This window comes from Vibrio sp. 99-8-1 (genome assembly GCF_013114595.1).
Classification (GTDB): Bacteria; Pseudomonadota; Gammaproteobacteria; order Enterobacterales; family Vibrionaceae; genus Vibrio.
On sequence record NZ_VTXE01000006.1, the window covers coordinates 57,672 to 165,546 of the forward strand.

Annotated in this window: 95 protein-coding genes, 1 pseudogene and 1 riboswitch (1 of these 97 running past the window's edge); of the genes and pseudogenes, 43 read left to right on the plus strand and 53 right to left on the minus strand. The window is 41.4% G+C overall.

Translation table 11 applies throughout. From position 1 onward, the window contains the following. The 6 genes from F0227_RS04415 to ttcA form a co-directional block, all read left to right on the plus strand. A protein-coding gene (locus F0227_RS04415; RefSeq protein ID WP_171751967.1) for a heavy metal translocating P-type ATPase crosses the window boundary here: on the plus strand, positions 1-576 show its 3' portion. 1,794 nt of this gene lie to the left of the window's left edge; the window shows 576 of its 2,370 coding nt (coding positions 1,795-2,370); its start codon lies off the left edge, out of view; its stop codon occupies positions 574-576. Next, on the plus strand, positions 569-739 hold the full coding sequence (gene ccoS / locus F0227_RS04420; RefSeq protein ID WP_171751968.1) for a cbb3-type cytochrome oxidase assembly protein CcoS: 171 nt from the start codon (positions 569-571) through the stop codon (positions 737-739). The genes F0227_RS04415 and ccoS overlap by 8 nt, the downstream gene beginning before the upstream one ends. Next, a complete protein-coding gene (locus F0227_RS04425) occupies positions 729-1,400 on the plus strand; it encodes a sulfite exporter TauE/SafE family protein (protein WP_171751969.1) in 672 nt (223 codons plus the stop codon). Before ccoS ends, F0227_RS04425 begins: the two co-directional genes overlap by 11 nt. 100 nt (positions 1,401-1,500) lie before the next feature. Further along, positions 1,501-2,250 carry an FNR family transcription factor gene (locus F0227_RS04430; RefSeq protein ID WP_171751970.1) on the plus strand — a complete coding sequence of 250 codons (750 nt, stop codon included), beginning with the start codon at positions 1,501-1,503 and terminating at the stop codon, positions 2,248-2,250. Between the two features lie 142 nt (positions 2,251-2,392). Next, positions 2,393-3,340, plus strand: a complete 948-nt coding sequence (gene uspE / locus F0227_RS04435) for a universal stress protein UspE (RefSeq protein ID WP_171751971.1) — start codon at positions 2,393-2,395, stop codon at positions 3,338-3,340. Positions 3,341-3,459: 119 nt separating this feature from the next. After that, positions 3,460-4,386 carry a tRNA 2-thiocytidine(32) synthetase TtcA gene (gene ttcA / locus F0227_RS04440; protein WP_171751972.1) on the plus strand — a complete coding sequence of 309 codons (927 nt, stop codon included), beginning with the start codon at positions 3,460-3,462 and terminating at the stop codon, positions 4,384-4,386. Positions 4,387-4,463: 77 nt separating this feature from the next. Here ttcA and F0227_RS04445 read toward each other — a convergent pair whose 3' ends face one another. The 3 genes from F0227_RS04445 to F0227_RS04455 are packed head-to-tail and all read right to left on the minus strand — an operon-like array spanning position 4,464 to position 6,831. Next, positions 4,464-5,120, minus strand: coding sequence for a DUF2987 domain-containing protein (locus F0227_RS04445; protein ID WP_171751973.1), 657 nt, complete (start codon positions 5,118-5,120; stop codon positions 4,464-4,466). 6 nt (positions 5,121-5,126) lie between these two features. After that, the gene (locus F0227_RS04450) at positions 5,127-5,936 is read right to left on the minus strand and encodes a glucosaminidase domain-containing protein (RefSeq protein WP_171751974.1); all 810 of its coding nucleotides are present in this window, start codon (positions 5,934-5,936) and stop codon (positions 5,127-5,129) included. Further along, entirely contained in the window at positions 5,929-6,831 is a 903-nt protein-coding gene (locus tag F0227_RS04455) for a hypothetical protein (RefSeq protein WP_171751975.1), read from the minus strand. Before F0227_RS04455 ends, F0227_RS04450 begins: the two co-directional genes overlap by 8 nt. Positions 6,832-7,133: 302 nt before the next feature. Here F0227_RS04455 and potA point away from each other — a divergent pair, with 302 nt between their 5' ends. The 4 genes from potA (at position 7,134) to F0227_RS04475 (ending at position 11,053) form a co-directional block, all read left to right on the plus strand. Then, positions 7,134-8,243: a spermidine/putrescine ABC transporter ATP-binding protein PotA gene (gene potA / locus F0227_RS04460; protein ID WP_171751976.1), complete on the plus strand. Its 1,110-nt coding sequence runs from the start codon at positions 7,134-7,136 to the stop codon at positions 8,241-8,243. Next, complete coding sequence (potB, locus tag F0227_RS04465) at positions 8,233-9,093, plus strand: spermidine/putrescine ABC transporter permease PotB (RefSeq protein WP_171751977.1); 861 nt, start codon at positions 8,233-8,235, stop codon at positions 9,091-9,093. Before potA ends, potB begins: the two co-directional genes overlap by 11 nt. Next, positions 9,090-9,860, plus strand: a complete 771-nt coding sequence (gene potC, locus F0227_RS04470; protein ID WP_171751978.1) for a spermidine/putrescine ABC transporter permease PotC — start codon at positions 9,090-9,092, stop codon at positions 9,858-9,860. Before potB ends, potC begins: the two co-directional genes overlap by 4 nt. A 152-nt stretch (positions 9,861-10,012) precedes the next feature. Then, on the plus strand, positions 10,013-11,053 hold the full coding sequence (locus F0227_RS04475; protein ID WP_171751979.1) for an extracellular solute-binding protein: 1,041 nt from the start codon (positions 10,013-10,015) through the stop codon (positions 11,051-11,053). A gap of 100 nt (positions 11,054-11,153) precedes the next feature. On the opposite strand, the gene cobB is transcribed toward F0227_RS04475, so the two are convergent. Both cobB and F0227_RS04485 read right to left on the minus strand, forming a co-directional pair. Next, positions 11,154-11,885: a Sir2 family NAD+-dependent deacetylase gene (gene cobB / locus F0227_RS04480; protein ID WP_171751980.1), complete on the minus strand. Its 732-nt coding sequence runs from the start codon at positions 11,883-11,885 to the stop codon at positions 11,154-11,156. A 172-nt stretch (positions 11,886-12,057) separates the two neighbouring features. Then, positions 12,058-13,278, minus strand: coding sequence for an ammonium transporter (locus tag F0227_RS04485; protein WP_171752062.1), 1,221 nt, complete (start codon positions 13,276-13,278; stop codon positions 12,058-12,060). Between the two features lie 437 nt (positions 13,279-13,715). Between F0227_RS04485 and mobA the strand changes: the two genes are divergently transcribed. The 3 genes and pseudogenes from mobA (at position 13,716) to F0227_RS04500 (ending at position 15,085) form a co-directional block, all read left to right on the plus strand. After that, a complete protein-coding gene (mobA, locus tag F0227_RS04490; RefSeq protein WP_171751981.1) occupies positions 13,716-14,300 on the plus strand; it encodes a molybdenum cofactor guanylyltransferase MobA in 585 nt (194 codons plus the stop codon). Then, a pseudogene (gene mobB, locus F0227_RS04495) lies at positions 14,293-14,811 on the plus strand (molybdopterin-guanine dinucleotide biosynthesis protein B); the annotation flags it as partial. The gene mobA and the pseudogene mobB, both read left to right, overlap by 8 nt. A 13-nt stretch (positions 14,812-14,824) precedes the next feature. Further along, positions 14,825-15,085, plus strand: coding sequence for a DUF2960 family protein (locus F0227_RS04500; protein WP_171751983.1), 261 nt, complete (start codon positions 14,825-14,827; stop codon positions 15,083-15,085). Between the two features lie 62 nt (positions 15,086-15,147). Here F0227_RS04500 and nagK read toward each other — a convergent pair whose 3' ends face one another. Then, a complete protein-coding gene (gene nagK / locus F0227_RS04505) occupies positions 15,148-16,071 on the minus strand; it encodes an N-acetylglucosamine kinase (protein ID WP_171751984.1) in 924 nt (307 codons plus the stop codon). A gap of 167 nt (positions 16,072-16,238) precedes the next feature. Continuing rightward, positions 16,239-16,979: a tRNA-uridine aminocarboxypropyltransferase gene (locus F0227_RS04510; protein ID WP_171751985.1), complete on the minus strand. Its 741-nt coding sequence runs from the start codon at positions 16,977-16,979 to the stop codon at positions 16,239-16,241. An 88-nt stretch (positions 16,980-17,067) separates the two neighbouring features. Between F0227_RS04510 and F0227_RS04515 the strand changes: the two genes are divergently transcribed. Together F0227_RS04515 and F0227_RS04520 are read left to right on the plus strand one after the other, a co-directional pair. Then, entirely contained in the window at positions 17,068-17,850 is a 783-nt protein-coding gene (locus F0227_RS04515) for a sterol desaturase family protein (protein WP_171751986.1), read from the plus strand. Between the two features lie 146 nt (positions 17,851-17,996). After that, positions 17,997-18,350, plus strand: coding sequence for a DUF2750 domain-containing protein (locus tag F0227_RS04520; protein ID WP_171751987.1), 354 nt, complete (start codon positions 17,997-17,999; stop codon positions 18,348-18,350). A gap of 63 nt (positions 18,351-18,413) precedes the next feature. Here F0227_RS04520 and queC read toward each other — a convergent pair whose 3' ends face one another. Continuing rightward, positions 18,414-19,067 (minus strand): 7-cyano-7-deazaguanine synthase QueC, encoded by a 654-nt coding sequence (gene queC, locus F0227_RS04525; RefSeq protein WP_171751988.1) that lies wholly within the window; start codon positions 19,065-19,067, stop codon positions 18,414-18,416. A 186-nt stretch (positions 19,068-19,253) separates the two neighbouring features. On the opposite strand from queC, the gene F0227_RS04530 reads away from it, so the two are divergent. Further along, on the plus strand, positions 19,254-20,060 hold the full coding sequence (locus tag F0227_RS04530) for a Cof-type HAD-IIB family hydrolase (RefSeq protein ID WP_171751989.1): 807 nt from the start codon (positions 19,254-19,256) through the stop codon (positions 20,058-20,060). A 29-nt stretch (positions 20,061-20,089) separates the two neighbouring features. Here F0227_RS04530 and F0227_RS04535 read toward each other — a convergent pair whose 3' ends face one another. From F0227_RS04535 to F0227_RS04580, 10 genes are all read right to left on the minus strand, one after another. Further along, positions 20,090-21,532 (minus strand): NUDIX domain-containing protein, encoded by a 1,443-nt coding sequence (locus F0227_RS04535; protein ID WP_171751990.1) that lies wholly within the window; start codon positions 21,530-21,532, stop codon positions 20,090-20,092. Then, positions 21,517-21,990: a GNAT family N-acetyltransferase gene (locus F0227_RS04540; RefSeq protein ID WP_171751991.1), complete on the minus strand. Its 474-nt coding sequence runs from the start codon at positions 21,988-21,990 to the stop codon at positions 21,517-21,519. Before F0227_RS04540 ends, F0227_RS04535 begins: the two co-directional genes overlap by 16 nt. Positions 21,991-22,275: 285 nt before the next feature. Continuing rightward, complete coding sequence (locus F0227_RS04545; RefSeq protein WP_171751992.1) at positions 22,276-22,563, minus strand: hypothetical protein; 288 nt, start codon at positions 22,561-22,563, stop codon at positions 22,276-22,278. Positions 22,564-22,568: 5 nt separating this feature from the next. Then, entirely contained in the window at positions 22,569-28,694 is a 6,126-nt protein-coding gene (locus tag F0227_RS04550) for an FG-GAP-like repeat-containing protein (protein ID WP_171751993.1), read from the minus strand. Between the two features lie 315 nt (positions 28,695-29,009). Continuing rightward, a complete protein-coding gene (locus F0227_RS04555) occupies positions 29,010-30,887 on the minus strand; it encodes a propionyl-CoA synthetase (RefSeq protein ID WP_171751994.1) in 1,878 nt (625 codons plus the stop codon). A gap of 22 nt (positions 30,888-30,909) precedes the next feature. Further along, on the minus strand, positions 30,910-32,106 hold the full coding sequence (gene prpF / locus F0227_RS04560; RefSeq protein ID WP_171751995.1) for a 2-methylaconitate cis-trans isomerase PrpF: 1,197 nt from the start codon (positions 32,104-32,106) through the stop codon (positions 30,910-30,912). Between the two features lie 18 nt (positions 32,107-32,124). After that, positions 32,125-34,701: a Fe/S-dependent 2-methylisocitrate dehydratase AcnD gene (gene acnD, locus F0227_RS04565; protein WP_171751996.1), complete on the minus strand. Its 2,577-nt coding sequence runs from the start codon at positions 34,699-34,701 to the stop codon at positions 32,125-32,127. 80 nt (positions 34,702-34,781) lie between these two features. Continuing rightward, a complete protein-coding gene (prpC, locus tag F0227_RS04570) occupies positions 34,782-35,912 on the minus strand; it encodes a 2-methylcitrate synthase (protein WP_171751997.1) in 1,131 nt (376 codons plus the stop codon). A gap of 88 nt (positions 35,913-36,000) precedes the next feature. Continuing rightward, positions 36,001-36,891: a methylisocitrate lyase gene (prpB, locus tag F0227_RS04575; protein WP_171751998.1), complete on the minus strand. Its 891-nt coding sequence runs from the start codon at positions 36,889-36,891 to the stop codon at positions 36,001-36,003. Beyond that, complete coding sequence (locus F0227_RS04580) at positions 36,888-37,604, minus strand: GntR family transcriptional regulator (protein WP_171751999.1); 717 nt, start codon at positions 37,602-37,604, stop codon at positions 36,888-36,890. The genes prpB and F0227_RS04580 overlap by 4 nt, the downstream gene beginning before the upstream one ends. Positions 37,605-37,857: 253 nt before the next feature. On the opposite strand from F0227_RS04580, the gene F0227_RS04585 reads away from it, so the two are divergent. Genes F0227_RS04585 through F0227_RS04600 form a run of 4 tightly spaced genes read left to right on the plus strand, consistent with a single transcriptional unit; the run spans position 37,858 to position 42,630 of the window. Further along, the gene (locus F0227_RS04585) at positions 37,858-39,303 is read left to right on the plus strand and encodes a TolC family protein (RefSeq protein ID WP_171752000.1); all 1,446 of its coding nucleotides are present in this window, start codon (positions 37,858-37,860) and stop codon (positions 39,301-39,303) included. After that, positions 39,300-40,280 carry an efflux RND transporter periplasmic adaptor subunit gene (locus F0227_RS04590; RefSeq protein WP_171752001.1) on the plus strand — a complete coding sequence of 327 codons (981 nt, stop codon included), beginning with the start codon at positions 39,300-39,302 and terminating at the stop codon, positions 40,278-40,280. The genes F0227_RS04585 and F0227_RS04590 overlap by 4 nt, the downstream gene beginning before the upstream one ends. A 53-nt stretch (positions 40,281-40,333) precedes the next feature. Further along, positions 40,334-41,485, plus strand: a complete 1,152-nt coding sequence (locus F0227_RS04595) for an ABC transporter permease (protein WP_171752002.1) — start codon at positions 40,334-40,336, stop codon at positions 41,483-41,485. After that, on the plus strand, positions 41,482-42,630 hold the full coding sequence (locus F0227_RS04600; RefSeq protein ID WP_171752003.1) for an ABC transporter permease: 1,149 nt from the start codon (positions 41,482-41,484) through the stop codon (positions 42,628-42,630). The genes F0227_RS04595 and F0227_RS04600 overlap by 4 nt, the downstream gene beginning before the upstream one ends. Before the next feature lie 21 nt (positions 42,631-42,651). Here F0227_RS04600 and F0227_RS04605 read toward each other — a convergent pair whose 3' ends face one another. Together F0227_RS04605 and F0227_RS04610 are read right to left on the minus strand one after the other, a co-directional pair. Continuing rightward, positions 42,652-43,401: a chromosome partitioning protein ParA gene (locus F0227_RS04605; RefSeq protein WP_253822037.1), complete on the minus strand. Its 750-nt coding sequence runs from the start codon at positions 43,399-43,401 to the stop codon at positions 42,652-42,654. An 18-nt stretch (positions 43,402-43,419) separates the two neighbouring features. Continuing rightward, on the minus strand, positions 43,420-43,578 hold the full coding sequence (locus F0227_RS04610; RefSeq protein ID WP_171752004.1) for a hypothetical protein: 159 nt from the start codon (positions 43,576-43,578) through the stop codon (positions 43,420-43,422). A gap of 366 nt (positions 43,579-43,944) precedes the next feature. Next, positions 43,945-44,042, plus strand: a riboswitch (glycine riboswitch). A 101-nt stretch (positions 44,043-44,143) separates the two neighbouring features. On the opposite strand from F0227_RS04610, the gene F0227_RS04615 reads away from it, so the two are divergent. Continuing rightward, positions 44,144-45,520, plus strand: coding sequence for a sodium:alanine symporter family protein (locus tag F0227_RS04615; RefSeq protein ID WP_171752005.1), 1,377 nt, complete (start codon positions 44,144-44,146; stop codon positions 45,518-45,520). 59 nt (positions 45,521-45,579) lie between these two features. Here the strand turns inward: F0227_RS04615 and F0227_RS04620 are convergent, their stop codons facing one another. Then, the gene (locus F0227_RS04620) at positions 45,580-46,236 is read right to left on the minus strand and encodes a LysE family transporter (RefSeq protein ID WP_171752006.1); all 657 of its coding nucleotides are present in this window, start codon (positions 46,234-46,236) and stop codon (positions 45,580-45,582) included. A 167-nt stretch (positions 46,237-46,403) separates the two neighbouring features. Between F0227_RS04620 and F0227_RS04625 the strand changes: the two genes are divergently transcribed. Then, positions 46,404-47,885, plus strand: coding sequence for a carboxypeptidase M32 (locus tag F0227_RS04625; RefSeq protein WP_171752007.1), 1,482 nt, complete (start codon positions 46,404-46,406; stop codon positions 47,883-47,885). 542 nt (positions 47,886-48,427) lie between these two features. Next, entirely contained in the window at positions 48,428-49,057 is a 630-nt protein-coding gene (locus F0227_RS04630; RefSeq protein ID WP_171752008.1) for an N-acetyltransferase, read from the plus strand. Positions 49,058-49,642: 585 nt separating this feature from the next. Here F0227_RS04630 and F0227_RS04635 read toward each other — a convergent pair. Beyond that, positions 49,643-50,935: a DEAD/DEAH box helicase gene (locus tag F0227_RS04635; RefSeq protein WP_171752009.1), complete on the minus strand. Its 1,293-nt coding sequence runs from the start codon at positions 50,933-50,935 to the stop codon at positions 49,643-49,645. Positions 50,936-51,313: 378 nt separating this feature from the next. Between F0227_RS04635 and F0227_RS04640 the strand changes: the two genes are divergently transcribed. The 4 genes from F0227_RS04640 (at position 51,314) to F0227_RS04655 (ending at position 57,542) form a co-directional block, all read left to right on the plus strand. Beyond that, complete coding sequence (locus F0227_RS04640; protein ID WP_171752010.1) at positions 51,314-51,682, plus strand: VOC family protein; 369 nt, start codon at positions 51,314-51,316, stop codon at positions 51,680-51,682. A gap of 195 nt (positions 51,683-51,877) precedes the next feature. After that, on the plus strand, positions 51,878-52,648 hold the full coding sequence (locus F0227_RS04645; protein ID WP_171752011.1) for a transporter substrate-binding domain-containing protein: 771 nt from the start codon (positions 51,878-51,880) through the stop codon (positions 52,646-52,648). Between the two features lie 423 nt (positions 52,649-53,071). Next, complete coding sequence (locus F0227_RS04650) at positions 53,072-55,441, plus strand: diguanylate cyclase (protein ID WP_171752012.1); 2,370 nt, start codon at positions 53,072-53,074, stop codon at positions 55,439-55,441. Positions 55,442-55,649: 208 nt separating this feature from the next. Beyond that, positions 55,650-57,542, plus strand: coding sequence for a methyl-accepting chemotaxis protein (locus F0227_RS04655; RefSeq protein WP_171752013.1), 1,893 nt, complete (start codon positions 55,650-55,652; stop codon positions 57,540-57,542). Between the two features lie 31 nt (positions 57,543-57,573). On the opposite strand, the gene F0227_RS04660 is transcribed toward F0227_RS04655, so the two are convergent. Then, the gene (locus F0227_RS04660) at positions 57,574-57,720 is read right to left on the minus strand and encodes a hypothetical protein (protein ID WP_171752014.1); all 147 of its coding nucleotides are present in this window, start codon (positions 57,718-57,720) and stop codon (positions 57,574-57,576) included. Positions 57,721-58,036: 316 nt separating this feature from the next. Between F0227_RS04660 and F0227_RS04665 the strand changes: the two genes are divergently transcribed. The 4 genes from F0227_RS04665 (at position 58,037) to F0227_RS04680 (ending at position 61,623) form a co-directional block, all read left to right on the plus strand. Continuing rightward, entirely contained in the window at positions 58,037-59,293 is a 1,257-nt protein-coding gene (locus F0227_RS04665) for a DEAD/DEAH box helicase (RefSeq protein ID WP_171752015.1), read from the plus strand. Positions 59,294-59,411: 118 nt separating this feature from the next. Then, the gene (locus F0227_RS04670; RefSeq protein WP_171752016.1) at positions 59,412-59,786 is read left to right on the plus strand and encodes a hypothetical protein; all 375 of its coding nucleotides are present in this window, start codon (positions 59,412-59,414) and stop codon (positions 59,784-59,786) included. Positions 59,787-60,055: 269 nt separating this feature from the next. Next, a complete protein-coding gene (locus F0227_RS21835) occupies positions 60,056-60,523 on the plus strand; it encodes a hypothetical protein (protein ID WP_216613329.1) in 468 nt (155 codons plus the stop codon). Continuing rightward, positions 60,523-61,623, plus strand: coding sequence for a GGDEF domain-containing protein (locus tag F0227_RS04680; protein WP_171752017.1), 1,101 nt, complete (start codon positions 60,523-60,525; stop codon positions 61,621-61,623). Before F0227_RS21835 ends, F0227_RS04680 begins: the two co-directional genes overlap by 1 nt. Before the next feature lie 36 nt (positions 61,624-61,659). On the opposite strand, the gene F0227_RS04685 is transcribed toward F0227_RS04680, so the two are convergent. From F0227_RS04685 to hrpA, 4 genes are all read right to left on the minus strand, one after another. Continuing rightward, complete coding sequence (locus F0227_RS04685; RefSeq protein ID WP_171752018.1) at positions 61,660-63,780, minus strand: response regulator; 2,121 nt, start codon at positions 63,778-63,780, stop codon at positions 61,660-61,662. Positions 63,781-63,928: 148 nt separating this feature from the next. Next, entirely contained in the window at positions 63,929-64,540 is a 612-nt protein-coding gene (locus tag F0227_RS04690; RefSeq protein WP_171752019.1) for a class I SAM-dependent methyltransferase, read from the minus strand. A gap of 244 nt (positions 64,541-64,784) precedes the next feature. Further along, positions 64,785-65,264: an outer membrane beta-barrel protein gene (locus tag F0227_RS04695; protein WP_171752020.1), complete on the minus strand. Its 480-nt coding sequence runs from the start codon at positions 65,262-65,264 to the stop codon at positions 64,785-64,787. Positions 65,265-65,370: 106 nt separating this feature from the next. Next, positions 65,371-69,321 (minus strand): ATP-dependent RNA helicase HrpA, encoded by a 3,951-nt coding sequence (gene hrpA, locus F0227_RS04700; RefSeq protein ID WP_171752021.1) that lies wholly within the window; start codon positions 69,319-69,321, stop codon positions 65,371-65,373. A 143-nt stretch (positions 69,322-69,464) separates the two neighbouring features. Here hrpA and F0227_RS04705 point away from each other — a divergent pair, with 143 nt between their 5' ends. After that, positions 69,465-69,824, plus strand: coding sequence for a hypothetical protein (locus tag F0227_RS04705; protein WP_171752022.1), 360 nt, complete (start codon positions 69,465-69,467; stop codon positions 69,822-69,824). Here the strand turns inward: F0227_RS04705 and F0227_RS04710 are convergent. After that, on the minus strand, positions 69,819-70,547 hold the full coding sequence (locus F0227_RS04710; RefSeq protein WP_171752023.1) for a sulfite exporter TauE/SafE family protein: 729 nt from the start codon (positions 70,545-70,547) through the stop codon (positions 69,819-69,821). The genes F0227_RS04705 and F0227_RS04710 overlap by 6 nt on opposite strands. Positions 70,548-70,798: 251 nt before the next feature. Here F0227_RS04710 and F0227_RS04715 point away from each other — a divergent pair, with 251 nt between their 5' ends. Then, complete coding sequence (locus F0227_RS04715; RefSeq protein ID WP_171752024.1) at positions 70,799-71,245, plus strand: TerB family tellurite resistance protein; 447 nt, start codon at positions 70,799-70,801, stop codon at positions 71,243-71,245. Between the two features lie 107 nt (positions 71,246-71,352). Here the strand turns inward: F0227_RS04715 and F0227_RS04720 are convergent, their stop codons facing one another. The 10 genes from F0227_RS04720 to F0227_RS04765 form a co-directional block, all read right to left on the minus strand. Next, the gene (locus tag F0227_RS04720) at positions 71,353-71,883 is read right to left on the minus strand and encodes a 3'-5' exonuclease (protein WP_171752025.1); all 531 of its coding nucleotides are present in this window, start codon (positions 71,881-71,883) and stop codon (positions 71,353-71,355) included. 40 nt (positions 71,884-71,923) lie between these two features. After that, positions 71,924-73,459, minus strand: coding sequence for a sensor domain-containing diguanylate cyclase (locus tag F0227_RS04725; RefSeq protein WP_171752026.1), 1,536 nt, complete (start codon positions 73,457-73,459; stop codon positions 71,924-71,926). A gap of 224 nt (positions 73,460-73,683) precedes the next feature. Then, positions 73,684-74,157, minus strand: a complete 474-nt coding sequence (locus tag F0227_RS04730; RefSeq protein WP_171752027.1) for a DUF2947 domain-containing protein — start codon at positions 74,155-74,157, stop codon at positions 73,684-73,686. 16 nt (positions 74,158-74,173) lie between these two features. After that, positions 74,174-74,767, minus strand: a complete 594-nt coding sequence (locus F0227_RS04735) for an HD domain-containing protein (RefSeq protein WP_171752028.1) — start codon at positions 74,765-74,767, stop codon at positions 74,174-74,176. Next, positions 74,760-75,344, minus strand: coding sequence for a ribosomal protein S5-alanine N-acetyltransferase (gene rimJ / locus F0227_RS04740; RefSeq protein ID WP_171752029.1), 585 nt, complete (start codon positions 75,342-75,344; stop codon positions 74,760-74,762). The genes F0227_RS04735 and rimJ overlap by 8 nt, the downstream gene beginning before the upstream one ends. Further along, positions 75,344-76,891: a transcriptional regulator TyrR gene (gene tyrR, locus F0227_RS04745; protein WP_171752030.1), complete on the minus strand. Its 1,548-nt coding sequence runs from the start codon at positions 76,889-76,891 to the stop codon at positions 75,344-75,346. The genes rimJ and tyrR overlap by 1 nt, the downstream gene beginning before the upstream one ends. Before the next feature lie 135 nt (positions 76,892-77,026). Then, complete coding sequence (locus F0227_RS04750; protein ID WP_171752031.1) at positions 77,027-78,064, minus strand: TIGR01620 family protein; 1,038 nt, start codon at positions 78,062-78,064, stop codon at positions 77,027-77,029. Continuing rightward, positions 78,061-79,449, minus strand: a complete 1,389-nt coding sequence (locus F0227_RS04755) for a YcjX family protein (protein WP_171752032.1) — start codon at positions 79,447-79,449, stop codon at positions 78,061-78,063. The genes F0227_RS04750 and F0227_RS04755 overlap by 4 nt, the downstream gene beginning before the upstream one ends. A 165-nt stretch (positions 79,450-79,614) precedes the next feature. After that, complete coding sequence (locus tag F0227_RS04760) at positions 79,615-79,800, minus strand: hypothetical protein (RefSeq protein WP_171752033.1); 186 nt, start codon at positions 79,798-79,800, stop codon at positions 79,615-79,617. A gap of 138 nt (positions 79,801-79,938) precedes the next feature. After that, positions 79,939-81,453 carry a fumarate hydratase gene (locus tag F0227_RS04765; protein WP_171752034.1) on the minus strand — a complete coding sequence of 505 codons (1,515 nt, stop codon included), beginning with the start codon at positions 81,451-81,453 and terminating at the stop codon, positions 79,939-79,941. Between the two features lie 165 nt (positions 81,454-81,618). Between F0227_RS04765 and pabB the strand changes: the two genes are divergently transcribed. The 8 genes from pabB (at position 81,619) to F0227_RS04805 (ending at position 91,653) form a co-directional block, all read left to right on the plus strand. Then, positions 81,619-83,034 carry an aminodeoxychorismate synthase component 1 gene (gene pabB, locus F0227_RS04770; protein WP_171752035.1) on the plus strand — a complete coding sequence of 472 codons (1,416 nt, stop codon included), beginning with the start codon at positions 81,619-81,621 and terminating at the stop codon, positions 83,032-83,034. Continuing rightward, complete coding sequence (locus F0227_RS04775; RefSeq protein ID WP_171752036.1) at positions 83,027-83,617, plus strand: CoA pyrophosphatase; 591 nt, start codon at positions 83,027-83,029, stop codon at positions 83,615-83,617. The genes pabB and F0227_RS04775 overlap by 8 nt, the downstream gene beginning before the upstream one ends. Positions 83,618-83,821: 204 nt before the next feature. Then, a complete protein-coding gene (locus tag F0227_RS04780; RefSeq protein WP_171752037.1) occupies positions 83,822-84,292 on the plus strand; it encodes a GNAT family N-acetyltransferase in 471 nt (156 codons plus the stop codon). Between the two features lie 246 nt (positions 84,293-84,538). Beyond that, entirely contained in the window at positions 84,539-85,939 is a 1,401-nt protein-coding gene (asnS, locus tag F0227_RS04785) for an asparagine--tRNA ligase (RefSeq protein WP_171752038.1), read from the plus strand. A gap of 176 nt (positions 85,940-86,115) precedes the next feature. After that, complete coding sequence (locus tag F0227_RS04790) at positions 86,116-87,558, plus strand: HD domain-containing phosphohydrolase (protein WP_171752039.1); 1,443 nt, start codon at positions 86,116-86,118, stop codon at positions 87,556-87,558. Between the two features lie 213 nt (positions 87,559-87,771). After that, the gene (locus F0227_RS04795) at positions 87,772-88,962 is read left to right on the plus strand and encodes an amino acid aminotransferase (protein WP_171752040.1); all 1,191 of its coding nucleotides are present in this window, start codon (positions 87,772-87,774) and stop codon (positions 88,960-88,962) included. A 69-nt stretch (positions 88,963-89,031) separates the two neighbouring features. Then, positions 89,032-90,918: a DUF294 nucleotidyltransferase-like domain-containing protein gene (locus F0227_RS04800; RefSeq protein WP_171752041.1), complete on the plus strand. Its 1,887-nt coding sequence runs from the start codon at positions 89,032-89,034 to the stop codon at positions 90,916-90,918. 39 nt (positions 90,919-90,957) lie between these two features. Further along, positions 90,958-91,653 (plus strand): 3'-5' exonuclease, encoded by a 696-nt coding sequence (locus F0227_RS04805; RefSeq protein ID WP_171752065.1) that lies wholly within the window; start codon positions 90,958-90,960, stop codon positions 91,651-91,653. Between the two features lie 61 nt (positions 91,654-91,714). Here the strand turns inward: F0227_RS04805 and F0227_RS04810 are convergent, their stop codons facing one another. The 4 genes from F0227_RS04810 to F0227_RS04825 all read right to left on the minus strand — a co-directional run bounded on the left by F0227_RS04810 (position 91,715) and on the right by F0227_RS04825 (position 94,078). Continuing rightward, a complete protein-coding gene (locus tag F0227_RS04810; RefSeq protein ID WP_171752042.1) occupies positions 91,715-92,272 on the minus strand; it encodes a nucleotidyltransferase family protein in 558 nt (185 codons plus the stop codon). Between the two features lie 51 nt (positions 92,273-92,323). Next, on the minus strand, positions 92,324-92,794 hold the full coding sequence (locus F0227_RS04815) for a GNAT family N-acetyltransferase (RefSeq protein WP_171752043.1): 471 nt from the start codon (positions 92,792-92,794) through the stop codon (positions 92,324-92,326). A 367-nt stretch (positions 92,795-93,161) separates the two neighbouring features. Continuing rightward, the gene (locus tag F0227_RS04820; protein WP_171752044.1) at positions 93,162-93,659 is read right to left on the minus strand and encodes a DUF4304 domain-containing protein; all 498 of its coding nucleotides are present in this window, start codon (positions 93,657-93,659) and stop codon (positions 93,162-93,164) included. Between the two features lie 113 nt (positions 93,660-93,772). Then, the gene (locus F0227_RS04825; RefSeq protein ID WP_171752045.1) at positions 93,773-94,078 is read right to left on the minus strand and encodes a hypothetical protein; all 306 of its coding nucleotides are present in this window, start codon (positions 94,076-94,078) and stop codon (positions 93,773-93,775) included. A 478-nt stretch (positions 94,079-94,556) separates the two neighbouring features. Here F0227_RS04825 and F0227_RS04830 point away from each other — a divergent pair, with 478 nt between their 5' ends. Further along, entirely contained in the window at positions 94,557-95,153 is a 597-nt protein-coding gene (locus F0227_RS04830) for a DUF4823 domain-containing protein (protein ID WP_171752046.1), read from the plus strand. 455 nt (positions 95,154-95,608) lie between these two features. Further along, positions 95,609-95,755 carry a hypothetical protein gene (locus tag F0227_RS04835; protein ID WP_171752047.1) on the plus strand — a complete coding sequence of 49 codons (147 nt, stop codon included), beginning with the start codon at positions 95,609-95,611 and terminating at the stop codon, positions 95,753-95,755. Between the two features lie 259 nt (positions 95,756-96,014). On the opposite strand, the gene F0227_RS04840 is transcribed toward F0227_RS04835, so the two are convergent. The 11 genes from F0227_RS04840 to ribA form a co-directional block, all read right to left on the minus strand. Then, complete coding sequence (locus F0227_RS04840) at positions 96,015-97,586, minus strand: BCCT family transporter (protein ID WP_171752048.1); 1,572 nt, start codon at positions 97,584-97,586, stop codon at positions 96,015-96,017. Positions 97,587-97,798: 212 nt separating this feature from the next. Next, complete coding sequence (locus tag F0227_RS04845) at positions 97,799-98,437, minus strand: response regulator transcription factor (RefSeq protein WP_171752049.1); 639 nt, start codon at positions 98,435-98,437, stop codon at positions 97,799-97,801. Beyond that, complete coding sequence (locus F0227_RS04850) at positions 98,422-99,801, minus strand: cache domain-containing protein (RefSeq protein ID WP_171752050.1); 1,380 nt, start codon at positions 99,799-99,801, stop codon at positions 98,422-98,424. The genes F0227_RS04845 and F0227_RS04850 overlap by 16 nt, the downstream gene beginning before the upstream one ends. Positions 99,802-99,905: 104 nt before the next feature. Then, positions 99,906-101,189 (minus strand): TRAP transporter large permease subunit, encoded by a 1,284-nt coding sequence (locus F0227_RS04855; RefSeq protein ID WP_171752051.1) that lies wholly within the window; start codon positions 101,187-101,189, stop codon positions 99,906-99,908. After that, positions 101,186-101,734 (minus strand): TRAP transporter small permease subunit, encoded by a 549-nt coding sequence (locus F0227_RS04860; RefSeq protein WP_171752052.1) that lies wholly within the window; start codon positions 101,732-101,734, stop codon positions 101,186-101,188. The genes F0227_RS04855 and F0227_RS04860 overlap by 4 nt, the downstream gene beginning before the upstream one ends. A 92-nt stretch (positions 101,735-101,826) precedes the next feature. Then, positions 101,827-102,921 (minus strand): TRAP transporter substrate-binding protein, encoded by a 1,095-nt coding sequence (locus F0227_RS04865; RefSeq protein WP_171752053.1) that lies wholly within the window; start codon positions 102,919-102,921, stop codon positions 101,827-101,829. 360 nt (positions 102,922-103,281) lie between these two features. Further along, positions 103,282-103,641 (minus strand): MarR family transcriptional regulator, encoded by a 360-nt coding sequence (locus F0227_RS04870; RefSeq protein WP_171752054.1) that lies wholly within the window; start codon positions 103,639-103,641, stop codon positions 103,282-103,284. Between the two features lie 163 nt (positions 103,642-103,804). Next, entirely contained in the window at positions 103,805-104,458 is a 654-nt protein-coding gene (locus F0227_RS04875) for an MBL fold metallo-hydrolase (RefSeq protein WP_171752055.1), read from the minus strand. Positions 104,459-104,520: 62 nt separating this feature from the next. Next, complete coding sequence (locus tag F0227_RS04880; RefSeq protein ID WP_171752056.1) at positions 104,521-105,072, minus strand: YcbK family protein; 552 nt, start codon at positions 105,070-105,072, stop codon at positions 104,521-104,523. Between the two features lie 132 nt (positions 105,073-105,204). Beyond that, a complete protein-coding gene (locus F0227_RS04885) occupies positions 105,205-106,791 on the minus strand; it encodes a L,D-transpeptidase family protein (protein WP_171752057.1) in 1,587 nt (528 codons plus the stop codon). A gap of 161 nt (positions 106,792-106,952) precedes the next feature. Beyond that, positions 106,953-107,558, minus strand: coding sequence for a GTP cyclohydrolase II (gene ribA / locus F0227_RS04890; RefSeq protein WP_171752058.1), 606 nt, complete (start codon positions 107,556-107,558; stop codon positions 106,953-106,955). Positions 107,559-107,875: the final 317 nt, after the last annotated feature.

Here is a 107,875-nt window from a genome sequence, read left to right on the forward strand (position 1 = left end):
TATTTATCGGTCGCAGGGAAACACGTTGCGACCTTTGGTTACTCCGATCCTATTCGAAGTGAAAGTAAAGTATTTATCCAATCACTAACGGATATGGGAATGAAGATAACCCTGCTTACTGGTGACAACCAATCGAATGCGTTAAAGGTTGCAGAAGCTGTTGGAATTAACGACGTTGTGTCTAATGCCTCGCCTAAAGATAAACTCGCTTTTCTTAAGTCGTTAGACGACTCTCATATAACCCTGATGGTAGGTGACGGCATTAATGATGCGCCTACACTATCTGGTGCTCACTTATCTGTGGCTATGGGAGGCGGTACTGACGTAGCTAAAGCATCTGCAGACATGGTTCTACTTGGTGACAAGTTAAATAAAATAACCAAGGCGCGCGAGTTGGCCATTAAAACACGCAATATCATTAGACAAAATTTGGCATGGGCATTAGGCTACAACCTATTGATTTTACCACTCGCAGTCGCGGGATATGTTGCTCCCTATATCGCGGTTGTTGGCATGTCAGCAAGCTCAATTATTGTTGTTACCAACTCATTAAGGTTACTCAAAAAAGATGGCTAGTCTTTATATATTAATTCCAATCGCTATATTGCTGGTTTGTGTCGCCGTGGCAATTTTTTTGTGGGCGGTAAAGAGCGAGCAGTTCGAAGATCTGGAACGTCAAGGGCACAGTATCCTGTTTGATGAAGATGAGCCCGAGATAAAGAACAAAGATGAACATTGATTTAATTGGTGCTCTATTTGTCGGCTTTTTGGGCTCAGCTCACTGCGTAGGCATGTGTGGTGGAATAGCGTCAGCAATGAGCATAAACATTACCGCCAAGTCTGACCGTTTGTTGACTATCCTCTGTTACAACTTTGGTCGGCTATCCAGTTACACTCTGGCCGGATTTGTCGTCGGTGGCGCAATTTCCAGCGCTTCCAGCTTGGTAACCGATTATTCGGTATTGAATTGGTTACGTTTTTTATCCGCTTTTGTGATGATTGTTCTCGCCTTGCATATCGGAAAGTGGTGGCAAGGTATTATTTATATAGAAAAGCTCGGACAATGGTTATGGCGTTTTATTAATCCCATCGCAACAAAACTACTTCCGCTCTCTTCTCCTTTTCAAGCCCTTCCTCTCGGCTTTTTATGGGGATGGTTACCTTGTGGCCTTGTATATTCTGCTCTTACATGGGCAGCGGTTTCTGGAAGTGGCATAAATGGCAGCTTAACTATGCTGGCATTTGGTATTGGAACACTCCCCTCAATGCTGCTAGTTGGTATTAGTGCCGAATATGTAAACAGAGTCAAAACATCGACCGTTTTTAGGCAGATAGGCGCTATGCTTCTGCTTGCTTATGGTGGTTATATTGCCCTGTCAACATTTTCTCTTTTGAGTTAACAATTTATAACTTTTTGAATTATTAGCTAGTTATTTCACTACCTTTTAGTTAAGAGCAGTGTTAAAATATTGATGTATATCAAATAGTGACTCGGAAGTTATGATTTCAGAAAAACAAGCGACTAAACGAATCCAATCCGGTGGATGTGCTATCCACTGTCAGGATTGCAGCATTTCACAACTATGTATTCCATTTACATTGAGTGAATCTGAGCTTGATCAATTAGATCAAATAATCGAACGAAAAAAACCGATTCAAAAAGGACAAGAGTTGTTTAAAGCGGGTGACGAATTAAAGTCACTATATGCAATTCGTTCAGGGACAATCAAAAGCTATACTATTACTGAGCAAGGTGACGAGCAAATTACTGCATTTCATTTAGCCGGTGATTTGGTTGGTTTTGATGCGATCAATGGCAACGCCCACCCCTCTTTTGCTCAAGCACTAGAAACGTCAATGGTTTGTGAAATTCCTTATGAAATTCTAGATGACTTATCGGGTAAAATGCCGAAACTTCGCCAACAAATTATGCGATTAATGAGTAGCGAAATTAAAGGCGACCAAGACATGATTCTTCTTTTATCAAAGAAGAATGCGGAAGAACGATTAGCTGCTTTTTTATATAATCTTTCCACTCGTTTTTCCCAGCGTGGTTTCAGTCCAAGAGAATTTCGATTAACCATGACTCGTGGTGATATCGGCAATTACTTAGGGCTTACCGTTGAAACCATAAGTCGGCTATTAGGCCGTTTCCAAAAATCTGAGATTCTAAGTGTGAAAGGTAAATACATTACCATTCTTGACCACGAAGAGCTGAAAATCTTAGCTGGAATATCTCAAGAAGAATAACTGCAAAGTGGCTCAGAAATGAGCCACTTCATATTTCTACCCTCCGAAAATTTCTTTTGCTAAAAAATTCGTTCTAAATAAGCTACATTTACTATATGTAGTTGATAACTCTTCGCTTCTACTCCATAAATAAGGAGCTTTTATGAGTATTTATAATAAAATTTTAGTCGTTGCAGATGTGAATAATGAGTCACAGCCTGCGCTGGCAAGGGCTATGCAGTTAGCTCGCAAAAGCGTATCAAAAAGCCATATAACGTTATTTCTCTCTATCTATGATTTTTCTTATGAAATGACATCAATGCTCTCACTTGATGAGCGCGATGCTATGCGTAAAGGCGTTATTCAGCAAAGAGAGTCATGGATGAAAGAAGTGGCAGCACCTTACATCGACGATAGTGTTGAGTTTTCGGTTAAAGTGGTTTGGCACAATAGGCCTTATGAAGCGATCGTTGCTGAAGTCTTTGCCGGTAACCATGAGATCTTAATTAAGGCAACACGAAAGCATGATGTTTTAGAGTCGGTCATCTTTACACCAACAGATTGGCATCTGCTTCGTAAAAGTCCCTGCCCTGTACTTTTGGTTAAAAACCATGAGTGGCCAGAAAACGGACACGTGGTAGCGTCAGTACATGTCGGTTCAGAAAACCCAACTCATCTGGAACTTAATAACTGTATCGTTGAGCAAGCTAAAAATCTCTGCTCACGACTGGATGCGACGCCTTACTTAGTAAACTGCTATCCGGTGACACCGGCAAACATTACTATCGAGTTGCCGGAATTTGATCCTACAACCTATTCCGATGCCGTCAGAGGCCATCACCTAAAAGAGATGAAGGCGCTAAGGCAAAAACACTGCATTGATGAAGAGCAGACCAGAGTAGAGCAAGGACTCCCTGAAGATATTATCCCCGCGGTTGCAAATGAGCTATCTGCCGGTCTGGTTATCCTTGGAACAACAGGACGAACAGGCATGTCCGCTGTTTTTATTGGTAACACCGCAGAGCATGTTATTGATAAAATCAATTGTGATGTTTTGGCGCTTAAGCCTGCTGGTTTTATCAGCCCTCTTGACCCAAATCAATCCGCTTAATAAAGCAACCTAATAAATAACCATAAAAGCCCTCATTGAGGGCTTTTACTACTAGCATCCTGCTAAATTATCCGTATCATACTCAGTCTATTTTTCTTAGGTTAACAGACAGCAAATTTATGACTGAGCAATCTCTCCAGCGTACTAAAGCGCAGCAATATAATTTCAATAAATTACAAAAGCGTCTTCGTCGCAATACTGGTCAAGCAATTGCTGACTACAACATGATAGAAGATGGTGACCGTATTATGGTCTGTCTATCTGGTGGTAAAGATAGTTTTACTATGCTTGAAATCCTCTTAAGCCTTAAGAAAAGTGCCCCAGTATCATTTGAACTTATCGCAGTTAATTTAGATCAAAAACAGCCCGGATTTCCAGAGCATATTCTTCCTGAATACCTAGAAAGTCTAGGTGTTGAGTACAAGATAGTTGAAGAAGACACTTACTCAATCGTACAGGACAAAATTCCAGAAGGAAAAACAACTTGTTCGCTTTGCTCTCGTTTGCGTCGTGGCATCTTATACCGTACCGCAACAGAACTGAAAGCAACAAAAATAGCCTTAGGCCACCACAGAGACGATATTATCGAAACCATGTTCCTTAACATGTTCCATGGTGGAAAAATGAAAGGAATGCCCCCTAAGCTGGTTTCTGATGATGGTAAACATGTTGTCATTAGGCCGTTAGCTTATTGTCGTGAAAAAGACATTATCAAGTACGCAGAGAAGCGTGAATACCCTATCATTCCATGTAATTTATGTGGTTCGCAACCTAACCTTCAACGCCAACATATTAAACAGATGTTGAATGGTTGGGATAAGCAGTATCCTGGTCGTATTGAGACTATTTTCACAGCAATGCAAAACGTTGTCCCTAGCCACTTAGCGGATCACCAGTTATTTGACTTCAAATCTATTAACCGAGACTCTGGTGTCATAAATGGTGGTGATATTGGCTTTGATAGAGAAGAGCTGCCTACGTCAGCACCAACAGAAGATGTCGTGGAGTTCGACCCAGCACTGCAACTGGATGTGACGAATCTATAATTCTTTAAGTTAATTTAAGTTCGGACATGAAAAAGGCTGCGATTGCAGCCTTTTTCTTCTTTAATTTGTAAACTTATTTATTTCTTAGCAGAGGGTAACCAAGGAAGAACGCGAGTGGTTTCTTCAGGAATAGTAATCGTATTGCCCTTTCCGATATCTGCTAACAGAATTCTTGCTTTACCATCTTCTATTGCTACTGACTTACCATTAGAGAAAAGAATGTTGCCTTGTGTCTCTGGGGTGAACTCCAGGGTTAAACCTTCAACCTCAGGAGTAAACCAACTGGCAAACATGCCTCCAAGGTCTTCTAACATACTTTGCATTTGCGGCAGTATGGTTTCGATTTCCTGGTAACTGACACTTCCGTTCATTGGTTGCTTAGTCATTACAACCAACGAGAAATCACAACGTTGATCCATCGGTGTACGAACAAACACCAAAGGATTAGCGCTCTTCAAGTTGCTATCCACTGGCAGAAGCACTTCTTTGGTTGGTGCTATGGTCAGTTCTTCATAATGTTTCTCTTTTTCCATCCACGCCTTTTCAATGCTACAAAGTTCTTTGCTGTCAGCGTTGATAAAAAAGAAACCGACTTTGACCTCTTCATGCCCTTCCTTTACATTGTTTTTTAACTGCGAATATAACTTTGAATAGGTAAACATGTATTCTTGGGCAGAGACATGACTTGTCGTTATCGATAGTCCGATAAAAAGCAGAGATATTATTATTTTCATATGTTATTAACTGGCTTTCCAAAATTTCTGATTTACTCGAATCATACTTTGAAGATCATCAATATATGCTTGACCTCGTTCAGAGTACTTTAAGAGTCCGTTAGTGAGCTGTGTAGCAGCGCTATCTGTTAAAATACTATCTCCGCTTGCCACAATATTCGCTCTTATCTGACGTAGTTGAGCGTACGCCTTATTGCGATTCACATTCATAAAATAGCCATGAACAGATTCAGACATAGAATCAAATTTAGCCACTTCATGACTTGCTCCTTCAATACGTTGCAAAGGAACTAAGCCGCAACCTTTGTTATAACACCATTGGCCGAAATAGTTATTTGCTTCACGCGCAAAACGTGAGGTCCCCCAAGCCGACTCATTAGCCGCTTGAGTTAATACCAATGCTTCTGGAATCAGGTTTACTTTCATCAGCATAGTGGCAAACCACTTTGAAGTGAGTCCACTGTCAGGAACCTTGCTGGCATACTTCTCACCAAGCTTCTGAGCAAAACTGATATCTGCTGACGTCATGTCATCAGAGTTAAACGCCGTCTCAATAACCTTCAGCTGAGATCGCTCTTTGCTAATACGTAGGTTCTCAGCTGCGACTGCAGGACGGAGATAATCAAAAAAGGCTTGTTTCTTTTTGTTAGCATCAGTAATGGCCGCAAAATCAGGTTTATCCTGACTAACATAACGGCTTCCCTCGCCGACACGGCTATCTACCGTGTCATCTGCCGCTCCTTCGTCTTTAACAAACGGGGCAACCAACATGGCAACAAGCGCAATTGCGGCTAATAATTTAAAAAGATTATGCATTAAATATTTGCGAACCTTTATCCGATTTATCTTTCTCTACTGGCTCGTCAGTGGAGTCATTATTGTCGTCTGAATCATTGTCATCATCGTCATTTGAGTCATCGTTGTCTGAGTGATTATTGAAACGGTCAGCTGTGTTATCAACGTCAGGAGCGATGATCTTCAAAGTAATACCAAACATATTACGATAGATAATCCCTTTCATATGGAAAAACAGCGGCAGTACCACAACCAATAAAAATCCGTACGAAATAGCTGCAACAAACAACAGCACCATCATAATTGTGTATAACCCAATGATAGGAAACAGTTTTTTGTTAACAGCACGGAAAGAGATCCACAATGACTGAATTGGTGATATTTTTTTCTCGCAGATGAGCAGTATTGAATTACTGAATGCCACAGATAAATACATAGAAAGTAATGGTATAAGCATACCACCTATCCCTTGTAGCACTAGGCTAAACAGAGTGGCGATGATGACTGGAACCGTGAACTGAAGACCCTTCAAGATATGTTGTGGCTTGCTCATTAATCCAGCACTGTGACTCATGGCCATGAGAGAGACGCCCGCATAAATCGGAGCCGAAATGACTTCATAGCTAAAATTAGCCACAAATATCGCTTCAAAAATGCCTTGCTCTATTAATTCTGGGTTATCGAACATTTGCAGTATCAAAGCGGGATCACCTATCTGCAACTTCAGTGCAAGATAAAAAATAACAAGTTGAACCGCTAGCAACGCAATGATGGCTGGAGAAAAAGAAAGAAAATGCCGGATAGTATGTTTCCACGCCTCTCCGAGCACAGAAAACATATTTAATTCATAATTTCCAGACAGTGCTTTATCAATCGAACCGCCTATAACAAAATCTTTCTCTATATTCTTATTCATATCGTATTCCGAGCAGGGAATTAGCCCTCAACTCTAAATTAAAAAATTACGCCACAGTATACCCATCTACCCTAAAGATACCAGTGCCGAGCATTGCTATGGGCTGCTATTTACTATTAACTTCTCATTACAATAGCCAAGCAATTATCAATGAGACTATTCTCACTTGATTTAACGCCATTTTAGTTAAAATAAAGTCAATAAATCCAATCAAAGTACTTTAATTTCAGCAGATCTACGACTATTATTCGCTTCGTTTATAAATCACTCAGTATATGAGTTAGCCGGGAGGTTGGCATAAGTTGAATCAGGTAGCTTCGAAAGAGAATCCAGTAGTTAAATTGAGCGGGATTTCAAAGAGTTTCGACGGTAAAGAAATCATTAGTAATCTAAATTTAGATGTGAATCATGGTGAGTTTCTAACGATTCTTGGTCCATCAGGTTGTGGTAAAACAACCGTATTAAGAATGATTGCAGGTTTTGAGCAAGTAGACAGCGGTACAATACTACTTGGAAGTGACAATGTCACTGATATCCCATCAGAGAAAAGGCCCGTCAATACAGTATTTCAGAGCTATGCCCTATTCCCCCATATGACGGTTTTTGACAACGTTGCATTTGGGCTGCGAATGCAAAAAGTCGCCAATGAAGAGATCGAGCCAAGAGTAATGGAGTGCTTACGAATGGTTAGGCTTGATGAGATGGCGCAACGAAAGCCTCACCAGTTATCCGGTGGACAACAGCAGCGTATTGCTATTGCACGAGCTGTTGTTAATAAGCCCAAAGTTCTATTACTTGATGAATCATTGTCAGCTCTAGATTATAAATTACGTAAGCAGATGCAGATCGAACTTAAGCAACTGCAACGCAAACTCGGCATCACTTTTGTCTTTGTTACCCACGATCAAGAAGAAGCTCTCTCCATGTCTGATCGTATTATCGTCATGCGAGACGGCGTAATTGAACAGGATGGCACGCCCAAAGAGATATATGAAGAGCCGAAAAACCTTTTTGTTGCACGCTTTATAGGCGAGATAAATGTCTTTAACGCGACTCCGATAAAGCGACTTGATGATAAGCGCATTGTTGCCTCCATCGAGGGAATCGAGTCAACCATTTATTATAAGGAAGCATTTACCGGTAGTGAGAGCTTGCAAGTTTTACTGCGCCCAGAAGATTTACGCCTTGAAGAGATTAAAGAGAACGTATCAAAAGGGATTGTAGGCCATGTGATAGATCGAACCTATAAGGGAATGACACTAGACTCTATCGTTGAGCTGGAATCTGGCAATAAGGTGATGGTCAGTGAGTTCTTTAATGAAGATGATCCCGATGTTGATCACTCTCTTGGTCAAAAAGTGACAGTAACTTGGGTTGAAAGCTGGGAAGTGGTACTGAAAGATGGCGAGTAAGTTTGATCTGCAGAAGCTAATTATCGCCTTGATTGTAGGTTGGTTATCGGTATTTGTACTGATCCCTAATCTCATGATCATCGTTACCAGTTTTCTGACACGTGATGAAACCAACTTAATTGAACTCACGTTTAGTATTGATAACTATGCACGCTTGCTGGATCCCCTTTATGGCAAAGTGCTGATGCACTCCTTTTATATGGCTATCGTGGCAACGCTATTTTGCTTAGTCATCGGCTACCCCTTTGCCTACATCGTCGCTAATATGCCGACCAAGTGGCGCCCAATTATGCTATTTCTGGTCATAGTTCCTTTTTGGACCAACTCGTTAATTAGAACTTACGGCTTAAAAATAGTACTTGGCACTCAAGGTATTTTAAATAAATCACTGTTAGCTTTAGAGCTCATCGATAAACCGATTCGACTTATGTATAGCGAATCAGCGGTGATGATCGGTTTAGTCTATATTTTGTTACCTTTTATGATACTACCGCTCTACTCAGCGATAGAGAAGCTCGATCATACCTATATTGAAGCTGCCAAGGATCTCGGAGCTAACAAGTTTCAAACCTTTGTTCGTGTGGTGTTGCCGTTAACAATGCCGGGCATTATTGGTGGTTGTTTATTAGTACTGCTTCCGGCGTTAGGTATGTTTTATGTGTCTGACCTACTTGGCGGTGCAAAAAATCTATTAGTCGGAAACGTAATTAAAAGTCAGGTGCTTAATGCCAGAGATTGGCCATTTGGTGCAGCCACCAGTATTGCTTTAACCGCGGCGATGGCTTTAATGCTTTATGCTTATTATCGAGCCGGGAAGTTGCTAAATAAAAAAGTGGAGCTTGAATCATGAGACGATTAATCAACTCTAGCTTTTTATTTGTTGTTTACGCTTTCTTATATATGCCCATCATAGTACTGATTGCAAACTCATTTAACGCCAATAAATTTGGCATGAAATGGGGTGGCTACACCACTAAGTGGTATCAAGCTTTAATCAACAACGACAGCCTAATGCAAGCTGCGTGGCACTCGTTAAGTATTGCGGTTTTTTCCGCAACCGCTGCGACCATTATTGGGAGTTTGACCGCCGTCGCGCTATTTAGATACTCGTTTAAAGGCAAAGGCCTCGTAAACGGTTTGCTTTTCATCGTCATGATGTCACCAGATATCGTGATGGCGATATCCCTACTCGCCCTATTTCTGGTGGTTGGCTTACAACTGGGTTTTATAACCTTGTTGGCCTCTCATATTACATTTTGTCTTCCTTTTGTGGTGGTAACGGTTTTTAGCCGATTAAATGGCTTTGATGTCAAAATGCTTGAAGCGGCAAAAGATCTTGGTGCGAGCGAATGGGTGATACTAAAGAAAATCATTTTTCCATTGGCTAAACCAGCGGTCGCGGCTGGATGGCTGCTAAGTTTTACCTTGTCACTTGACGATGTCATTATTAGTTCGTTTGTTACAGGTCCTGGCTATGAAATATTACCGCTTAAAATATACTCTATGGTTAAAGTCGGCATTTCTCCAGAGGTTAATGCATTAGCAACGATAATGCTGGTAGTCTCGTTATTGCTGGTCGTTATTTCCCAATTTCTGGCAAGAGAAAAAATTAAATAGTGAACTGAATAGAGCGTTATGCAACTGATCCTTAAAGGGGTTAAGTGTGTACAAACCTCATTTTCTTATTTAGAATCGCGCATTCAAACATGTGCTTTGTGCTTGCCACACTAACTGTCGTGGCATTCATTAACAAACTCTATGGAAATACAATGAAAAACTGGTCTAAAATTGTTTCTACTGCGTTATGTGCAGCCACCCTTTCAGCTCCAACTTTAGCTGCGGATGATGAACTCTACTTTTATAACTGGTCCGAGTATATTCCAAGCTCAGTGCTTGAAGATTTTACAAAGGAAACGGGCATCAAAGTTATCTATTCGACTTACGAGTCAAATGAAACTATGTATGCAAAATTAAAAACGCAGGGTAAAGGATATGACCTTGTAGTACCTTCTACTTACTTCGTGTCTAAAATGCGTAAAGAAGGAATGTTGCAACAAATCGATAAGCAACAACTGTCTCACTTCGCTGATCTAGATCCTAACTACCTGAACAAGTCATTTGACCCAGATAACAGCTATTCAATTCCTTATATTTGGGGCGCGACGGGTATTGGCGTCAATTCAGATATGCTAGACACTTCTGATATTAAAAGTTGGGACGATTTCTGGGATCCTAAATGGGAAGGTCAATTAATGATGATGGATGACTCACGTGAGTTCTTCCATATTGCATTAACTCGTTTAGGTTACTCTACCAATACGACTAATCCCGACGAAATCAAAGCTGCCTATGAAGAGTTGAAAAAGCTGATGCCAAACGTATTAGTATTTAACTCTGATTACCCTGCTAACCCGTATCTTGCAGGTGAAACATCGTTAGGTATGCTATGGAATGGTTCCGCATACACTGCTCGTCAGGAAGGCGCAAACATCGACATTATCTGGCCAGAAAAAGGCGCGATTTTTTGGATGGACAGCTTAGCTATTCCTACCGGAGCAGAAAATGTAGAAGCCGCTCATAAAATGATTAACTTCTTATTACGCCCAGAAAATGCGGCTAAAGTTGCATTAGAAATTGGTTACCCTACACCGGTGAAAAGCGCTTACCCATTACTGCCGAAAGAGTTTGCTGAGGATGAGAGCATCTTCCCTCCTCAACACATTATGGACAGTGGTTTTTGGCAAGACGAAGTGGGTGAAGCAAGTGTATTGTATGAACAGTACTTCCAAAAACTTAAAGTTGAGCAGTAAAAGTTGAGCAGTAAATAGCATTAAAACAAAAAGAGCGGCTTTCTAGCCGCTCTTTTTAGTTTTGATACCCAAATATATAGTCAATGGCGCTGGATCTCGTTTAAGCCTGCTTTGCCTCAACGTGGCTTAGTAACTCTTCAACCAATTGAGGAACAATCACGCTCGCTTTGCCATAACGTTTTTCTTCAAACTCCGTATCGACAGCACTTGGCTCTAAATTGATTTCGATGGTATGAGCACCATGCATACGGGCATCATGAACAAAACCGGCTGCGGGATAAACAACCCCAGATGTTCCAATGGAAATAAACAGGTCTGCTTCTTCTAGCGCAGCGTATATTTCCCCCATACGTAGTGGCATCTCGCCAAACCACACAATATGAGGTCGCATTTGAGAAGGAATTTGGCAACAGTGGCATAGTTCACCTGTAACTATATCTTCTTTATGTTCAACAACCTGAGAAGACTCAGAGCAACGAGCTTTAAGAAGTTCACCATGCATATGGATAATACGATTGGTTCCACCTCTTTCATGTAAATTGTCAATATTTTGAGTAATTACCGTCACTTGACCATCAAGGTCTGCTTCAAGTTTGCCGAGTGCCAAATGTGCCGCGTTAGGTTGAATATCATCAGATTGGAGTTTACGACGACGCTGGTTGTAGAAGTCCTGAACGAGATCAGGGTTTGCGTGAAACCCTTCAGGAGTAGCAACATCTTCAATTTTATGATTTTCCCAAAGTCCATCTTGAGCTCTAAATGTTTTGATGCCTGATTCTGCAGAAATACCGGCGCCGGTTAAAATAACAATGTTGCGATATGGAAACGACATAATAAATCCTTTTACTGACACTTATTCGACTAACTATCTAATGTTATAGACTAAGTTTAGCACTTAGCCTATAACACTAATAGTTTTAAGGTTTTAGACTATAGTCGAAATGAGCCAAAGGTCTGTACCAATCCAAGCAATGATAGCGAACTGCCACAAGCTACTAGAAATATTACTCTTCATTAATAGAACTGATTTTGTGTATTGAAAGATCGGCACCATTAAACTCATCTTCATGAGACAAACGAAGACCGGTAAGCTTGTCTAGTAGACCATACACAATCCAAGCGCCAATAACCGCGACAGCAATACCCAGCAAGGTACCGATGATCTGAACAGGTAGACTCACTCCACCTAGCCCACCAAGAGCGCTTTGACCGAAAATACCCGCAGCAATGCCACCCCAAGCTCCACAAACCCCATGTAGAGGCCACACGCCCAACACATCATCGATCTTGGTTCTGTTTTGCAAATAGGTAAATAGCCAGACAAACAGTGCTCCTGCAACTCCGCCAGTAACCAAAGCCCCCAGAGGATGCATCACATCAGATCCAGCACAAACGGCAACCAAGCCTGCTAACGGCCCATTATGGATAAAACCGGGATCGTTTTTGCCCGCAACCAATGACGCAATTATACCGCCAACCATCGCCATTAATGAGTTCATCGCCACTAAACCACTAATGCCGTTAAGCGTCTGGGCTGACATAACATTAAAGCCAAACCAACCGACGCTAAGGATCCACGCACCAAGGGCTAAAAAAGGAATATTAGAAGGGGCAAAGTTAGTATGTTTTCCGGCTCGAATACGCCCTTTTCGCATGCCAAGAAACAGAACCGCAACCAAGGCAATCCAACCCCCAACACCATGAACAACCACAGAGCCTGCGAAATCGTGAAAACCAGCTCCAAAGGTGTTTTCTAACCATTGTTGTACGCCGTAGTTACCGTTCCATATCATGCCTTCAAAAAGCGGGTACACGACTCCAACTGTAAAAAAGGTGGCCAACAATACCGGATAAAATCGTGCCCTCTCAGCAGTACCACCGGATACAATCGCAGGGATGGCCGCCGCGAAAGTAAGTAAAAAGAAAAACTTAACTAACTCGTAACCATTGCCGGCCGATAAGGTTTCCGCGCTATAAAAGAAATGAACATCATAAGCCACCCAATAGCCGATAAAGAAATAAGCGATGGCAGAGATGCCAAAGTCCGCTAAAATTTTTACCAGCGCATTCACTTGGTTTTTCTTTCTAACGGTTCCAACTTCGAGAAACGCAAAACCCGCATGCATCAAAAACACCATTATCGCTCCCAGTAAGAGAAACATAGTGTCAGAACTTTGGGTGAGCGTTTGTACTGCACCTTGTACTTGAACCATAGAATTACTCATTTGCCATTCGACTCCATCTTCTTCCGCACCTTCTAAGTGCATTATTGCTAAACCATCATCCCAGACAGTTTAAATCTTCGCGTTAACGCTAATAGAGCAAAAGTTGTTCCAGATCGAATTTTATTAACTGCACTACTGTAGCTATGGATTATAGTTTTGTTTTATAAGTAAATAATGACTAATTGCACCATAATGAGTGAATGAGCTATTCAATCGATTAGCAAAACAACGCCCTAATTTGGGGACGCTGCACTAATATAGAGCATCAATTCTGACTGGGGCTTAATCCGTTATTTTGGCAAGTAAAACTCGTAAAAATAGAGGTTGTAAGAATCGTGAACGAATAACAGAAAGTTTATTGCTCGCTGTTTGGCTATCTGACTTTAAATAGTGGTAAAATGCCGCCAAGCGAACAACAGATAATAATTAATATAAATATGCTTAGAAATAACATTAACTGGGTAATTTTAGCCGGTGGAAAAGCGAGCCGTATGGGTGGCGGAGACAAAGGTCTAATCAAGCTCAATGGTACTCCGCTGGTCGAGATCGTTTATAACGCTTTATTACCACAAGTATCCCAGCTATACATCAATGCAAACCGTAATATCGAACAATACCAATCCTACGCTCTCGTCATTAAAGATAATATGCAGGACTTTCAAGGGCCGTTAGCAGGCGTACACTCTTGTCTTACTGAAATTGATCAAGAGTGGATTGGTTTTACTCCCTGCGATAGCCCTAATATTCCGTCTGATTTAGTGGAAAGATTAGCGGCAGCTATCGACAACGAAGTAGAGATAATCGTGGCTCACGATGGTCAATATCCACAGCCTGTATTTAGTTTGTGGAATAAGAGATCGCTGCCGGCATTAAGCGCTTTCTTAGAAAATGGCGATCGCAAAATTAAATTACTGCTTAACCAGTGTAAAACGACGTTTGTCGATTTTTCTGATATACCAGAGACCTTCATAAACCTAAATACACCAGATGAACTGAAAAAATTTGGAGAAACACATGAGTGAACTCCCTAACCTTCCCTTACTCGGCTTTGCCGCTTTTAGTGGTACGGGTAAAACAACATTATTAGAAGCTCTACTGCCTGTTATTAAAAAACAGGGAATACGTGTGGCTGTTCTTAAGCATGCTCACCACGATTTTGATTTAGATACACCAGGAAAAGACAGTTACAGATTGAGAAAAGCGGGCGCTGATCAAATGTTGGTGGCGTCGGGGCAACGACATGTTCTTTTTACCGAAACGCCACAACAAGAAGAAAGCTTTGAGTATCTATTGAACATGTTTGATCATTCAAAACTTGATCTTATTTTGGTAGAAGGCTGTAAGAGTTTATCATTTGATAAAATTGAACTGCACCGTGAAGCTGTTGGAAAACCTTGGTTATATCAAGATGACAGCAATATCATCGCCATTGCAGCAGACACTAAAGTGGACTCGAAACTTCCACAAATGGACATCAATGACATCAACACTATTGCTCAATTTGTTGTTGAATATGTAGCAAAATTTAATAAAGGTTAATATAACAATGGCTCGTACCATCTTATACGTATATAAAAAACAAGATAAAACCTTGCAGTTTTCTTATGAAAACTACCGCACGATTCATGAAGCAGTAGCAGATGCTGAAGGGATAGACATTTCTGAGTTCTTAAAAATGGAACAGCAAGTTCAGGCCGTATCGGATACGAAAGCGGCAAGGGATTATCGAGATAATTACTTTAAGAAGCTTGGTTTTGGAAAGATCACGCTTGCCAAAAAAGAGAACCGAGGCGTCGGCGACAAGTAGAAAAAAGTAGAAAAATAGAGAGGGTTGCGCATGCGACCCTCTTTGCTTTTAAGCTGCGATGACTACTTAATATTTAAGAATGCCGCACCACGAACACCACCTGAATCGCCATGTTTAGCCTTGACAATTTTAGGTACTTTCGCAACAGACATTAAGTATTTAGGAATACGTTTTGGCATCTCTTGATAAATGAGATCGTAGTTAGATAAACCTCCACCTAATACAACCACGTGAGGGTCAAAGCCAGTAAACAAGTTGGCAAAACAGATGGCCAGCAACTCCATAAAGCGATCAACATGCTCTACCGCGTTTTTATCACCTTCCTCATGAGCCTTGATGATATCAATCGCTTTTTTCTTCTCTTGGTAGTAGTGCTGATAAAGTTGCTCAAAGCCGCGTCCGGATAAGTAGTTATCTAAACAGCCTTTTTTATCACAACCGCAATCGAACAGTGGTGCACTTTTTGCTAAATCATTGTCGCCAAGGTGGAACCAAGCATCAATAGGTAAGCGCATATGCCCGACTTCACCCGCAACGTTATTTCTTCCAGAGAAGATCTTGCCTTCAAAAACAAATCCACCACCGAAGCCGGTACCTAAAATTAACCCTACAACAGACTTCTCTTTTTGTAGTTCTTCATCCCAAGCTTCTGAAAGTGCAAAACAGTTGGCGTCATTCTCAATTTTTACTGAGCGACCGATGGCTTTTTCTAGGTCAGCACGTAATGGCATTCCTTTGGCTGCAGGTACATTTACCGTTAATACAGTGCCATCATCGGCGTCTTCCATACCCGGAAGGCCTATGCCGATAGTTCCTTCTGTAGCAAATTCCTTGTCGTATTTTTTAACCAAACCTGACAGCGTATCAACAAGTTTGTGATAATCATCTACGGGTGTCGGTACTCGCTCAGTAGCGATGCGTTCAAGTTTTTCATTAAACGCACCAAACTCAATTTTAGTACCGCCAACATCAAATCCGTAATACATTGTTCTCTCCTAAAAAAAGTCCCAAAATGAGGACAAAAATAAAACTCTAGCATTATCCATATAGTCAGGCCTACAATCCGTGATGTAGAGCAGGTTTGTTTTTAGTTAGACTTATACACGTTTAGAATTCAATCAGTTTTCGTCCCTGTCCACTCATCACGCTGACACTAAAAAAGCTTATCCTGCTCAGATCTATAACTTTGTAATACCGGCCTAGTGTAATCACGTTTCAATCTCGTTTTACTGATTAAATAGCTTTCTCTAAATACAGTGAACCACTGTTGCAGAACGTCTGCTGCATGATGTTCTCCTGCACTACTTAATGCCAAAGTGGCCACTTCGGCTGTTGATAACTGATTGTCCTTTTCAGCTTTTCTCATTAGGTATTGAGAAACGGATTCAGGCTGAAATGACAATACCGGCAATGCGTGTAAATAAGGTGATTTTCGAAAAATTTTACGCGCTTCACGCCAACTACTATCTATAAATATAAGTAGCGTCGTTTTATCTTGCTGCTCACTATGCGCTTGCTGACACTGATGAATCACACGCTGTTTATCATCAACATACTCTTCAGGAAAAACAACCATGGGTGAGTATTCGGTATTCGCCAGCATCTCTAATAGCTTTCGATCGGGCTCCGTTCTGTTCCACTGAAATACCGAGGTGTTTTTTACAACATCTGCAATTAATCGACCTGTGTTACTTGGCTTTAATACTTCAGAATCAGACATTAACAAAATCACTGCGACTTTGCTGTCTATGTTTGGCTGAAATTCACAAATGCAATATTGCTTATCGACCCTGCAATAAACACAACGATCCACTTTGGATCCTCTTGCATTAAATGGTTTTGTTGCGTTATTTAAACGCTGCTCAATGAGCTTATTTACCGCATGTATGCGCATAAGATTATAATATGCTGGCTAATTACTGGAAATATAGACTGATTGTACTTACAGTAGAGTGAATATCAAAGAGTAACGGAACAGTTGTATGCAAGATCCTTCCATTATCCGTCTGTTTTTTTTCATTGTAGGTTTTAGTCTGTTTGCCGTATGGGAGACCAAATTCCCACGCAAACAGTTAACCCAAAATCGCGCTGTTCGTTGGCTTAACAATTTAGGTTTGATTGGTGTTAATAGTATCTGCACGGCACTATTAATGCCCATTGTTGCTTATCAGGCTGCGTTATTGGTAGAACAGCATGGTATCGGTTTGTTTAACATGATTTCGCTGCCTTACCCATTGGTGGTGTTCGCATCTGTGGTTCTACTTGATCTCGCCATTTATACTCAACATGTTGTTTTTCACTACTTTCCGATTTTGTGGAAGTTGCATCGCGTTCATCATGCGGATCAGGATATTGACGTCACCACCGCAGCCCGTTTTCACCCCATAGAAATTATTCTGTCACTCTGGATAAAAATAGCCTGTATTACCTTGTTAGGAGCACCGGCGATTGCCGTATTAATATTTGAGGTGTTGTTAAACGTAAGTGCAATGTTCAACCACAGTAATGGACGTATGCCACTGGCGCTTGATAAACAGTTACGAAAACTATTTGTCACTCCGGACATGCACCGTGTGCACCACTCAATTAAAATAAAAGAGACCAATTCTAACTTCGGTTTTTTTCTCTCTATTTGGGACAGAATGTTCTCAACTTATATCCCTCAGCCAGAACTGGGGCATGATAAGTGTGTGATTGGTATTGATGCATTTAGAGAGCCTAAGGAGCAGCATTTAAGTAAAATGCTAACTCAGCCATTTAGGTAATAAAAAAACGTGCAAGCCAAAGAAATAGAAGGAAATTTGGTTTTTATCCTGAGTTGGTTGCTATTTATGACTGTAAATAACAAATTACTACTAATATACGCTAAAAGTGGTAACCTTAAGCAAAATTTGATCACAAGGCTAAACTTATGACTACTCTTACATCCGATGTTGAAGCGAACCTAGAGATTTTTATCTCTAACACCAAAGAAACCCAGCTAGTTTGGGGGTTGAAAAATAAAGAAGAAGATTGGTTGGCGTGTGACTCATCAGAGTTCGAAAACAGCGAAGTAATGCCATTTTGGTCAAGTAAAGCCGATGCTGAAATTCACAACGTAGAAGAGTGGCAAGAGTTTGATGTGTGTGAAATTCCTCTTGACGTATTTGTGGAAGACTGGTTGATCACGCTTTCTGAAGATGGTGTTTTGGTTGGTATCAACTGGAATGAGCAGCTAGAAGGTAAAGAGTTAGAGCCTAGCGACCTAGCCAAACTTTATTTATAATCCGTATCTAAAAATGCAGCGTATAACGCTGCATTTTTTATTCTCGCTATCAATGAAAACGAGTTACTTCTCTGAAGCTAAATACTCTTCTAGTCCTTTCTGCCTCAATATACACGCAGGACAATCACCACAGCCATCGCCTATTAGGCCGTTATAACATGTTAAGGTCTGCTCCCTTACCAACTGTAATGCATTATATTGATCAGCTAATGCCCAGGTTTGTGCTTTGTTCAACCACATCAACGGTGTCTCAATAACTAACTTTTTATCCATTCCTAATACTAAAGAGTGGTTAATAGACTGTATAAACTCATTACGGCAATCAGGGTAGCCTGAAAAGTCAGTTTCACACACACCGGTAATTATCGTATCTGCCCCTACCTGATAGGCATAAATTCCCGCTAAGGTTAAAAACAGAATATTACGACCCGGAACAAATGAGTTAGGAACCCCCTGCTCGTTCAACTCATGTGAAACCGCAATGTCATCGCGAGTTAAGGAACTAATAGCCAGTTCATTGAGTAACCCTACATCCATTATTTTATGAGCACTAATACCCAGCTGTTTTGCTAACTTGGTCGCGACCTCAATCTCTTGTTTGTGTCTCTGGCCATAGTCAAATGTTATTGCGTGGACCTCATCAAACTCACTAATTGCTTTAACCAGACACGTGGTTGAATCTTGTCCACCACTAAATACCACAACCGCTTTTTTCATTTTTTACCTGCTTAATACTTTGCTTAATACCGTCTCAATGAACGAAAAATTAAGACGGTTTAATATTGTTTGCGACAGTAATCCACTATTAATTGATGGTCAACAACAAGTTTTGCTGGTTATCCCTTAAGAAAATGAATATTCTCAGTTTTCAGGTATTTGCTCAACGTCAGCAGGAAAATAACAATGTACAAATTGATCGCTCTTGATATGGATGGAACCTTACTGAACAGCGATAAAGTGCTATCAGAAAGAAATAGACAAGCGATAGCAGAAGCACAAGCTCAAGGCGTGACGGTTGTTCTTGCATCGGGACGGCCGCTACAAGGGATGAAGTCCATCGCAGATTCACTAAACATGACATCTGACAACGACTATATCGTCTGTTACAACGGTTCATTAGTTTATCGGGCGTCAGATAATGAAGTTGTTCGTCAAAATATAATGACGGGCAAAGAGGCTAAACGAATTTCTCAACTGGCCAATCAACTCAATGTCCATCACCACGCTTTTAGCGTAACAAAAGGGCTTATTACACCAAAGCTCAACCCTTTTACGGGTCATGAAGCCACGGTTAACGGTTTAACAATTAATCAGTTTGATTTTTCTCAATTAGACGATAATGAAGCCATTATCAAAACCATGTTCGCCGATTCAAAAGAGACATTAGATCAGGTCGTTAATCAAATTCCCGCGGCTTTTTCTGAAGAGTTTACCCTAGTACGAAGTGCCACCATTTTTTATGAGTTTCTGCATAAAAAAAGCAACAAAGGTCTTGCGGTGGAAAGCATTGCTAAACAACTCAATATCCCATCAGAACAAGTTATCTGCATGGGTGATGCTGAGAATGATCACCATATGATCAAATATGCGGGTTTGGGGGTCGCAATGGGGAATGCCACTGAAGAGACAAAAGCCATTGCTGATTTCATCACTGACAGCAATAACGACTCGGGTGTTGCCAAAGTCATTGAAGAGTTTGTCTTAAAATAATTAGGCCCTGTGCCAAGAGCCCTTGGTTGTTATGAACGAGTTGGTTTTCTTGTTTTATAAAATAGTACCGCCAAAATCACCATTATTGACGGTACGAAAGCGAGATTAACTAACAAACTGTATTTCCCGCTGTAGGAAACCTGCTCTTCTAACCAATCAAAAGCTGCTGAGTGAAGCAACACAACGACAATTAATACCGTCAATATGTTCATTGACACCGACACTTCAAACTCTTTTTTTACTCGTGATACAAATAGTGCCACCGACAAGCATAATACACTGATACTATTTACATAACTTGAGTAAGACAAATAACTCAGCAGTCCTGCAATCACCGCAATAACTAACCAAAAAGTGGCGTTAAAAAGCCAATCGCCATATCTCTGTGCCACGTTTCTATCTAAGCGAATAAAGTTCCACGCCAATACGCCTCCTAGCGTTACTCCTGCCAATAGAGCCATAACATATTGACTGCCTAAATAAACTCCCGAAAGACTATAACTTACGATAACCGCTATCATCATTAGCGTGACATTGTTTGCACTCTCAAACATCAGTTTATACTGCCGAGTGACGATAATTCCCGTAGCCGTCATCACCACAGACACAATATTTGGCATCGAAAATCCATACATAGCACCCAGCTTAATTGACGGCAAATACTCATAAGGGCGAGGCAAAGCGATACCAAGTTGTAATATAAACGCGATAATGCCTGAACTGGCTATTAACAAGACAACTTTCAAAGCGAAACGAACGCCAAACAGTAACGTTATCAACACCATAGATAGCGTAAGTGTCAAACGATTAAAAGAGGACTCAATAAACTGGGCACTTTGATTAATCGCGCCTTGCCAAACCGTCGGTAGTGTCTTTACAGCTCTCTGCATAGACGCAATAAACTCAACCTCGATTTGCTGCCAATAAGAAGCAAAGTTCAGCATATCGTCAACATAATCGACAGGTTGATCTTTCGCCGAGACAAACGCTTTTTTAATGGTTGGCCATTGTGATGGATAGCGGTAATCACGACTCATGACATTGCTCGGTGACACCAGTATTACCTGCTTTGTCTCGATTCCATAATGTGGCGCTATCCATGAAGGAACTGTGCGACGAGATAAAGAGTCTAGGTATGTTGATACAAGCAGGCTTGAATCAAGCTGACAATCAAATATATAGGCAGAGTCTGTCTGTTCTAATCGGTTGCCTACGGTAACGATAATACCGGTTTCTTCCCACGTTTCTCTTTGTGCCGCTATTGATGCTGATTCACCGCGATTAATCGTTCCCCCCGGAAGAGAGAGCTTTCCGGTAATGACCTCTTCTACCAACAGTAATTGCTCATCCACTTTAAGTAGACAAAGAGCACCTCGTATATGACTAGCGTCATTAGCAAACAGTGAAAACGAGGCTAAGACTGAATACAGCAAAATTGCAGTATGAATAGCTAGAATTAAAGATCTTTGCATAGCCAATGAATATGATGGCTAAAGCCATTTTTCTTATAAAAAGTTATTGCAGCTTGATTGAAATGCCACACTTCGACAAACACCCTTTTCACACCAAAATCATCAAACATATTTTGAAGTTTATCCATTAGTAAGGTCGCCACAGACATGTGACGATACTTAGCTAAAACGTATAGTTCATCAACACTTCCCATAGTAATAGGCTTGCTAATCGGTGAGATTAACTCGCAAAATTGCCCGGTAATGAAACCCACAATATTATCGCCATCGATTGCCACATAAACCAGACATTCGGGATTATCAAGATAACGAGCGATGCTTTTTTCTTGTTCGATCTCTTCTGCAGTTTTTATATGCTCTGGCTGCTCATCATGATGAAACTGATGAAGCTGATACATTAGTGTGTTTAACACCTCTAGGTCAGATAAATTGGCAGCTCTAATTTGAATGCTCGACAAAACTTATGTCCATGTTGACTGATGCTTACAGTATAGGTTGCTTGATGATATCTGTTAATGAAAAGTAATAAAACCAAGTTATGACTAACTTGGTTTTATTTTTGAGCTTTCAATGTTTATCGCTCCGAGATTACAGAAATATCAAATAACTTTAGCCACTGACATCACTACTGCTACAACTTCTACAGCAAGTTCGGCATCCGGCTCGGTATTAAATCCATCGATAAATCGAAGATCGTTTCCATAAGTTTGCTTTAACTCCGCCTGTTTCTTAAGAACATTTACCTAACTAGGATTTGTCTCACCAATGTATTGATATAATGATGCTATCCAAATCAAAGCGTAACCAATGGGCTCTCGCTCACCAGATGCAATTTTCTGTATCTCATCCCAACTATCAGATAGTTGCCCTAAATCAATGTCATTAGGCATTTGATAAGGATCATACCTCTGCTTCTTTTCAATATTCCAATAGAAGTCACTATCAATATCTAAAGAATTTATTCCTTGGTGTTTTAAATGTTCAAACACTTGCAACATCGCATTTTGTAGCGTTTCTATATCAACAACCATAAGCCTTAACCTCCAATAATGTCATCAATACCTTTTTGAAAATCTCTGATTTCTTTTTCCAAATGTCGAACTCGCCCATCAATAATTCTCTGTCGAATTTCACTATTTGGAGCATTTTTTAAATAACTCTTATTATCAAAAGCATCAGGGTTGTTTTTATACTCCTCCAGCTTTTTCTTATGTTCTTCAATACGCTTAGTTAACGAACTAACTGTTCTATTTTGAGAAGTTGTTAATGTCTTCCCACTACTCGCTATATCATCAACCTTCTTACCACTAAATACACTTTTGATCTTATTAAAGATTCTAGCAATAAAGCTTTTGGCTGCCGGAGGGGTTGCATATTTGGCTAACTTAATCGCTTTAGCCACTGGCACTACTACGGCTACAACTTCTACAGCAAGTTCAGCATCCGGCTCGGTATTAAATCCATCAATAAATCGAGGATCGTTTCCATAAGTTTGCTTTAACTCCGCCTGTTTCTTCGCAACATCTTTATTCTCCGAGCTTCCGTTGCCATCATTATCATTACCACCACCCGGTTCTCTACTTTCTGTACACTCTGGTCTGGTATCTGTTGGCGCACAGGTGCCTATATCGGTTAATAAACCTGTTGGATCAGTATAACTGAGCGGGTTGTTCTGTACATAAGAGTATCGGTTAAATGCTTGAGTCCCAAACCAATTATCCTGAATAAATGGATCGGCACTTAAAAAACGGCCAAGGGTTGGGTCATACACCCTGCCATTCATGTGTATTAGTCCAACATCATCAAGCATCTCATGGCCTGTAAATCCTATACGACCTTTTTCATTAACATCAATACCAGCACTCGACTCTCGCCTTTTTCCCCATGCGTCATAACTAAAGCGCTGCTCTATTTGACCCTCCTCACCGGAGATGGCCACAATCGAGCCTAAATGGTCTTTATGTAAGTAGCGAAGTCCATTTGAAGTTAAGCTAGCAACGGTTTTCTCATACAGTGCTACGTCACCAATGTAGTAACGGAAGGTGATTTGCCCATTGGGTTGGCGAATAATCTCTGTAGAGTCTAGATACGTTGTGGTTGTGGTACCTTCATCATTACTGTCTGTGCGCAGATAGCGCTGCCCATCAGTACCGTATTTAAAACGAGTAACGTTGTTTCCCTTGCGTATCTTTGTAGGCTTATTAAATGAGCTGTAACTTATGCTCCGCCCCATCCCCGAGATTTGATTGCCATTATCGTCATAACGAAATGTTTGCGTGGTTTTACCTGAAATACGGTTTACTGCGTGAGGATGTTTGTCGTCGTAATGGTAATTCCCCACGTCAGATTTATAGGTAATATTGCCCAGCGCATCGTATCTCAGAGTCACCGCACTGCTGTTTCCAGAAGCCGGTGCCATTCCCGACAAATAATTAGTACGAGTGTTGACAGAAGAGAGTCTATTAAGGTTGTCGTAAACAATATGTTCCGAAATTTGGGTATTAAAGTGGTGTTGTGCTGAGCCAAAAGCACCACTGTACTCCACTTGCACTTTGCGATAAGTTAAGTTGCCAATACTATCAAAATCATACTCGTTAGAAAGATAGGAAGTGCTCTGCTGCTGTTGAGAGCCAACAAGATCCATTGTTTCTATATAGCCTGTTATAGGATCATAGTGATACTGTCCTGCTAAATTATTTCCAAAGCTAACGCGGGTATGATGACCAAACGCATCCATTCCCCCTAATGACCAGACAAGTTTTCCTTGTGTTTTTTTTCCTGCACTAGATAGATAAATAGCTGACAATATGTTTGTGTCGTTATATTGATAAGTAGCAACCACATTATTGCCATAGTCCATTTGATATGGCCGTCCATTAGCATCGTAATTAAATTGCTGACGGTACGTTTTGCTAAGAATACTAACGGTTTTTTGTTGAAGAAGACCATTAGGATAATAGCTAAAGCCTTGGTAATAACCGGTTTGACGAGAAGCCGTGAGTTGTCCTTTACTGTTGTACTGCCAATGCTTACCAGAGGGGGTCTCCGGATCAATGCGCTTTATCTTTCGTCCTAACAGGTCGAAATAATCTTTCGTCGATTCTCCACGATTGTTGGTGTATTGATACACCAAGTCTAACCCATTGGTTTTAAATTCTATTTTACCCAGGTCGGGGTCAATCATTTTAGTGCGGTGACCAAGGGCATTATAGGTAATGCGAATTTGGTTATTATTAGGGTCGTTCGTTCTGGTTAAGTTACCCCAACCATCGTAGTGATATGTTACACGGTTGCCGGCATCATCTATCACCTCTTGTTTTTGACCAAGAGCATTGATAATGGTGGTATTGCTTTGATCCTCAGAGTTGGTCGATACCGTAGTAAAGCCACTATAACGATAGTTTGTGGTATACCCGCTCGCTTTGGTGATGGTTTTTATTCGTAGGAGACTATCATAACTAAATTGTGTTTCGTTATAATTTGACTCATTTCTACTCGGCACAGACTCAGAAATGATATTTCCTGCGTCATCATAACGGTAATGAGTATAGCTTTGACCACCGACTATCGCTGTTTGGGATTTTAATAACCGATGTTGGCTATCAAACCATTGAATAACCGTTGGTTCATTATTGGATGTGATCTCCCTTGCATACTTGTAGTCGTCGTTATATGACGGTTTATAATTGATCCTCTGCCAGCTTCCAGAGGGGGTATTAACACCGGTTTCTCTTCCCCACGCGTCATAATGATAAGTCGTGTTCGTGCCATCCACTGCCGTAACACTAACAAGTTTGCCAAACAGTGGCTCATAGTGTGTTCTCTCTATCTGTCCAAGGGCATTGGTTGTGGTGGCTATATAGCCATATTTATCATAAGTATAGAGAGTCGTACGATGGTTTATGGGTACAAAGCTGTATAAAATATTTTTACTTAAATCTTTTGACCAACGCTCGGTTACGTTTTGTGGCAATCCCCGGTCAAAATCAGAGTAAGTGGTTGATCGCTCTAACTCGGTACCTTTTTGCTGATAACGACGTATTAGCTGGCCTTTGCTATTGTACTCATAATCAAATACTTGATTGAAAGTGGTCACACCATCATCCGCGTAAAGATCAGAGCCTGTTACCTGAATACTTTTTTGCGCTAGCAGATTGACCAGCCAATTCTCGGTATCTGGTGCTTTATAGCGATAAGAGATCGCTTCAGTATGGCGACTGCCATGGATATGATCGTCAGTATTCGTCACTTCTGTCAGAGTATGCCCAAACCATTTATTGTAGGTTTTATCTACACTTACCGTTTTTAAAAGTGTTCCCTCTAGGTCCCATGTTTTAGTGGTGCTATTCAACAATTGCTGTTTATATCGTTGATGCTCTACAAATGGAGAGTTGTAGGAAGGAGAAGCCGACATGGTATGACCCATATTTCCTATGGCGGTTTCGGTTTGCCATGTATTGCTGATATGTTCTATCTTTTTACTGCTATTGGAACTGCAAGAGTCAAAAGTGAAATAATCTCTGTAAGCGCTTATAGCACCAAACCATTCATCAATCTTCTCATAATTGTAACTTGAACGTAATTGACACGTTGTTTTCTCTTCTAGCGCGGAATAGAGCAACCCATCTTCTACATTTTGGTGAAAGGTTCGGCTCTCTACTCTATTTAAAACTCTGTTCCATTGATGGATTTTTTCAAAACCAAGATTGCCCGCCCCCATTAAATGGACTCTTTTACCCTGGTATTTATATTGGGTTTCGTTTTCTCCTCCTATGCCATTAGAGCGAAATAACGAAGTAACCACACTACCTCTATGATCATTTTTCTGGGGGTACGAAACTGCATCACCCTTTTTATATACCGTGGGATCAGATAAATTACCATATTTGAAAGTGACATAATTACCCGTTGCGGTGGTGATCTTTTTTACTCGCGGTGCAGAGTAGTTACCAAGCGCTCGATATATGCCATCGGATTTTAGGCCTAGTACATCACCACGGCCATCACCGTTAATATCCATCACATATCTTGGTTTGCCTCTCCAGTTGTACCAGGGGCCAAATTGATTTAACCAGGTACGGTATGAATAGAAACTGCTACCCGATGACATTGAAATAGGTATACTGTCTCGCGCAAAACCAATAACATCGCTAAAACCATCACCGTCTAGATCAGACAGCAGTCTCAAGTGGGTACCCTTACGCCATCCGTGAGTGTGTCCATAATAGCGAGCCCATCTTGAGGAGCCCATAAAACGTTTTCCCGTTGATAAGGCCACTTCTACACCATTATGAGAAAATCCCACCACATCGGCCATTCCATCTCCATTCACATCTTGAATGTAACGGTCATGGTAATCCATACTCCAGCCTTGATTAACACCAAACTGAGCAAGCCAACGACCACGGTTATTAAAGGATTCCCCTGTTGATAGAGCAACGTGAACACCACTATGTGAAATCCCCACGACATCTGCCATTCCATCACCGTTTACATCAGCTAATTGACGAATGTGGTAATCTTTACTCCAACCATGATTATGACCAAAGGCCGCGACCCATAACTGACTTGCTGTAAAAGAGTAGCCTGTAGATAACGAGACATTGACACCGTAATTGGAAAACCCCACCACATCGGCCAACCCATCACCGTTAACATCGGCGAGAGTTCGGATATGAACACTGGGCGCCCAACCGCCCGCCGATACACCATAAGCATTTACCCAGCGGGTTTCCCTATCAAAGCTGCGGCCATTAGAGAGTGCAACATAAACACCGTCATGACCAAAACCAACAATATCAGCCTTTCCATCACCGTTAACATCGCCCATCACTCTGGGAGTGCGACTAGGGTTCCAGTCGCCTGCCGAGGGAACCATCCGGTTAAATACTTTCTCTAGTTTTGAGTACTCTCCATTTTTATCACCAAAAGAGACGTAAACGCCATTATGTCTAAAGGCAACAACATCAGGAAATCCATCACCATCGACATCAACAAATTCCTTCAGAGAGTTAGCACTAGCACTTAAGTTTGCTGAGCGTGTTTTTTTATATCCAGAAAAGACCTGACTGCCTTGTTGTTCCCATTCAATATTAAACGCTGTTAATACAGGACTATGCTGTCGACTTAGCAAAATCTTGTTAAGAATATCTTTACGATTATTGTTGCTGTATTGAGCTGTGAGTTCTAGGAAAGAGTTGTAAGTCTCATTGTTAATCACTCGCACTTTATCTAAACGATATTTGTCAGCAACTGATTTTCCAGCAATATATGAAGTAACAGGTTGCTTTTTATGTTCATAACGGAGGACTACAGATATATTGTTGTACTGGATAGCACTTAACATAGGGGAATTTTTCTCCCCATACATTTCATCGTTATAAATATAAAGAATGCTGTTTTGTGAAGTATCCGTTTTCTTAGTTATGTGCCATGCAAGAGGTACCCCGAAGTCAGTAGAAAATGTCTTCCGGTATTCTGAACGGACACCTTTTGCGTCCCAAACTTCAAACCAACTATCCGCATCCGACATAGCATTATGTAGAACTATTTTCTGGTAAGTATCACTTAAAGTACGGTACTCAGTAGAACGAGTGCCATATTCACCGTCAACATTAACTAACTTCATTCCGTCAAAGCAGAGCCGGTCTCGGTTATCACCATTTACAGAGCCTGCATAATTATCGGCAAAATAACTTGCTTTACAACGTCGAATCGCGCTATTGCCAAAGAGCGTCCAGCCGTAGCCTAATAACCCTTGTTTATTTGCGGAGCTATAATGAATACCTAGCGATGGTGTAAAGCCATTTACTCCTTTGGGCAGAGGGAAAGAATAGCTATATTTTGCGTCACCACTTATACCAACAGAGGCGGTTCCTATTTCTTCAACACCTGAAATTTCATTTTGGCTGGTCTCATCATCATAGGCGACGATATGATTTACACTCTTATCTAGAAATAAAACGTTTCTATTTTCAAATGTACTAGCATTGCTTTTACTATTAATAGAACCACCAACAAAGCTACCAATAGCATTAGGAATAACTCCTTTCATATTTAATAACGCATTGCCATTTTCAGCAGAAATCGCACTATAGCTAAAAGTAGTTACAATCAATAAAGTCGTCGAAAGTATTATTTCTATATATTTTCTGCCACCCATATCTAAAACCTCTCAACAAAATAGTTTAATGTTGTTTATAAAGATATTGCTTGAAAGTATTCTCGGAGGAAAAATACTATTAGAACAACACCTTGAATAGGTAAAGAATAGTGAAAACGAGAGATGCATTCAGAACAGACAGAATAAGAAAATAAGTTTTCGAGCCACTTAATATTACGAAATGTCTATTACATTAATTAACGTCAGAACACGTGGTATTTGCCACAAAAACAATGCCGTTCATTTATGAACGGCATTAATTAAAAGTTTAGACAATTAAATATCAATATAATTGACATTTATTAAATAGCGAGATTACAGCTGTAACACCCTCTCTATTTCATTAAGGCTGGTTGGGTCATCTATTGTTGATGGAACCGTATAAGCTTCACCATCGGCAATTTGGCGGATAATGCGGCGAAGTATTTTGCCTGAACGGGTTTTAGGTAATCTATCCACCACCAGCGCATGTTTAAAGCAGGCAACGGCACCAATTTCTGTTCTCACTTTGCCTACTAACTCCCCTTCTAGCGCCAACTCATCAATTTTGACGCCGTCTTTAAGCACCACGAGTCCCAGAGGCAATTGCCCTTTAATTTCGTCATGAATACCTACAACCGCACATTCCGCTACTGCTGGATGTGCCCCGACTATTTCTTCCATCTCACCTGTGGACAATCGGTGGCCTGCTACGTTAATGACGTCATCGATTCGTCCCATGATAAATAAGTAACCTTCTTCATCAAAGTAACCACCATCACCAGAAACGTAATAGCCCGGGAACTGGCTTAAATAGCCGCTTTCAAAACGGTCATGGTTACGCCACACTGTCGGTAATGTACCGGGAGGTAGAGGTCGTTTTAGCGCAACAAAACCTTGCTGATTCGGTGCGACCACATCACCAATCTCATTTAGTACTTCGACCTGATAACCGGGTATTGGCTTGGTAGACGACCCAGCTTTTACGTCCATCATTTCTATGCCCGTTGGGTTACCGGCAATCGCCCAGCCAGTTTCTGTTTGCCACCAGTGATCAATAACCGGTTTTGCCGTTTTTTCTAGTACCCATTCCAGTGTCGGGGGATCCAACCTTTCTCCGGCCATAAAAATGGTTTTCAGCGCTGATAAATCATATTTTTCGATAAGCTCAGCGTTTGGGTCTTCCTTTTTAATCGCTCTAAAGGCGGTTGGAGCCGAAAACAGTGCCGTAACATTGTATTCAGAACAGACCCGCCAAAATGCAGCAGGATCGGGTGTTCTTACTGGTTTACCTTCAAATAGAATCGACGTACAGCCATGAATTAACGGAGCGTAAACAATGTACGAGTGACCAACTACCCAACCGACATCTGATGCAGCCCAAAAAACATCATCCTGATCGATATTGTAAATGGTTTTCATGCTGTACTTCATGGCAACTGCGTGACCACCATTATCACGAACCACTCCTTTCGGTTTGCCGGTAGTACCGGAGGTATAAAGAATATAAAGTGGATCCGTTGACTTAACCGGTACACAGTCATGTGGTTCTGCCGTTTCTACCTGCTCTTGCCAATCAAGATCCCGCTCATGAGTCAATTCAGCTGGTTGCTGTTTTCGTTGCAGCAAAATAACTTTTTCAGGTTTCCACCGACTGTCCATAATCGCTTTATCGACCAACGGCTTATATGGAATCACTTTGTTTATTTCTATACCACAAGACGCGGTCATAATAACCTTGGGTTCCGCATCTTCAATACGTACTGCCAACTCATTTGGCGCAAAACCGCCAAATACAACTGAGTGGATAGCACCCAGTCGAGCACAAGCCAGCATCGCCATTGCAGCTTCTGGGATCATCGGCATGTAAATCACAACCCGATCACCTTTTTCTACCCCCTGTGCAGCAAGCATTCCGGCAACTTTTGCGACTTGATCACGAAGTTGTAGATAGGTGTATTGGCGTTTGGTCAGAGTAACTGGCGAGTCATAGATAAGCGCAACCTTATCACCTCTTCCCTGTTCAACATGATAATCAAGCGCTAGCCAAGCGGTATTTAACTCACCATCAGCAAACCAGCGTTCAATACCGTGCTCATCTTGCTCTAATATTGTTGTCGGCGGCGTGAACCAAGACAACTGATCCGCTTGTTTTTGCCAAAACTGTTGTGGTTGTTCTTTTGCAAATAGGTATTCTTTTTCGTAGGCAGACATTACGCTCCCTCCAGTATGATGATTATTCCATTGTTCCAAGTGGTACTCTTACCCACCCTTCCATTAACACTCGAGCACTACGGCTCATTACCGCTTTTTCAACTGACCAGCCTTTTGAGCTGTTTGTCGCTCTGGCGCCAACTTTTAATGTTCCCGAAGGGTGACCAAACACCACCGATTCTTTTGATCCTCCGCCGGATGCCAAATTGACTAACGTTCCCGGTACACATGCTGCGGAAGCAATTGCTACCGCAGCTGTTCCCATCATGGCGTGATGTAATTTCCCCATTGAAACGGCGCGAACTAATAAATCAATTTCTTCCGCGGCAACAACTGTATTACTCGAAGAGGTATACTGTTTCGCCTTAGCAACAAAGGCGATTTTAGGAGTATGTTGGCGGGTTGCGGCCTCTTCTAACCTGTCGATAAGTCCCATTTTGAGCGCACCATAAGCGCGGATTTTTTCCAACTTTTCTAAAGCAGCAACATCGTTATTTATGTCATCTTGTAACTCAGTTCCTGTATAGCCAAGAGACTCTGCTTGTAGAAATATGGTCGGAATACCAGCGTTTATCAATGTAGCTTGTAAGGTTCCAATCTCCGGAACCGTCAGCTCATCAATAAGATTATCGGTGGGAAACATTGATCCTTCACCATCGGCCGGGTCAAGAAAATCGACCTGAATTTCTTGTGCGGCAAAAGTCACGCCATCGAGTTCAAAGTCACCCGTTTCTTGTACATAGCCGTTTTTCATCTCGACATGGATTAAAATGGTTTTGCGGATATTCACTTGCCACACTCTTACTGTGACTATGCCATTCTCAACCATGCGCTCTGGCGCTATCAGCCCACTGTGAATAGCAAATGGCCCTACGGCAGCGGATAAGTTGCCGCAGTTTCCGCTCCAATCAACAAAAGGTTTATCAATTGAAACTTGACCAAACAGATAGTCCACATCGTGATGTTCCGATTCGCTTTTAGAGACGATCACCGTTTTACTGGTACTGGATGTTGCTCCCCCCATACCATCGATCTGTTTACCGTAAGGATCAGGGCTACCAATCACGCGAAGCAACAATTTGTCCCGAGCCTCACCCGCGATTTGGGCTGGCTCAGGTAAGTCATCAAGGCTAAAGAAAACCCCTTTACTGGTTCCTCCACGCATATACGTTGCCGGAACTTTAATTTGAGACTGTTTAGTGTGACTTGATTCACTCATCTGATTACCTCCGCTCCACTAAGCCAAAAAGTCTTGAGCAAAACGTTGTAATACGCCGCCAGCATTATAAACATCGACTTCCTCAGCGGTATCCAGTCGACAAGTGACCGCAATTGACAATGTATCGCCATTGGAACGAGTAACGATTAAGGTTAGATCCGCTCTAGGGGTGATATCACCAATAACATCGTATAGCTCTGTGCCATCAAGGCTAAAGCTTTCGCGTGTTTGACCAGATTTAAACTCAAGTGGTAACACCCCCATACCTACGAGATTGGTACGGTGAATCCGTTCAAACCCTTCTGCAACGATGGTTTCAACACCAGCTAAGCGAACCCCTTTCGCAGCCCAGTCTCTTGATGAGCCTTGACCGTAGTCAGCACCAGCGATAATGATCAGCGGCTGCTTGCGATTCATGTAGGTTTCTATCGCTTCCCACATGCGCATAACCTTGCCTTCAGGTTCCACTCGAGCATAAGAGCCTTGTACCGTTTTGCCAGCTTCAATCACCATCTCATTAAACAATTTTGGATTAGCAAACGTTGCACGCTGAGCAGTAAGATGATCTCCCCTATGTGTCGCATAGGAGTTAAAATCTTCTTCCGGTACTCCCATCTTGGTTAGATACTCACCAGCTGCACTGCTCGCCAGTATCGCGTTTGAAGGAGATAAATGATCCGTAGTGATGTTATCTGGTAATATCGCCAAAGGACGCATACCAGACAGAGTACGCTCTCCTGCAAGTGCACCTTCCCAATAGGGAGGTCGGCGAATATAGGTACTTTTTTCACGCCAGTCATATAATGGTGAGCTTGCGCTATCATCATCATTTAGAGAGAACATCTTAATGTAAACTTGATTAAACTGCTCTGGCTTAACGCTCTTCTCAACAACTGCATCAATCTCTTCATCGGATGGCCACAAGTCATCCAAGTAGATCGGTTTACCGTTTTGGTCGGTTCCTAACGAATCTCTTTCTATATCAAATTTCATCGTACCGGCAATCGCATAAGCAACAACCAGTGGCGGTGATGCTAAGAACGCCTGTTTTGCATATGGATGTATACGACCATCAAAATTACGATTTCCTGATAACACCGCTGTGGTATAAAGATCACGTTCGACAATCTCTTGTTGGATAACAGGATCCAGTGCGCCACTCATGCCGTTACAGGTAGTACAAGCATAGGCGACAATACCAAAACCAAGCTGTTCCAGTTCAGATAACAGCCCTGCTTCTTCTAAATACAATTTAGCCACTTTAGAGCCAGGCGCAAATGAGCTCTTAACCCACGGTTTTCGTATTAACCCAAGTTCGTTGGCTTTTTTTGCAAGCAGTCCTGCAGCAACAACGTTTCTTGGATTACTGGTATTGGTGCATGAGGTTATGGCCGCAATAATGACCGCGCCGTCTGGGAGTTGCCCATCTTTTTGTTGCCACTCTCCCGCGATTCCTTGCTCGACTAACTGATTAGTCGGAAGGCGACGATGTGGATTAGAAGGACCCGCCATATTACGAGTCACTTTAGAGAGGTCAAATTGCAACTCTCGCTCATATACAGCTGACTCTAAGTCGTCAGCCCACAAGCCTGTTTCTTTAGCGTATTGCTCAACAAGCTTAATCTGCTGCTCATCACGACCCGTTAGTTTAAGGTAGTTAATAGTTTGCTGGTCGATATAGAACATGCCAGCAGACGCACCGTATTCTGGCGTCATGTTAGAGATAGTCGCTCGGTCGCCAATGGTTAAGTCGGTAACGCCTTCGCCAAAAAACTCTAAATAGGCAGAGACCACTCTCTGCTCACGCAAAAACTCGGTTATTGCCAGCACGATATCAGTGGCGGTGATACCCGGTTGTCGCTTGCCGGTCAGTCGAACTCCGACAATATCTGGCAATCTCATCATGGAAGGACGACCCAGCATCACCGTTTCGGCTTCTAAGCCACCGACGCCAATTGCAATGACCCCTAAAGCATCGACATGGGGCGTATGACTATCAGTACCAACACAGGTGTCAGGAAAAGCCACTCCCTCTTTAACTTGAATAACAGGTGACATTTTCTCTAGGTTGATCTGGTGCATAATACCGTTACCCGCAGGGATAACGTTGATGTTTTTAAATGCGGTTTTACACCATTCAATAAAGTGAAATCTATCTTCATTTCGACGATCTTCTATCTGACGATTTTTTTCAAAAGCATCAGCTTCAAATCCCGCATGCTCAACCGCTAATGAGTGGTCCACGATCAGTTGCGTTTCTACCACTGGGTTGACCTTAGCAGGATCACCACCTTGTTCAGCAATGGCATCACGCAAGCCCGCCAAATCTACCAGTGCGGTCTGCCCCAAAATATCGTGACAAACGACTCGCGCTGGATACCAGGGAAAATCCATATCCTGTTTACGATCGATTATCTGTTTAAGAGCGTCGGTTAATGACGCCTGGTCGCAGCGTCGCACCAAGTTTTCTGCTAGCACACGGGCCGTATAAGGCAACTTGCTATACGCGCCTTTTTCTATCTGTTCTACAGCTTCACGAGTATCAAAATACTCAATGCTCGTCCCTGTTAACACCTTGCGATATTGTTTATTCATAATCTCTATCCATGATTTATTTTTTGGCGGAGACGCTAAAGTCTTAGCAGAACTCCGCCTTACCATCATGACTCAGCGAGTTATTTACGCTGGTCGATAGGTAACCAATCTTGTGCATCAGGGCCTTCATAATCCGCACTAGGTCGAATAATTCGGTTATTCGCTCTCTGCTCATATACATGAGCGGCCCAACCCGTTAATCGACTCATCACAAATATTGGTGTAAACAGTTTTGTCGGAATATCGAGAAAGTGATACGCCGATGCGTGGAAGAAATCTGCATTACAGAATAGTCCTTTCTCACGCTTCATGACCGACTCAACACGTTCTGACACCGCATAAAGATGGGTATCTCCAACCGCTGCTGAAAGATCTTTTGACCATTTCTTGATCAGCGCATTTCGTGGATCCGACTCGCGGTAAATCGCGTGGCCAAACCCCATGATTTTCTCTTTCTCATCCAGCATGCGCAGAATTTCTTTTTCAGCTTCCTCTGGTGTTTGCCAGTTTTCAATCATCGCCATTGCCGCTTCATTTGCACCACCGTGCAGTGGTCCACGAAGAGTCCCTATAGCCGCTGTTATACAAGAGTGGATATCAGACAGGGTTGAGGCACATACCCGAGCAGCAAATGTAGAGGCGTTAAACTCATGCTCTGCGTATAAAATCAATGAACAGTGCATCACTTGCTTATGAAGTTCGCTCGGTTTTGTATCGGTTAATAGTTTTAAGAAGTAACCACCGATGCTGTCTTCAGTTTTGTCTTCTGTATCGACACGTACGCCGTCATGGCTGTATCGGTACCAATAACAGATAATCGCTGGGAATGTTGCTAACATACGCTCTGTCGCGTCTTGCTGCTGAGAGAAATCCATCTCCTGTTCCAAGTTGCCTAATACCGAGCAACCTGTCCTCATAACATCCATTGGATGGGCATCTTTGGGTATCAGTTCTAGCGCGTCTTTTAGCGCTTGAGGTAAGCCTCGTAACTCGACAAGCTTAGTTTTATAATTATCCAACTCGGTCTGATTAGGCAAGTGACCCTGTAACAGTAAAAAAGCCACTTCTTCGAACTCAGCGTTGTTTGCTAGATCAGTGATATCATACCCTCGGTATGTCAACCCTGTTCCTGATTGCCCTACGGTACACAGTGATGTTGTTCCAGCGCTTTGCCCTCGAAGACCTGCGCCGCTTAATTTCTTGTCCGACATGACGAACTCCTTTCCTTTTTCCGGTGCATCCTACTCACTACGGCACCAGCAGTTTCACGTTAAAAAATGGTTATTAGTAAACAAATTATTATTGTGAAAACAGGCTATCCAGCTTGTCTTCATAGTGGTGATAATTTAGATGGGCATATAACTCTTTTCGGGTTTGCATTTGATCTACAACTCCCTGTTGATTACCCACGTCTAATAAATGTTGATACACGTTTTCCGCCGCTTTGTTCATTGCTCTAAATGCGCTTAGCGGATAAAGCACCATATCCACGCCGTGCTCTGCCAACTCTTCACCGCCATAAAGTGGTGTTTGGCCAAATTCTGTAATGTTCGCCAAAATAGGTACATGCTTTCCGGTAGCAGACGCGAGCGCCGTTGAGAACGTTTTGTACTGATCAAGTTGAGTCATTGCTTCTGGAAAAATCATATCTGCTCCAGCTTCAACGCAGGCGATAGCACGCTCAATAGCGGCATCGATTCCCTCAACGGCCAGCGCGTCTGTTCTTGCCATAATGACGAACTCTGGGTTGATACGTGCATCCACCGCGGCTTTCACTCTATCCACCATCTCTTCTTTACTGACAATGGCTTTATTAGGGCGATGACCACAGCGTTTTTGGGCAACTTGATCTTCCATATGTATTGCGCCCGCTCCCGCTTTTTCCATCGCTTTGATGGTGCGAGCAATATTAAACGCACCACCAAAACCCGTATCGATGTCCACCATAAGTGGCAAATCACAAGCGTTAGTGATGCGTTCCACATCCACCAATACGTCATTTAATGTGGTTATTCCCAAATCGGGTAAACCGTAGGAAGCGTTAGCTATGCCTCCTCCAGACAGGTAAATGGCTTGATGACCAACATTTTTTGCCATCATGGCGCAGTATGGATTAACTGTACCGACGATTTGTAGCGGGTTATTTTGTTGTACCGCGAGGCGAAATTTTGCGCCTTGACTTAGACTCATGCGAGGTTCTCCTTACCTGACTTCATCTGTTGTGCAATTAAAATTCGACTTCCTGAGATATGTCTACGCATCAGTATTTCTGCTAACTCTTCATCTCGGTTTTCAATTGCTTGTAGTATAAATTTGTGTTCTTCCAGAGCCTGCTCGGGTCTTGAATGAGACCGAGGAGACTGGTAGCGATACATGCGTAATAAGTGGTAAAGCTCATCACACAGTAACGAGATCAGTTTTTTGTTTCGGCTTGCTTTAATGATTCGGTAGTGGAAGTCGAAATCCCCTTGTTGTTGAAAATAGGATTTACCTTCTACCTGATCGATATGTTGGGAATGTGTCGACAATAGTTGCTTGAGAGAGTCCAGTTCACTATCGGTAATATTGCGCGCTGCTAATCGCGCAGCCATACCTTCTAGTGATTCTCTTACTGCGTATAATTCTGAAAGGTGATCGGAGGAAAATGTGATAACCCGTGCACCAACATGGGGAATTCGCTCGATAAGCCCTAGCCCTTCTAGACGCATAATCGCTTCACGAAGCGGGCCTCTACTGACGCCAAGTTGCTTTGATAATTCAGGTTCCGAAATCTTCTGCCCTGATGACAAATTACCCTCTACGATTGCTTCAATTAAATACTCGGTTAGATTGTTGGATTTAGTCCCTTCTTTATAAGAAGAAATAACCGAAGAGGCACGCTTTTTTTCTGTAATCTGACTCATTCTCAAACCGTTTAATGTTAACAATATGTAATCAATAGGTTCAAAATAGACCATTTTTATTACATTAGACAAGTGGATTGTCGACAATTTAGACTAATGTCTAACGATTGAGTGTTGAGATTATTAATTGAGTGTAGCCAAGAGAGATATGCAGTGAGAAACATATTATTTCGCCTTATTCAGACAAACGAGGCGTTGTGAGTACTTTCACTAGAGTATATACTCTATTATTTTACAGTATAGCGTCTATAAAATGGCTAGGTTGATCAACATAAAACAAAGTATAAAAGCTGCTTTAATCACTAGTTTAATCACCCACTCTTATTCTATTTCAGCAGGTGAAATTAGTTTTGAACATGCTTGGCAGCTGTTACAGGACAAAAACAACGCCATTGCCGCTCAAAAAGCGAATGTTCAACGATATAAACAATTAGAACGCTCTAAAGATGCGCTTAATTACCCTACGCTCTCATTAGGTGCCAATTACACTCACCTAGATAAAGATGTTACCGTTTCTGGTGATCAACTACTGGAAAGTATCGATTCCAAGAGCAAGGCAGCTATTGCAGCCAGTCCGCAACTTGCAGCACTTCTCGGTGGTTTAAGCAGCGTCAATCCAACATCAACGATTGCGCATCAAGATTTTTTCAGCTCTTCTATTCGTGCTATATGGCCGATATTTACCGGGGGACGAATTACGTCTGCCCAAGCTATCGCATCAGGACAAACCGACCAAGCCATTGCCCAACTTGAAATGGAAACTCAGGCTCAATATGAAGATTTGAGCAAATACTATTTTAGTGTGGTGTTAGCTCGCGATGTGCTCTTAACCCGAGAATCGGTAGAAAAAGGATTAACCAAACATAGAGACTTTGCCATCAAACTTGAAAAGCAAGGTCAAATAGCCAAAGTAGAACGTCTGCAAGCGGAAGCTTCTTTAGCCAAGGCCAAAGTGGATCGGAAAAAAGCGCAAAAAGATGTTGAGATTGCAGTGTCAGCGCTAACGCAGATACTGAATCAATCCGATAAAGTGTATCCAAATACCAAGTTATTTATTAATCATACGCTTCCTCCTTTAAGCGCTTTTACCCAACAAACATTAGATACCTACCCCGGCCTAGCCATCTTGGATGCCAAAAACAAACAAGCGTCAAACCTCATTAAAGCAGAGCAAGGTCGTTACTATCCGGAGGTCTATCTGTATGGAAACTATTCGCTCTATGAAGATGACAGCTTAGCAAATCAAATGACCCCTGACTGGCTGGTGGGTGTAGGGGTTAAATTACCTCTTATTGACAACTCTGGCCGTTCCGAAAATATCCAAGCCGCACAAAGTGCCGTTTTGCAGGTAAATCATCTACGCCAGCAAGCAACACAAGATCTCTCTGTATTAGTTGAAAAAACCTATTTTGAAGCTGAACAAGCTATCGAAGAAGTTGAAGGGTTAAATGCGAGTATTCAATTGGCTAAAGAGAATCTAAAACTTAGAAACAAAGCATTTACCCAAGGTTTATCTACATCACTGGAAGTTGTTGATGCCGAACTCTACTTAGCCGGAGTAAAAACACAGCAGCAGTTAGCCAGTTTTAATTATCTAATTGCGCTAAATAAACTACTGGCATTAGCAAGCGATATAAATGCCTTTAAACAGTATCAAAATAACGCTTACCAACCGATCAATTCTGAGGATGCATCATGAAATTAGTAAAACCCCTTCTAGTCAGTTCGGTTGCTATCGGCATTGCTGCATGGGTAGGCTTTAGCTTTTACCAAGCGTATCAACCAAAGCCCGTTCGCCTACAAGGGCAAATTGAGGCTCAGCAGTACAGTATCTCTTCTAAAGTGGCAGGACGCATTGATCAAGTCATGGTGAAAAAGGGAGACATGGTTAAAAAAGGTGATCCCATCTTTACCATTTACAGCCCGGAGATAGACGCCAAGTTAGAACAAGCGAAAGCGGGTCAACAAGCTGCCGGTGCACTGGCGCTGGAAGCGCAAAATGGAGCTCGTACACAACAGATCAGCGCGGCAAAAGATCAATGGAATAAAGCTCGGGCTGCATCGCAGCTGTTGGAGAAAACCTTTAATCGAGTCGATAACCTGTATAAAGACGGCGTAGTTGCCGAGCAGAAACGCGATGAAGCGCTCACCCAGTGGCAAGCCGCCAAATACACACAAAGTGCCGCTTATCAAATGTATCAAATGGCCAAAGAAGGAGCACGAGATGAAACAAAGCGTGCTGCTGAAGAGAAAGCGCGCATGGCCGCAGGTGCCGTCGCAGAAGTTGAAGCTTACGCGCTCGATACAAAAATAATGAGTTGGTTTAATGGCGAAATCTCTCAAGTACTGTTAAATAGCGGTGAACTAGCGCCACAAGGTTTTCCGGTGGTTACTGTTATTGACATGCAAGATGCTTGGGCAGTATTTAACGTCCGTGAGGATCGCCTTAAGAATTTTACCAAAGGCGCCACCATTTCGGCATACATGCCTGCTTTAGATAAGCATATCGATTTTACTGTCACGCACGTATCCGTAATGGGTGATTTTGCCACTTGGCGTTCCACGGATGCTTCTCAAGGGTTTGATCTTCGGACGTTTGAGGTAGAGGCGAAGCCCGTCAACATAGAAGACAATAAACTACTTCGTGTTGGCATGAGCGTTTCCGTTGAACTTTAGATACCGAGAATCTGGTTTGCGACTGTGTCTAAGCCAATGCTGTGGAGTCGATAATGTATAGCGATGAAAAAGTCTCTCAATGGCATGTTGTCATCAGTGATAAATGGTTGCTCTCATGTTTAACTTGGGTACCTATTCTATTGGCGCTATCCATATGGTGGATATTTTCCCAAGCTATCGCCAGAGACCTTCCGATAGGCGTTGTAGATTTAGAACGCAGTACGCTTTCACGTCAGTTAATCAGAGAATTGGACGCAACATCGACGCTGAGTGTCATTGATACCAGCATCGATGTTGCACAAGCCAAAAGAAAACTGATCAATAATGAGTTATACGCCTACGTTATAATCCCTTCTCATTTTGATCGAGATATTGTGTTAGGGAATCCACCTCAGATTACCGCCTTTTACAATAGTCAGTACATTTTAGTAGGCAAACTGATCAATTCTGCGGTGTTGCAAGCGCATGGTACATTTAATGCACAAATCGGCGCTGCAAAACAACTCTCTAAAGGCAACAAAACCTTTGCTAGTGCCTTAGGTGGAACCGTACCCGTACAGACTCAAATCACCGCACTGTTTAATCGCAATGCCAACTATGCTCAGTTTCTTGTTACCGCTATCGTGCCTGCGCTGTGGCAAATATTCATTGTTGTCACAACAATATTGGCATTAACCGCTAATCACCGTATATACGGTTTAAAAAAAATGGTCGGTCATTCGGCTATTAAATCGTTAGCGGTTTTTATTGGCTTTTATCTCCCCTTTTATCTACTGCTAGGTTTTGGCTTTTTAACATGGTTTTACTTTGGTTTAGACTTTCCATATCAGGGTAGCCTGCTCACGCTTATCTATTCACAGCTTCTCACGATATTTGCCTGTATAAGTATGGCCGCGCTGTTTTTCTTTTTGACACTAGATCCAGCCAGAGCCATGAGTTTCGCAGGCGCATTTACCGCACCAAGTTTTGCTTTTATGGGGGTAACCTTTCCCGTTACTGATATGAACCCAATCGCGACTTGGTGGCGAAGTTTATTGCCAATCAGCCACTACATTGAAGCGCAAATCAGCCAGTTTAGTTACAATGTAACACCGTGGCAAACCATTAGCTCCATTACGCCGACCATGAGTTTGTATCTTATTCCACTGCTCTTGTGCCTTGTATTAATCAACAAACACTTAACCAAATTAGAGGTTAACCAATGAGGCTAGATCGGTTGCTAGTTAAGGAACTGAAAGCGATTTTAACTAATCCGGTGATTATTTTAACCATGTTCGCTGGCGTAGTATTTTACTCGTTTCTCTACCCTCTTCCTTATGTAAATCAGACGCCGACTGAACAGATGGTGTCTGTTGTTAATCTCGATAAAAGTTTGACCAGTTATCAACTCGAACGAATGGTAGATGCCACACCGCAGGTTAAGCTTGTAGATCGCAGCCATACCATACAAGAGGCAAAAGAGAAGTTTTTAGACGGTAAAGTGAAAGGAATTCTGCTCATTCCCCGCCACTTTTATCGCGACTTGTTGATGGGTAAAAGTCCTACGTTGGCGTTTGCTGGCGATGCAGCATACTTCTTAGTTTATGGCACCGTGGTTGAAGGACTGGCCAAAGCAAGTGGCACTCTAGCTGCAAAAGCCAAAGTGTCACGATTGCTGATGGACGGTGTCCCTTTGATCGCAGCTGAACATCAATATGCCGCCACGACGATAAACTTAAAGCCGACATTTAATCCAGATATGGGATACGTCAACTACGTCGTTCCTGCGGTATTTGTGTTAATCCTTCAACAGACGTTAGCAATGAGCATCGGCTTGCTTGGTGGTAGCCAAAAGTTTGGTAGCGGCTACTGGAATGCCGTCCCCACTTTGCGCTTACTGCTTGTTCGTTGCTCGATATTTGTTGTCATCTATTACTTCTTGTCCATGTATTACTTTGGATTTAGCTTTGACTACTACCAAATTAGTCGATTGGCGTCGCCACTAACCTTGTTGGCGATACTTGCTCCCTTCCTCTACACCTCAGCCTTCATTGGCCATATTCTCGGTTTGCTATTGCCTCGTCGAGAGTTGGTTACCGTGGTGATTTTAATCAGTTCTATGCCGCTAATTTTCTCGACAGGATTTATCTGGCCGTTAGAGAGTGTCCCTCAAGGAATGGTATGGCTGTCAAAAGCGATACCATCAACACCAGCAATTCAAAGCTTTTTAAAAGTAAATCAGATGGGGGGGGATTTTTCGTTGATACTTCCACAATGGTCTTTGCTATGGGGACAATTTGTTATATGGGGGCTTCTTGCTCTAGTGGTCGATAGAAAGTATCGCTATAAAGTCATCAAGCAAGTCAGCTAGACTTGCTTGATGATGTGAAAATTAAAGGCCTAACTGATCAGCAATTTGCTCAATTTCTCGTAGATCAAGTTTGTGCACTTCAATCATTTGGTCCATCTGGCTAATGTTGGAGTTTACTTCGTCGTGCAAATCGCAAGATTTTGACGATGCATCCCAAGATTTACCCTCTAAAAAGAGATCGCACTCTTTTTTATAACGCTCTAGTTTAGGCGCTAGCGACTCTCTTTCTGTTTGTAAACGAGTGAGTTGCTGCTTGATATTTAGCTCCCGCTGAAACAGCTCTCTAGAGCGCTCAAGCATGGTTGACTGCATATCTGTTTGTCGAGTCAATGAGGCAATCTCTTTACTATTGGCGTCAAGCTTGGTTTTTTGCTGCTCCACTAGCTGCTCTAACTCGATGTTTATTTTTTCTAGTTCAGTGATTAACGTCTTCGACTGCTGTTGCTGCTGTTGGAACTCTTCATTCTTAATAGTCAGAGCGTTAGATACTCTTTGCTCGACTTCCTCTTCAAGATTGGCCTGCTTCTCTTCTACTACGGTAATTTTCTCTACCACAATATCTTTTTGCTGTTGTTCGAAAGTAGCAATTTTTGACTCTAAAACTTGGTAAGCAGACTGCCACTTACTTTTAGTCGCAATAGAACCAATAAGGCCTCCCATTGCTAAACCTAAAATGGCTGCAATAACAATATAGAGAATGGTGTGTTTATCCCTCTCTTCTATAACGACGATATCGTCGTCTTGCTCAACAGCGTCATCTTCTATATTCACTTAATCTGTGCTCCTTTACTAATGCAACAGCTCGCTGACCACCAAAATAATCGTATATGCAGCAAAACCACATATAAAAGCAAGAGTTACGCTCTGTTGTACATTTTTATTAGTCCCATAACGTATTAAAAATACGGATAAGGCGATAAAAGCAGCAATAGCGATCATTCTGGTCATATATTCTCCTCAGTATGGTGTAGTTATAGCATTTAATTATCATTTTTACGTTAGATTCTCGCGAGTTATTTGCTTATTTGTCTATATATTGGCCACTTGAGCCAAACACTACTGACATCACACTTTTTTTTATATAACATGCGCAATACAGAATATTGGTAAATGAATTAGCTACCAATATTTGTTCCGATGAAGACTATAGGAGAGAGGTTTTTGTACTGCTTTATTGTTAAATAAAGGTTACAAAAACTCGCCGAAGAAGTAAATCTTTCAGGTGTCCGGTTCTGGTGAAATTCCAGGCTATGCCATCACTATCTTGTGCAACTATTCATAAGATATAGGTTGGTAAGGACGAGGACTGTAGTTGGAGGAACCTCTGGAGAGAACCGTTAAATCGGTCGCCGAAGGAGCAAGCTTGTCTTAAGACAGGTCAAACTCTCAGGCAAAAGGACAGAGGAGTGGAAAGTTACAACTTATTTAAGCTCAAATTTAGATATTATCTGGTGATCTTGTCACCGGCCTTTCCCTCTTCTCCTTAAATTTTATGTTTTATTAAGGGGAACCCATGAATAATTTTCAAAATATACTTCAAACAATCGATGGATTTGTTTGGGGACCACCACTACTTATCTTGCTTGTTGGAACCGGTGTTTATTTTACCTTCCGCCTCGGGCTATTGCAGTTTAGACACTTACCAACCGCACTTGGATTAGTTTTTTCACGCAGCAACAAAAACAGCGGAGAAGGCGACGTTTCCAGTTTTGCAGCACTTTGTACTGCCCTTTCTGCTACGATTGGTACCGGTAATATTGTCGGTGTTGCAACAGCAATTAAGCTGGGTGGTCCGGGCGCACTGTTCTGGATGTGGCTAGCGGCCTTATTTGGTATGGCAACAAAGTATGCAGAATGCTTATTAGCTGTTAAATACCGTAAAGTGGATGATAAAGGCCAAATGGTTGGTGGCCCGATGTATTACCTGCAATATGGTGTTGGTTCAAAACTGTTGGCAAAGCTGTTCGCTATCTTTGCACTCGGTGTAGCTTGTTTTGGTATCGGCACGTTTCCACAAGTCAATGCCATTTTAGATGCATCACAACTGTCATTTGGCGTATCACGTGACATGTCGGCCATTGTTCTTACCGCTCTTGTCGCATTTGTTACCGTTGGTGGTATCAAATCTATTGCACGAGTCGCCGGAAAAGTTGTTCCTGCCATGGCGGTGTTTTATGTACTCGCTTGTTTAATGGTACTTGTCTCAAATGCCGATCAGCTACTAGCGGCTATCGAGCTTGTTATCGTTTCAGCATTTACCAGCAGTGCCGCAACAGGTGGCTTCTTAGGAGCTAGCATCATGCTGGCGATTCAATCTGGCATCGCTCGTGGCGTGTTTTCTAACGAATCAGGATTAGGTAGTGCACCAATGGCGGCTGCCGCTGCAAAAACAGACTCCTGCGTTCGTCAAGGATTGATATCCATGACCGGAACCTTTTTCGACACCATCATCATCTGTACCATGACAGGTTTAGCATTGATCATGACAGGCGCATGGCAAAGTGACTATGCCGGAGCAGAAATGACCACGCACGCTTTCGCTGTCGGGTTAGATTCCGGTACTTTTGGCCCATTAATGGTATCGATAGGTTTGATCTTCTTCGCTTTCACCACCATTTTAGGCTGGAATTACTATGGCGAGCGTTGCGTTGTTTTTCTTATGGGTACGAAAGCCGTGCTGCCTTACAAAGTTATCTTTTTGCTACTTGTTGCATCGGGTGCTTTCTTAAAACTGGATATGATTTGGCTTATAGCCGATATCGTTAATGGTTTGATGGCCGTACCAAACTTGATCGGTTTAATTGCCTTGAGAGGGGTTGTTATCGAAGAGACCAAAAAGTACTTTGCTATAGACAGTGAAGACGAAATGGACTTTGCACCGCAACAATAGTTAGTCATAAAAAATGCCCGAATTATCGGGCATTTTTTATCTGTTAATGGTTCTATCTATTAATGGGTTGCTGATAAAGAAACGGGTGGCTCTTCTAAAATCAGTTTAATACCCAAAGCGATCAATACCGTACCTGTCACCCCTTCCATCCAACTCATAATAGCGCTGTTCTTTACCAATTTTTTTGCTGAGCTTACCGTGCCTGCAAGTGCACATTGCCATGCCATTGATAAAACAAAATGTATTGCCGCCATTGTTAAAGATTGAATAAACGGCGAGTAATTTGGATCGATAAACTGGGGTAAGAAAGCCAAGTAAAATACCGCTGTTTTAGGATTAAGTACGTTGGACAAAAAACCTTCTCTTAATGAACGCTTTGCATTAAAGGTTTGATGCGCTGCGTCATCAATTTTTAATCCATTATTTCCTTTAAACGTTGTTCGAAGGCCATTGAGTCCAAGCCAAATAAGATAGGCGGCTCCTATCCACTTCATCACCTGAAATGCTTGTGCCGATTGCAGTAAAATGGCTGAAACCCCCACCGCTGATAGAGTGGCATGAACGAATAGTCCAGAGCAGATACCCAAACTGGTGATATAGCCATCTTTCGCTCCCGCACGGCTGGTATTGCGAATAACGACGGCAGTATCAAGACCGGGAGTCAATGTGAGTATTGTGATGGCGAGAATAAATGCTTCAAAATTGATAATGTGCACAAACGGTTTCCTTGCGAGTTGCTGTCCTATTTAGGCGATATGAATAGGTTAAATCAATATCGCTTATTGGGTTATATCAATAATCCATCGATAAACCAAGTCTCAGATGACATTGGCGATAGTCGATGTCGGTGTTACCATTCTATTTTTGGCTATGGAATATAATAATGAGCGCATTTAAAAAGCTAACGGAACATTCTAAAAAAATCTCTCGCTTTAACCACCTCGCTGCAATTTGCGGTTGGGATCAAGCTGCTGTCATGCCTTCCGGCGGTAATCAAGCTCGTTCAGAGGCAATGGCCGAACTCTCTGTTCACATCCACAAATTACTGACTGAGCCTCAATTAGCGGAGTGGTTTGACCGTGCCGAGAGTGAGCCGTTATCGACTCAAGATGCCTCTTCCCTAAGAGAACTAAAGAGACAATGGCTACAGGCTAACGTACTGCCTGAAGAGCTAGTGCAAGCCAAGTCATTGGCGGGTTCTAAATGTGAGCACGCTTGGAGAACACAGCGAGGCAACAACGACTGGAAAGGCTTTGAGAAGAACTGGGCTGAAGTGGTTAAACTTTCGCAACAAGAAGCACAGATTCGCGCTGATGCTACCGGCTTAACACCTTATGATGCCATGCTGGACATCTACGAACCGGGAACGAGCTCAGAGTCATTAGATACGCTATTTAATAACGTCAAAGGCTGGTTACCTCAATTGATAGACGAGGTCATTGAAAAACAATCTAAACAAAGTTTTATTCAGCCTCAAGGATCATTCTCAACCAAGCAGCAAAAAGCACTTGGTCTTGATGTAATGAAACTTCTGCAATTTGATTTTGAACACGGCCGACTGGACGAGAGTGTTCATCCATTTTGTGGCGGCGTTCCTCAAGATGTCCGTATTACGACCCGCTATGATGAAACTGAATTTGTTCAATCTTTAATGGGTATTGTTCACGAGACGGGACATGCTCGTTATGAACAAGGACTTCCAACCACATTAGCCGGTTTGCCATCCGGTGAAGCACGTTCAATGGGCATTCACGAATCACAATCTCTATTTTTTGAAATGCAAGTAGGTCGAAGCGATGCCTTTATCCGCCATTTATCGACTATGGCTGAACAGCATTTTCAGGGACATGAACCTAGTCTGTTTAGCGAACAGAATTTTCAAAAGCTGTATACCCGAGTAAAAAAAGACTTTATTCGTGTTGATGCCGATGAACTTACCTACCCTGCGCATGTCATCTTACGCTACGAAATAGAAAAAGATCTGATTAATGGTGATATCAAACATACCGATGTTCCTGAGCTATGGAACCTAAAAATGCAGCAGTACTTAGGTTTATCTACTGAAGGAAACTTTACTAATGGTTGCATGCAAGACATCCACTGGACCGATGGGGCCTTTGGATATTTCCCTTCTTACACTTTAGGCGCTATGTACGCAGCGCAGTTTATGGCGTCGATGAAGAAAACGGTTGATGTGGATGCAGCGATTACATCAAAAGATCTTTCACCGATCTTCAATTGGTTATCAGAGAATATCTGGAGTAAAGGCAGTTTGCTGACCACGGATGAACTAGTTAGGGCAGCAACTGGTGAGACATTGAATGCTGAGCATTTTCAGGCGCATTTGAGAAGTCGTTATCTTTAATGGAATAAATCGATAGAGGCTGATCAGTTTATTGATTCAGCCTTTTTAATCATATTTTCAAAATATACTTTTCCCTGATTTGAATGCTGTATCCTTCGTCGGCCTCCACAATCACAAAATATCTTCATAGCTGCTAGCTCAGAATTGGACAAAACCTTCTTAGAGTATCTACATAAAATGGAAAACTCGGATAACTTTTGCTATCGGAAAGTAGCTCAGTGAAGTGACCTATTTTAGGGGATGGTTACAAATTGACCAAAGAGTAAGCCTATGCATTCCTCTCAACCCAATTAAGCACATGCTATAATATTTAGCATTGTAATTTTACAGCAATTAGGTTTAAATTACGCTCGCCTAAAATGATACTGAACGGTTGGTTATTCCGCTCCTTGTATGTCCCACATACAAACATTCATCGTTTTTACGATTCCATGGCACTTACCTTTATTTGGGGTAGTGCTGCTGTGGTTATCGTACCACTACTCCATATTTTATATGCTTAACATTGAATTAACTTATGTAATTAAAATTATGGAGTCTTTATGATCGTCCAATATAGAATTGAACCAATCACGCCAACTGATACAAAGCCACTGGTTCAGCTATTGCTAACATGTTTTTCATCCAACCAAGTGGAGTATGAGGGAAGCTCAAACACCGAATTTACTGAGTACCTTGAATACATGTGTATGCAATGCTGTGAGTCAGAACTGGGCTTTGTTGCACGTTGCAATACTAGCCATCAAATCCTTGGCGGGGTATTGTGCTGTGACCTGCAAGACTCTTTTTCTGCCCCAGAATTCCAACTTAATGTCGACAACGACCCAATGTTTGCCATTTTAAGACAACTCAACCTTTGCCACTTCAATAGTTGGGAAATCAATACAAATGAATACTTACAAATTAAATTTGTTGGTGTCGATTCAAATTATAAAGGTCATGGCGTCGCTGTAGAGGTGCTCAAGCGTGCCTTACTTGTTGGACAAGAAAAAGGCTTTTCTTATGCCCATGCGGAGTCAGCAGGAAATAGCTCTCAATATATTTTTAATCAAAAGCTAAATTTTGATATTTATGGAGAGGTAAAATACCGTGATTTTGTGTTTAACGGCACTACTCCATTTAAGGAGACTGAACAGCATCAGTCTATGCTATTAATGCTAAAAGAACTATAAGTTGTGATTCATAGACATCCCTTTCAACGAAATTAGATGTCTATGTGAAATGCTTTGTAGCATAGCCTCTTGTAATTAGTTAATAGGATGCTGAGGGATACCTGTCTTTCAGCAAATATTTGGACATTTTCGTGTCATTCCCCGCCAGCAAGGATTTGGACAGAGAAGCGTCTTATATTAGCTCCCCTAGAGTCCCACGTTCAGATAACTTCTCGTTTCCCAAAACGTCAAAGACCACCATTATTATCAGTGGCCGATATGCAAAGAACTGGACGTAATCTTTCATTTTAGTATTGACGTTCTGCTAACAATTTAACGACTTTAAATGAACAAATAAATTGAATATGAAAACAATTCTATGTTTTGGCGATTCCAACACTTGGGGGTGCTCCCCAGCCTTACCACGTAGATATAACCGTGAAGAGCGTTGGACGATGCTGCTTCAATCTAAACTACCCAATTATGTTGTGATAGAAGAGGGTTTGAACAGCAGAACTACCGTTTTGGAAGACCCTTATGAAGCAGGGCAAACGAAAAAAACGCCGATTGATTTACATCATCGGCGTTTAATATACGTTAACTTGCCTACTTCTTATTGGTTGCGGCTCTATTTTTCACGATTTTACGTAATCGAGCGCGTCTCTCAGCAGAACCTTGGTTGGCATCAGAAGGGTTGTTGGTACGAGTTTTACGATTTTTAAACGCTGGTTTGCTGTGCATTTTCTGCAATAGTGCATCACGGTTTTTTGGCTCATACCCTGCTTGCTCTACACGTCGAATCGTATGACCAATTAACGACTCTACTTGTTGCAACGTCAGTTCTTCTTCACGGCTAACAAAAGACACAGCGTGTCCTTTTTTGCCAGCTCGGCCTGTTCGGCCAATACGGTGAACATAATCTTCTGCCAAAAATGGCATATCGAAATTCACTACGTGCGGAAGATCTTTAATATCTAGCCCACGAGCAGCCACATCGGTTGCTATCATTACCCGCACCTTGCCGGTTTTAAACTCGTCAAGCGCTCTACGACGGGCACTTTGTGCTTTGTCACCGTGACATAGTACCGCTTTAATACCGTCTAGTTTGAGTTCTTTCAATAACGTGTTGGCTGTTTCTTTGTAGTTCACAAAGACCAATACCTGTTGCCAGTTCTTACGACCAATAAGTTCAGATAACATTTCATACTTTCTTTCTTGGTCTACTGGGTAGACAACATGCGCGATAGCGTCTGCCGTTACGTTTTCTTGAGCTACGGATACTCTTTTCGGTTGATTCAACATTTCAGCCGCTAGTTTGTTCATTTGCGGAGAGAACGTCGCCGAGAACAGCATAGTCTGTGGCTTTGTTGAAACACCAGACATAATGGTTTCAATTGATGAAATAAAGCCCATATCTAACATACGGTCGGCTTCATCGAAAACCAAGAACTCAAGGTTCTGTAGGGAAACACTTTTCTCATCCAGATGCTCAATTAAGCGACCAGGTGTTGCTACTAATATGTCGACACCGTTCTTTAGCTTTTGAACCTGTGATGACATTTTCACGCCACCATAAATGGCAGCCACACTCAATGATGTGTACTTGATATAATCTTCTATGCTTTGCGCAATCTGTGCCGCCAATTCACGAGTTGGAGCTAGAATAAGAGCACGTGTTTGAAAATGGTTATTATCTTTGCTCTTGTCTAGTATCTGCTGAATAATTGGCAGAGCGAAAGCGGCTGTTTTACCTGTCCCTGTCTGAGCATTCGCTAAGATATCGTAGCCTTTACGAGCGAGTGGAATCGCTTTCTGCTGAACAGGAGTAAGTTTTTCGTAGCCGCACTCGGACAGTGCTTTCACAATTTCTGGAGAAAAATTCTGAGATGAAAATGACATTGTTGTGTTCCTAAAATTAAACGGCTACGACCACGTAAAGCATAACCAAAAATACGGTGGCAGATTGTAGAACAAACTGTATCGAAACGGCAGTCATTTTACCAATTAGTCGCAATAAGCTCGAAAATACCACAATTTAGTGGCAACAAGTCATTTAGAAGCCATGCTTTTCAAGGTAAAAATACGGTCTAATCACTGCCAACGACTAACAGTGTAGTGGATTAGCATGATGTAATCACCGTTCGCTATTACTTCAATAGACACCGATTCGAACGAATTAACCTTTCCTGAAACACATAGCTATACTGTTTGTTACAGCGCAAACTGGCTTGAACTAGAAAAGCCAGTGAGCAATTTAGCAATCAAGTTGGAGAAGGTATGAATAGTTATATTTCTATATTTGAAATACCAGCATTAGATATTTCAAGAGCAATCAATTTCTACCAAGCAATTCTGGACATCGATATAGAGGAAATGGAGATGCCGAACATGGCAATGGGAATATTCCCTTATGAAAATCAGTCGGTTACCGGAGTTATTTTAAAGGAAGAAGGTTTCCTGCCTTCGTCAAATGGCGTGACTATATATCTAAACGGTGGAGATGACCTTCAAGTTGTTCTTGATGAAGTGGTGAAAAATCGTGGTGAAATCATTATCCCTAAAACAGCTCATGCTGATGAAAGTGGTTTTTTCGCCATTTTCCTTGATTCAGAAGGAAACAGAATGGGATTACATTCAGCAAATTGATTCAGCATCTTGATGGGTAACATTCTCCATCTCAAGTGAGGTTGGCTGACTCACCTCTTACGTTTAAAGCAGGATCTACTTGAGTTAAACAATCTAAATCTCATTAACAAGGGTTCAGCTTATGAAGTTCAAGTGTCTTTTTAACAACTCTTTACTATAGTTTAGCTAACTATTTCTTACATATTAGGCTGAAATTTGAAGCGTTTGTCACTACTGATTTTTTTGTTCTCCATGTACTTGTACGACTCAGAATTAAGCTTTGCCTCTGACTCTTCTATGACATTGACTCTAGCGGCAGTTGAATGGAAGCCAATGAACAGCCCGGAACTTGAAAATGATGGATATATGTCAGAAATAGTCCGCTCTGCCCTCTCTCAAATGGGTTATACCTTGGATATTAAATGGGCACCATGGAATAGGGTATTGGAGATGAGCAAACTAGGTGGCTACGACGGAATATTGGTCGCTTCTCATAAAAAGGAAAGGGAAAGCTACTTTGAATACTCACATAAAATTGGTAGTGAACGATTTATATTCTGGCAACGTAGCGAAGACGACTATTCTTACGATAGTTTAAATAGCTTTAACGGTATGAAAGTAGGAGTGCTACTCGGATCTAATTTCACTCAAGATCTCAAAAATCATGGCAACATCATTGTCGATGAAGTTAGTAATATTCGACAGAACATATTGAAACTCTCCCACGGTAGGATAGACGCATTTTTAGGCTCATATGATAATGTAAACTATATTTTAAATAGCGAATTGAGTGAGCATAGAGGCCAATTAAAACCCATCACACCAGATTACCGTACCTATGATTTATATATGCTTATTTCGAAAAAGCACCCGAATCATAAATCTATAGTGAAGGGGTTTAACCATTCATTAAAGAAAATGATCATGGACGGACGTTATGAGTCGATACTTGTAGAACATGGTATTTTGAATGTCAAAATCAAATAACGCCTTCAGCTGCTTCCTTACTTAAACACTATATATTCAATTCAGTTTATGGCTTCGATGTATAAGAGTGTCGATGTAAATTCGATGATTCTAGAGGGAGTTCCCTCCCCTTTATCTTGATTATCCAAAAATATCTGAAATAACGGCAATATGCTGATAACGGATAAATAGATTGTAACTGAAACAGGTAAAACGTTAATGCAAACCATTTTTAGACGCACTTAAGCAGTTTGACTCCTGAAGTATTAATGACAATATGGTTATTTATAGAGCTCTTTTAAAATAGGCTATACTTGTTCTATTGTTGTTAAGCCTTTATTTGATATGGATTTTATGCAATCTGACTCATTCATACACCAATCATTGGTAAGAGCGATCCAAATAATATCGATTATTTGGATTTGCTTAGCAAACAATGTCGCAATGGCTAATCAGCCAATAACGTTAGGTATCTTGGCATATTTGCCAGAAGAGCAAATGCTAGAACGCTACCAACCATTGGCTGACTATTTAACCGAAGCATTGCAGAATAGAGAAGTACAACTATTGCCCTTGTCTTACACTAATAATCAAGTGGAGGCGGCCATTGACAATAATAAACTTGACCTATTATTAACTAATCCAAGTCATTACATCAAACTTCGTACCACACATGAGTTAAGCGGTGCAATGCTTACTCAAGTCGTCCTCCGCTCCAATGAACTTGTCAGCTCTTTTGGTGGTGTAATAATAACTCATGCCGATAATTCACAGATTAACGCCTTAAGCGATTTGACAGATAAACATATAGCCGCCGCCGATATACGGTCCCTAGGGGGCTATCAAGCTCAAGCTTACGAAATTATTAAACAAGGCATTCAGCTAAAAGGCCCCTTCTCTTTCTTAAAAAAACACGATGCTGTCATCACCGCTGTTTTAAATGGAGACACAGATGTTGGTTTCATCCGTAGTGGTGTCATCGAGAGCATGGCACAAAAAGGCATATTAGACACAGCACAAATCAAGGTTCTGAATCAGAAACAGGATCCGGCTTTTCCCTTTGTCCACTCAACGACTCTGTACCCTGAATGGCCGTTACTTGCATTACCTAGGTTATCAGATAGTGATATTCGACGTGTAGCCTCAGCTTTGCTTGCTTTAAACATACACCACCCAGCAGCGAGCGCAGCAGAAATTGGCGGATTCAACCCTCCCGCTGATTACCAAGAAGTAGATAACTTAGCACGAACACTTAGGGTTCCTCCCTATGACGAGGCTCCCGAATTTACCTTCAATGACATATGGGATAAGCACTTTCAATTGTTGGTTGCAATAGCGGTATCACTAGTGGTTATCGTGCTTCTAGTCTCCCTGCTATTACACCGAAACAAGCAGTTACGCCATAGCGCAGAGAAATTGCGCCGAGCTGCGAGTGTTTTCTCAAACACAGGTGAAGGTATTTTCATTACAGACGCTAATGGCCTTATTTTGGATGTGAATGGCGCGTTTGAAGAAATTACTGGTTACGCACGTTCAGAAGTTGTCGGCAGAAGCTCAAATATACTGAAATCAAACTTACAAAGTCACGCGTTTTATCGAAGCATGTGGGAGACTCTAACGCGAACAGATGATTGGCAAGGGGAACTTTGGAACAAGCATAAGAATGGTGAAAACTACGCAATTCAGTTAACTATTGGTGTCATTAGAACTAATAATGGTCAAGTGAAAAGCTACGTAGCACTGTTTTCTGACATTACACAAAAGCTGTTTTTCTCTGCCATTGAACGCATTCGAACCAATGCCATGCAATCAGCGCTAGAGGGGGTTTCTTTAAATAAAACCCTTGATACCATCCTTAAAGATATTGAATCTTTAAGTACTGAAGCAAAATGTTCCATATTACTACTTGATCAATCAGGCAAGCATCTTCATAGCTGTTCTGCACCATCATTACCAGAAGCTTATAATCAAGCGATAGATGGGATCGCGATTGGTGACGGTATCGGCTCATGTGGAACCGCGGCTTATCGAAAGGAACGCGTAATTGTTGAAGATACCCAACAACATCCGTACTGGGCAGCATTTAAAGAACTCGCGGCTCAGTATGAGCTTGGTAGCTGCTGGTCTGAACCAATATTTGGTAAAAAAGGACGATTGTTAGGCACGTTTGCGATTTACCACAAAACTCCCCGAGTTCCGCTTGATAAAGATCTTCGCTTGATTACCCGTACCGTTGATTTTATCAGTCTTCTTATCGAAGAAAAGCGCGCGGAATCTGAGCTTAAACGTTTAGCAGCCGTTGATGAGTTGACCTCTTTGCCCAACCGTCGTCAACTTCTCGCTACCATCGATTCAGAAATTGCCCGAGCAAAACGTTATAGCACCCCGTTGTCGTTTTGTATGATTGACGTAGATTATTTTAAAAAAGTAAATGATCAACATGGGCATGATGCAGGTGATCAGGTTCTAAAAGCACTCTCTTTAACCATGAATGAGTTTATTCGTACTACCGATATGGTCGGTCGGTTAGGCGGTGAAGAATTTGGCATCATACTGCCGAACACCACTCAAGAAGATGCTTTGATTATGGCTGACAGGCTACGACTTGCGATCGAAAAGTTAACGGTATCTTATGGCGAAAAGTCTCTCAATGTAACAATCTCCATAGGAGTAAGCAGTTTTACTCAGCACTCAGAAATAGCACTCAGTAATGAGTTGCTCTCATTAGCCGATCGTTGTTTGTATTATGCCAAACGCAAAGGTCGAAATAGAATCAGCGATACTCCAATAGAACTTGATGCTAACATCCATTAATAATGGTTTATCCAATTTTTATACAGTGTCCACCACTTTTAAAATAGATCATTCCCCTCACCTATTTATTCTTCCAAATAATGCGTTTTATTGAACAGTACTTGCACTAATAGCATTTTTAATAGCCATTAATCTACTTCATGATATTGGTGGGCGCTGAGTGTAATGACCAGCGTAATAATTACAATAAACAATCCGGACCTCTCCAATGAAGAAGTTTAAATTTCAAATTATATGTTCATTAAGTATCATCCTTGTTTCGGTTGTCTCCACCATTATATTTCTAAACCATCAATCCTTTAGTGCTGAAAGTATTCAATTAAACAGAGCGCTTCTTCGTCAAAAAAATCATTCGTTTAAAGCGGTACTCGAAGAAAGAATAAGCGGCTATCGCGAAGCGCTCTCCTCTATCTCTGTTTCAGCCAATGATGTTCAGAATCAGCAGTTATCTGATGAACTTATTAAGCAATTACAGCCTCTGCATCGATCGCACAAGCAGATTAGCCAAGGCATTCGCGTAATTAATAATGATGGTGATGTATTTAACCAAGACGGCAAACTGCTCGGCTACAACGTAAAAAAACTGAACCGTTCTTACTACAAAGCCATTTTTATAGATGGCGACGACTTTTTTGTCTCCGAGCCGATCACGTCTGCCTTAACAGGCAAAGAAATAATTATTATTGTTCAAAAAGTAAGTAATTCAGTAGCAATAGGAACATCTGCATTTCTTGAATCAGTGATTGCCCAGCCGAATCAGCCAAAAAATCTATTTTTGTATACTAGCAATGGATCAATATTGATCTCCCCTTATGCTGAGCTGAAGGGAAAAAACATTTCTGATGTTCGTCAGCAATATAAAAGTTTCAGTAAAACGACACCCGAACTCAATTACAGTGCTGAACGTAATAATGAACAAATTTATTTCACTGCATTCTGGGACACCATAGATATTAATGGTTGGAACCTGGTTACGTTTGAACGTGACAAAATAATTGAAAGTGCGGTCTCAAAACAATTAATTTATTCTATGTGGGTGATGCTTTTGTGCCTCGGATTAACCGGCATTATCGCAATGTACGTTATTCATCGTTTAGTGTTAAAACCCATCGGAGGCGCGCCAAAAGAGATAGAGGCCTTGATGGGAGACATGGCAAAAGGAGAGTTATCTTTAGCTCATGTTCAGCGTGGCCATCAGTCCAACACCAGCAGTGGCATCTACGCTTCCGTGGTTAATCTTTCTGATCAGTTTTCCAAACTGATCATCAGCTGCCATAAAATATCTGAGAACATTGCTGCTTCCTCACATCAATTAAGTACCACAATGCAAAGTTCATTAGATAACGCAAAGCAGGAACTAAATCAGGTTGAACAGATATCGACAGCCATAACTGAACTTTCATCTACGTCTTTGGAAGTAAGTGATAATGCCGCTATTGCCGAACAAAAAAACCGACAAGCACAACATGAAGTGATGGAAGGCATTGCAACGCTTCAACAAAACATACTTTTATCAAACGAAATCAACCAGTCGGTAAATGACACTGCCACACTTATTGAGGAGCTGCGCGAGTTTTCGATGGAGATTGGTTCTGTTACCGAAGTCGTCGACTCTATCTCTGAACAGACTAATTTATTGGCCTTAAATGCGGCGATTGAAGCGGCTCGTGCGGGAGAGCACGGCCGAGGATTCGCCGTTGTTGCCGATGAAGTCAGAGCACTTGCTTCAAAGACCCAGCAATCTACCGCAAACATACAATCTATTATCGACAAGCTTCAAAAACACGCAGATAAGGCAAACAGTAATATGTGTCAGAATCTATCGTTAATCTCAGATTCAGTTGATCTTGCCGGTACTATAGAATCTACTTTTAAAAATATATCGGATTCAGTTGAATCGATTTCAGAAATGAACACACTGGTCGCCACGGCATCTCAGCAACAGCATAGTGTCACAGAAGAGATATCAAGCAACGTAAATCGCACTTACGACTTAGTACAGGAAAATGTTGAGTCAGTAATCCAGATTCAGCAGGCTTCGACAGAACTATCAAAAATGTCAGAGACACAAAAATCCGAACTGTCGTTTTTTAAAGTCTGATTACTGGTACTCGCTTGAAGCAGATTTTACTCTAGCCAGTGTTGTTTAAGCTCTCTTCTACAATCGCTCCTATAGGGCTTATTACACTTTTATCGCCTATAGATAGAGATGTGCTCACCACTACTGACGTTGAAAGTACGGCTGAAATCATTACGATCAGCTTAGATAGCTTAGACATAGTTTTTATTCCTGTTTTTCTTTTCGATGGCAGCAGGATATCAACATGTTCTTTGGCAGAAATTGCGCCGTGCAATTTTGCAATGATTAATTATGATTACGGCACTTAATTCATATAAGGTAATAACGGAGAGAAAATGTTTCGAAAGTATAAAATTCCCGTTGCACTGTTAGTGCATATTCGTAACGAGTTGGATTAATCGGGCAAAAAATAGTCTTATCCTGCTAGCGTAAACTAAGCGGGTAAACACATAGATAATTTGCTGATAGCTAGGTAAACTATCCAGCTATTATCTTAGCCTAGACCACGTAACTGAATGACCAATGCAACCACTCCAGCCAACTTTGACCAGCTTGGCCTTATTTCGCCTTTATTAGCTCGATTAACTGAACTAGATTATCAGCAGCCTACCCCGATTCAGGCTCAAGCGATTCCTGAAGTACTATCCAATCGAGACATTATTGCGGGTGCGAATACAGGCTCAGGTAAAACGGCTTCGTTTGCGCTACCGATGCTGCAGAAAATACACTTAGACGGGCCAATAAGCAGCAAAGACGCTAAAGGTAATTATGTTACTAATCTAATACTGGCGCCGACTCGCGAACTCGCAAAACAGATATCAGACAGTATCAAGTCCTATGCCGTGTACTTTAACGGCGCAATTAAAACTGTCGCGGTTTTTGGTGGCGTGTCAGCCAATACTCAAATGCTTGCTCTACGCGGTGGAGCAGATATTGTGGTTGCAACACCCGGACGATTACTCGATCTCATCTCGAGTAACGCATTGAAACTCAATAGAGTTAATACCTTAGTTCTAGATGAAGCTGACAGAATGCTAAGCCTCGGTTTTACTGAAGAGCTATCACAAATAACAGCGCTATTACCGAGTAAAAAGCAAACACTACTATTTTCCGCTACATTTCCTGAACAAGTTGATCTTTTAGCGAAAGCACTTCTTCAAGATCCAGTAGAAATACATCTACAAAGTACCGACGCCAGTACTCTGGTTCAACGCGTCTTCACGGTAAACAAAGGTGAAAAGACTGCGGTCGTTGCTCACTTAATTAAACAGAACCAGTGGAAACAGTCGCTGATTTTCGTCAATGCTAAAAATCGTTGTGAAAACTTAGCAGATAAGCTGTGCAAAAGAGGAATCAACGCAGATGTCTTTCATGGCGATCTAAGCCAAGGGGCTCGAACCCAGATACTTGACGCATTTAAAGCGGGTAGGCTTGAAGTATTAATTGCTACAGATATTGCTGCTCGTGGTATCGATATAGAAAAACTGCCGGTGGTGTTTAATTTTGACTTACCGAGAAGTCCTGCGGATTACATGCACCGTATTGGTCGAAGTGGTCGAGCAGGAGAAATAGGTCTCGCTCTTTCACTTATCGACTATCAAGACTATCACCATTTCAGTATCATTGAGAAAAAGAACAAGATTCGCCTTGAGCGAGAGCAAGTAAATGGTTTTGAAGTAGACAACGAAGTCAATGACGCCCTAGCCGCTCTTGAAAAGCCTAAAGCTAAGCCGGCGGGAAGCGGAAAGAAAAAACGCAAAAACCGACGCTAAAAACTCGCAAATAGATAGACAAGAACAAGTGAAACAAATTGAGATATTACAGCACAATTTAATCGCAGCGCTATGAAAGCATAAACGTTGAATTGCTGCTTTAACAGGAGAACTTATAATGACTCAAACAACAAAAACCATGGAAGTACCTGTTGCTATCGCTGATAGAGTTCAGGCATTAATTGATGCACATGAAGCCAAAGAAAAATTTAATGCAGAGCGAAAAGTTGTAGTCAACGATTTATTGGCGATGGATGGTCTCAGCTGTGAAATGGCGGTTTATAGCCTATCTCAGGATGAGTTACTCGATACATTAAGATTTGTTTATGAACTTTCTGGCACCAACAGTAAGTTTGTTAAAAATATCCTTAATCAGTCGCGAGAAAATCCTAAAAAACTGCTTACTGACTCGCAGCGCTCATCAGCCAAGAGCTTGTTATTCAATTTACTGAACGATCCTTCATTGATCTCTGCGATGAACGAGATCAAATAGAAACCATTTAGCAAATTTGGGAGAGGCAACTCTCCTTTTTTGTTTTAAAGGCAAAATAGTGCTAATAACCCACTGTTAAAAAGCCGTTTTTACTCACCACTGCTTCGCCTAGCACTATATAACGACAAATTCACCACTCTTTTTAATCACCTTTGATCTCTTACTATGTGATCCGTCAACTATCTGCAATGAATGACATCAGATAGTATTATTGATAAGGGAAATGGATTCTTATCGATCACACGGATTAGCAAACATAGAGTACTACTATGATAACGTTCTATCGTAACTTCTTGTTGCTTTGGTCACTGCTGCTTAGTTTTTCGTCTAACGCTGCAGACGAAAGTTTGTATCTTGTCTATGACGAGAAAGTCATCGCGATACCTCTCGCTTCACTGCGCCTTCAATCAACTACTGAGCTCGAAATTTTCTCGCCGTTCCGCAATAAAGAAATCACTGTTCATGGTGTGTTTTTAGAATCGCTAATAAAACAGTACCTATTAATCAATCCTCAAAGTATTAAGTTGGTTGCCGTTGATAATTATTCCGTGACGATGAACAATTGGCAAGAAAGACACTGGTTACTTGTTACAAAAGAGGATGGCAAACCTATTACACTTCGTCAGCATGGCCCAATCCGGCTTATTGAGGTCGAATATGGAGACAGAGATCCGGCCAACTTAAGAAACTTTAACGATTGGATATGGATGATTAAACGTATAGAAGTAATTAAATAATGGCTAATTTGTCTAAATCAAGTTGGTTTTGGGTTAGTTTGGCAAGCCTATGTCTGCTCATTAGCATTGCTTTTGTGGAGTTGCTTTTTTTTTACCCTAAGGCTCAACGTTACTTTGAAAACAGTGGCAATATTACCGCGCAACCCTTGACGGCTCGCTCTCGTGAGTATTTGCACAACAGCTTAGAACTCATTACCGCCTCTCCACTTAGCTCTGAGGTTATTGAAGAAGTGGGTAAAAACCTTGATCTCGCTTATGGGCACCTTAACGTTAACTTATACCTATCTCAGTATCCTTGTGCGTCCACTTCGTTAGGCAGAATAGACAACTTAAGTTTACAACTTGTATCAACCTTTCCTCCGACATCTCAAAAATATACTCAAGAGCTGCTTAAGATACTCAAATGTGTTGAACATATTGAAATAAAGCAGGACATGAAAAAGTCTTCAATCGCTCTCAGTATGCTTGAGAATTTAAATTATCAGAGACAACTTCTAGCATGGGGCGCGCTCTTCGCACTTATCGCTGGATTGGTTTCTGTTTTGTTGCATTTAAATCAATCGAAAGTCATTAATCAAAATAAGAAAGAAAAAAATAAGTGGCTTAATAACGCTTTAAGGGATGCGCTAACCGGCGCATTAAATCGGCGAGCGTTTGATGAAGATTTGCCTCAATATCTGCTAGGGTTTAACCATCAATCTGAAGTGTTTTCGGTATTAATGTGTGATATTGACTATTTTAAGCAGTACAACGACTCATTGGGGCATGTTCAAGGTGACAAAGCATTACAGGTCATCTGCCACACGCTTTCCTCAACCTTAAATAGTAAAGACAAACTCTATCGTTATGGGGGTGAAGAGATAGTTATTCTCTTAAGCCAGACTGATCATCACTTCGCTTTAAAAACCGCGCAACAATTACTTATTCAGATACAAAATTTACAACTGCCTCACCCTACCAGCTCTTTTGGTTGCGTCACTATCAGCATCGGCTGCGCCACTATTGATGAGCCAATATGTAACGGAGAAAACATAGTCGAAGTCGCGGACCAGAGACTGTATCAAGCTAAGCAAGGAGGCCGTAATCAGATAGTCGCCTAATTAATTGCTGCCCGAAGCGGTATTTATTGAAAACCATTAACCCTTGCTTGAACACGAGCACATACACCTCAACATATTATTTATCACTTCACTAAGATCATCTATTTGCACAGGCTTAGTTAACACAGAACTAATACCCGCCTCGTTAAAACGTTGAAGATCTGCCTTCATAGCATCAGCGGTTAGAGCCAATATCGGTATGGTTCTTGAAATATTGGCACGGACAAACTCTGTTAACTGGATACCATTAAGGTTCGGCATTTTTATATCTGTTACAATCAAGTCATAATGTCTCTGCTTAAGCAGATGATTTTTAGCTATTAAGCCATCTTCTACGCTAAATACTACACAACCCAGATTTTCAAGCTGGGCGGTAATAATATTTCGGTTAAATAAGTTATCTTCTACGACTAAAACCTTACACTGCTTATCACACACCTGCCGTATCCTAATATTACTCAATGAATCTTTATCGTGAATTGCATAGCGCGATTTTAAGTAAATACTAATCTCTGTTCCTACATCGACTTTGGATTTAATCTCGACAAAACCCTTGAGTAAAACTAGGTATTCTTTTGCGACGCTTGCCCCTAATCCAGAAGAATTATCGCTATGTTCTACAAACTGTTTATAAGGCAATGCAAAACGTTTTAGGTTTTCTTCTGACATCCCTAACCCATTATCCTTAATTTTTATTTTAATCAGGCAACGAGCATTACTAATAACTTTGACGGAAAAGCTCACATCGATTGTTGAGTTTTTCTTGTTACTATCCGAGTACTTTATTGCGTTACTTAAGTAATTAAGCAGTATTTGTCGTAACTTTGTTTTGTCTAAATATATTTCACAATTGGAATTTCCGGTAAACGTCACTGTAAGGTGACTATCATTGATGAGCGGACTAATAATTTGCTTAACTTGACGGAAAAGATCATCTAGAGAAAAATATTCATGGTTTACTTCCATTACACCAGACTCAATCTTAGATAAATCTAGAACATTATCGATATGATTCTTAAGCGAGACAGAGGAGTAGTTTAAGGTTTCGAGGTGTTGTAGCATCTGATTTGAATCGTTTATCTGGCGTTCTTGATTAAATTTCATTATTCCGATAGTTCCAATAATCCCATTTAAAGGAGTACGGATTTCGTGACTCATCCTAGCCAGAAAACGACTTTTCTCAATATTCTTAGACTCTTCCAGTTTTCTAATTTTATTTGATTTTTTGTAGGAATTTAAAAGTATATAGTTGAAAAATAGAATACCAATAAAAAATATTATCAGCCCAAATAGGAACATCCTGGTTGAACTGTTGTACTCATTGAGATATTGATACTGACGATTACTATTGCCAGTAATAATATCATTCAATTTCAGATAGCCTTCTTCAATTCTCCTTTTTACCTGTATATAGTTAATATTAGTTTCAGAATATTCTACAAATGCATATTTATAATTGGATAATTTTTTACCAATAACTAATAATTGATCGTGTAATTTTTTGTCTTTAACTTGACTTGCAAAAATCAAAACACTCCCTTTAATATTTACGAATGAAAAATTAAACCGAGCGATAATTTCTTCTTTCCTTTTTACACTGTCTGTTAATTGAAACTCACGATCTAATTGGTACAAATAAAATATATCCACCATTAGGTCTATTACTGTATTTATTACCTCATGAGAATCAGAGTCAACGTCCAACTCAATAAATCTTAGTATTTCATTATAACCAACTCTTGCATGTTCAAGTGTCACTTCACTTAATTTTCGATTCTTCTCTTTATAAAATGCTAAAGACTCTAAATCATGAATGAACCTTTGATTAAACTCTTGATATACGGTTCTATTTTCATCGTACAACATGTCATCATCTAGATTTATCAGTTCGTTAGCTCTATTTAAAGACTTAACAAACGCCGATGTCGTTTCGCTATTTTCAGATAACACTAACTGTCTAGAGTCAAATACAATTTTGTTTAAAGTCTTTGCTACTGAGAATGAGTGTAATTGCTCCTGAATAGACGCTTTTTGAATGGTGTATATGTTATATAAATATAATGAGAGTAAAACAGAAGAAATTGTAATGAATAAGATGAAAACAACGTAAATATCATCCTTATTTTTTGTGATTTTTTTTCTTATATAGTTAATCAACTGACAATCCAACTTAAGTGATATTTGTCGAAAAGATACCACTTGAGCAAAATTACGTGATTGACATACTTTTAAATATTATTTTTTTATATGTTATTTTATCCATGCAATTTTTTAAAATAGGCCAGTTGAAAGAAAAACAGATGGTTTAAATTTTTCTCAGTACCACCCCTAGCCTTCCTTTATCACGTCCACCATCAGGCTCATTCACTAGCTTGGTTTGAACAACTCGTAGCCCTATTTCTTCGCACACATCTAACAGTTGTTTTATCGTAAACGAATCATAAAAAAACTCATTATTGAACATCGACCCCGTAAAAGGAGGTATATCATATTTAGAGCCACCGCTAGAGAGGATCAGTGCCCCTTTATATTTGAGGGATTGATACGCTTTGTTGAGCAAAATGGCGTGCTCTTGCCTAGGCAGGTGGAACATTGAGTCCCAAATGACAATGCCGTCAAATTGTTGAGTCGGTTGATATTTTTCTAAGTCACTCTGTTGCCAACTATGTTGAGGAAACTTAGATTTAGCGATACTCAATAACTTTTCAGAACGGTCTATCCCTAAGATATTATGTCCATGGGAAGAAATAAGGTCAGCAACAGGGGTACCGTGGCCACAACCCAGATCTAATACATGAGAATTGTCTGGCAAGTAACTCAGAAACAGCTCAAATAGCTCAACATCATTACTCGGAAGCTCTGTTCTTATACTGCACCACTGATCTGCAATGAGATCATACTCAGCTTTAGTTTGCATCCATGCTCCTTAGGCTAGTGATTCAATGTCCATGGCATTTAGTCAATGTCATAGGCCACTAGGTTAGCTCTAAACTACTTTCTACATAGCATACTCATCTTGACCGTTCATCTCCTTGAACTTGGCGATATCGAGTAAAACTAAGCTATAAAATAACACCAATGTCACAACTCAGACAAGGCTCAAATAGAAAACACCGCTAAAAAGCGGTGTTTTTTTATAGGGTTAGCTAGAAAACGTTCTTTTAAAAGAAATGGAACGTTGCGGTTAAGCTAAAGTTTGAAATATCTTTATCATCCGTTTTATAGACATTGTAGCCAGCACCCAATGAGACAGGTCCAAAGATAAAGTACTCTGCTCCAAAGCCGTACATCATATCTACACCATCATCTTTTTTGCCGCCAGACATATCCCATTTATGAACACCAGCTCTTCCGTACAGGTGCAAAGGGCCTAAATCTAGGCTTGGACGAATGGCAGCGAATACTGAGTCGGCCTTAACATCACTAGTCAAACCATCAATATCAAACTCACCATGATCAGCATAACCTGCTTCAATGCCTAAAATAGGCAACAAACCCGTTCCTACGTGAAAACTTGCCGCAGTGGATTTCTCGCCATCGTATTCAGATTGACCCACCATCGCGCCACCATATAAAAGTGCGTCTGCTGATACAGAACCTGCAAAGCCTGCTAACGCAAGTGCTATTATAGTCTTCTTCATACTTTACCTTCTTTTTTGTCATTATCATCAATGGCATTTTCTTGCCACTAATCGATATCAAAATTCATTTTTATTACTTAATGCTTAAACTATGCAAAAATCTTGCCTAACAAGCATCAATAGCGTTTTTAACTCGCTTATCGGAAACCGGATATGGTGTGCCAAGTTGCTGAGCGAAAAAGCTGACTCTTAACTCTTCTATCATCCAACGAATCTCTTTTACTGGCTCAGGTGTAACCATTCCTTTTGGAATCTTATTGAGCAACTCTTTGTAGTCTCCATAAACTGACTCTATTTTCAACATATGCAGCCTATCACGGTTTGGATCAATAGGTAATTTCTCCATCCTTCTTTCGATCGCTTTCATATATCGTAAAATATCCGGCAGTTTTCGCCAGCCCGACTCAGTAGCAAAGCCTTTAAAAATAAGCCCCTCTATCTGAGATTTAATATCTGATAACGCAAAAGCCATAGTGAAATCGACCTTGCCTTTCAGTTTCTTATTAATGCTAAAGGCTGTGGTAAGTATCGCTTCTACCTGAGTGGCAATATCGACGACCGTATCCCCTAGCTCAGCTCGTACTTGCTCTTTTAACTGTTCAAACTGCTCCGGCGTCCAAACCAATCCGCCTTTCTCTTCTATTAGCTTATCGATTCCACAGGCAATGCAATCATCTATCAGATCCAGCACTTTACCATAAGGGTTAAAATACAAACCAAGTTTAGATTTGTTTGGCAAATTACTGTGTAAGTACTTAATTGGTGACGGAACATTTAATAATATCAGCCTACGTTGCCCAGCTAACATGGCGGATTGCTGCTCTTGAGCGGTTTCAAAAAGCTTTATCTCTACACTGTCCTTACCATCAACCAAAGCCGGGAAAGCTTTAACCTCAAAGCCCCCTCTCTTTTGTTGATAAACCTTAGGAAGCTCGCCAAAACTCCAAGTATGCAATCCTTGCTGCTCAATATCATCATCCGCAACCTGTGACAGCGTTTGTTGAACCTTATCCTTTAAGCTCTCTTTAAGCTGATGGAGATCTTTATGCTCTTTAAGCTTACCACCGTGGTGATCAACGGCTCTGAATGTGATTTTTAAATGTTCAGGAATTTGTTGTTGGTTCCAATCTTCACGCAAAACATCCACACCACTCATCCGCTTTAATTGCTTCTCTAAAGCGTCTAACAACGGCATTTCCATGGCGGTTACGCTAGACAAAAATGCGTCAGCGTAATTGGGTGCAGGGACAAAGTTACGGCGTAGCGTTTTAGGTAGGGATTTTATCATCGAAACCAACAATTCATGACGCAACCCCGGAATTTGCCAATCAAAACCGGCAGGTTCTATCTGATTAAGAATAGGCAATGGAATATGTACCGTGACACCATCGTTATCATCACCAGGTTCAAATTGATAACTCAGTTTTAACTTAAAACTGTTTTGATGCCAAAAATTTGGATAATCCAACTCAGTTACGTGGCTGGCATCCCCTCTAAATAGCATCTCTTTTTCAAAATCTAGCAGCTCAGGAGTTTTTGCTCTTGCCTTTTTCCACCACGTATCAAAATGTCGACCAGATACAACCTCAGTGCCGACTCGCTGATCATAAAAATCAAACAGCTCATCGTCATCCACCAGAATGTCTCTTCGTCGAGATTTATGCTCAAGCTCTTCCACTTCTAGCAGTAATTTGCGGTTATTTTTAAAGAAGCGGTGACGCGTTTCCCACTCACCTTCAACAAGTGCAGAGCGGATAAAAATTTCTCGGCAGACATTAGCGTCAATATTTGAGTAATTAACCAGTCTCTTAGGAACAATTGGTACGCCATAGAGCATCACTTTTTCATACGCCATAACCGCGGCTTGTTTCTTCGACCAATGCGGTTCGCTATAACTGCGTTTGATCAAGTGCTTCGCTAGCGGCTCTATCCACTCAGGTTGGATCTTGGCAACGATTCTGCCCCATAGTTTGGAGGTTTCCACTAACTCTGCTGAAATAATCCACTTAGGCTGTTTCTTAAATAGACCCGATGCAGGGAAAATATGGAAACGCGCATTTCTCGCGCCCTGATAGTCTTGCTTCTCTTGATCTTTAATACCAATGTGAGAAAGCAAACCAACCAACAACGCGCTATGGACCGCTTGATAGCCGGCTGGGGTATCATTTAACTTGGTATCCATTTCTCGCATAGCTTGATGAAGCTGGAAATAGACATCCTGCCACTCTCGTATCCGCAAGTAATTAAGAAAGTCCTTTTTACATTGCTTTCTAAACTGGTTACCACTGAGCGCTTTTTGTTGTTGTTGAATGTAATCCCATAGGTTCACAAAAGTGATGAAATCCGACTCTTTATCGAAGAATCGACGATGTTTATCATCAGACGACTGCTGTTTATCTGATGGCCTTTCTCTGGGATCTTGAATAGACAAGGCCGAAGTGATAATCATCACCTCTTTTAAACAACCAAGCTGCGGCGCTTCTATTACCATTCGAGCAAGCCTAGGGTCAATAGGCAATCGGGACAACTTACGTCCCAACGAGGTTAACTTTTTACTGCTTCCCTGTTTTGTTACGCTAAACGCTCCAAGCTCTTCTAACAGCCGAACACCATCTTGAATATTTCGCTTATCGGGTGCTTCTACAAAAGGGAATGCTTCAATATCTCCCAAACCGATGGCGGTCATTTGCAAGATGACCGATGCTAAGTTGGTTCTTAAGATTTCGGGATCAGTAAACTCAGGCCGTGAGTCGAAATCCTCTTCCGAATAGAGACGAATACAGATACCTTCCGCAACACGACCACAGCGACCTTTTCGCTGATTAGCACTGGCTTGAGAGATCGCCTCAATGGGTAAGCGCTGAACTTTAGTACGGTAGCTATAGCGGCTAATTCTAGCGGTTCCAGGGTCGATGACGTAGCGAATACCGGGAACCGTTAGGGATGTCTCGGCAACGTTGGTAGAAAGGACAATTCGTCGCCCCGCATGAGGTTGGAAGACTCGGTTTTGTTCACCGGAAGACAATCTCGCATATAAAGGGACGATTTCTGTATCACGAAGATTTCGCCTGGTTAGTGCATCAGCAGTATCGCGGATCTCTCGTTCACCATTCATAAAAATAAGAATGTCACCAAGTCCTTCGTCGCACAACTCATCAACAGCTTCAAATATCCCTTCTAACTGATCTCTGTCATCGGCATCATCCCCTTTTAGAGGACGATAACGGGTCTCCACTGGAAAGGTTCGTCCCGATACTTCTATTATCGGAGCATCAAAAAAGTGCTGAGAAAAACGTTCAGGGTCGATTGTTGCAGAAGTAATAATGACTTTTAAATCTGGGCGTCGAGGAAGCAGTTCTTTTAGATAGCCCATAATAAAGTCAATATTTAGACTACGTTCGTGGGCTTCATCAATAATGATGGTGTCGTATTGATTCAAATAACGGTCGTGTTGAATCTCGGCCAACAATATCCCGTCGGTCATCAGCTTTATTTGAGTGTTATCCGATATCTGATCGTTAAAACGTACTTTATACCCTACATAGTCACCTAGGTTACTCTCCATCTCTTCCGCTATACGATTAGCAACCGAACGGGCAGCAAGACGACGAGGCTGAGTATGGCCAATTAAACCAAACTTTCCTCTGCCGAGTTCCGCGCAGATCTTAGGAAGCTGAGTGGTTTTACCTGAACCTGTCTCACCCGCAACAATCACAACTTGGTTTTCTGCAATGGCCTTGGCAATATCATCGCGCTTTTGACTAACAGGAAGCTGCTCTGGGTAGTCAATATGAACATTGTACTGAGTTCTCTGCTCAACAATCATCATAGACTTAGCGATATCCAGCGCTATTTCATCGAACACTGCATTTCTTGACTCAGCATTTTTGATCTTGTTTGCGCCAGAAATGCGCTTCTGCAATCTAAAACGATCTTTGATCAAACAATCATTTACAGCAGCCCTTAACTGTTTGGCACTGTTCGATTGGGAATGAGTAGACTTGGGGCTATTTTTTGACGCATTTTGCGATGAAGCGTCTGGCTGTGACGAGGTCAAAGCTTTACCTATTTTGTTCTTAAAATTGGCGCGATTGTATCACAGCAGGTATTAACTAAACTATCCCGATTGCATTTGTGTTTAGGTTTTCAGAGCATTTGCCGTTACAATATCAATAGCTTATTAATTATTGCAGACAATTTATGAAAACCTCTGAACTCATGGCGTTTCTTTTAACATTGGAAAATGACAAAGAGATAGTAACAGGTGAAAGCTGGTTGCCAGAGCAGCTCATTGACGCCTCGTTAGATGGCGAGTTTGTTAATCTCCAATTTGATAATGCCCCAGAAGAAGATGCCGGCGAATTTGAAGCTCGCGGCTTTGTAGAACATGAGGTCAATTTATTAAGAGACAAAATCGTTCAACTGTTATTTGACCAGTCTCTTTCTGCTAAAACCAAATCTGACCTGTTTCTGAAACTTGTCCTTCTTGCACATGAGAAAAGCAGTTCAGAAGTGGTTGAGATCTTGGAAGAAAACAAACACCTAGATCAAACTTCATAAAATAACGCCGCTTTGAACAATGGCACTCATTCCACTCGTTAGACACAGTACTAGTGCCCCCCACCGTATCCACTCTTTTGACACAAACTGCACACAATACAACGCGCTGCGATAGCCTAACCAAGCGGCAGGAAGAAGCGGTAGGCTGATAAGGAGATGCTTGAGAGTAAAATACCCGACAAAGTACTGAACGATTAATGACATCATAGAACTAAAGAGAAAAAACGCCGACAAGTTGCCTCTAAATTCGTTGGCATTTTGGTGCTGCAATAATATCGCCATTGGCGGCCCACCAATACTTGAGGTGGTCCCCATAAAACCAGACATAAAGCCCGCCAGCGCCATTCTATTTCGCGTTGGCTCAATTCGAAATGGCAGCACACTGATTAAAAGAGAAAGCAGCACTGCAATACCAAGCCATAAGGATAATGTGGCAGACGACACAATAGTTAATATCCCACCACCAATGATCGAACCGGGCACGCGACCAATTAACGCACTTTTTAGACCGCCTATCTCTATATTACTTCTGTTCTTCAAGGTATTAAGCAGTGAAATAACCAACGCGACGATGATTATTGGTGCTGGTACATAATCAACAGAAAGCTGAAACAGTATAGGGGCAGCAACAATGGCCAAACCAAACCCGATCGCGGTTTGCACAAATGAGCCGAGAAAAATGGCCGCCATAGCAAGAAGTGTTGTGGTACTGATATCAAACATAATGCAACACGTTAAATATAAAACGTTATTTTAACGACTTTTGTTCGATAAAGGTAAATTATTGTAATTAATTACTTGGTTTTTAGTAATCGCGCTACAATCTATTGAAAGACCAACAACTATATACTCAAGTAATTACAAGCAGCAAGATTCAGAGCGGAATCAACAGGTTCAGTTCAAGAAGGATAATCGAAGGAATGGCATCCCCTTTCAAGGTTACCGAGTATAAACAACTTACTAAGAGTTTAATTATGTTTTCTTCCATTACCTCGCTCTTTAAGCAGCTACTAGAAGGTGAAGACCTTTCAAAAAACGCAAACTACTCCCCTGACATCGCCATAGCAGCACTGTTGTGTGAGGTCGCGTTAGCAGATCAGCAAGTGGATAGCAGTGAACGAGAAGCAAAAATATCCTTGTTAATGAACCTAATTGACGTTGATCAGAATCGCGCCGAAGAGTTAATCAACAATGCAGAAAAGCAAGCCTCTGACTCTATCTCACTATATGAATTTACCAATCAACTGCGTCAATTAGAGCAACAAAAACGCTATCAACTGGTGCAAGCTATGTGGGAAATTGCCAACGCTGATGGAGTAATAGATCCACTAGAAGATGCTGTAATAAGACAAGTGGCAGAACTTCTCTATGTCGATCACAGTGATTTTATACGTGCGAAGCTAAGTGTCATTGATAAATAAAGATTTTGACGAGAATGAACAGCCTAAGGTGAGTCTCGAAGGCTGTTCGTTAAAATAGTCTTTTAGGTCATTAATTTGGTAATAAAGATCTGTCGATTATCTCATGTTCAAAGAAGAACCAAGGCTAATTTGGCTAAGTTGTACGCATCAACATAGCCTGAATGTTGCCTACCTTCCCACTCAATACCCATCTGCTCCTGAGCCGCTCTATGACCAATACGTTTATCTTTCAGTCGCTGCTTTACCCGATACAAAGTCGCTAGATTGATATACTCGTTAAAAGGCATCGCGATATTTTTAGCTTCGCATTCCGCTTTTAAGATCGCGTCATCATGTCCCCATGCTGCATATATTTTGTTTGGGCCACCAAAATTTTTAATCATCGATTTGATTACAGATTGCAGTTCTCGACCCTGTTTTTGAACGGTTTTCGGGCTGATCCCCGTCAACTCGGTACAGAAAGGAGAAACTTTATCCGACTGAGGCTTAACATAGTATTGAGCCCGCTTAACGATCTCATTGTTTAGCAAGTCAATCTCAGCCAACCCGACTTCAATAATCTCACCAGTGGTTCCTACACCATCAACGTTCCAACAACACATTTCCAGATCGAAACAAACGATGCGGTTGTAATTCATATTATGCCTTTTGGGGAAAACGAAAACTCGACGCGGGATTTTAGCTCATCTCGTCATTTGCGCCCAGTATTGATACACGGTTACGGCCAAATTTTTTGCTTTTGTACAATTCTAAATCTACTTTTTGCGCAAATGGCTCCATCTCCTCGCCTTTATACACTGCTCCACCCAAGCTTATTGAGACATGAATATCTCCTTCAACTTTAAGAGGATTGTCACACACACTGGTTCGAAGAAGATCGGCGAAAGTGAACAGTTCACTCACCGTTGATACACTGGTGATCACGTAAAACTCATCCCCTCCAACTCGGAAAAGTTTATCCTGTTCACTAAGAGATATGGATACTTGATTTGCAATATGGGCTAATGCCGCATCCCCAATAGGATGTCCATAAAGATCATTGATTGTCTTAAAATTATCAACATCAAATGTGATTAAAGAGAAAGGAAGTTTTGCCTCAATCAACTGTTTATACACTTCGTTAAAAGCCCTGCGATTAAGCGCATTGGTATTTGGATCGTGAGTGACTAAGTAGTTGAGCTCTTTTGTTCTTTTCTCTAACTCTATCTCTAGAATTTCATTTTGCTGGCTAGTTTTATAAACAATTCGTGAAACAAGAATGGAAATGACAATACCGGATAACGCGATAAAAAATAACGATATTCTGTCACTATTCGAAACTTGCCGACTAAATTGGAACTCCAGAGACCATGTTCTATTAGGAAATCGGATAGAACTTGATAGTTGATAAGAGTGTTTGTTTCCCCACTTACCACTTTGATACAAAACCGGATCATCATCAGAGCTATAACCCATGTCTTTTATTCTTACCGCGACTGCATTGCTGTTCATGGAGTTACCAATCAATGAGTCAAAGTAGACACTCGCTCTAACGACACCAATGACCACGCCTTTCAATACATCACTTTCACCATAAAAGGCAGGAGAATAGACTAAAAACCCGTCGGCTGGTTTAACATTGTGGAGATCGTCTTGTAACAGGGTGACTTTATCAGAAATGTTTGCTGCTCTATCACTAATGATAGAGTTCTTGACACGAATAAAGCGTTCTTTGACGGAGTAAAAGCCAAGAACTCGTAAGTTCTCTTTAGTTGGTGGGTAAACATCTGTCGCTACGTATATTGGTGAAATAGATTTATCTACCACGCCTTTAAAGACAATGTCATTTTCTGTTGCAGTATAGAGTTTAACAAAAGGTCGAGCTTGTTGTATTTCCGCCAGATGTGCATCCAGATTTTCTAACTCCACTTTTTCCATCCACTGAACCGCGATTAAACTGGCGGACCCTTTCATCATCTCTTTACTAAAATCAGCAAAGTGATACCAATCATGTTTGTCGGTAGCATGGAAAAAGTTAGCAACAGAACTTATTGAGTCAATATCACTATAAACCTGACTTTGTAGCAGACGAGTCCATCTCTCTACTGCTACTTCATCTAGCTTAATGGAGTTGCCTCGTTGAATTTGCCAGATTGTCGCCACTCCAATGAAAGTGATGACCATAAAAATCGCAAATACTACTGTAGGACGTAAACCTAAATCTGCTTTGCTCAACATCCAACCTATTTAGTGATTATAAAACCAAGTTATATACAGTTTAAGACGGATTTTCACCCTTCACCAATTGTTAATGAGATCTCTATTAAAAACTCACTTCAATCGAACAATTAACCAGCAAACTTTTGATTAACTGTATATGAAAAGAAAACCGCCTAGAGTGAACTAAGCGGTTTACACGAAATGCTGCTAGATACTTTTACGGCGTATCTAACTAAAAATTATTGTCTAACACCAAGTTTTACTTTGCCATCGCTTGAAAACCATAGGGCTTCATTGCGTCTGCGACCAATTAAAATAGGGCCATCATCAAAGAATAAAAAGTTTTTCCAATGGCGCTTGAAGGTACGCCACTTCGTTTCGATAACGTTATACTTTTCATAACAGAAGTAGATGGTAACATCGTCTTGCCAGTCAATGTGATTGAGCACCCCTTCCGGTAATGCGCTATCGTCGCTATCCCATGCGTCGATCCAGCGAACTTCATCGCTCCAGTTACTTTTCTTCGACGGCCAATCTTGGCTGCTTAATCTATCCGCATCAGGACTTTGCTGGCTTATGTTATCTTGCCACAACTGAGCAGATCGAACTTGACTCATCGGTTTGATATTTTGTAGTTCACTCTCTTCTACCGGCAATGACTGATGGGTAAAGATCCATTTTCGGTTGTATTCATTAATATCAATGTATGACATTTTCACTCTCGTACTGTTATGGTTTCAACCAACCGTTGGCAACGGATTCATCAATAATTTCTAGTGCTTTTTGCCATAACACTTCAGAGCCTTTTTCAATTCTCTGATTAATATTGATAACTTGTTGTCTTGCTATACCGTGCTCAACCCAGCTTTGGCCTTGGCTATTATGATTCATCAAGATCGGTATAATTCGGTCGATTGCTTTAGCAAATTTTGCATCATCGCTCTCTGCCTTCTCAAATTCTCGCCAGATGGTAAAAAGTTCTTCACCTTGGTCATCTGGTAGCATGGCAAATAAACGCTCGGCTGCTTGCAGCTCTTTCTGCTCTTGTTTTTCTGACTCGATTTGGTCGTAAACAAATGTATCACCCGCATCAATTTCAACAATATCATGCAGTAAAAGCATTTTTACCACTCTAGAAATGTCCACAGGTGCGTTGGCATGCTCTTGCAGGAGAATGGCCATCAAAGCAACGTGCCAACTATGCTCTGCGCTATTTTCCAATCGATGGCCATCGCATTTCACCCGAGTGCGTCTCAATACGGATTTGAGTTGGTCCAACTCCATAATTAAGGCCATCTGTTTTATCAATCTTTGATTAGTCATTATTCTCTCGCCAATTAGGGTTAATTAACGCAGTAAGTTTATGATCTTGCCATTTACCGTCAATCAGTAGGTACTCTTTGGCATAGCCTACGGAGTGAAAACCGTTAGCCATCAGTACTGACTCACTTCTATTATTGTGTGGCATATAGCTGGCAGATATGCGGTGCATATTTTGTTCACTAAACATCCATTCACATGCAAGTTTAAGCGCCTTACGCATCGTTCCGCGCCCTTGAGCTTCCTTGTCTAACGAGTAGCCAACATTGCATGAGTGAAGAGGAAAACGAACTACATTACTGAATGAAACGGTGCCGAGCATTTTTCCGCTAGGCAGGTCGATAATCAGACAGTAGAAACCTAAGTTCAAAGCATGAAGTTCGGTTAACTTAATCAGCTTTTTCTTCCAGCCTTGTTCGGTAAAAAAGGCTTCTTCCCTCACTGGTTCCCACGGTCTTAGATACTCACGGTTGCGAGTAAAATAGTCGCTAATTAACTTACTGTCTTCTTTTTTTGCTAAACGAACCTGAACATCACCATTTCGCAAATTCATACTATGGAATTTAAAATCACGCCACATTACTTTTTCCTAATACCATAATCACGAAGTTTATTGGCAATAGAGGTGTGGGAAACACTTAATCGTTTAGCCAGTTTTCTACTCGATGGGAATGATTGGTAAAGTCTGTCTAAAACTTTTGTTTCATAATCTTTCATGATCTCGTCAAGAGAACCTTCTAGGCTGACACCAACGTGATTCACAACCGCCGAATCTACTTTAGGCAACTGAAAATCATCAATAGTCAATTCCCCATCTGTCATTCGAGTCACCGCTCTAAGCACTGTGTTGTCGAGCTCTCTGATGTTTCCCGGCCATTGATAAGAGGATAACTCATCTAGCGTTTTAGCGGATAGCAACGGTTTCTCAATTCCTAATTCTTGACAATATCGTTTTAAAAACAGGTCAACCAAGCTCGCCACATCGTTGCTACGTTCACGCAGTGAAGGAATCGATAAGGTCAACACATTGAGTCGATAATAAAGATCTTCCCGAAACTCACCCTTTTCAGTCAATTCTGCAAGGTTCTGTTTTGTCGCGGCAATTACCCGCACATCCACATGAACTTCGTGCTCTTCCCCTACTCGACGGTAAGTGCCATCTTGTAGAAATCTGAGTAGTTTTATCTGTAGATGCGAACTCATTTCGCCAATTTCATCTAGAAATACGGTTCCACCATCTGCCTGTTCAAAAATACCTTTATGGCCAGTACCTTGGTTAAACGCCCCGGGCGCATGACCAAACAGTTCTGTTTCCGCCACATCATCGGGCATAGACGCGCAGCTCAGCACTAAAAACGGGGAAGTAGAACGTTGAGAACGGTTATGACACGCACGAGCAAGCATTTCTTTCCCTGTGCCAGTTTCCCCTTCGATTAACAGCGGTTGATCAAGCATAGCCAGCTTTTTCGCTTGGCTAATAAGCGCTTTATGTCGATTAGAAAGCCCGACAAAATGCTCAAATCCAATGGCATTGCTTTCTGGTAAAAAGGTGACCTTAGCGTGATGTTGCGAGTTGGATTTTAAAGTAATTACCGCACTTGCTAATAAAGGCTCTTCACTATTCTCACCTTCAATATAGACAGGAACAACTTCCAACAGGTAATCAAGACCATTAACAACCACACTCTCTCTTTTCCGATTCACATCTTCTTCTAGCCAATGAGAAAAATTGAAACCTGAAATGTACGATTGGAATTGTTGGCCTATTAGTTCATCAGAGGATTTATCCAGCAACTCACCGGCGGCATGGTTAGCCATGTCGATATTACCTTTGAGATTGACGGACAGTACCGGTTCAGGAAGATGAGAAAGCAACGAAACCAACTCGGTATTATGCCTTTCACTAGGCATAAATTGAATTTTTCGCACATCCGTTACACCAGAGATACGCCTAATTTGTGCCATTAGCTCACTGAATACCTCAAAATCTATTTCAGGGCAGTTGAGGTAAATAATACCAATGACATCAATTTCTATGCCTCGTAAATCGATATTCATCGATGCGAGCGTATCAAGTAACTCACGAGTTAGGCCTAGTCGATCTTCACATAAAACTTCAAGACGCAAGACAAAATCCTTAAGGGTGTCAGGAAAAGTTGACACCAGTTTGAATTAAGGACTTTCTCTCGTCAAGTGAGGGTTGTAAAAGCTGAAATTAATAAGCAGATTTCGCTGTTTTTTGCTCAAATAGTCATCATTTTGTTACAACTTACTTTTAAGCTCTAGTAATAACGCTTTTCGGATTTCTGATAACTTAACTTGATTGTCGCGGTTCCAAGGCATAGGTCTTAACAATGACATGGCTTTCAATCCAAGTCTCGCGGTTAAGATACCAACCCCAAACCCTTGCGCGACTCGTGCAGATACCTTGCCCGCCAGATCCATTGACAATAGATCGACGCCCGCTTCTGTAGCAAGTTCAGAGGCACCCGCAGCGGCCATATTAACAAGAACCAGTTTAAACAGCTGCAGCCGAGACCAGTAGCCGAGTTCAATACCATAGATGTCCGCTAATTTGTCTATCAGTTTAAAGTTACGCCACGCCACCAATAACATATCTGCAATGGCCAGCGGGCTAATTGCCACTAATGCGGCGGCTTCTGTAGAGAACTTAGCCACCAGAGCTTTGGCTTGCTTATCTTGTTGGCTAACAACCATTGCGTCATACATCTCCAGAATCTCGGCGTCACTGTGAGAACTCGTTACTGAATTTCTCCAGCGATCCAGATGAGGACTTTCCGCTATAGTCCCTGACTCTTTGGCTAACTTTTCACAAAAATCAGTCCCTTTACCAACGCTATCGCTGTTTAATAGCGCTTCACTCTCTTGATGAACGGTAAAGTGACGTCGTAACTTACGTAAGCGCCATAACTCTTTTGCCAGAACTGAAATCCCCACGCCGGCAATCGATACAATAAAGGCAGACCAACCAATTGAGAGCCAATCTGCGCTTTGATAAGCGGTAACAACATTATTGATGGCTTGCCAGCCAACAAGGCCCGAAAATGAGGTTAGTACCCCTGTGGCAAACCATTTTCTATTTTTACTGGGACGAATAACTTGCTCTAAGTTCTGTTCGTGCTCCCCTTCTTCATCAACCTGTTCCATCTCGACTGGCACAAACTTAGCCGTCGGTTCGAACGCTTGTTGTAGCGTTAAATCATCATCAGTAACTTGCTTAGCCTCTTGCTCACTATTTAACGGCTGCTGGAAAACTTGCTTAGACTTTAGCTCACTCATTTTAGTTTATCTCCAATCAAGTACTGCAATGCCTTATCAACTCGTATATGAGGCAAGGGGATATCGATTTCTGTCTGATTTGGTCTGAAGTTATTAAAATCGAAATGACCATTTTTCCAGAACTCTTCGCCGGGAAGTTTTTTAGGAACATCGCCGGGATAAAGCGTCATGGGTTGATCATCGCAAGTCGTGCCTTGTATGGCAGGAATGCTGTTCTCACCGTCGGACACAAAACCGTTGGTTGTCGCCTGAATGGACGCAATGCTAATGCACTCCATAGCGATGTTCTCAAATGCGGCATGTTGCCATGATGGATACACCATTTGCTGAAGAAGTGACACCAGATTCGCATGCTGGTCTGGGGTTATATGATCCGCTTTAGTGGCAGCAAACAACAACTTGTCGATTCTTGGTGAGAATAACCGTTTCAACATTGATGAGCGGCCATAACGAAAGCTCTTCATTAGCTGTTCAAGAGCGGACTTCATATCAGTAAAAGATTCGTGACCACTGTTAAGTGGCTGTAAGCAATCCACCAGCACGATTTGACGATCAAACGTTGAAAAGTAATCTTTATAAAAACGTTTAACGACTTTTTGCTGATACTCTTTATAGCGAGATTTAAGCATTTGATAACTGGAATGTTTATCTGCTTTGTCTAGTTCATCTTCTCTACCCAATAACTGATAAGGGAAGAACTGCAACACAGGGGCGCCTTTTAAATCTCCCGGTAACACAAATCGCCCGGGCTGCACCCAGTGTAAACCCGCCTGTTTACAACTAAACAGATAATCGGTATAGCATTGTGCGACCTGCTCTAGCTGTTTCTCATTAGCTTCAGCAAATGGCTCTATGGCGTCTATCTGTTGTAACCATGCTTTGGCGAGATCGCGTCTAGTACCCGTCAAACCATCAAATTGTGTCTGACACCACTGCTCATAAGTTAAATCCAATAGTGGCAAATCAAGCAGCCACTCTCCCGGATAATCGATAATATCGAGATAGAGGGTCGCCGTCTGGCTAAAAATTCGCTTGCTGCTCTTTGTCGGCTTATAACGCAAGGCGAGACGAATTTCGCTGACATCTTTGGTTGGTACTGGCCAATGAGGTGGCTCGGAATGAAGCGCCGTTAATGCATCATCATAGCTAAAACGGGGCACCAATAAATTTTGTTGCGGAACGCGTTTCGCTCCAATCAAATTCCCTTCCCGGGACGCGTTAAGCAGCGGTAGTTTCTCTGACCCAGCAGAGTGCAGCAACTGATTAACGAGTGATGTGATAAATGCAGTCTTACCCGCTCTTGATAAACCAGTCACAGCGAGTTTGAGATGACTGTCCATTCCGCGATGGAGAAGATCATTCATTTCTTGGCGGATGTTTTTCATTAATATTTCCTCTTACTTCGCAACAGAGTAAGACAATTGCATTATTAATTCCACGCTGTTTAACTTCCTTTACAAACAAAAACGTCCAACCATTAGGTTGAACGCGAGTCCCCAACAAATCTCAGGATTATACTCAAGTGACCTCAAGGTGCCTGAGTATATAAGTTAATCATCTTCAATTAATTTATAAATGACAAATAGAGCCAATTCTAATAGTAGCGTCGTCACGACAGCAATCACGACCCACTGTTGATTAAAGATAGCGATACCATTTAACACCAAGTCACGCGCGACATAGAAGCCAACTACTATGGCAATAATAACTTGAAGAATCTGTACAAACCTAGCCATAACGTCTCCTTAGGGTTTATATCAAGCTTAATAAGTGATTTTTAAAAGTGATCTCTTTGAGTAACCGTCTGACAAAAAATAATGCGTATAAACAGCAGGTAAGGCTAACTGATTTGCCCTACCTGCTGATTAGGTTAATTACTTTTCTGCTTCTGCAATTTTTACTTTCCAAGTATCTGGGCCAATCTGGTGAGCATTCGCTCCGGTAGAGTCTACCGCAACCGTCACTGGCATATCTTCCACTTCAAACTCATAAATGGCTTCCATACCCAGCTCTTCAAAAGCGACAACACGTGCTTTTTTAATCGCCTTAGCCACTAAGTAAGCAGCACCACCAACCGCCATCAGGTAAACCGCTTTATGATTTTTGATTGACTCAATAGCCGCCGGTCCGCGTTCTGCTTTACCAATCATTCCGGTAAGACCCGTTTGAGAAAGCATCATGTCAGTAAACTTGTCCATTCGGGTGGACGTTGTTGGACCCGCAGGACCCACGACTTCATCACCTACCGCATCTACAGGGCCAACATAATAGATAAACTTACCATTAAAATCGACACCTTCAGGTAGCCCTTCACCACTCTCTAATAACCCCTGAATTTTCTTATGTGCAGCATCACGACCAGTCAGTATTTTGCCACTTAGTAATACTGTTTCACCGGTTTTCCACTCTTGAACGTCTTCTTTTGTCACTTCATCAAGGTTAACACGACGAGTATTCTCATCGGCTTCCCATGTTACTTCTGGCCAATCTTCCAGTTTAGGAGGGGTCAATTCTGCTGGACCTGTGCCATCTAGGGTAAAGTGTACGTGACGAGTCGCTGCACAGTTCGGGATCATGCAGACAGGTTTGGACGCCGCGTGTGTTGGTGCCGTCATAATTTTCACGTCAACAACCGTGGTTAACCCGCCTAAACCTTGCGCACCAATACCTAGCTTATTGACTCGATTAAAGATGTCTAATCGAAGCTCTTCTTCAGCATTTTCAGGGCCTTTATCAATAAGATCTTGAATATCAATGTGTCCCATTAGCGACTCTTTCGCTAATACCGCTGCTTTTTCAGCGGTTCCGCCAATACCTATTCCAAGCATTCCCGGTGGACACCAACCTGCCCCCATTGACGGTAATGTCTTCTCTACCCACTCAGCGACATCGTCGGAAGGGTTTAGCATAACCATTTTAGTTTTGTTTTCAGAACCGCCACCCTTAGCCGCGATCTGAATCTCTACTTTATCGCCGGGAACCATATCAATGTGGACAACCGCTGGCGTGTTGTCTTTGGTATTAATACGTTTACCCGCAGGATCACTCAATACGGATGCACGTAATGGGTTATCTGGGTTTGTATATGCTTGACGAACCCCTTCATCAACCATCTGTTGTACGGTTAAATCGCTTTCCCATTGAACATTCATACCGATCTTAACAAAGCAGGTAACAATACCCGTATCCTGACAGATGGGTCTGTGCCCTTCTGCGGACATGCGAGAGTTGATCAAAATTTGCGCAATGGCGTCTTTTGCGGCTTGACTCTGCTCTAAGTCATGCGCTTTTTCCAATGCTTTAACAAAATCTAATGGATGATAATAAGAGATGTACTGAAGTGCATCAGCAACACTGCTGATGAGGTCCTGCTTACGGATGACTGTCATTGCTTGCCTCTTTAATTGTTATGGTTTCAATGAGATACTTATCAACAATAGTTATTGTATATATACTCAACTGAACATTTAGATCTTAAAATTTTGAATTTATGATACTCTCGCTTCCAACAACACGCTATGTGGTGATTCAAGCCTTTGTCACAAATTAAGCAAATGATTAACAATAAAACTCACAAGTTCGACACTCACAAGATTGAGTATCAGCCAGATCTTGCTGTAACACTATTTCGCCCTATCGCCGATCATCCATGGTCAATGCTATTGCGTTCGCCTTCAACCACTCATCCGGATAGTCGATTTGATATCTTGGTAGCAAACCCAATTGCCACATTAGTAAGCAGAAAGCATCAAACTTACTTTCATAAGGGTGATTCGGTTACCGTCTCGCAAGCAGACCCTTTTGAATTACTGCAGCATCATCTCGATAATTTATTACCTAGATATACCAGCAATGATGATTTGCCTTTTGTTGGGGGAGCGTTAGGGTATTTTAGCTACGACTTAGGTCGTCGAGTAGAACAACTACCCGAGTTAGCAGAGAATGACATTGATATCCCAGAAATGGCGGTAGGCTTTTATCGTTGGGCAGTCATCGTTGATCACCACAAAAAACAGGCACATGTTGTTGGTCAAGATGTGCAGAACGCCTACCAATATCTATTAAGCCGTAAAGAAACCGATACTCACACTGAAACAGAGTTAAGACAGACGGAACCATCGACTCCTTTCTCTTTATCCAGTCAATGGCAATCCAATATGAGTGCCGCCGACTACCGTGGTAAGTTTAATAAAATTCAAGGCTACCTGCTTTCTGGGGACTGCTATCAGATCAATTTAGCGCAGCGATTTAAGGCTAACTATTCAGGTTCAGAGTTTGACGCTTATTTAATGCTAGAGAATCAAAACAGAGCGCCTTTTTCTGCATTTTTAAAGTTAGAAGAGAGTGCCATTATTAGTATCTCCCCAGAGCGATTTATTCAGTTATCCGCACAGTCCATACAGACCAAGCCTATCAAGGGCACTTTGCCTCGTTCTCAATGCCAACAACAAGACATCATTAATGCAGAGAAGCTGGCTCGTTCTGAGAAAGATCAAGCAGAAAACTTAATGATCGTTGACCTGCTACGCAACGATATTGGCCGAGTCGCCTTACCCGGTAGCGTTAGTGTGCCAAAACTGTTTGACGTAGAAAGCTTTCCTGCGGTACACCATTTAGTTAGCACCATTACCGCTAAACTGGATAAGCAATATCAACCCACCGATCTATTGCGAGCCTGTTTTCCCGGAGGCTCAATAACCGGAGCACCTAAAGTGCGGGCAATGGAGATTATTGAAGAGTTAGAGCCTCATAGGCGTACGGTTTATTGCGGAAGCATTGGATATATTAGCCAGTGCGGCACCATGGATACCAGTATTACGATTCGCACCTTGGTTGCGCATAACAATACCTTGTACGCATGGGCTGGTGGAGGCATCGTCGCGGACAGTCAATGTGATGCCGAATATCAAGAGACGCTGGATAAACTGAGTCGTATTTTGCCAGTATTAGAAAAGGCAGAACATGAATAAGCAGCAGTTACTTACCCAGTTTTCTTTACGTCTACCTGAACAGTATCACCACGAAGCCGTGAACAGAGCCTCCTCTGCCAATCCCAACCAGGTTCGTAAAGCGTCGGTACTCATTGGTTGCGTTGAGAGAGATGACCAACTGTTTGTGATTTTAACCAGACGTGCGAAGCACCTTAAGCATCACCCCGGACAGATTAGTTTCCCGGGCGGCAAGTATGAAGAGTCAGACAGCTCTTTAATACACACCGCATTAAGGGAGACTGAAGAAGAGATCGGAATTCATGCTGATCAAATATCTGTTGTTGGACTATTACCAGAACTGATGACGGTCAGTCATTTTATGGTGACCCCAGTGATCGCCCTTATTTCCAGTGATTATCAAATCCAGATGGATAGAAATGAAGTTGACGACGTATTCGAAGTTCCCGCTAGCCATCTATTTGATATCAAACAACTCTATACACAAGTATTCAAAATTAACCAACAACGGCATAGAGTTTTTGCGGTTCCTTATAATGAGCACTTTATTTGGGGAGTTACCGCACAGATCATTCAAGCTCTTCAACGTCAACTGCGTGAGTAAACAGTGTTCTTTTTGCCGAATTTATTTATACTGCTAATGGCATAAAGTAGACGCATCTTTCAGCTTTTTAGTCTGGGCGCAATTTTATTCTAAGCACTATTTTATTCTGAGCACGATCGATCTTAAACCATCGTGTATAGGCTCATCTACTCAAGCTATTTAATTGAGATTGGTGTTAATAATATCGATTACGGACTTAATCTAATGATTACTATTCGAAAAGCTAAATTCAAAGACTACGCCTCTCTTATGGAGATGGAAGTGACAGATGAGCAGAAACCGTACGTTACTAACTTTAATACGCTTTATGAACATAGAACCCCTGAACAAGAGTTTTATGTAATCAATGAAGGCAAAGAGTTACTCGGTTTCTTTATGCTGGATAAGTCCTATTCTCGTCAGTACACTTTTGCTCAACAAAAAGAGCTTGGCTTACGTAATTTTCTCATTGCCAAGCAGCATCAGGGCAAAGGGTACGCCAAGCAAGCGCTTAATCGCCTATTTCTTTATCTTTATGGCGCCTATGCGGACTTCAATTGCATAGGACTGACGGTAAATAAGAAAAACACTCTGGCCTATAAGCTCTATTTAGACGTCGGTTTTTCAGATACAGAAACGATTTATCACGGTGGTGAAGCTGGTGCTCAGCACGTACTAAGAAAAGATATCAACTAATTTTGTGTATTTGACTATTTTTTCAGCTAAACATTATCAATTATTTAACATAAACGGGTTTTTATTAAATAAAATCTAGATTCTTGTCAAATATATCAACTCAAACAAGAATAAGGCTTGAAGCGAACAAATTCACATGTAATATGTTCGGTGCATTAGACAATTCCTACAATCCTATTGTTCACTTTTTCACATTGATTAATGCAATCAGGATTTATTTATACTTCTACGGAGAATATTAAACACATGACTTACGCGCCTGTAACAGACGTACTTAGCGGTAAGCTAGCACTAGACAGTGAAGTTACTGTCAAAGGCTGGATCCGTTCACGTCGTGATTCCAAAGCTGGAATCTCTTTCCTTGCCATATACGACGGCTCTTGTTTCGACCCTATTCAGGCCGTGGTCCCTAATGAACTTAATAATTACAATTCTGAGGTACTAAAGCTGACCACAGGTTGTTCTGTAGAAGTAACGGGTAAAGTTGTTGAGTCACCGGCTAAAGGCCAAGACTTTGAACTCGCAGCGACTGACGTTAAAGTTGTCGGTTGGGTCGAAGACGCAGATACTTACCCAATGGCTAAAACTCGTCACTCTATCGAGTACTTGCGCGAAGTTGCACACTTACGCCCTCGCACCAATGTTATTGGTGCAGTTGCGCGTGTACGTAACAGCCTGTCACAAGCAATACACCGCTTCTATCATGAGCAAGGTTACTTCTGGATGTCAGCGCCATTAATCACGGCTTCTGATGCAGAAGGTGCTGGTGAGATGTTCCGCGTATCAACGCTGGATCTTGCAAATCTTCCTCATAAAGAAGATGGCAGCGTCGACTTTAATGAAGACTTTTTTGGCAAAGAGACATTCTTAACGGTTTCTGGTCAGTTAAATGCCGAAACTTACGCTTGTGCATTAAGCAAAGTCTATACATTTGGCCCAACTTTCCGTGCAGAAAACTCAAACACAAGTCGTCACTTGGCTGAGTTCTGGATGGTTGAACCTGAAGTTGCCTTTGCTGATCTAGATGATGTTGCTGGTCTTGCTGAAGACATGCTTAAGTATGTTTTCGACGCAGTACTAAAAGAGCGTCGTGATGACTTAGAGTTCTTTGCTCAGCGCATAGACAAAACGGTTATTGAGCGTTTAGAGAACTTTGTTTCTTCTGACTTTGCACAAGTGGATTACACAGATGCAATCGACATCCTAATTAAGTCTGGTCGCGAATTCGAATTCCCTGTTGAATGGGGTATCGATATGTCTTCTGAGCATGAGCGTTACCTTGCAGAAGAGCACTTTAAAGCACCTGTAGTTGTTAAAAACTACCCGAAAGACATTAAAGCTTTCTACATGCGCCTGAACGATGACGGTAAGACAGTAGCGGCTATGGATGTATTAGCACCGGGTATCGGTGAAATCATCGGTGGTTCTCAACGTGAAGAACGTTTAGAAGTTCTTGATGAGCGTATGGTTGCAATGGGCATAGATCCTGAGCACATGGATTGGTATCGCGATCTACGTCGTTACGGTACAGTTCCACATGCAGGTTTTGGATTGGGCTTTGAGCGTCTAGTTTCTTACGTAACAGGTATGGGTAACATCCGAGACGTTATTCCGTTCCCTCGTTCTCCAAGAAGCGCAAACTTCTAATACCATTATTGGTATTTGACACAAATTGCAAAAGCCGCTTTATTTAAAGCGGCTTTTTAATTTTTTCATTCATTAGCCACATAACCTTTTCCAACACTATTTATTGACCTCTGAAATATTTTACTCGATCATTAGGTCTACTGTACTGTTCTAAAATTTTTAGGTGGATTGTATCAATGTATAAGCCTTATTTTGATAAAGGTAAAACGTTCTTTTTCTACATCATTGCAGCTATTGTTTATGGAACATATGGCAGCCGTGTATGTCCCTTTCTTGATACCTTAACCACAAAAGAAATCTTGCTACATGTCTCTATAGTATTTGTACTGCTTTTTTCGACCCGATTCGCATTGGCCTCTGCAGGCATCATTACCTATAAAGGCAGTATCACAAAATTAGACACAGGCTTGTTTTTCCTGTTCTCGCTCCCTTTTGCCCTTTTTTACAACATCAGTTACGACTTCGGTTTCGACAGCAACTTTAAAGTGCTGTTCGGTATGACTCTGTTTGGTTTTTTCACTGGCGTCATCTTAGAGCTGTTGGACAAGCAACGCTATCTCGCGAGCGGAGATTTTCAAGTCAGCCTTAACGGTGAGCGCCGTTCAATCATCAAACAGATGATTGGCCTGTTTTCTATGCTGATAGTTGCCTTGACGGCCTCTATGATCATGATAGAAATTAAAGATCTATATTGGTTGGAACATAATCCCGAGAAGTTAGCTGACGGCTCAGGAAAGATCAGCGTGATAAAAGAGTTTATTTTTGTCGCCGTGGTTTTATTCAGCTATGCATTTTATATCATTAATCTGTGGACCAAGATTTTAAAACAGATGCTGCTGTCGCAAGAATCTGCCCTATCCGCTGTTGGCGCAGGCTCGCAAGATGTGCGCGTTCCTGTCTATGATCATGATGAGTTAGGTACAGTCGCCTCATTAACCAATAGCATGCTGGATAATTTGGAAGTCAGCCACAAAGAAGTTCAAACCACTCGCGATGTTGCGATTGTTAGCCTAGCCGCATTAGCAGAGTCACGTGATAACGAAACGGGTGCACATATTCTTAGAACACAAGAGTATGTAAAAGCCTTAGCAGAGCACCTATCTAACAATGAAAAGTACACCGATTTACTCGATAAAAATTATATAGAGCTGCTGTATAAATCAGCGCCTCTTCACGATGTCGGCAAAGTAGGCATTCCAGATAGAGTATTGCTAAAACCGGGTAAGTTGACTGATGAAGAATTTGAGACCATGAAGCAACATCCGCAAATTGGTGCAGACGCTTTATCTATAGCGGAGCAGCAACTGGGGTCAACCTCTTTCCTAAATGTGGCCAAAGAGATCTCTTTAACTCACCATGAAAAGTGGGACGGTTCAGGTTACCCAAATCAACTTTCCGGCACGGATATTCCTATTTCTGGCAGATTAATGGCTCTAGCTGATGTTTATGACGCATTAATATCGAAGCGAGTCTATAAGCCGGCATTTACTCATCAAGAAGCGAAAGAGATTATTTTGCAGGGTTCTGGCAAACACTTCGACCCCGATATCGTGGAGGCCTTTATCGCCATTGAAGATGATTTCGTCGAGATAGCAAGTAGACTTAAAGATAAAGAATAGCAAAACGGGCCTCGGCCCGTTTTTAACTTTTACTACTTTTCTGACAGAAAAAGCGCTTATTTCATCTCTTTAACCCTCAAAATAACTGACTTAAATCATTAATTACCACCAAATTGAAATAAATTTAATTTTTATCAATTATTGATGTTGTTTCTAATGGTTCATAAAGGTATAAATAAACCGTTACTACCACATTTAACAGGGATGAAGATTATGTTTGAAAAAGTTGCTGCTGCTCCAGCGGATCCTATACTTGGCTTAACTGAACTATTTAAAAAAGATAGCCGTAAAGAGAAAATCAATCTTGGTGTAGGCATATACAAAGATGAACAGGGAACGACCCCTGTGTTAGCTACCGTTAAGAAAGCAGAAGCTGCACTTCTTGAAACAGAAAAAACCAAATCTTACCTCACCATTGAAGGAACCGCAGAATACGGCCTAGCAGTGCAAAAGCTACTGTTTGGTGATGACTCCACTATCGTATCCGAACATAAAGCGAAGACGGCTCAAGCTCCAGGCGGCACGGGTGCTTTGCGTGTAGCTGGTGAGTTTATTAAACGCCAACTTGGCGCACCTAAAATCTGGATCAGCAACCCAACATGGGCAAACCACAATGGTGTGTTTACTGCTGCTGGTTTAGAGACCGTTCAGTATGGCTATTATAATGCTGAGACTAAGTCTAAAGACTTAGAACTGATGGTTGAAGACCTAGGCAAAGCAGACGAAGGTGATATCGTTCTTCTACATGGTTGTTGTCACAACCCTACCGGTATTGACCCAACGGCTGACGAGTGGGAAGTATTGGCAAAACTTTGTGCCGACAAAAAGCTTTTACCTCTTTTCGATTTTGCTTATCAAGGCTTCGCTAAAGGCGTTGAAGAAGATGCACACGGCCTTCGTACTTTCGCCAAGTACAACAGTGAAATTTTAGTAGCAAGTTCATTCTCTAAAAACTTTGGCTTATATAACGAGCGTGTAGGCGCCTTTACGCTGGTTGCTGAATCTGAGCAAACTGCTGCCACCGCTTTCTCTCAAGTCAAAGCGATCATTCGTTCAATTTATTCAAACCCGCCTGCACACGGCTCAGCAGTTGTGACACATATTTTAAACAACCCTGCACTGAGAGCAGAGTGGGAACAAGAAGTGGCTGAAATGCGCGACCGTATTCAAGAGATGCGTTCGCTATTTGTTGAGACGCTAAAAGAACAAGGTGTCACCGCTGACTTTAGCTTTATTGAACGTCAAAATGGCATGTTTAGCTTCTCAGGCTTAACGAAAGCACAAGTAGAACAGCTTAAAGAAGAATTTGGCATCTATATTGTTGGTTCAGGTCGCATAAGTGTTGCTGGTATGACGAAAGCCAATATGATTCCTTTATGTAAAGGTATTGCCGCTGTACTATAATGGCAGATAACGGATATAAGGTCAGACTCTCTTATTGAGGTCTGGCTTTTTTTTGCGACAGAGGAAACTATGAACGCTGAGTTACTCGAAATTAAAAACTTTATTTCACAGCACCCTCCTTTTAATGAACTGCCTGACGAAACGTTAGAATATATCGCTCAAAGCATTGAAATTTCTTACTTTCGTAACGAAACACCTATTATTCATATGGGGGATCATATCCATGATCTTTATATGCTTAGAAGTGGTGTTGTTGAGGTATATCGACGTAAAGGAGAGCTGTACAACCGACTCAGCGAAGGGGCTTTATTTGGCCAAATGGGGCTATTAACCAATAATAAAGTACGTTTTCCCGCCAAAGCCATAGACGATACCCTACTCTACTGTATTCCAGAGAAAGTTTTCCTTGAACTGTATGAAGGACATGAACACTTTGCTGACTTTGTCGAAGTCGAAGACAGTGTTCGTCTACGCCAAACCATATCCAATACCAATGATGCAAATGACTTAACAACATCAAAAGTAAGTACCTTACTTACTCGAGAACCCATCAGCATATCTAAAGAGTTGTCCATTCAAAGCGCTGCAAAAAAAATGGCCGAAGAAGCGGTATCTTCTCTACTGATTTATGATCCCAACAGCGATCCCGATGATGAAGAGAACTCATCCATTATCGGTATCATTACCGATAGGGACTTGTGTACACGCGTCTTAGCTGAAGGGTTAAATCCCTCCGATGAAGTCGCCAGTGTCATGACCGTTGATGTCATTTCGTTAGACCACAATGCCTATGTTTATGAGGCGATGCTAACGATGCTTAGGTATAACGTGCACCACTTACCTGTTCTAAAAAACCGCAAAGCATTAGGTATTTTAGAGTCTACCGATATCGTGCGGTATGAATCGCAAAACTCGTTATTACTGGTTAGCACCATATTTTTACAAAGCTCTATTCAAGAACTACAAGCCATATCTGAACAGGTAAAAGATAGCTTTGTTCGGCTGGTTAATGAAGATGCCAACTCTCATATGGTTGGCAGTGCCATGTCGGTAATTGGTCGAAGCTTTAAGCAGCGCATTATTGAACTTGCTGAGCAAGAGCTAGGGCCACCACCTATCCCTTACTGTTTCTTGGCGCTGGGGTCAATGGCTCGCGATGAGCAGCTCATCGTAACAGACCAAGACAATGCGATCATACTTGATGACGCATACGTTGCTGAAAAACATGGTGAATATTTTGAAAAACTGGCCAAATTTGTTTGCGATGGCCTAGACATGTGCGGTTACAACTATTGTACTGGCGACATTATGGCGTCGAACCCTATGTGGCGAATGACACGAAGGGAATGGGAAAGCTGCTTTGCAGATTGGATCGATAACCCTAATCCCAAGGCGCTGCTAAACAGTTCCATCTTCTTCGACCTTACCGGTATTTATGGGCGATTAAAGTGGGCAGAACAACTAAACAGCTTTATTTTGCGAAGAGCAAAAAAGAACAACCGTTTTCTTGCCTGCTTGGCACGCAATGCCCTGAACCGCACGCCACCTCTTGGCTTCTTCCAGAGTTTTGTTATGGAGAAAGATGGCCAACATAAAAACTCCATTAATTTAAAGCGTCGAGGAACGGCACCACTGGCAGATCTCATTCGTGTTCACGGTTTGGCGGTTGGCTCTCGAGCGCAAAACTCATTTGAACGCTTAGACGATATTATAGACGCTGGCATCTTACCAAAAGGACGCGCGCAAGATTTAAGAGATGCGATGGAGTTTATCAGTATGGTTCGTATCCGACATCAGGCGATAGATATTGAAAATGCCATTGCCCCTGATAACAACATTGAGCCTGACAACATTTCAGATTTTGATCGTCGTAACCTAAAAGATGCTTTTCAGATTTTAAGTAATGCACAAAACTTCTTGAAATATCGTTATCAAGCAAGCAATAAATTTAGCTGAGGTTAGCCAGTGAGTCTTCCATATCGCGCCCCTGAAAAGATGAATTTTAATTGGTTATCACATTATGAAACCATGGCGAGTAAGTGCCGAGACGAGCGTTTACAGAACTTCTATCAGCGGGGTGTCCCCGCAGAAGATACACCACTGTCTCAAATTGAATTTGTCTCTTTAGATTTTGAAACAACGGGCCTTGATCCTAATCGCGATGACATTATTAGCATAGGTTTAGTGCCCTTCACACTTAACCGAGTGTTTCTCAATCAAGCCAAGCATTGGTACGTTAACCCCAATACTTCTCTTAATGAAGACTCGGTTGTTATCCATGGTATTACTCATAACGATATCGTCAATGCCCCTGACATTGTAAAAATACTGGAGCAAGTGTTAGAAGCGCTGGCAGGTAAGATTGTTGTGGTGCATTTTCGCAAGATCGAACGCGAATTTTTCTATACCGCTCTTAACGAACGAATCGGTGAAGGCATCTTATTTCCAGTAATTGATACCATGCAGCTAGAGACCGCGATTCAAAGAAAGAAAAATCGAGGTTTTATGAACTGGCTTAAAGGCACTAAACCGCAATCGGTTAGGCTAGGAGCAAGTCGAACTCGTTACGGGTTACCTAGCTACACCCCTCATCATGCGTTAACAGACTCCATTGCCACCGCAGAGTTGTTACAGGCACAGATAGCTCATTATTTTTCAACAGAGACAGCGATTAGCAAGTTGTGGAAATGACATTCACTTAGCGCAATACCTAGCACTGGAGCCAATGATTTCTCGTTAAAAAGTTAGTTAGCTATTCCCAAGGCTCCACTGTAATGTCAGGCCAGCGCTTACAATAGCCACTGACCATTTGGTCGTAGCTTTCGCGTGTCATTGCAATGGGGTTTGGCTTTACCCTTTTATTAAATGCATCAGATAACCCATAAGGCGAGTAAATACGCATTGTACCGTTTGAACCTAGCCTAAACCCGATTGCAAATGCAGACAACCAAGAATCAATGCCCTGCTCTACTTTTATATAAGCTGGTATAGTTTGACCAAATCTATAGAGATACCATTCATGAACACGTGCTTGATTTACCACATCAATGGGGACTTCATGCTTTACGATACTGTTAATTCGGCTGCTGTAGCTTTCTTCATTAGATGTACTAGCGGTATCGAAGTAAACAATATCGAAGTCCTTAATGCTATTGAGTGGTCTTTCACCTGATAATGAGTTCCAAATCAGTTGTGTAATTGCACCACCAGCAATGAAATAGTCAGGCAAGCCAACTTTAATGCATGCTTGAGCAGTTTCCATTAGCTCAGGTGTATTTCTGATTAACCTTTCTAGTTGATCTTCTAACATGTTCCCCTGCCAACTTACTCTAAGGGTTGTGAATTACTCTTAAATGCTTTTTTATACGAATTTTTCCGTCAGTTCCCTCGTCATGAAGTAACTGTGTGGATCAACTTCATAGTCAGCGAACGGTTCACAATATGTAAACCCAAACTTCTCATAAAGGCTCCTCGCTGGTTGGAAAAATTCTTGAGTGCCTGTTTCTAAACTAACTTTCTGACAACCATGATCGATGGCTGCATTCAAAGCGTGAGTTAGAAGTTTTGTTGCGACACCAGACTTGCGAGAGGCACTAGATGTTCTCATTGATTTCAATTCAATATGAACGGGGGTTAGTTGCTTCATGGCGAGACAACCTTGTAATTCTCCACTAAGCCAGCCGCTGAAAAATATAATTTCTGGTGATTTCAGTGCATTAACGTCTAGAGCATGAACACTTTCTGGAGGCGAAGTGGCATACATATCTGCTAGGTGCTCTTCAAGGAGCTTAATGACCTCACCACCCGATAAGTCGTCTATTTTGATTTCCATATTCCGAACTTTCCTTATTCGTATAACTCCGCATTAAATGGTGAGCGTTAGCGAGTCCAACCCACGTATTTTGTGGGTAATTTTTAATTGCCTTATTATGCATTTTACTAAATTTCTCAATGAGCTGTTTCGCTACAACTAAATCATCTTCTTTTTTTTTGAAAAGATTCATATAAGAAACTATAGATCTCCTTAAATTCTTCTCTATCAAAAATATCGGCGATACCACGAATAAACAACTCCAATTGTTAGCAGTTATTAAAGCTTTCTGTTATGGCTCAGATACACCATACTTGCTAGCCCAAGATTTAATACGCGACTTCGCCAAAGGCTTTTCCTTTAGCGCAAGTTCAAAGTAAAATCTTGATTAGGAGGTGTCTCCTAAGTACAGCGAAATTACAGCTGCAAGTAATGAGTTTTGACTTTCACTAGCCGACGTTTTCACATTGACCAAATCGGACATTTTGTCTAACCATGGTAAACAATACTGACGCACCTTATTTGCTACATCCGCACCGACTATACTCAACTCTGAATGAGAATCGACTTCCCACCAAATATCTCTTTGTTCGCTAGTGAGAAAACCAATACGTTCATGCAATGTGCAGTTATATTCTTTCGGTAACCCCGTTATACTCGGGGCTTCTGCCAGTTTTGCAATCTCTGGATAATAGACACCAATGTTAAGAGTAAACCGTCCTGATTGACCACTGTTCCATTGACTGGCTTGTACATTTATGACTTCAATCCGATTGTCGTACTCTTTATAGAAATTACGCCCTTTCTTTTTAAATCCTAATTTCTTTAAGAAAGGTACAAGTTCAATTTTTAATACAGTATCAATTACTTTTGATATTTCGCTCATTCAGAAGATTTCCCTTGAGTCATAACGTCGCCAACGCTGCCCCAACCTAAATCATAGTGCTATAAACACTTAAGCTGGAGTAAAACCATAAATACCAAGCGTTGCGAACCTCTCTAGATGCTTGTTATGTTCTCTGACTCATGAATATGCCTGAGCCCTTCTTTGCGCAGGTAATAGGCTAATACGAAAGAAATAGCCAACAAACTCAAAAATATCACATAAGTAGCAAAACTCATCGAACCTATGAACTCAAGAAAGCTCAATGAAATTTTGTCCTTTTCTACAGTAACTTTTGCTATAAAGCTTAAAGGTACGATTGTGAGTAGAAGTATCAGCCCTTTATAAATTGATACCCCAATATCAACTAATGTTTTTCCAAATACCTCTCGTGCTTTAGGGTTGTAATCATCAGCTTTCAAACGCGCCTCCTAGTTTCAATTACCAAGAACATAACCATTCTTATACGATAAAATGCCCAACTAACACATTTCTAAATCGTCACATATTAATCTGATTTAATATAACCTATCACAAAAATATATATAAAACATTGAGATAGTCATTTATTGATTTGAAGGTGGTCGAAAAAAGAGACCGTCGTTTTAGAAACTGGACATTAACCTTGTTTTGTCTAAGCCCGAAGGTTGAAACATTCGTTTAATGAGTTGAAAAGTTTACATATTTGCATTGCTCATGACCCATCGAATCCTGCTAATTTTTTGAGTAGCAGTAAACCAATCACCCTTACTGAATCGAAAAAGAACAGACATAATTGGATACAATTTAAACTTTGCTTTACCTCGATAAAATATTGATAAAACGATTATTTATAGCCAACTAAATATAGCCTTTGCTACGAACCCCCTCAAATCATTTACTCTATAAAGGCTTAATAAAATGAACAACAAACTAAAAGTATTTATTACTCTACTCACTCTTTTTTCCATTTCAGCATGTACGTCAAGTAACTCTTACATTAAACCTATCAATGGTCAGACATTGCAGGGAAACGAGAAAATTTCGTTTAAAGGTACAAGCTTTTACTTAGTTAACGGTGGCGATGGAAAAATGCAAACTTATACCTCTTTAGGTGCATCAGATGAGCCTGCTGAAGGCAGTGGTGAAGCGGCCCTTATCATTGCCAACGAGGCTCTTTCTGGTTTTACTGATCGCATGATAGTGGAGAATCAAGAATTAACAGAGGCACAAGCATTAGAAAATGCCGTAATCAACAAAAGTGATTATCTGATTTACTCACGTGTAGAGAAATGGACCGATCCTATTGGCATTAATTGCCAGAAATATTATGCGGATGAAGCTTCTGTATTGTTATCTTTATACTCGGTAAGCAACAAAAAACTCATCAACACTTCTCGTCTGGCCGATAAAAGTTGCCCCGCTAAGTTGAACGGTGTTCCTCTATCAACAGGTTCACCAGAAGGACAATATAGAGACCTGATTTTACAATGGATACAGACTAATTTTAATAAGTAGCCCCTTCCATCACATCACCTGTAATTCATAAACAACAAAGTTTGTAGCAGTGCCCGTTCGAGGTACGCTGCAAACGTGGTCAACTTTTCTTTTTTGATGCGAAAACACTCAACCTATCGCAAACCATCAGTCAGTTATTGACATAGAAACTCAATAAAACATATGCTTAGCCCACACTGGCAAAATCCAGTGTCAGGATTGGAACCCTGTATTATAACCACCGGCATGTAAATGCCAGCTTTTTGCTGGATTTTTTATGTGCGGCTTTGGCACACCTATATAAAGTAAAATTGGCTATTTTTAAGGCTATAGACTGAATTATGGTGAGCTGGACAGGGCAGCCTTCGGGTTGGCCGTCACGGTGGTGCGGTAGTTCCAACCTTGTTCAGTTCACCACCCTAAGATTGGAACCTTTTGTGGTGATAAGACTAAATTTACAACCACCGGAGATCACCATGACCCATCAAAACGAACCTGATTTCTACCTTCAAGTTGAAGACTTTATCCTAAACGCAAACAGCGATAACAGCGCAATTGATAACGAAATACGTGTTTTTCTGCTGACGTTGCTAAACCAGTTTAAACATCAAGATAAAGAATAACCGATAGAAGAAAGGCATCATTTGAGGTGCCTTTGCTGATCAAAGTTATCTTTTCTTGTGGTGTCAATCCGCTCTTGTTCTCTTGTTCTCTTGTTCTCTTGTTCTCTTGTTCTCTTGTTAGCTGATGCTTGTTAATTAGCTCGTTTTCGTCAAATAACGACTACGCTAACTTATCGAGATAAACGTCAATTTACTCCCCTGATAAACAAAAAAAGACCGAATGTTTACACACTCGGCCTTGATTAAATTAAGTATTTAATTACTTATTCTCAGTTCGTAAACCCAGCAATAAGCTGACACACATCGCCAATAAGATAAAGGTAAATGGTAGTGCTGTCGAGATTGAACCTGCTTGAAGTGCTTGTATTGCTTCAGTTCCACCGATCCAGAGTAATACGGCTGCAACAGCACCTTCTAGGAACGCCCAGAAGATTCGTTGCGTAACCGGGGCATCAACTTTACCACCAGAGGTGATACTATCAATAACCAGAGAACCGGAATCCGATGAAGTAATAAAGAATACCAGAACCAACACAATCGCAATTACAGATAAAGCGGTACCGAAAGGAATGGCTTCAAACATTTCGAACATCGCCAGTGGTACTTCCGTTAATCCATTTTGCCCTAGTGTTCCAACACCATTAATAACTTGATCAATCGCTAGTCCGCCAAATACAGACATCCAAATTAGTGTCACTACTGTAGGAACAATCAGTACCGCAGTAATGAACTCTCTAATTGTACGACCTCTTGATACGCGAGCGATGAACATGCCAACGAATGGGGACCATGAAATCCACCATGCCCAATAGAATACAGTCCAACCTTGGAACCAAGCCGTATCGTCACGACCAACAGGGTTACTTAATGGGATAATGTTTTCTACATAAGCCATAAATGTCGTCGGTATAGAACCAAACGTGACCGCGAAACCAATCAAGGCAACCAACAATAACAGCAAGAAAGCAACCAGCATGTTGATATTACTGATGACTTTAACACCGCCGTCGATGCCTCTCATCACAGACACTATTGCAAGTAGAGTCACGATGGCAATCACCACAATTTGCAGCCCTAGACCGCCTTCTGTTCCAAATACATGGTTGATGCCACTAGCTGCTTGCTGTGCTCCTAGCCCTAATGACGTCGCAAGACCAAATAGAGTGGCCAGTACCGCTAGAATATCAACGATATGTCCTGCCCAACCCCATGCTCTATCCCCAAGAAGTGGGTAGAATATGGAGCGCATAGAGAGCGGTAACCCTTTGTTATAGGTAAAGAATGCTAACGATAGCGCGACAACACCGTAGATTGCCCAAGGGTGTAGACCCCAGTGGAACATAGTCGCACCTAACGCCAGTTTTGCCGCTTCTGGTGAGTTTGCTTCAACATTAAGTGGTGTTTCGTACCACCCTGTAAAGTAAGCAATAGGTTCTGCAACACTCCAGAACATTAAGCCAATGCCCATCCCGGCAGCGAATAGCATCGCAATCCAAGATAAGAACGAGTAATCGGCTTCGGCTTCTTCGCCACCCAAACGGATTTTACCGTAAGGTGATATGATCAAACCTAAACAGAAAATAACAAAAATATTTGCTGACCATATAAAGAAACTATCAAATGAGCCAATTATCTGCCATTTAACGCCATCTAATACCGATTTTGCGGTTTCTGCATCACTAATTAAAGATGCCACAATAAACAGAACAATTAAGCCGGCACTAATACCAAATACAGGGTTGTGTACATCAAAACCCCACTTCTGAACGTTGTCTTGTCCTATTGTATAGTCCGTACTATCAATACTGTATTTATCAATTCCCTTAGTCAAAAATCCACCTTAACTTTCCGTTGTATTAATCTCAGCCAAAAAGGTAATTTTCTTTCAATTTAAGCAACGGTAACCCCAAATCTCACAACCATTTTGGCAAAGCCAGTTAAAATTATAGCAGTTATGAAAGTTAATTTCAGTTTTAAAGGTATTACTGTGACAATCGCGCAGCCAGCACTAACAAAATTAGTACAAAACACTAAGAAACCAATCTAATTTAGCATGCCTTTTTCTAGCGCATACTTTGCCAGCTCTGCGGTTGTATGAATATCAAGTTTATGTTTAATGTTTTGTCTATGGGTTTCTACCGTTCGATAGCTAATGTTTAATAATGAGGCGATCTTTTTGCTGCTGTGACCCTGTGACACCAATTTGAGCACAGACTCTTCCCGACGGCTTAGTGGGTTTACCTTCTTCGCGGATGGCGTTACCTGCTCGGTAAAGAGCGTTTGTGTGGTACTTTCACAAAAATAGGTAGAGCCTAAGTTCACTGTTTTGATCGCCTGAACCATTTTCTCGGCTGAAATCTCTTTGAGCATGTATCCCACCGCGCCAGATTGCATCACATTCATGATGTACTCTCGGTTGTCATGCATGGTTAGCATCAGCACTTTGACATGAGGAAACTCTTCTTTTATCAGCTCTGTCGCCTCTATACCATTCATTATCGGCATGCTTATATCCATAAGAACCACGTCGGGTTGGTGCTGTTTGACACTGTCAATGGCGGCTAAACCATTGCTAGCCGTGCCTACAACGTCTATTTCGCTTTCAGATTCTAGCCTTGCAATAAATCCTTCCAGTACAACTTGATGATCATCCACTATGATGACCTTTATCGGTTTTTCCATACCATTAATCCATCCAAATTCAGTAGAACAGTGATTTCAGTGCCAATGCCAATCTCGCTGGATAATTCAAAATCCCCGCCAATAAACTCTACTCTTTCTCTCATATTCCGCAAACCAATTCCCTTCTGCCTTGACGCTTCCAAATCATCAAACCCCTCTCCATCATCTCGAATCATCAATTGCAGCATATTCCCCATTTGCTGAAGAATGACCGTAATGGTTGAAGCATTGGCGTGTTTTTCAATATTGGTTAACGATTCCTGAGTCACTCGATACAAGGTTGTCGCAACTTCAGACTTTAGCTTGCCATCTTTGGTATCAAATAGAATATCGACTTCAACATGCTCACTATGGGAGCGAAAATCGTTGATTAAGGTACTTAACGCAGCTTCTAAGCCAATATCGTCCAGCGCACTAGGGCGAAGGTTATGGGAAATCCGTCGTACCTCATTTATCGCAATCACCAGCGAATGTTGTGATTTATCAAGATGAGTGCCTAACTCTTTTGAAGCGGGAAGAAGATTAATTTTGGTTGCCAATAACTCTAAATGGCACTTACTTGAAACCAGTAACTGATTAATGCCATCGTGTAACTCACGTGCCAGATGCTTCTTCTCATCCTCTTGAAACATCACGGTTTTATGGGCTAAGTCTTTTAAATTTTTATCGGCAAGTCTATGTTCATGAAGGTTAATAACCAAGGTAAGAACAATGATCACGGCTACAGTAAACGCCAATATCGTGATAACAGAGAAGAAGGTGGTCTCAATGTTCTGGTTAACCGAGTCTTTCATTATTGCAACATCTTGATGTATATCTTCGATGTAGAGCCCGGTTCCAATCATCCATTGCCACTTATCTAGCCACTCTACATATCCCAGTTTTTGTACCGTTTCATTGGTGGACGGTTTTTGCCATAAATAGCTATGAAACCCACCGCCATTTTGGGCTTGGTCAAGCAGCGCTTCTATTAAATAATTACCATTTTTATCTTGTAAACCAATCAGATTCTGCCCCACCAGTTCTGGCAAAATCGGGTGAACAATATTAGTGCCTTGTTTGTCGTAAACAAAAAAGTAGCCATCTGATCCAAAACGCATCTCATTGATGATAGCTTTTACCTGTTGCTTAGCATCGTCATCATCAATTTGAGCATTTTCGTATATCGGCTTTATGGCGCTAAAGGCGAGATCAACGCTATCTTTTAGCGCCGACTCTCTTGATTTAATTAAATTTTGGCGAAAGATCTCTACTTCTTTAGCACCAAGAGATTTTGTTTGATATATAGCAATCCAGCTGATACTGGCAGACACCATGATTAATGGTATGAGTGTGAGCAAAATTAGCTTTGCTTTGAGAGGCATTCCTTTTCCTCATAAAAAAACCGCTCCTATTATTAGGAACGGTTTTTATAATAGCAAGGTTAGCGACTCATCTAAAAGATTGCACGACAACTCCCTAAGCCAGATCACATTCCATAAAATTCAGGAAATAGTAGTAGTGAGATAAGCACTAACACTTGAATGGCGATAAATGGCATCACTCCCCTATAGATATCCATGGTAGTAATCCCTTTTGGTGCTACTCCTTTTAGATAGAAGAGACTAAAGCCAAATGGTGGAGTTAAGAACGACGTCTGTAAGTTCATCGCCACTAATATAGCAAACCATACCATATCAATGCCTAACAGCTCTGCGACCGGCGCAATGATCGGTACGATAATAAAGCATATTTCTACGAAATCGATGAAGAAACCGAGCAGTAAAATAACCAACATAACAATGATCAGGAAGCCCCATTTTTCACCGGGGATTTCCAGCATCCACTCTTCAACTAAAATGTCACCACCTGTGTAAGTGAATGCCATAGAGAATGCGGTTGCTCCTAACAGAATAGCGAACACCATCGCCGTCACTTTCACTGTCTCTTTAGAGGCGTGATAGAGCATAGACCAACTAAACTGACGGTATAGAATGGCAAGAACAATGGCACCCGCACCGCCTAACGCAGCGGACTCGGTTGGCGTTGCGACACCAGCAAATATGGAACCCAGAACGACTATGATCAGCGCCAAAGGAGGAATAACGGCTTTAAGCGCTTTGATGACCTCTTCACGGCGAGAAATAGAGTCGTCTCGATCTAACGCTTGTGCGGCTTGAGGGTTTAACTTGGCGTATATCAAAATGTAAAGTATATAGGCACCAACTAGCACAAACCCCGGCCATAATGCAGCCTGAAATAAGTCCCCTACCGGTACACCAAGCACATCCCCTAGCAAGATAAGAACAATAGAAGGAGGAATGATCTGTCCCAAGGTACCAGACGCACATATGGTTCCGCACGCTAAACCTTTATCGTAATTATATTTCAGCATTACCGGTAACGAGATAAGCCCCATCGCAACCACTGACGCACCAACCACACCGGTAGATGCCGCAAGTAATGCGCCAACCAATACCGTTGAGATCGCGATACCGCCTCGCACTCCGCCGAACAGTTTCCCCATCGACTCCAGCAATTGCTCAGCTAATTTGGTTTTTTGTAATACTAGCCCCATGAAGACGAACAGTGGCACTGCCATCAGTACCGTGTTTTCCATGATGGATTGAATTCGGTACGGCATAAAGGCAAACATTTCTATCCCTTCAGCCCAAACACCAAATATGAGTGCGATTCCACCAAAAGTAAAGGCAACGGGGAAGCCTATAAGTAGTGCAACCAAGGCGACAAAGAACATGACGATACCTATCATAACTCACCTCCTTTGTTGCTCGCTCCGCCATGAACAATATGGGGATATAAAATAGTGTTAATTGAATTCAGTAGCAGACCAATACCACTGATGGCCATAAAGATAAATGACGTTGGAATCATGGCTTTAATTACCCAGCGATAAGCTAAACCTCCGGGATCACCAGACGTTTCACCCAGTGCATAGCTCTCTTTAGCAAAATCTATCCCAAACCAGGCAACCAAAAGACAAAACGGTAGAAGAAAAATAAGGGTTCCTAATAGATCGATAATTGCCTTAGCTCGTAACGATAAGCGCTCATAAAACACATCGACTCTAACGTGACCTGCAGAACGAATGGCAAAAGGAACGCCAAGTAGGAATACGGAGGAAAATAGGTGCCACTCCATCTCTTGGAAAGCAATAGATACGTCATTAAACACATATCTCATTACCACATCATAGACAACATTAACCAACAGCAACAAAAACAGGATGCTCGAAAGCCAGCCTAAAACATCACCAATGCGGTTAACTAACTGTTCCATTTTAATGAGGGTTCTCATTTAAAACTCCATGGAAGACGATTACTTAATAATAATTAATTCTTGGGCGATAAAAGCTAAGCGGTTATCCACTTAGCTTTTTTACGTCAAGGTTATTTAGCCTGACTATTTAGGTATGCTCTATGAGAGATATCTGTCCACGAACGAACTTGTTGTAGATAATCCGCTTGAGACTTTTGAATCTCTTTTGTTAGAGGATCTTTAGCAGCATGCTCTTTAAGTAGCTTGTCGTTCGCCGCTTTCATCGCTTGCATTACTTTTGGTGGGAAATCTTTTACCTGTACATTTGGATATTCAGTTTTGATAGATGACCAGTTTTTACCGCTTTCATGCGTTGCTTGAGTATACATATCGTAAGCCGCAGTACGCATAGCTACACGTAAGATTTCGCGTAGGTCTTCAGGTAAGCGCTTCCAAGTACGTTGGTTAACTAAGAACTGAAGCTCTGATCCCGGCTCATGCCAACCTGTGTAGTAGTATGGTGCAATTTTGTGGAAACCCATACGTAAATCCAAAGATGGACCTACCCACTCCAATGCATCGATAGTGCGTCGCTCTAGCGCTGTATATAGCTCTCCCGGTGCAATGTTGGTTGGCTTAGCGCCCAGCTCAGCCAATACTTCGCCGGCAAAGCCCGGTATACGCATCTTCAGGCCTTTAAGGTCGTCAACCGTATTGATCTCTTTTTGAAACCAACCACCCATCTGAATATCGGTATTACCACCCGGGAATGAAAGTAGGTTATGAGGAGAGTAAACCTTTTCCATTAGCTCCATACCGCCGCCATGATAAAACCACGCATATTGCTCTGCTGGGGTCATACCAAATGGCATTGAGGTGAAATAAAGGGTGTTTGGAACTTTACCTTTCCAGTAATAAGAGCCTGAGTGGCCCATATCATATTGACCCGATTTCACCATATCAAACACACCAAGTGGTGCTTTATGTTTGTTGGCTGAATCAATCCTGATAACTAAACGACCATTTGACATTTTTTCTGCCATTGCCGCCATATTCTTTGTCGCGTCACCAAAAACCGGGAAATTTGGTCCCCATGTTTCTGCCAATTTAAGGCGATAAACTTTATCGGCCGCACTCGCTGACGTGGCAAGTACAGCGGAACAAGCAGCCGCCATTATCATACTTCCAGCAATGGCACGCTTTATTGATTTTTTAACTAGGCTCATACCCATAATCCTTTATCTACTAGAGTCAATGTGACAATTTTCATCGCTACAATGAACCAGTTTTAAATCTGTTTATATGGGAATGAACACGCACTCAAGTTACATCCAGAACATCAGGTAAGACCTTTGTATTACGTATAACTACTTAAGAAAAAATAGAGGTCAGAATTTATCTTATTGAATAATAGAAATTAATGGGATTAAGACAAATGATCAAACGTAATTAGTACTTAGGTAGTACTACATCAGCAACTTTATAATAAGGTTAATTTTATGTGATACAGAACAGGATTTCAGTAGCACAAAAACGCAAAAAGCCCCTGCAATAGGGGCTTTGTTACCTTTTAAGATATCTTGTCGTTATACGATCTTATAGATAACTTTGTTTCCTGCTAGCTGCTCTTTTGCTACTAGGTTTTCGTCCAACAGTTTTTTCAATGCTCCTGTTGCCCAAGATGATGCTTTGCCATCTTCTTGACCCGCTTCTAGACCAATGCCTTTTGAGTTAATACCTTCAGGCTTACTGCTTACGATATCCAAAACTTGTTGTTGTTTTGGTGTTAGAGAAACGGTCACTGCGCTCGCAGTTGATTTTGCTACTTCTTTTACCGGAGATTCTTTTACAGCTTTTACTGCTTTAACAGCGGGTTTCGTCGTTGCTGTAGCTTTAATACGCTTTTGCAGTTTCATCTGCACGTTACGTTTATGCGCAAGTCTCATTGAGTTGTTTCCTAAATTACTGCCCAATATGGCAAAAAATCAAAACGCGATTTATAACAAATTTTTCGTTGAATTAATAGCAGCTGTTGTTGAACTGCTCACATATCCAACAATTTTGTCGAAAAATCGCTAACTCCATACAATTTAACAGTTTTAGTAAGTATTAATATAGCGGCATTTCATCGGCCACAAATGGGTTTGTTCGTCTCTCTTTTCCAAAAGTAGACGTGGGACCGTGCCCTGGTACAAAGGTCACATCATTTCCTAACACCCAAAGTTTTTCTTTAATTGATTTAATTAAGGTATCGAAACTGCCTTGAGGAAAGTCTGTTCTACCAATACCACCAGAAAACAGTACGTCACCTACGAAGGCCAGTTTTGCCGTGTCGCTATAAAATATCACATGGCCGGGTGTGTGGCCGGGAGTATGGTAGACATTTAATACTTGGTTACCGAATGAGATAGTATCTCCTTCATCTAACCATTGGTTTGGTTCAAATGCTAACGTTAGCGGAAAACCGAACATTTGGCTCTGGCCTTCTAATCCTTGTAGCCAAAAATTGTCAGCCTTGTGTGGACCTATAACCTGACATGATAACTCTTCTGCTAATGGCGTAGTGCCACCCACATGATCCAAGTGTCCATGAGTTAAAGCAAGGGAAACCACTTCAACACCAAGCTCTTTAATTAGTGCTGCCAATTGTTTTTCATCACCACCGGGATCGATAACAATGCCTTTCATTGTCTCATCACACCAGACAATAGAACAATTTTGCGAGAAAGAAGTTACAGGAACAATTTGATATTGGAGACTCATAGTTTTACTCAATACTTAACAATCGCAAAACTATGACACCAGAAAAACAAGAATACAAGTTTTTACCATGATCGAACTTTGCCGGTGTCTATATGGACAAAATTACTTTTAGGATAATAGCCGACACCACCTTGTCTAAGGCTCATTGCCGCTTTTCTTACCTCACTAAGTTTTACCCCTTCCAAACTAAAATCCAGCGCTTTACCTTGCATATGCAAGCTCTTTTTCGCTACCCCACTGCCAGATTTGCTTCGAAGTAGATGGTTCGTTTCAGGAGAACGATAACCAGAAATAATATGTACTTTGGCGTCAGTTTGTAACAGAGACTGAATGGCGTTTATCTGAACAAGGAGTCGCCTATCAATAGGAAAAACTTGGTTCTGCCTAAAATCACGACAGATATGATCAATCTTATTTAGTTCAGACTGAACAAAATTAACACCATCGAAATAGTGGCTAACTAACTCTTCACCTGTATGCACATTCGTCATTAATATCTTCTGTTCTCGACTAGCAGAACTCGCTAGTGCGCGATGCGGATAGAATGTCGCTAACGAGATTCCGGCTACGACCGTTTTAATGACATCACGACGTGTCATGGATACTAATGGCATAAATTTAACTTTGTTTGAACACTAAAAGGCCACAAGCTAACGGATATAGATTATTAGGTCAAATAGGAATTTGTTGAGGCATTTTATCTAGTCGCCTTCAACCTTTGATGCCATTTTGAATCGGAAGGAAACTCATTTTTTGGTCAGTAGATAGCTTTCTTCACTATTATCATAAGCATAGGAATCGTAACCATAGTTGTCATAACCATAGATATCATTTCGGTACTGTATTAATCCATCTTCCAGCCAAGCGGTTTGATAGGTAAACAGCACCGGAATTTTCTTTTTCAGAGGAATTTTAACGTTAACTTTATCTTTTAGATCACTGCGTTTTGGTGCCTCTATCTGTTGAGTTTGCAAGAGCAGTGCTGCAAACTTGTCTGCATGCTGTACTCGCACACAGCCTGAACTAAATGCTCTAGACTGCTTATCAAAAAGATACTTTGATGGTGTGTCATGTAAGTAAATAGCTCTTGGATTAGGCGTATTAAATTTGTAGTAACCTAAAGCATTACGATTACCTGGTGCTTGAATAAACTTGTATGTAAAGTCCTCTGCGCGAATCTCATTCCAGTCTATAGAGTTGGCGGGGATCTCGGTATCTGCCCCCCAATACTCCACAATTTTAAAATTGTGTTTACCAATGTAATCGGGATCTCTTTTTATCGCTGGAATAATATCTTCTTTGGCAATCTTGCTGGGAACATTCCATGTTGGATTGAAAATTAAGGTATCCATTTTCACCTGTAACAAAGGTGTTTTTCGCTGTTTTCTACCGACAACCACCTTAGTAGAAAACGCTTCTTTGCCCTGCAACCAGTAATCGAGTTTAAAAGCAGGCAAATTGACCACGATGCTATTTTGCTTGTCCACTTTATATAAACGACCTCTTTCTATGTTTAAAGCGAGAACTTGCAGTCGTTTACCTACTGGATAATTGAGCCAATACAGAGTATCGGCTCCAATAACGCCGTCATCTTTTAAGCCATGCATTCGTTGAAATTTTTTAACCAAAAAGTACAAGTTATTGTCGTAGTATCGATTAATGGCATCCACGTTAGTCACATCTAAACCGACTAAGCGAATACGCCCTATTACATCCTGCTTACTTGGCATGTAGTCGCCACGCTTTAATACGGTGCCTGAGCGCATGACCACAAGATTGGATGGTTTCTCAACCTGAAAACCACCCAGTAACTCTGCTAGCTGATGTACATTTCCGCTGGCGCTTAATGTGTCCAGATAGGCCGCTAAAGAATCGTTTTTGATCTGCTCCGCCATGATGAATATATCCAGTGGCAAGGAAAAAATCTCTTTCTCAGAAATCGTGCCACCGAAAAACCATTTGAGTCCCTGTTTTTCAGCTGCGAGGGTATATTTTTGGTAACTAATAAATGTATCTGTTGCGAGTAAATCATATTCAAACAGCTTGGACTCATTACGTAATTGAAGCAGTACTTGATATCGATTTGAAAAATAGGGACTAAGTTGAGAGTAATGCATTAAAGCCAATAGCGTTTCTAAAGACTCTACCGCCTCTTTTTGATACCAAACCAGCTGAAATTGATTCTGTTCATACAAATGTTCAAGATCATTAGAATGCTGTATATATGACGCTATTGGTGAGCCAGAACTTAGCCAGTTAAGCTTGTAGAAAGACTCCAAAGCCAATGACTGAAAGGAAGCTGTAACTAGAACAATAAGCAATAAAAATCGCAAATACTTCACCTTACTTAAACGGAAACAGTTGGGGCAACTAATCAGACAAATAGATAGTCGCTGTAACTAAGTATGGCAAAAGATCTCACTAAAACTTATTAATTTAACGGGGTAACGGGTTAAAGTGAGACCTGAAAGCGGTAAAGGAGATAATCGACTCGCTATTCGGATTCAATATTTAGCTTATGATGACCGTGAGAAACTTTCGCTTTTAAATAGCTTTCGTTGCCACTCTTCAAATGAGCAGCCGTATTCACGACCTCATCAATTTCGATGCCATACTGCTGAATTTCGTTGATTTTTTTCGGATTATTCGTAATCAGCCTAATGTTATTGACGTTTAGAGCCTTTAACATTTGAGCCGCTTCTTCGAAATCTCTTAGATCATCGCCAAAGCCTAAATGATTATTGGCCTCGTAGGTATTCATCCCTTGGCTTTGTAATCGATAAGCATCGATCTTGTTGTACAGACCTATCCCCCGCCCTTCCTGTCTTAAGTACAAAATAATGCCACCTTCGGTTCCCATCTTATTGATGGTCTCTTCCAGCTGTTCACCGCAGTCACAACGAGACGAATGAAACACATCTCCAGTTAGACATTCTGAATGCATTCTTACTAAAGGTTTAACTTGCTCGGTATCTGCGGATTTAAAGACAACAGCGACATGTTCCTTATCGCTATTTAATCCTCGGAACGATAATATCTCAGCGTCAATATTACTTTTAGAACCGACTTTTAGGGCAACTCTGGCGCGAACTTCAGCCATATTTCTTCTCACTTAATCTAACTTACCGCTATCCATTAGGGTAAGCCTAGTTATCAGTCACAGTATAAGCAATATGGGGACTTAATCATTATTTTCAACCAATAACTTTCATCTATTGGAGATAATTGAATACTATACTCAAGTGACCTCAAGGTGCTTGTTCAGCGAGAATTTATTGGCTGCTGATCAAGGCACTGATTTGAAGGCATAGTTATTCTACGGCAAGAATCAGTAACACAGAGCAGGAGCCAATAAAACTCGCCCTTTGGGAGCACATCAACACGCCCATTTCTGCGTCAGATAATCTTGAAAGGGAA

What these genes read in the sequence shown, in the direction of transcription:
- ccoS (WP_171751968.1), top strand. Translation starts at nt 569, where the DNA reads ATGGCTAGTCTTTATATATTAATTCCAATCGCTATATTGCTGGTTTGT.
- F0227_RS04425 (WP_171751969.1), top strand. Translation starts at nt 729, where the DNA reads ATGAACATTGATTTAATTGGTGCTCTATTTGTCGGCTTTTTGGGCTCA.
- F0227_RS04430 (WP_171751970.1), top strand. Translation starts at nt 1,501, where the DNA reads ATGATTTCAGAAAAACAAGCGACTAAACGAATCCAATCCGGTGGATGT.
- uspE (WP_171751971.1), top strand. Translation starts at nt 2,393, where the DNA reads ATGAGTATTTATAATAAAATTTTAGTCGTTGCAGATGTGAATAATGAG.
- ttcA (WP_171751972.1), top strand. Translation starts at nt 3,460, where the DNA reads ATGACTGAGCAATCTCTCCAGCGTACTAAAGCGCAGCAATATAATTTC.
- F0227_RS04445 (WP_171751973.1), bottom strand. Translation starts at nt 5,120, where the DNA reads ATGAAAATAATAATATCTCTGCTTTTTATCGGACTATCGATAACGACA.
- F0227_RS04450 (WP_171751974.1), bottom strand. Translation starts at nt 5,936, where the DNA reads ATGCATAATCTTTTTAAATTATTAGCCGCAATTGCGCTTGTTGCCATG.
- F0227_RS04455 (WP_171751975.1), bottom strand. Translation starts at nt 6,831, where the DNA reads ATGAATAAGAATATAGAGAAAGATTTTGTTATAGGCGGTTCGATTGAT.
- potB (WP_171751977.1), top strand. Translation starts at nt 8,233, where the DNA reads ATGGCGAGTAAGTTTGATCTGCAGAAGCTAATTATCGCCTTGATTGTA.
- potC (WP_171751978.1), top strand. Translation starts at nt 9,090, where the DNA reads ATGAGACGATTAATCAACTCTAGCTTTTTATTTGTTGTTTACGCTTTC.
- F0227_RS04475 (WP_171751979.1), top strand. Translation starts at nt 10,013, where the DNA reads ATGAAAAACTGGTCTAAAATTGTTTCTACTGCGTTATGTGCAGCCACC.
- cobB (WP_171751980.1), bottom strand. Translation starts at nt 11,885, where the DNA reads ATGTCGTTTCCATATCGCAACATTGTTATTTTAACCGGCGCCGGTATT.
- F0227_RS04485 (WP_171752062.1), bottom strand. Translation starts at nt 13,278, where the DNA reads ATGAGTAATTCTATGGTTCAAGTACAAGGTGCAGTACAAACGCTCACC.
- mobA (WP_171751981.1), top strand. Translation starts at nt 13,716, where the DNA reads ATGCTTAGAAATAACATTAACTGGGTAATTTTAGCCGGTGGAAAAGCG.
- F0227_RS04500 (WP_171751983.1), top strand. Translation starts at nt 14,825, where the DNA reads ATGGCTCGTACCATCTTATACGTATATAAAAAACAAGATAAAACCTTG.
- nagK (WP_171751984.1), bottom strand. Translation starts at nt 16,071, where the DNA reads ATGTATTACGGATTTGATGTTGGCGGTACTAAAATTGAGTTTGGTGCG.
- F0227_RS04510 (WP_171751985.1), bottom strand. Translation starts at nt 16,979, where the DNA reads ATGCGCATACATGCGGTAAATAAGCTCATTGAGCAGCGTTTAAATAAC.
- F0227_RS04515 (WP_171751986.1), top strand. Translation starts at nt 17,068, where the DNA reads ATGCAAGATCCTTCCATTATCCGTCTGTTTTTTTTCATTGTAGGTTTT.
- F0227_RS04520 (WP_171751987.1), top strand. Translation starts at nt 17,997, where the DNA reads ATGACTACTCTTACATCCGATGTTGAAGCGAACCTAGAGATTTTTATC.
- queC (WP_171751988.1), bottom strand. Translation starts at nt 19,067, where the DNA reads ATGAAAAAAGCGGTTGTGGTATTTAGTGGTGGACAAGATTCAACCACG.
- F0227_RS04530 (WP_171751989.1), top strand. Translation starts at nt 19,254, where the DNA reads ATGTACAAATTGATCGCTCTTGATATGGATGGAACCTTACTGAACAGC.
- F0227_RS04535 (WP_171751990.1), bottom strand. Translation starts at nt 21,532, where the DNA reads ATGCAAAGATCTTTAATTCTAGCTATTCATACTGCAATTTTGCTGTAT.
- F0227_RS04545 (WP_171751992.1), bottom strand. Translation starts at nt 22,563, where the DNA reads ATGGTTGTTGATATAGAAACGCTACAAAATGCGATGTTGCAAGTGTTT.
- F0227_RS04550 (WP_171751993.1), bottom strand. Translation starts at nt 28,694, where the DNA reads ATGGGTGGCAGAAAATATATAGAAATAATACTTTCGACGACTTTATTG.
- F0227_RS04555 (WP_171751994.1), bottom strand. Translation starts at nt 30,887, where the DNA reads ATGTCTGCCTACGAAAAAGAATACCTATTTGCAAAAGAACAACCACAA.
- prpF (WP_171751995.1), bottom strand. Translation starts at nt 32,106, where the DNA reads ATGAGTGAATCAAGTCACACTAAACAGTCTCAAATTAAAGTTCCGGCA.
- acnD (WP_171751996.1), bottom strand. Translation starts at nt 34,701, where the DNA reads ATGAATAAACAATATCGCAAGGTGTTAACAGGGACGAGCATTGAGTAT.
- prpC (WP_171751997.1), bottom strand. Translation starts at nt 35,912, where the DNA reads ATGTCGGACAAGAAATTAAGCGGCGCAGGTCTTCGAGGGCAAAGCGCT.
- prpB (WP_171751998.1), bottom strand. Translation starts at nt 36,891, where the DNA reads ATGAGTCTAAGTCAAGGCGCAAAATTTCGCCTCGCGGTACAACAAAAT.
- F0227_RS04580 (WP_171751999.1), bottom strand. Translation starts at nt 37,604, where the DNA reads ATGAGTCAGATTACAGAAAAAAAGCGTGCCTCTTCGGTTATTTCTTCT.
- F0227_RS04585 (WP_171752000.1), top strand. Translation starts at nt 37,858, where the DNA reads ATGGCTAGGTTGATCAACATAAAACAAAGTATAAAAGCTGCTTTAATC.
- F0227_RS04590 (WP_171752001.1), top strand. Translation starts at nt 39,300, where the DNA reads ATGAAATTAGTAAAACCCCTTCTAGTCAGTTCGGTTGCTATCGGCATT.
- F0227_RS04595 (WP_171752002.1), top strand. Translation starts at nt 40,334, where the DNA reads ATGTATAGCGATGAAAAAGTCTCTCAATGGCATGTTGTCATCAGTGAT.
- F0227_RS04600 (WP_171752003.1), top strand. Translation starts at nt 41,482, where the DNA reads ATGAGGCTAGATCGGTTGCTAGTTAAGGAACTGAAAGCGATTTTAACT.
- F0227_RS04610 (WP_171752004.1), bottom strand. Translation starts at nt 43,578, where the DNA reads ATGACCAGAATGATCGCTATTGCTGCTTTTATCGCCTTATCCGTATTT.
- F0227_RS04615 (WP_171752005.1), top strand. Translation starts at nt 44,144, where the DNA reads ATGAATAATTTTCAAAATATACTTCAAACAATCGATGGATTTGTTTGG.
- F0227_RS04625 (WP_171752007.1), top strand. Translation starts at nt 46,404, where the DNA reads ATGAGCGCATTTAAAAAGCTAACGGAACATTCTAAAAAAATCTCTCGC.
- F0227_RS04630 (WP_171752008.1), top strand. Translation starts at nt 48,428, where the DNA reads ATGATCGTCCAATATAGAATTGAACCAATCACGCCAACTGATACAAAG.
- F0227_RS04635 (WP_171752009.1), bottom strand. Translation starts at nt 50,935, where the DNA reads ATGTCATTTTCATCTCAGAATTTTTCTCCAGAAATTGTGAAAGCACTG.
- F0227_RS04640 (WP_171752010.1), top strand. Translation starts at nt 51,314, where the DNA reads ATGAATAGTTATATTTCTATATTTGAAATACCAGCATTAGATATTTCA.
- F0227_RS04650 (WP_171752012.1), top strand. Translation starts at nt 53,072, where the DNA reads ATGGCTAATCAGCCAATAACGTTAGGTATCTTGGCATATTTGCCAGAA.
- F0227_RS04655 (WP_171752013.1), top strand. Translation starts at nt 55,650, where the DNA reads ATGAAGAAGTTTAAATTTCAAATTATATGTTCATTAAGTATCATCCTT.
- F0227_RS04660 (WP_171752014.1), bottom strand. Translation starts at nt 57,720, where the DNA reads ATGTCTAAGCTATCTAAGCTGATCGTAATGATTTCAGCCGTACTTTCA.
- F0227_RS04665 (WP_171752015.1), top strand. Translation starts at nt 58,037, where the DNA reads ATGACCAATGCAACCACTCCAGCCAACTTTGACCAGCTTGGCCTTATT.
- F0227_RS04670 (WP_171752016.1), top strand. Translation starts at nt 59,412, where the DNA reads ATGACTCAAACAACAAAAACCATGGAAGTACCTGTTGCTATCGCTGAT.
- F0227_RS21835 (WP_216613329.1), top strand. Translation starts at nt 60,056, where the DNA reads ATGATAACGTTCTATCGTAACTTCTTGTTGCTTTGGTCACTGCTGCTT.
- F0227_RS04680 (WP_171752017.1), top strand. Translation starts at nt 60,523, where the DNA reads ATGGCTAATTTGTCTAAATCAAGTTGGTTTTGGGTTAGTTTGGCAAGC.
- F0227_RS04690 (WP_171752019.1), bottom strand. Translation starts at nt 64,540, where the DNA reads ATGCAAACTAAAGCTGAGTATGATCTCATTGCAGATCAGTGGTGCAGT.
- F0227_RS04695 (WP_171752020.1), bottom strand. Translation starts at nt 65,264, where the DNA reads ATGAAGAAGACTATAATAGCACTTGCGTTAGCAGGCTTTGCAGGTTCT.
- F0227_RS04705 (WP_171752022.1), top strand. Translation starts at nt 69,465, where the DNA reads ATGAAAACCTCTGAACTCATGGCGTTTCTTTTAACATTGGAAAATGAC.
- F0227_RS04710 (WP_171752023.1), bottom strand. Translation starts at nt 70,547, where the DNA reads ATGTTTGATATCAGTACCACAACACTTCTTGCTATGGCGGCCATTTTT.
- F0227_RS04715 (WP_171752024.1), top strand. Translation starts at nt 70,799, where the DNA reads ATGTTTTCTTCCATTACCTCGCTCTTTAAGCAGCTACTAGAAGGTGAA.
- F0227_RS04720 (WP_171752025.1), bottom strand. Translation starts at nt 71,883, where the DNA reads ATGAATTACAACCGCATCGTTTGTTTCGATCTGGAAATGTGTTGTTGG.
- F0227_RS04730 (WP_171752027.1), bottom strand. Translation starts at nt 74,157, where the DNA reads ATGTCATACATTGATATTAATGAATACAACCGAAAATGGATCTTTACC.
- F0227_RS04735 (WP_171752028.1), bottom strand. Translation starts at nt 74,767, where the DNA reads ATGACTAATCAAAGATTGATAAAACAGATGGCCTTAATTATGGAGTTG.
- rimJ (WP_171752029.1), bottom strand. Translation starts at nt 75,344, where the DNA reads ATGTGGCGTGATTTTAAATTCCATAGTATGAATTTGCGAAATGGTGAT.
- F0227_RS04750 (WP_171752031.1), bottom strand. Translation starts at nt 78,064, where the DNA reads ATGAGTGAGCTAAAGTCTAAGCAAGTTTTCCAGCAGCCGTTAAATAGT.
- F0227_RS04755 (WP_171752032.1), bottom strand. Translation starts at nt 79,449, where the DNA reads ATGAAAAACATCCGCCAAGAAATGAATGATCTTCTCCATCGCGGAATG.
- F0227_RS04760 (WP_171752033.1), bottom strand. Translation starts at nt 79,800, where the DNA reads ATGGCTAGGTTTGTACAGATTCTTCAAGTTATTATTGCCATAGTAGTT.
- F0227_RS04765 (WP_171752034.1), bottom strand. Translation starts at nt 81,453, where the DNA reads ATGACAGTCATCCGTAAGCAGGACCTCATCAGCAGTGTTGCTGATGCA.
- pabB (WP_171752035.1), top strand. Translation starts at nt 81,619, where the DNA reads ATGATTAACAATAAAACTCACAAGTTCGACACTCACAAGATTGAGTAT.
- F0227_RS04775 (WP_171752036.1), top strand. Translation starts at nt 83,027, where the DNA reads ATGAATAAGCAGCAGTTACTTACCCAGTTTTCTTTACGTCTACCTGAA.
- F0227_RS04780 (WP_171752037.1), top strand. Translation starts at nt 83,822, where the DNA reads ATGATTACTATTCGAAAAGCTAAATTCAAAGACTACGCCTCTCTTATG.
- asnS (WP_171752038.1), top strand. Translation starts at nt 84,539, where the DNA reads ATGACTTACGCGCCTGTAACAGACGTACTTAGCGGTAAGCTAGCACTA.
- F0227_RS04790 (WP_171752039.1), top strand. Translation starts at nt 86,116, where the DNA reads ATGTATAAGCCTTATTTTGATAAAGGTAAAACGTTCTTTTTCTACATC.
- F0227_RS04795 (WP_171752040.1), top strand. Translation starts at nt 87,772, where the DNA reads ATGTTTGAAAAAGTTGCTGCTGCTCCAGCGGATCCTATACTTGGCTTA.
- F0227_RS04800 (WP_171752041.1), top strand. Translation starts at nt 89,032, where the DNA reads ATGAACGCTGAGTTACTCGAAATTAAAAACTTTATTTCACAGCACCCT.
- F0227_RS04805 (WP_171752065.1), top strand. Translation starts at nt 90,958, where the DNA reads ATGAATTTTAATTGGTTATCACATTATGAAACCATGGCGAGTAAGTGC.
- F0227_RS04810 (WP_171752042.1), bottom strand. Translation starts at nt 92,272, where the DNA reads ATGTTAGAAGATCAACTAGAAAGGTTAATCAGAAATACACCTGAGCTA.
- F0227_RS04815 (WP_171752043.1), bottom strand. Translation starts at nt 92,794, where the DNA reads ATGGAAATCAAAATAGACGACTTATCGGGTGGTGAGGTCATTAAGCTC.
- F0227_RS04820 (WP_171752044.1), bottom strand. Translation starts at nt 93,659, where the DNA reads ATGAGCGAAATATCAAAAGTAATTGATACTGTATTAAAAATTGAACTT.
- F0227_RS04830 (WP_171752046.1), top strand. Translation starts at nt 94,557, where the DNA reads ATGAACAACAAACTAAAAGTATTTATTACTCTACTCACTCTTTTTTCC.
- F0227_RS04835 (WP_171752047.1), top strand. Translation starts at nt 95,609, where the DNA reads ATGACCCATCAAAACGAACCTGATTTCTACCTTCAAGTTGAAGACTTT.
- F0227_RS04845 (WP_171752049.1), bottom strand. Translation starts at nt 98,437, where the DNA reads ATGGAAAAACCGATAAAGGTCATCATAGTGGATGATCATCAAGTTGTA.
- F0227_RS04850 (WP_171752050.1), bottom strand. Translation starts at nt 99,801, where the DNA reads ATGCCTCTCAAAGCAAAGCTAATTTTGCTCACACTCATACCATTAATC.
- F0227_RS04855 (WP_171752051.1), bottom strand. Translation starts at nt 101,189, where the DNA reads ATGATAGGTATCGTCATGTTCTTTGTCGCCTTGGTTGCACTACTTATA.
- F0227_RS04860 (WP_171752052.1), bottom strand. Translation starts at nt 101,734, where the DNA reads ATGAGAACCCTCATTAAAATGGAACAGTTAGTTAACCGCATTGGTGAT.
- F0227_RS04865 (WP_171752053.1), bottom strand. Translation starts at nt 102,921, where the DNA reads ATGAGCCTAGTTAAAAAATCAATAAAGCGTGCCATTGCTGGAAGTATG.
- F0227_RS04870 (WP_171752054.1), bottom strand. Translation starts at nt 103,641, where the DNA reads ATGAGACTTGCGCATAAACGTAACGTGCAGATGAAACTGCAAAAGCGT.
- F0227_RS04875 (WP_171752055.1), bottom strand. Translation starts at nt 104,458, where the DNA reads ATGAGTCTCCAATATCAAATTGTTCCTGTAACTTCTTTCTCGCAAAAT.
- F0227_RS04880 (WP_171752056.1), bottom strand. Translation starts at nt 105,072, where the DNA reads ATGCCATTAGTATCCATGACACGTCGTGATGTCATTAAAACGGTCGTA.
- ribA (WP_171752058.1), bottom strand. Translation starts at nt 107,558, where the DNA reads ATGGCTGAAGTTCGCGCCAGAGTTGCCCTAAAAGTCGGTTCTAAAAGT.